We start from the raw sequence: 113,927 nt of genomic DNA on the forward strand, positions 1-113,927 counted from the left end.
CGTCCGGCTGCCCGGCACGGCCCAGTGCGGTGTTGCTGGCGACCATCGCATTGATGGCTGAGTTGTCGCGCACCGCACCGCCACCGAAGTCAGTCTCGATTGCCCCCGGCGCCAGAATGTTCACGCCGATCTGCCGTGCACCGAGTTCCTTGGCCTGATAGCGGGTCAGCACTTCCATTGCCCCTTTCATTGCCGCGTAGGCGCCGTAGCCCGGCAGGCTGAAGCGGGTCAGGCCGCTGGAAATGTTGATGATGCGCCCGCCGTCGTTGATCAGCGGCAGCAATTGCTGGGTCAGGAAGAACGGCCCTTTGAGCTGGATGTTCATCAGCAGGTCGAACTGCTCTGGCGTGGTCTCGGCGAACAGCGCGTGCACACCGATCCCGGCGTTGTTGATCAGGAAATCGAAGCGCGAACGTCCGAAGGTCTCTTGCAACGCCTGCTCAATCCGTACGCCGAAATCGGCGAAGCTGTCGCTGCGGCCGACGTCCAGTTGCAGCATCACGGCTTTGGCGCCGCGGTGTTCCAGTTCTGCCACCAGCGCCTGGGCTTCATCGGCGCGGCTGTGGTAAGTGCCAATGATGTCGATGCCCTGGGCGGCGAGGTGCAGTGCGGCGTTTTTGCCCAGGCCACGACTGGCACCGGTGATCAATGCGATTTTGCGATTCATGTGAAATCCTCGATTGCGGTGAGTGGTGTTGAGCAAAGTTTATTTATCCGCCATGAGGTGATAAACAGACTGAAACCGGAATCACTGGTCGGATCTGCCGAACAATTAACGGGTGTCCTCATGAATAAACTGGAACTGCTGCGTACCTTCGTCCGGGTCAGCGAACTGTCGAGTTTCACCCTCGCCGGCGAAAGCCTGGGGCTGCCGCGCTCGACGGTGTCCGAGCATGTGCAGGCGCTGGAAGCCCTGCTCGGTACACGCCTGCTGCAACGCACCACGCGCAAGGTGCAGGCGACGCAGGACGGTCTGGTGCTGTACGAGCGCAGCAAGGATCTGCTGTCGCACATGGACGAGATCGAGGGCTTGTTTCGTCAGGATCCGGCCTCGCTGAGCGGTCGGATTCGCGTCGACATGCCGAACATTCTCTCGCGCCGCCTGATCATGCCGCGGCTGCCCGGGTTCATGGCGCGCCACCCGAATCTTGAATTGGAGATCAGCAGCACCGACCGCCGCGTTGATCTGCTCAGCGAAGGTTTCGATTGCGTGGTGCGCATCGGCGCGCAGCCGGATCAGTCAGTGGTGGCGCGGCACCTCGGTGACTTCCCGATGATCAACTGCGCCAGCCCCGCGTACCTCGAACGTTACGGCGTGCCGCAGACGCTGGAGGATCTGGCGCAGCATCGACTGGTGCATTACGTGGGCGTGCTCGGTTCGCGCTCGGAAGGGTTTGTGTATGAACAGGACGGGCAGGTACGGCGCCTGCCGATGGCTGGCAGTGTCACGGTCAACAGCACCGATGCCTACGAGTCGGCCTGCCTCGGCGGCTTCGGCCTGATTCAGGTGCCGCGCACCGGCATGCAGCCGCATCTGGACACCGGTGAACTGGTGATTGTGCTGCCGCAGTTCACTGCGCCGGCGATGGGGATTTCAATCCTGTATGCGCGGCAACGACATTTGCCGTTGCGGGTGCGGGTGTTCATGGATTGGTTGGGCGAGGTGATTCGTTCGACGCTCTGACTCACGCCGCAGATCAACTCTAGCGAGCCTGCTCGCGATGGCGTCCTGTCAGTCGATGCAGAGGTGACAGATGTACCGCTATCGCGAGCAGGCGAAGGCCTACAAGGGAACCCGTGTTGTTCAGAAGAACCGGGTAAACAGCCAATACAGGCTGCCCGACAGCAGAATCGCCGCCGGCAGCGTCAGCACCCACGCCATCAGCAGATTGCGGATGGTCTTGATCTGCAAACCACCGCCATTGGCGACCATGGTCCCGGCCACGCCCGATGACAGCACATGGGTGGTCGATACCGGCAAACCGAACATGTCCGCTGCGCCGATGGTCAGCATCGCCACGGTTTCCGCCGAGGCGCCCTGGGCGTAGGTCAGGTGGGTCTTGCCGATTTTCTCGCCGACCGTCACCACAATCCGTTTCCAGCCGACCATGGTCCCCAGCCCCAAAGCGATGGCCACGGCGATCTTCACCCACAACGGAATGAACCGCGTAGCGTTGTCGATCTGCTGCTTGAACAGTTGCAGTTTGTCAGTGGTGTCGGCGTCGAAGTTGCCGACCTTGTTCTTGTCCATCAGGCGAATACTTTCGCTGGCCAGGTACATGTCGTTGCGCACGTTGCCCATGGCTTCGGCCGGGACTTTCGACAGCGAGCCATAGCCTTTGACCTCTTCACCAATGTGCCCGGTCAGGGCGGCGAGGGCGGGGATCAGTTGCGGCGTCGCTTGCTTGCTGCGCACGTAATCGGAGAGCACCGGACGCGGATCGGCCGGGGCCGGCAGCGGGGTGTTTTTTATCAGCGCCTGCTGGGTGACCTCGGCCACCGCGGCGAACTGCAACGCCTGATCGGCGGGCATGGTGCGGTTAAGCGCATAGGCCATCGGCAAGGTGCCGACCAGAATCAGCATGATCAGGCCCATGCCTTTCTGCCCGTCGTTGGAGCCGTGGGCGAAGGACACGCCGGTGCAGGTGACGATCAACAAACCACGAATCCACCACGGTGGCGGGGTGTTGCCTTCCGGGGCCTTGTACAGCGCACGGTTCTTCACGAACGCACGCAGGGCCAGCAGCAACAGCGCCGCGCAACCGAAACCCACCAGCGGCGACAGCAGCAAGGCGTAACCAATCTTGGTCGCCTGCGCCCAGTCCACACCGCTGGTGCCGTCGCGCCCGTGCATCAGGGCATTGGCCACGCCGACGCCGATGATCGAACCGATCAGGGTGTGCGACGACGAGGCTGGCAGGCCCAGCCACCACGTGCCGAGGTTCCACAGGATCGCCGCGATCAACAGGGCGAAGATCATCGCGAAACCGGCGGACGAACCGACCTGCAGAATCAACTCCACTGGCAGCAAAGCGATGATGCCGAACGCCACCGCGCCGCTGGACAGCAGCACCCCGAGAAAATTGAAGAACCCCGACCAGACCACCGCCACGTTCGGCGGCAGCGAGTGGGTGTAGATCACCGTTGCGACCGCGTTGGCGGTGTCGTGGAACCCGTTGACGAACTCAAAGCCCAGCGCAATCAGCAGCGCCACGCCGAGCAGCAGAAACGGCGTCCAGGTGGTGACGGTGGTGCCCAGCTCGTGCATGTCATGCATCAGGCTGTAGGCGGTGAACAGCATGCCCATGGCCAGCACTGCGAAGAAAATCACGTAAGTGAACGGGCTGGCTTTATTGTCGAGGGCGGGTCTGCCGCTGGGGGCGGACGCCTGGCGGGCGGTCAGGGAAGGAGTAGCCATGAGCGGACAATCCTGAGCGAGGAAAGGAGTGTCGCCCATGATCGTTGCTAAATATTACAGAGAAGCTGCGTCAGATCAGTGTTTGCGGGATTAGTCTGACCATTGATCCCAAGGCAATAAACAGCCGCTGCAGGCGTGAGCCTGCTCGCGATGAGGTTGGCACATTCAATACAGAGGTGCCTGCCACATCGCTATCGCGAGCAGGCTCACGCCTGCAAGGGATCTGTGCTGGGGCAGAGTATTTAGCGGGTTAGTAATCCCCACGCTTGCGAAATGCCCAGCGCCCGGCAATCACGGTGAACGTCGCCACCAGTGCCACCAGAATCCAGAACCCCTCCGGATCCGTCGCCAGCGGTACACCGCCAACGTTCATGCCGAAGAAACCGGCGATGATGTTGATCGGCAGCGCCAGCACCGTGACCACGGTGAGGGTGAACAGCGTGCGGTTGCTCTGTTCGTTGAGGTTGGCGGCGATCTCTTCCTGGAGCAACTTGATCCGCTCGCCGAGGGCGGTGAGGTCGTTGATGATCAGCGCAAACTCCTCGGTGGACTTGCGCAACTCCTTGACGTCCTCCTTTTGCAGCCACGGCGGCGGCCGGTTGAGCAGGCGCAGCAACGAGCCTGGTTCCAGCGCCAGCAGCCGTTGCAGGCGCACCAGCACGCGACGATTGGCGCCCAGTTCGGCGCGGTTGGTCGACAGGCGCGAGGAAAGCAATTCGTCCTCGACCTGGTCGACACTCATGCTGGTCTTGCGCACGATCTGTGTCAGCACTTCGCCCTGATCGCGCAGCAGGTGCACGAGCAATTCCGACGGCGAACGAAAACGCTCGCCGGCCTTCACCGACGAGCGCAGTTTGTCCACCGAGTGCAGCGGTTGCAGGCGTGCACTGACGATCAGTTTGCTGCGCACGCAGACCCACAGCGTCGACACGTCCGAGGACACCATGCTGCTGAGGTTGAACACCACGTCGTTGACCACCGCCAGCAACGCCGAATCGACGTGCTCGATGCGCGTCGAACGCGAACCTTCGTGCAGCGCTTCGAAAAACTCTTCGGGCAATTGCAGATGGCTTTTCATCCAGCGCTCACACGCGGCGTGGGCCAGGTTCAGGTGCAGCCAGAGAAATTCACCGCTGTCGCCGTCTTCTTGCAGACAGCGCAGGGCGGTGGCTGAATCGACTTCGCGGCCCTTTTCACCGGGCAGGAAACGAAAGCCGTAGAGCAAACCGAACAAGTCAGGATCACGATGACTGAGGTCGAGGCTGTGGTTCATGGAGGCTCGCTGCGAGGAGGGCGTCCGGGGCGGAATTCCCGGATTCACCTGAGCCGCATCATCGCAATGTCACATGACGCTTGTGTGACAGCAAAATGACGTCAAATCAGCGACTTACCGGCGGTCGGAATTTCTTCAAGAAGCGCTCTGGCACGCCGATCACGCTTAGGTTACGTTGCGCGCGCTTGGCCAAGAGCCAAGGCTCGCCGACATGGATGTCCGGCAAAATCCCACGCCTTATCGGGCGTGCCTCATCCCTGTCCTGAGTATCTTGCGATGCTGCAAAAATCCCTGAGAGCGCAAATTCTCGCCCTGCTGAGCGGCAGCCTGCTGGCGACACTGTTGATCGCGCTGGCCTGCTTTCACTTCCTGTCCAACGGCGTACAGAACTACAGCCAGTTGATTGCCGGTCCGTTGCACACCTCGCAACTGATCGACGAAGCCAACCTGCAATTCAAGGTGCAGGTGCAGGAATGGAAAAACGTCCTGCTGCGCGGCAAGCAACCGGCGGATCTGAGCAAATACTGGAGCCAGTTCGAAGATCGCCAGCGCGATGTACAGAACATCCTTGGCGAACTGGCCGGCCAGAAAGGCATCGAGCCGGCGCTGAAAACCCGCATCGAACGCCTGCGTGAAGAACACCGCCTGCTCGGCGCTGCCTACCAGAAGGGGCGCGATGCCTATGTGGCCGCCGGTGCCGATCCAGCGGCTGGCGATGCCGCCGTCAAAGGCGTGGACCGTGCCGCCAGCGAGCAGATGAGCGCGTTGGTGGCCGAATTGCGCAAGCAGGGTGACGAGCAATCGCTGCAAATCAACGACAGTGCCAACAACACCGTGATGCTGGGTATTCTGGTGATGCTCGGCTCCGGTCTGCTGATCGGTCTGTTGAGCCTGTGGCTGGTCAACCGCAACCTGATCGAACCGATCCGCAAGCTGATCGATTACGTCACCCAGTTGAGCCGCGGGCGCCTCGCTGAACGTGTCGCCAACGACCGTCAGGACGAGTTGGGCAACCTCGCGGCAGCCGCCAATACCCTGCGTGATTTCCTTGCTGAAACCTTCACTCATCTGCAACGCAGCGCCAGTGATCTGGACAGCGCCAGCGGCGAGTTGAATGCGATCGCCACGACCATGGCCGGCGGCACCAACGAGCAGTTCAACCGCACCGACCAGGTGGCCACGGCGATGAACGAAATGTCCGCCACCGCCCAGGAAGTGGCGCGCCATGCTGCCGATGCCGCGCGCGCTGCCGATGATGCCGACCAGTCCGCTCAACAGGGCGAAAAGGTCATGCAGAGCACCATCCACTCCATCACCCAGATGCGCGGTGAAATCGCCAACACCGCCACGGTGATCCGTCGTCTGGAAGCTGACAGCGGCCGTATCGGCAAGGTGCTGGAAGTGATTCGCGGCATCGCCGAGCAGACCAATCTGCTGGCGTTGAACGCGGCGATTGAAGCGGCGCGGGCCGGTGAGGCCGGGCGTGGTTTTGCCGTGGTCGCCGATGAAGTGCGCAACCTGGCGCAACGCACGGCGGAGTCGATCATCGAGATCAACCAGATCATTCAGAGCGTGCAGACCGGCGCCGTGGACGCGGCCCAAGCCATCGACAGCGGCCAGTCGCGCAGCGATGAAAGCGTCGAGCAAGTGACCCAGGCCGGCGCCATGCTCGAGCGCATCACCCACGCCGTGGAAGCGATCCGCGACATGAACCGGCAGATCGCGACGGCGGCGGAAGAGCAGACTTCGGTGGCCGAAGACATCTCGCGCAACCTCACCGAGATCACTTCGATTGCCAGCACCAACCTCGACAACGTGCAGCGCACCGAAACGGCCAGCCAGAACCTGCATGGCCTGTCCGGGCAACTCAATGAAGTCACCGCTCGCCTGAGCGCGTGAGCCGTTGGCTGTGTACCGGTTCGGATACCGAGTCGGTACACAGTCAATCTCAAATTGCTGCGCACAGGGTCGATGACCGGGTATCTAAAACCGGCATTGGAGCACTCCCATGGTCAGCATCACATCTGTCTCGATCAACCAGACCCTCAGCACCTCGACGAGCAAAACGTCGATCACTGACGCCAGCGAAGACACCTCTGCCAGCGCCACGGCCAGCACCAGCGCCGCCACCGACGCACCGAAAGCTGCCGGCGGTGCAGCCCCGTCCGGTGACAGCAGTTCCAGCAGCAGCGAAGAATCGGATTCGGTGAAGGAACTGCGCAAGCAGATTGCCGAACTGCAGAAGCAATTGCAGGAGGAACAGCAGGCGCTGCAAGCGGCGCAGGCGAAGCAGGACAACTCGGATGCCAAGGCGGCTGAAGTGGCAGCGGCTCAGGCGCAGGTCACCGCCACCTCGGCGTCCCTGTCAACCGCCACAGCTTCATTGTTGCAGGCGTTGCAGGACTCCGACTCGAGCACTTCGGGTTCGCTGGTCAGCACCTCGGCGTGATGCCTTTTCCCCTCACCCTAGCCCTCTCCCAAGGGAGAGGGGACTGACCGCGGTGACTATTCGAGCTACGCCGACCTGAAATATCGAAGCGCACTCAGGTCCTTGTTGTTTTCCTGATCGGCTTCAAGATTGCGAGTCGAACTCAGGCTTTGAAAAACCCCCGATCGGCTCCCCCTTGGGGGAGAGGGCTGGGGTGAGGGGGAGAAAATCTCACTGACCACACATCAAAAAAGCCGAACACAAAAAAACCGCACGATTTCTCAATCGTGCGGCTTTCCGTATTCGCTGTATCAAGTGTCTTGCTTGTTGCTCAGCACCTTGCCGGTGGTGGCGTCGAAGTCGACGTCGAACTCTTTGCCGTCAGCGGTTTTCAGCTCAACTTCATATTCATAACCGTTGAAGTGGTTATCCAGGTCGGTGTCGGTGATGGTCGCACCCGGATGCAGTTTCAGCGCTTCGGCATTCATCGACTCCAGCGACTTGATCTTGCCGTCTTTAACCAGTTGCGGAATCTGATCGACGCGCACATCAGCCTGGGCCAGGCCAGCGGTGAGGGTCAGGGCAGCGGCGGTAAACAGGGCAGTCAAAGTTTTCATGAGTTCGTTCCTTGCTTGTTTAAGTGCGTGTTCTGTTGAAGTGAGTTCAGATTAATCACTGCAACTTAATTCACCCTTAAAACAACGCATCGCGCGCAGAACTCTAGGAGCGAGCCTGCTCGCGATGCGGACAACCGGGTTTATCTATCAGAACCCGTTGTTCTTCAACACTTGATCAACACTGGCACTGGCCGGGCGCTTGTAGAACTTCAACAGCTCACTGGCGCGGTTGGTGAAAATGCCGTCGACACCGGCGGCCATGACTTTCTCGAAGTCTACCGGCTCATCGACGGTGTACACGTGCACCAGCATGCCCTGATCGTGGGTGTACTTATTCATCCACGGTTGCACCAGGTCCGAATAACTCTGGTCGCCGCCCTTGGTCAGCTTCGCCGAAGGGCCGGTGCCGATCGCCCCTTGCGCCTTGGCGTAATCGACCCACTGCTTGAACTCGGCTTCGGACTTCGGCTCCTGCTTGCCGTAGAACACGTTCTTGTCTTTCTCGCCGGAGTCGGCGAAAGACACCTTCGATTTTGGTTCGATGCTGCCTTCACCGACCCACAACAGCAGGATCTTCGGCACTTGCGGCATTTCCTTTTGCAGCAGTTCGAGGCTGTTTTTCTCGAAGGTCTGCAGGATCACCTTGCCTTTGCCCTGGCCGACGCCGAGCTCGCTCTTGGCCAGTTTCGAACCGGCCTGGCTCAACCAGCCGCGATCCTGCAGCTTCTCCTTGAGGTCATGCTCGATGCCGGGAAACAGCTGCGGCTCTTTGGTTTCGATGTACAGGCCCGGCTTGTGTTTCGGGTTGGCCTGGGCGATGTCGATAATCTCGTCCAGGGTCAGGATTTTCAGGCCGGCGTAGGTCGGGCGTGCGCGATCCGGGTAGGCCGTGTTGTACCAACTGCCGGCGTCGAGGGTTTTCAATTCGGCCATGGTGAAGGCATTGGCCGGGCTGTCCTTGCGCTCCGGGAACTTGCTGGCGACGTCAGTGGTGCGTTGCAGGTTGTTGTCGTGCAGGGCGAACAGCACGCCGTCCTTGCTGCGCTGCAAGTCCATTTCCAGGTAATCGGCGCCGAGGTCGCGGGCCAGTTTGTAGGACGCGGCGGTGGACTCCGGTGCATCGAAGGACGCGCCACGGTGGGCGATCACCGCCGGGTGCGGGATACCGTGTGCCGCAGCGACGGCCTCGGGATCGGTCTGGCTGGCGGCCTGCGCCTGACCGAGAGCGAGCAGCAGGCTCAGCATGAGGGCGCTTTTGGTGAAAGTGGCGGGCATGTTCGAGTTCCTTTCGCAGGGCATTTTCAAAGACGTACCTTTTAACAACTGAATCGGTTGCGTGCTATCGCCAGACCGACATAAACGTATTAAAAGCGATTTTTCCTGCACTTTTTTGGCGCGGTTTGCAGTACGCTTGCCCTCGGCAGACGTCCCGGCAGAGGGCGCGCCGTTCCGTTGCCCTGCGTGTAAACCATCGAACACTTTTCGTGAGGTTTACCATGCGCATCACCTCCCAACTCATCTGCCAGGCGGCCGACGACCTCAAGGGCTTTGTCGGCCTCAACCGCAAAACCGGTCAGTACATCGTGCGATTCAGCGAAGATTCGTTCGGCATGGACGTGGCCGATGACGGCATCATTCCCACCAGTGAATTTGTCTGGGCGGCGGCCTCTGAGACGACCATGACCTTGAAGCGCGAGCTGATTCAGTTACTGCTGGATCAGAACATCCATGACCGGATCAACATCACCGAGCCGTTGCGGGTGTACATGAGCAAGGTTGAGGTGCCGGAGATCGTGGCGGTGCGCAGTCTGGTGAGGGGCTGAGATTCTGCGCAGTCTGTGAAGGCCTCTTCGCGAGCAAGCTCGCTCCCACAGTTGATCGCATTCCTCCTGTGGGAGCGAGCTTGCTCGCGAAGAGGTCAATCAGTGCGCCGCTGCACTCACTGCCCAAACCGATACTCGCGCTCCACCCGACACACCTGCGTGTGGAATTTCGAATACCACTGCGCGCGCCCTCGTGCCTGAATCACCCGGTGCTCGGGATGCTCGCGCCAGGCCAGAATCGCCGCCTCGCTCGCCCAGTACGAAATGGTGATCCCGACCCCGTCCTCGCCCCGGATCGAATCCACGCCGAGGAACCCCGGCTGCTGCACAACCAGCCCCATCATCCGCTCGGATGCCGCCGCGTAACCGTTGTCGCCCTCGGTGCGGGTCGAGGTGAAAATCACCGCGAAGCAAGGCGCGTTCGGTTTCATTGTTTTTGCTCCGCACACGCTTCAACGAATACCCGCACCAGCGGCGGGACCAGACCCTTGAGCGCCGCACGTTCCGGCTGGAACAGCGTCGCGACAAAGAACACATGGTCGTTCAATTCGATCGCGCGTAAATCGCCCGCCGAATCATGGCCCACAGCGTGTAGCTGATGGGTCAGCAACGCTCGTTCGAACTGCGGATTCACACCGAACCTGCAGCGATAGCCCTCACGAATCTCCGATGTTTCGTACGCCTTGGCGATCAACGAGCCTGCGACCAGATGAATGCTGTCCACGGCTTCCACCAATGAACAGGACAGCGGCGTGAGCACCGCTCGCTGCGAATCGGGTGACGTCTCGCCATGTTCGGCATCGGCCCAGCCCAGCACGTTGCGGGAAAATTCCAGCACCGCATGCTGAAAACCGCCGCAGGTGCCGAGGAAAGGTCGCTGTTGTTCGCGGGCAAAACGAATGGCGCGCAAGGCACCAGCTTCGCTTTTGTAGGGGCTGGCCGGTACGCACCAGAAACCGTCGAAATGCGCCAGCGCGGCATCAGCGTGGATCTGTTCGGTGGGCTGCCATTGGAATTGCACATCGCGGCCGCTGTGCTCGGCGATCATGCCGAGGGCAACGGGGATCGCCTGGTGCGCGGTGACTTGCGGGTCGTAATCGCCGATCAGGGCGATGCGGATGGCGCGGTTTTCCATGAGTGTTCTCTGCGCTTGTTGATTGATGGGGCTCACTATAGATTGGCGTTCACGCACTCAATATTGGCGTTTTCCCAAGTGATCAATGCAGCCGCGCACTATCGACTCGACTACCCGGATCTGGCGCTGATTCTCGCTCTGGTGCGCGGAGGTTCTCTGGCTCGGGCTTCGCAGTTGCTCAGGGTAGACGTGTCGACGGTGTTTCGCGCCGTGCGTCGTCTGGAGTCGGCGCTGGGTCAGCAACTGTTCGAAAAGAGCCGTGCCGGTTACCTGCCCACCACGCTCGCGCAGACCCTGGCCGAACAGGCTGAGCGCGCCGAGCAGGCGCTGGAAGCGGCGCGCATTGGTGTGGAGCAGGGCGGGGAAGTCGTCAGCGGTACGGTGCGCCTGACCTGTACCGATTCGGTGCTGCAAGGGCTGCTGTTACCGGCGCTGGCGCAGTTCATGCCGAACTACCCGGCACTGACCCTTGAGCTGAGCACCTCCAACGATTTCGCCAACCTCAGCCGGCGCGATGCCGACATTGCGCTGCGTTTGACGCGGACACCACCGGAGCATCTGGTCGGACGGCAACTGGCGAAGATTTCCTACCGGGTCTGTGCCAGTACGCGCTATCTGCAAAACATTGATGCAACGGATCTGGCGGCGCTGACCTGGATCGCCCCGGACGAGTTTTTGCCAGATCACCCGACCGTCGCTTGGCGCCGCCAGCAGTTGCCCGGCGTGACCCCGGCTTATCGCTGCAACAGCATGCTGTCGGTGACTGAACTGGTGCGCGGCGGACTCGGTGTGGCGGCGTTGCCGGACTTTTTGATTACCGAGGGTTTACAGGCCCTCAGCGAACCGCTGCACGGCTACGACACCGCGCTGTGGCTGCTGACCCGCCCGGACTGCCGGGCGTTGCGCTCGGTGGTCACGCTGTTCGATGAGTTGGGGCGGGCGCTGCGGCTGCCGTGATCAGCGTTTCGGGTTCTGGCAGATGTGCGCATGCAGTTCGCGGGTCAGGCCTTCGATGCGTTCAGTCAGGCTCTTGGTCATTTCGGTGAGTCGGGTGTTCTGCTCCAGCAATTCGAGCAGTTGCGCGGTGGTTTGCGCGGCCTGCGCCTGGCGCTCGGCGTTGGCCACCGCCAATGCTTCACGGTGCTGTGCGTCGGCGTCCGACTGCGCCTTGTCCCGTGCGGCCTGACGGGTCTGCGCCAGCAGGATCAACGGTGCGGCGTAAGCGGCTTGCAGGCTGAACGCGAGGTTGAGCAGGATGAACGGGTAGACGTCGAACTGTGTCACGCCCAACACATTGAGGCCGATCCATACCGCGACGATCGCGGTTTGCGCGCCGAGAAACAGCGGTGTGCCGAAGAACCGCGCAAAGGCCTCGGCACGCAGTGCAAACTTGTCGTTGCCGAACGTGGTGTTGAGGTGGGCGTGAGGGCGATGGAAGCGCAGGTGATCGACGGGAGCGGTGGCGGGGGAGGCAGGTTTTTCGGTGGTCATGATGGGCTCGGCAGGCTTCAGGGCTATTGTTCACTATAGCCTTGTGCCGAGTCTGACGGCCTCTTCGCGAGCAAGCTCGCTCCCACATTGGAATGCGTTTCCCTGTGGGAGCGAGCTTGCTTGCGAAGGCCGCGACGCGTTCTACAGACCCAGTACATCGATCACCCAGGTGCGCGCTCATTGGCAAACATGCTCACCGCCTGCACCGCTTCACTGGCGCCATCGCGAATCTGCAGAATCACGCTGCCGGCCTGATCCGCCAGTTCAACGCCTTGCGCCGCTCGGCCACGGGTGCCTTCCATGCTCTTGATCGCCTGACGGGTTTCGCTCTGGATCAATCCAATCATGTTGGAAATCTCCGCCGTCGAGCCGCTGGTGCGCGCCGCCAGTTGCCGCACCTCGTCCGCCACCACAGCAAACCCGCGACCTTGATCCCCGGCCCGCGCCGCTTCAATCGCCGCGTTGAGCGCCAGCAGATTGGTCTGGTCGGCAATCGCGCGGATGGTGTTGACGATCGCGGTGATCTGCTCCGAGCGTTCGCCGAGCTGCGCGATCAATGTCGAAGACTGCGCGATGTCGTCAGCGATTTCACGCATTTCGCTGGCCGCTTGCTGGATCACCTGGGTGCCTTGCTCGGCGACTTTGCGGGTTTCCACGGAGATGTGATAAGCCGCGCTGGCACTGCGGGCGTCCTGCTCATGCTGCTCGACGCGGGCGGTGACGTCCGTGGCGAACTTCACCACTTTGCACAACCGCCCGGACGCGTCGTACACCGGGTTGTAGTTGGCTTCCAGCCACACGGTCTGGCCGCGCTTGTCGACGCGCTCGAACTGGCCCTGAAACAACTCACCCTGGTTCAGCCGCCGCCAGAAATCCTCATAGGCGCTGCTGTTGACCAGATCCGCGCGGCAGAACAAACGGTGATGTTTACCCTTGAGTTCAGCGAGCGTGTAACCCATGCGTGTCAGAAAATTCTGGTTGGCCGTGAGAATGCCGCCTTCGAGGTCGAATTCGATCACCGCCATCGCCCGGTCGATCGCCTGCAGCTTGGCGTTGGCCTCGCTTTCCTGCTGAACCTTGGTCGTCACGTCCATGGCGTACTTGACCACTTTCACCACACGCCCCGACGCATCCTTGATCGGGTTGTAGTTGGCTTCCAGCCAGATCGGCTGGCCCTGGCTGTTGACCCGCTCGAACGTGCCGGACTGGAACTGGCCGTTTTTCAGACGCGACCACAACTCGGTGTATTGCGCGCTGCGGCCAAACTCCGGGGTGCAGAACAGACGATGAGGCTGGCCGATCACCTGATCAGCGCGGTAGCCCGTGGTTTTCAGGAAGTTGTCGTTGGCCGTCAACACCACTCCATCGAGGTCGAACTCGATCACGGCCATGGAGCGGTCGATGGCTTCGAGCAGGCCGTTCTGTTCGGTGATGGTGTGTTGAAGGTCGTTGAGGGCGGACTGATGGCGTTTGAAAAACATAGGGGCAGTACCTGGAAGTAGGGAAAGACGAGGTTTTTGTCCCTGTTTCCGCGCTGGCAGAGCAAATGCCGGGTGAGCACTTGTCATTGACTGCAAAGTGCCAGCATCCAGGCTGACGAAGCGATCTTATACAAACTACTTGTCGTTGTACAAGAAAATGCGTATCTGCATGACTACCGGTGTTTTCAAAGGCTGATGGAGTTGGCGTCGTCGGTGCGCGGCTGGCTCAGCGCCACGCTGATTGTGTTACGTCCCGTGTGTTTGGCGGTGTACAGCGCTTTGTCAGCGTCATCCAGCCAGGCCAGTGCGTCGCGGTACGACGGCTGAAACCGCGCCAGACCGATACTCAGGCTGACCCGCAGTTCCGGCACATCCGGGTGACGGTATTGATCCAGCGCCTGACGCAATCGTTCCATTTGCAGTTCGGCTTTTTTCAGTGGCTGGTCGGGCAGGATCAGGCAAAACTCGTCGCCGCCGTAGCGGCCGGCCCGTTCGCTTTTGCTCACCATGCCTTTGAGTTCGCCGCTCAGTTGGCTCAGCACCACATCGCCAATGATGTGGCCATAGTTGTCGTTGATGGACTTGAAGTGGTCGACGTCGATCAGCGCCAGAATGTCCTGAGTGTGATTTTGCCGGCACAGCTCGAACCTGGCGTGCAGCTGATCCTTCCAGGCGCCGTGGTTGAGTAGTCCGGTGAGGCTGTCGGTGCGGCTCAGGTCGCGCAGCGTGCGTTTGTGCTGCGCGAGTTTGATCGCCAGTTGGTAACAGACCATGCCCAAGGCCAGTGGATACAGGGTCAGCATCGGCAGGCAGGCCCAGGCTTCAATTTGAGTCATGGTCGGACTGAATTTGAAGCCGAAGATCGAGCCGCCCAGCAGTACACCGACGCACTGCGCGACGGCACCGAGCAGGAACAGGCGTCGGCCACCGGCGGCGACGTTGTTCATGGTCATCATCGACAGGATGGTCACGCTGGTCAGCGGATTGAACTGAAAACACGCGGTCCAGAAGCCGCCGCACAACGAGTCGTACAACAGATTGCGACGCTCGGCGCGGTAAGGGAAGGTTGCGCGGGTTGATACCTGATAAGCCAGATGCGGCCAGACAAATCCGTTGAACACCAGCAGCGCCCAGAGCCATGCCGGCATGTTCAACGGATACAGCGCTGCCGCGACGCTGAAAAAGCCGACGCCCAGACCGATAGTCCTTGGCAGATAGATGCGTCTGGCGAATGACAAGCCTTTGCCGCGTGGGTTTTCCATGATGTCCTGCGCCAGATTCATCCTGAAATACTTTGCCGTATTTTTTTCAGGTAGACCATTCGTCGGTCAATTGTCGGACATTGTCATTTATTCCAGCGCGAATAATCAGTGTCCTTCCGAGCCATTTAATCGACGGATCGCGCGCAGAGGCACGGTTTAGAGCTGGTAACGCGCCAGAAACATCTCCAGTGCCGATTCGGCCACGGCTTTTTGGGTGGCGGCATCCAGTGGCGGCTGGCCCATGGAAATCTGCGGCCAGAAGCCGAACGACTTCAGCAGCCCTTGCAGCTGCTGCCCGGCGAATGCCGCGTCCACGGGTTTCAGCCGACCGTCCGCCTGAGCGGCGCGAATCCACACGGTCAGGCCTTCTTCGCGCGCGCCCATGCGCGCCACCATATCTTGTGCGCGCTCCGGGGAGTGGATGGTGGCAGCAATCGCCACGCGCGCCAGACTGAGAAAATTGTCATCGGCCATCATCTGCAATTTTGCCCCCAGGATCTGTTGCAGTTGCTCGCGCAGCGGCTGATCGGCGCTGTAGGTCACGGTTTGCTCGGCGGTGATGCGTGCCCAGAGTTGGTTGAGAATTTCGGCAAACAGCTCTTCCTTGCTGGGAAAATGGTTGTACACGGTGCGCTTCGACACCCCGGCGGTGGCCGCGATCTTGTCCATGCTGGTGGTCTCGAAACCGTTGGCACGGAATTCGGCAATGGCCGCCTGGATAACGGCTTCGCGTTTGCGGTCAGTGAGGCGCTGTGGAGCTGTCATAAGTAAGCTTCGGCAGGAAAAGTGGAAATTACACTTGGAAGTTTACTTGTCATGCGCTTTCATGCAACCTAGAAACTACACCGATCAGTGTAATGTTGCGTTAATCCTCGCAACCTAAAAAACAGCAGTTCGGCCTATGCGTGCAGCTCTGGCCATTTATCGTCCCACCGCGAAAAATCGTGAATTACGCGGTTTTTCTGGAGTCATTTCAGTCATGGCCAATCCAGTTTCCCTCCCGGATAAAATTTCCACGCCTGAAGCCTCTCGACAGGATCAAGGGCTGTTCCGCAACCATGCGCCGGTGCGCCGCGAAGGCTTTCGCAAAATGCTGCGCATCATGTGGAACATGATCTTCCACAAACCGCGCAATACCCGACCCGCCGCCGCTATCCCGGTACAACCGTTGACCCGCGACGACCTCCTGGCAGCGCCCAACCACAGCGTGTTTCGCCTCGGCCATTCGACCCTGTTGCTGAAACTGCAGGACAAATTCTGGATCACCGACCCGGTGTTCGCCGAACGTGCCTCGCCCGTGCAATGGGCCGGCCCCAAGCGATTCCACCAGCCACCGATCAGCATCAACGAATTACCGCCGATTGAAGCAGTGATCCTGTCGCACAACCACTACGACCACCTCGACTACGCGGCGGTACTGCGGCTGGCGGCCAAGACCAACTTGTTCCTGACCCCGCTGGGCGTCGGCGATACCCTGATCAAATGGGGTATCGACGCCAACAAAATCCGTCAGTTCGACTGGTGGCAGGGCACCGAAATCGCCGGTATCCGCTTCATCGCCACGCCATCGCAACACTTCTCCGGCCGTGGCCTGTTCGACAGCAACAGCACCCTGTGGGCCTCGTGGGTGATGATCGACGGCGACACGCGGATCTTCTTCAGCGGCGACAGCGGCTACTTCGACGGCTTCAAACGCATCGGCGAACAATACGGCCCGTTCGACCTGACCCTGATGGAAACCGGCGCCTACAACGTCGAATGGCCGCACGTGCACATGCAACCGGAAGAAACCCTGCAAGCCCACCTCGACCTCAAGGGCCGCTGGCTCTTCCCGATCCACAACGGCACCTTCGATTTGGCGATGCACGCCTGGCATGAACCGTTTGACCGGATTCTGGCGCTGGCGTGGGAGCGCAGTGTTTCGATTACCACGCCGCAGATGGGTGACGCGTTCAATATTGCTCAACCGCATCGTGGCGAAGCCTGGTGGTTGGCGGTTGAAGGGGAGAGTGAGGGTGTGGCGCAGAACGCCTGACGCAAGCTGATATTGATTTGTGGCGAGGGCATTTATCCCCGTTGGGTCGCGATGCGGCCCCCTCTGTTCAATCAGGACAAGGGGCCTGCTGCGCAGTCCAACGGGGATAAATCCCCTCGCCACAGGTCCTTAATCAGCCATTGCATAATCCCCATGCCCCACCGATTTCGATGGCACGCCCATACTCGCACTGCGCCCCGGCGCAAACCCCGGAAAGAACACCAACCCCTGTGCCTCAAACCGATACGCCAACGCCAATCGCGCTGCATCCGCCACGTCCTGCTGCGCTTCAAACCGCTGGATGTCGTCCGCTGCGACCTCCGCCTCGCGCGACAGCTGTTCCACGCTCCAGCCCAGCATCGCTCGGGCCTGGACGCAGTGCGTCGGGGTGAACTGGAAAAGGGCAATGCGTTCGAGGATGTGGTTCATCGCAAGAGAGGCCATGGTGTGCTCCGGGCTCAAGAGTGCTGATTGAAAATGTACTGTGTTTTTGTACAGTTGTTTTCGGCCGGGATCAAACGCATTTTTTGATTTGCCCTAGTTCGCCGCCTCCAACCAGACGGACGGTGCCTGACCGAGCATGCGCCGGAACATCGTCGAGAACGCCGCCGGGCTCTCATAACCGAAGTCCAGGGCGATCCGCGTTACCGCTTCACCGGCTGCCAGCCGTGCCAGTGCCAGCACCACGCAAGCCTGTTGCCGCCATTGGCTGAAGCTCAACCCGGTCTGCTGCCGAAACAATCTGTTGAAGGTACGCAAGCTTATGTGCAACTGCTCGGCCCAGTGTTGCGGCGACTGATGCGCGTTCGGCTGACGCAGAAAGTTCTGACACAACGCCAGGAGTTTTCCGTCAGACGGCAGCGGAATGTGCAGGGGCAGGGGCGCGCTGCGCGCCAGTTCATGCAGCAACAGCTCGATCAGCACGCCATCGCGACCCTCGAGCTCATAGGCCAGCGGCACCTCCACCGCTTCCATCAACAGGTGCCGCATCAACGGCGAAACACTGATCACCTGGCAACGCGGTCCCAAGTCCACTGTCCCCGGCTCGATGTACACGCTGCGCGTGCTCACCCCCAGCATCAACACCTCATGCGCCACCCCCGGCGGAACCCACACCGCCCGCTGTGGCGGCACCACCCAGTTGCCGTCATGGGTGCGAACCTGCATCACTCCGGTCGCGCCATACAACAATTGCGCCCGCCGATGCGTATGAAATGGCAACAGCTGGCCGTGGGAATAATCCGTACCAATCGCCACCACCGGGCGTGGCGTGTCATCCAGCAGATTGATCGAAACATTGCGCATCAAGCGTTTTCCGGTAGTTGGCGTAAACGCAAACATTATTGGCTGAGTTGCTGAAGCAGGCCAAGCCGCGTGGCTCTATCGTCGACCGCTCGCCCTCATCGGATAACGCGCCATGTTCTACATTTTGCTGACCCTGTTCGGCTGCCTGACCGGCATCACCGCCGTCCTGTTCGGCTTCGGCGGCGGCTTCGTCGTCGTGCCGCTGCTGTATCGTCTGCTCAGCACCAGCCACGGCACCGACGACCCCATCGGCCAGTCGGCGATGCACATCGCCGTGGCCACCTCGACCTGCGTGATGATCGTCAACGCCCTGATCGCCACCGACAAACACCGCCGCGCCGGCAACCTGATCCGCCATTATTTGTGGCCGCTCGGCAGCTTCATCGCCCTCGGTGCGATCCTCGGCGCGATCGCGGCGGTATGGGTCAGCGGCGAGGTCATTCGTTACGCCTTCATCGCCTACCTCGGTGTGACCATCATCGACTGCCTGCTCAGGCGCGGCTTTCTCACCCGCAACGAAGGCGTCATCCCACGCCGACTCAGCAGGACAGAAACGTCCGGCGGCGGTGTAGGCATCGGCGCCATCGCCACGTTCCTCGGCGTAGGAGGAAGCGTCATGACCGTGCCGCTGTTGCGCCGCTGTGGACTGAGCATGTCGCAAGCGACGTCCATGGCCAATCCTCTGAGCGTGCCGGTGGCAGTAGCGGGGACGCTGACGTACATGGCATTGGCCGGGTTCAGTCAGGCTGAGTTGGGGGCGTGGTTTGTCGGGTATGTGGATCTGCTCGCGTTTGCGGTGCTGACGGTTGGCTCGCTCATCGGGATTCGATTGGCCGCGCCATGGATTGGGCGGATACCAGACCAGGTGCATGCCTGGGTCTATATCGGGTTGCTGATTATTGTGCTGCTGTGCATTTCGCTTAAATGAATCATTGCCAGGTTACAGCGGAAGAAATAAAAATCGGTAACTAAGCGCCGTCCTCCAGCAATGACCAGAGAACCAGGATGTTGATCTTCAATTGCACCGAAGCAGCCAGCAAGTTTTTCAGCCGTGTTCACAAGGGCAAAAAAATCACGCCGTTGGATGCTAATCCGCCGTCCTCAATCATTGAAGATGATGAGTTGAACGGCGCTGACGAGCAGTGGCTGGTGCACGCGATAACGGTACAACGCAAGCATGTGCTGCTGGTCATTCACATCAAAACCCGTTATTGCGTGATTTTGGCTGACGTCAAAAAGGCTGATGCTGAGGGCTTCATTGCGCGTTTTATTGATCGCTGGGTCAAGGGATTGGTGATCAACGCGCATCATCATGACCTCGGGCAGTGGCTTAACCCTGAATTGATGTTGGCGCGGGTGCAGCAGACTTGTGAGCATCATCGCTTTTATCGACGTAGCCATCGTAGCGCGCAAAAACACATTGATGAGATTGCATGGATCTTCCAGGACAAGGTCGCTCATACGGGCTCTTTGCCACCGGATGAAATCACAGCGATGGTATTTGACGAGCAAATGAATGACACGCCCAGAAGCAGTAAGGGCGCCAAGTCTTACTACTTTCCGAATGAGGAAATGGCGCTTCACTGGCTGCGTCATTACTGCTTTCTTGATGACGTCCAGCTTCATGCTGCCAAGGAGCGTCGCCATCAAAGGGTTCAGGAAATTGCGGCCCTGGAGCGCGAAGCCTGGCTTAAAAATTACGAGCGAGAAAACTCGAATCGTTAAGCTACCCACGCCATAATCCGCAGCGTATTTTTCAGCGCCGGCGCCTATGCGCCGACGCGACCTCCGATTCCTTCAAGGATTGATCCATGCTCAAGGGACTGCTGCGCCTGGCGCCATACGCTGCGGCGCTGTTCACACTGATTTCCACTGCCCATGCCGAAGAGGGCCGGCGCGTGTTCACCGGCACGCTGGGCAAGATGCCGATTGTGCTGGAGCTAAACACCACGCAGCAGGATGAAGTCACCGGCCGCTACTTCTATGAGAAGTATCACCGCGACCTGGAACTCAGCGGTTCGCTGCAAGACAGCACGTTGAATCTCGTTGAGGGCAACAACCGCTATGGCGACGATAAACCGCTGCCGACTCTGAAGCTGGAAGAGACTGCCAATGGCTGGCAGGGTGAATGGCAAAGTCCGCAGGGAAAGAAGCTGCCGGTTAAACTCGCCGAGGCCAAACTTCCCGCGCCAACGTCAGCAACTTTGCCGTTCGTTGCCGCGCTGCCAAACGACGAGCCTTACGAGTATCTACGCCTGCAGGGACTTAAACTGAAACCGGCGAAGAAAGAAAACTTCATGGGCTACGACCTGCAATGGTGGACGGAGCCTGAGACAAAGATCTCGCTGTTCAGCGTGGAGTCCGGACTGTCGAAAGATGATCAGCAGCGGGTAAACCAGCAGTTGCTCGGGCGACTCTGGAATGAAGTCATCAGTTACCACAGCTGCCAGCTGCGGGGCGGAGAAAACGTCGAATTCATGCAGCAGGCAGAACCGAAAATGATCTCGCCAGCCGTGGTCAGCCTGAACATCTCCACCAGCTACTACTGCGGCGGCGCGCATCCGGATTTTGGTGATTCCCCGCTCAACATCGACGTGAAAACCGGCCATCCGCTTTCCCTTGAAGATGTGCTGTGGGTCGGTGAAGGCAAACCACTGCTACATGCCGAGCGCGACAGCCTGGGCGACAAACCGCTGAGCGAGGCCGAAAGTGACGCGCGTTATCGGTATGTCAGCAAAGAGCTGGTGCCTTGGGTCATCCAGCAATTCACCGCCTTGTACCCCACGGAAATGAAGAAACCCGCGCAAGATGACGACTGTGATTTCACAGATGAAAGCATCTGGGGAACTACGCCGTGGTACTTCACTGATAGGGGCCTGTATCTGGGCGCCTACTTCGCTCGCGTACAACGCTCTTGCGACAGGCCTGACTGGTCGATCCTGCCGTACTCCATCGTCAAACAACACCCGGGCGCGGTCGAACTGCAATTGCCCAAAGGCTAACCGTCACGCCAACCCCGGCGCTTCCCGCACAATGAAGTGATCCAGGTTCTCGATGTTGGCACTGAACACCCCGAACGTCTGCTCGGGGTTCTTTTTGCTCGGCACCTGCTTCAACTCCGGCGTCACGCCATAGAAGAAACAGAACAACTCCTTGTCACTGTCGATCGCGTGCTTGATCTCTTCCAGAAACGCCTTGCGCTTGCGGTAGTTGTCGATCAACTTCTTGCTCAAGTACACGTTCACCGAATACGGCTTCTTCTTCGGCTCATCTGCCTGCTTGAACCAGACCTTCTGCTCGAAGTCGATGCGAAAACTCTGGGTGTAATCCTTGATCTCCTTGATCTTGCCCCAGTAAATCAGCCCCTTGTTGTCCGTCAGATACTCAATCTTCTTGAAGAACGACCCATAAGGCGCCGTGTGCTCACCGATCTTCAACGGCATGCGCTTGAGCAACTCCTTGTCGGCGAAGTTAGACACAAAACACTCCACCGGATGCGCAAACACACTGGTCTTATCCGGCGCCGTCTCACGCCCTGGCGACTCCTTTGAACTCACCTGCGGCACCCGCACCGGATCATCCCGCAACACATCCGCCGCCCCCGCGGGCGTAGCAGGCTTACGCACATACTCACGCCGCGTCAGCAACAGCTCCGACGGAAAATGCTCCTCCCGCCCGTCATCCGTTTCGCCATCCGCCGTCTCAACGCCAGACGCCGACGCCTTCAAACTCACATACGGACAACCCGCCACATGCTGCGTAGTGGGCAAGTTCTTGAAGTGCGGCGTGCGCACGTAATTCACGTTCTTGGCGTTGAAAGTGCCCAACTCGTTAGATGCATCGAACGCCGAGCGACAGGCATCGTTGGGGCACTGGAAGTGCTCTTTCGCCGAGTCAAACGCCACCGTCTCATCGAAATTGAGATCGCGAACGTCATAGATCGACAACTTGTCGTCGAGGCTGAGGCAGTAGGCGAGATCGAATTTCATGGCAGGGCTCGGATCCTTGAGTGGGGGAGGGGTATTAATAGCGGGAGGCGGTGCGGCTTGCACTGATTGTTTTCAGGATGATGCAAAATCTGTGGGAGCCAGCTTGCTGGCGAATTGGTGGTATCAACTCATTACCGAATCCAGACACCCACTCAGCAGCAAAAACTCCCCCTAGTCACAGAGTTTTATTCCTCTGGAATCAGCCTTTTCAACCTTGTATAAAGCGAAGCTGTAAACGCCACGCGATCATTCGAATGGTGACAACGACGATGGCAATTCGGACAAAGTGCTACAGCGTTCGAGACTTGATCCGAACCCTTATCTGCAAGTGGTTTGACATGGTGGACTTCTAGAAACGGCAGATCATGCATTTGAAACGGAGCCGGGTCGCCACAGCCTTCGCAATGCCCCTCAGCTTCATTTCGAACCCAGGCTCTAACCTCGGGATCGCGAACGTAAATCGTGCGAGTATTCGACGCTTTCTTTGGTTTCTTTATGCCTTTCGGCGGCTCTTTTATGTGCTTCTTCTGAATTGCAGCAGCGCGACGCTCTAGTATTTCTTCGTCGGCTGTCGGAATAGCTGGGTCACCCGGCTGGAAGCCGCGATTTGTGAGAGCTGTTCGAATTAACTGCTCAACATTCGAACCAACGTTTTTCGCCGGTTTGTAACCCTTAATGGGTTTCCGATCCATCGTCATCAGGACTTTGGAAATGTTCTGCATTCGGAATTCGACAGAGCCTTTTGTGCGAGTCGACAAGGCTGATGCGCGTAGTTCGCGATTCTCATGTGCCTTGTTGAATTTGTGACCCGCGAGCTCTAAATCAAGCATTCTGAGATAGGTGTCAACCGCTGCCTCAATCTCAGCAACAGTCCAGTCAGTGTCTTTTTTCTTGTCGCTCATAAAATCGCCGAGGGTTGAAAACCCTCGGACGATACTGAGTGGCCATCACGGCTGTCTAGGAAAATTCCTACAGAAAATAGCGACGGATCTCTCGAGATCCGACAACCACATCGCTAACCCATCGAATGCTTCGAAGACTGAAACACCTGTGCAACCCTCCGCCACCAGGGCAACGCTACCGTAGCTCGCCGTTGGGACTGATCGTTCAACAGGTAAGGCATATCCCGAAGCCTAATCCAGCTCTCATCCTGCCAACGCAACAGGCTCAACGACATTTCCGGCCAGTTCAGCAAACTCAACATCGGCTGATCTGAACTTACTGAGCGTTCCGCGTCGCGCAACGTAGGCACCACCAGATGAGTAAGCCACTCACGCAACAACCGATTTTCCGGGACGTAGTGATACACCAGCAGCGCATATACGCCGGACTCGCTGAGCATCAACAGCTTTTCAGGCTGTCGGTAATAATCAATCCACAAAAAACGATGTTGATCTTTGTCCAGCTTGGCGACCATGCGATCACTGAGATGGACACCCATCAAGCGGCCAATGTCGCGGGCGCTGAACCATGGTTCGTTTTCGAGAAGGAGGCCGTGCAGATGAAGGCTATGGCGGGTAAATACTGTGGGAGTGTGTGCGTCAGGCATGATCAGCCTCCCGAATAGGAAGCATAATTTCAGCAGCAAAGCTGTAGGCGATTTCCTTCATGCAGAAGGGAAAATACGTAGGCATATCCATTACCTCTACTTGATAGCTTTCTTAGGGCTAAGGCGCCGGGAGTTAAGAAACCCCAAGTAGAAGGCCGGACATATTCCCCTTACGGGTCTTGTATTAGCCCACTCCCGACATAGCAGAGGTGTTTTGCGTCCACGAGAAATCCATAGGCACAAAAAAGCCGCATCTTTCGGGAGCGGTCAGGCCGCTACTTGAGGCGTTTCTTAGGCGCCGGGTCATTGAGCTTATTTGCTTCGCGAGAGGCAGTCAAGTGGAAGGCTTACGCCGAAATAATAATTGTAAAAAAAGTTGAAATTTATACGCTTCAGCTATGCTCATTAATCATTTTCTATGTGGTTTGCTTGTGTTGGTTGCAGTTATGTCTGTCAGAACTATCAGGGAGCAGAAAATGTTTAAGAAAATAAAAAGAATTAAGAATGTAGCGGTTTATTCAGATTTTGATTGGGATACTTCAGTAAGGGAGTCGGGTGGGCGGATAAGTGAGTTCAAAGGAATAAACATAATCTATGGAAGGAATTACTCTGGGAAGACAACTCTTTCAAGGATTTTTAGATCCTTGGAGACTGGGTTTATCTCTGATAAGTATATATCGCCAAAGTTTGAGTTTGAGTTGAGTGGTGGCGGGGTGGTTAATCAGGATCAGATTCCTCTGAAGCAACATAAGGTGAGAGTGTTTAATGAGGATTTCGTTAGGGAGAATTTAAAGTTTATAAGTAATGCTGATGAGAGTATTAAATCTTTCGCCATACTAGGTGAGGATAATAATCGCTTGGAAGAAGAAATTAAGCTTAAGGAGGAGGCTCTTGGTTCGGAAGAGGACGGGGTGGGGAAGCTAGGAGTAGAGAAAGAGAAGAAACTGGCGCTCGGTGTTGCTCGTAAAAACGCTCAAGACGCTCAAGATTCTCTGGACTCAAAGATTTCGGATAAAGCTAATAATAAAAACACCGGAATAAAACATAATAAGATTTACGGGGAAGCAACCTATAACGCGCCGAAGCTCCTAAAAGATGTAGAAACTGTTTTGGATGACGGATTTGAGTGCGTGAGTGACGATGAGTCGTTGAATTTAGAAGCCCTGCTTAAAGAAGAGGTTAAGGCGGAAATAGATAAATTTTATTTTTTTGAACCGTCTTTCGATAAGTTATCCAGTAGAGCAAAGGATCTTGTTGAGAAGAAGATCTCGGTAACTCAGCCTCTTATTGAGTTGTTGGAAGACAACCTGTTAGAAGATTGGGTGCGAAAGGGGCGCGCTCTTCATGAGCATAAGCGAGATGATTGCGGATTTTGTGGGGGCGCTTTACCTAGTGGGTTGTGGGGTAAGTTGGATCTCCATTTTAATAAAGAATCGGAAGAGCTTAGGATTAGTATTTCGAGTCTTTTATTTGATTTGCACAATGAAATAAAAAGAGCTGCGGATGTACCTAAGATAGATGTATCTTCCTTTTACGCGTCCTTTCGCGTCGAGGTATTGAGTGCTGAGGTTGAACTTAATTCTACTTTAAATAATTATCGAAAATCTTTAGAAAAATTGGGTGCGGCTTTGGACGCCAGGCTTGCTGATATTTTTCATCCGAAAGTGTATTTTGATGTGGAAGATTATAGTGAGGTTGTGGTAGCTATTGGTGAGGATTTGAATGGTGTTGTGAGTAAGTCTAATGAGTTTACCAAAACGCTTGCTACTGAAAAGAATAAGGCTCAAAAGTGTTTGCGGTTAAGAGATGTATTTCGGTTTGTCATGGACATAAATTTAGGGGGTGAAAAAGCAAAAATCATCGCTTTGAATACTTGTTCAGATGATGCAGAGCGCGAGTGGAGAGATTCGAAATTAGAGGTTGACGTGCTCGTTCGCGAACTTGATAAGTTAAAGGCGCAACTAAAAGATGAAAGCAAAGGGGCTGATCGAGTTAATGTTTATTTGAACGATTTTTTTGGTCATAAAGCTTTGTCTCTTAAGTCAGAAGAGGTCGAAACGGGCTACAAATTCGAGGTCGTAAGAAACGGGGTTAAGGCTCACCATCTCAGTGAGGGAGAGTGTAGTTTAATCGCATTTTGTTATTTTATGGCGAAGCTTCATGATGTTGAAACTAAAGGGCATAAGCCAGTCATATATATTGATGATCCCATCTCAAGTCTCGATAGTAATCATATATTTTTTATATTTGGCCTAATTAATAGCGAAATCGTGAGGTCGGGTGAGTTTGGTCAACTATTCGTGTCTACTCACAATTTAGATTTTTTGAAGTATCTTAAACGGCTTATTCCCAAGGATGTTTCGGGAAAGGCTGAGGAGAGAAGGTATTTCATAATCGAGACTTCTGGTGATGTAAGTTCGATTAAGTTAATGCCTGGGTATTTGAAATCGTATGTGACTGAGTTTAATTATCTGTTTCATCAAATATTCAAGTGTGCTAATGCGGGTGATGCGCCTGCGGAGAGTGAGCATGATTGCTATTATAATTACGGGAATAATGCGCGAAAATTTTTAGAGGCTTTTCTTTATTATAAATACCCTAATGCGGATGAAAAAGATTCGACAAAATTGGAGAGGTTTTTTGGTGATGATAGTCGTTCTTCATTGCTTACAGAACGTATCCATAACGAGTATTCTCATCTGGCAGGTGTGTTCGAACGAAGTATCAGTCCTGTTGATGTTCCGGAGATGAAGAGGTCTGCGCAATTTATTCTGAACAAGATGAAAGAAAAGGATGCCGATCAGTATTCAGCTTTTATGGAAAGTATAGGTAATCCAGTTGTGACTTTTTAGAAGTGTTTTATATATGGCTAAGCGTGTTGTATAAAAAAGCCCTGAAGTTCAGGGCTTTTTATTTTTCATTAGGAGTGTTGCCTTCGCTAATTTTAATCCCAGCTCAACGCACCACCAGTCTGATACTCAATAACCCGCGTCTCAAAGAAATTCTTTTCTTTCTTCAAGTCCATAATCTCGCTCATCCAAGGGAACGGGTTCGTAGTCCCTGGATATTCCTCTTTCAAACCAATCTGGCTCAAACGACGGTTAGCGATGAACTTCAGGTAGTCCTCCATCATCGCCGCGTTCATGCCCAGTACGCCGCGAGGCATGGTGTCACGGGCGTATTCGATCTCCAGTTGCGTACCCTGCAGGATCATCTGGGTCGCTTCTTCCTTCATTTCGGCATCCCACAGGTGTGGGTTTTCGATTTTGATCTGGTTGATCACGTCGATGCCGAAGTTCAGGTGCATGGATTCGTCGCGCAGGATGTACTGGAACTGCTCGGCGACGCCGGTCATTTTGTTGCGGCGGCCCATGGAGAGGATCTGGGTGAAGCCGCAGTAGAAGAAGATGCCTTCCAGAACGCAGTAGTAGGCGATCAGGTTGCGCAGCAACTCTTTGTCGGTGTCCGGGGTGCCGGTTTCGAACTTCGGATCGGAGATCGAGCGGGTGTATTTCAGGCCCCAGGCTGCCTTTTTGGCGACCGATGGGATCTCGTGGTACATGTTGAAGATTTCGCCTTCATCCATGGCCAGCGATTCGATGCAGTACTGGTAGGCGTGGGTGTGGATCGCCTCTTCGAAGGCCTGGCGCAGGATGTACTGGCGGCATTCCGGGTTGGTGATCAGGCGGTACACGGCCAGTACCAGGTTGTTGGCAACCAGGGAGTCGGCGGTGGAGAAGAAGCCGAGGTTGCGCATCACGATGCGGCGCTCGTCGTCGGTCAGGCCTTCCGGGTTTTTCCAGAGGGCGATGTCGGCGGTCATGTTGACTTCTTGCGGCATCCAGTGGTTTGCGCAGCCGTCCAGGTATTTCTGCCAGGCCCAGTCGTACTTGAATGGCACGAGTTGGTTGAGGTCGGCGCGGCAGTTGATCATGCGCTTTTCGTCAACGGCGACACGGGCGGAGGCGCCTTCGAGTTCGGCGAGGCCTTCGGCGACGTCGAGGGAGTTCAGTGCAGCCTTGGCGCGGGCCACGGCGGCCGAGTCGTCGGCGGTCACGGCGCGGGCTTCGAGCGCGGCGGCGCCGCCGGCGTTGTCGAGGCGGTCCATGTTGGCTTCAGAAGCGTGGCCGGCGTTGGCGCCTTTCACTGCTGCTACTTCACTGTCTTCTTTGTCGAATTCGTCCCAGCTCAGCATGACGTGTCGTCTCCTGCGTGAGGGCCTGTCGCCCCGTGTGAAACCTGATGGTTGGTTATTCACACGGTCGTACAGACCGCGTTGGATCTTAAGGAATCGTTTTTTGCAGCAGCTAAGGCAGGCAATAAAACAGAATTTTGTTCGGGGTTCCGAGAGCCTCTGACGGGCGCAGATCAGCGTTGACGCTGCTGCGGGGCTTCAGAATGGCTTTGATCCCTGTAAGGGAATATTGCTGACCCGATTAGGGCGGCATTATAGGGAAAAAAACACGGGCGTGGGGGAGGGCGAAACACCGCAGGGCGTTCGATCGGCCGGGTGATTTCGATCGGAGCGAGGGTTTACAGGGCTTTCGCTGGGATTGGCCTGCGAGAATTTTTTTTCATTAATTTTTTTGCGAGGCTTCGGTTGCTCAAGAAATGAGCAAAAAACCGGGTTTTTCACTATATCTTGTGTTTTGCAACCCTTTTGAGCGACCCCAGACACAACTGAGCCCGACCGAAGTCGGGCTGGAATCGACCCTCAAATGAGGCGCTGAGTGATCCGATTCGGTGCAGTCTCAATCATCAATTGGTGCAGCCGTTGCCCATGACGCTGTAACGCAGGATGTGACGCTGACCTTTGGAGTCGTCGTATTCCATTTTGGCCGGAACCACTTCGCAAACATTCGGCACTTCGCTCATGGATACAACTTTGGCGATGTCCAGGTGAGTGGAGTAAGTGTATTCCTCGATAACCGGTTGTTGCTGCGCGACATCAGTCGGAACCTCGTCTGCCATGGCGGTTGCGCACAGACTGCTGAGGGCCAGAACCAATAAAGCTTTCATTTCAAATTTACCTTCTTGAGGTCGAGTGGGGTCACGCAACCTTTTTAGGGTTGCGTGTGGAACTTCATCGTTTGCAGTTATTACTTGAGAGCTGGATTAACGGCCTTCGTGGGGGCTGTAACGTTGTTAATCGCGTTTGCCTTGTCGGCGAGGTGGATTTTAGGGAGGTGGAGTGGGGGTAAACAGGTGGGGTTTTGATAAACACTTTTGGCAGATTTGGTAACAATCGGTCGAAATCGTCTGCAACCAGGTTTGCTGGTGATGGGGTTTGCCTGAATAACCGAGTCGTCGGAATCGCTGGCAAGCCAGCTCCCACAGGGGTTGTGGGGTGTTGGAGCAAGCAGCGCAGGGCTTGCGTCAGGGTTAACTGGATGTTTTGTAGGGGCTTGTTACTACCATCGTCGAATGGTTCTATGGGGCCGGCCCGGCTACAACGGGGTCATACAAAAACAACTATTACACCGAGGTAGGAAAGATGAGTGCGGCTTCTCTGTATCCCGTTCGTCCCGAGGTTCTGGCTAATACGCTGACTGACGAGGCGACCTACAAAGCCATGTACCAGCAGTCGGTCGTCAACCCTGACGGCTTCTGGCGCGAGCAAGCCAAGCGTCTCGACTGGATCAAGCCTTTCACCACGGTGAAGCAGACGTCGTTTGACGATCACCATGTCGACATCAAGTGGTTCGCCGACGGCACCCTGAACGTTTCCTATAACTGCCTCGACCGCCATTTGGCCGAGCGCGGCGATCAAGTCGCCATCATCTGGGAAGGCGACGATCCTTCCGAAAGCCGCAACATCACCTACCGCGAACTGCACGAACAAGTCTGCAAACTGGCCAACGCCTTGCGTGGTCAGGACGTGCACCGTGGTGACGTGGTGACCATTTATATGCCGATGATCCCCGAAGCCGTGGTCGCCATGCTGGCCTGCACCCGGATCGGCGCGATTCACTCGGTGGTGTTCGGCGGTTTCTCGCCGGAGGCCCTGGCCGGTCGGATCATCGACTGCAAATCCAAAGTCGTGATCACCGCTGACGAAGGCATTCGTGCCGGCAAGAAGATTCCGCTGAAGGCCAACGTCGACGACGCGCTGACCAACCCGGAAACCAGCAGCATCCAGAAAGTCATCGTGTGCAAGCGTACCGGTGGCGACATCAAGTGGAACCAGCATCGCGACATCTGGTACGAAGACCTGATGAAAGTGGCGGGCACCGTGTGCGCGCCGAAAGAGATGGGCGCCGAAGAAGCGCTGTTCATCCTTTATACCTCTGGCTCGACCGGCAAGCCGAAGGGCGTGCAGCACACCACCGGCGGTTATCTGTTGTACGCGGCGATGACTCACGAGCGTGTGTTCGACTACCGTCCGGGCGAAATCTACTGGTGCACCGCCGACGTCGGCTGGGTCACCGGCCACAGTTACATCGTCTACGGCCCGCTGGCCAATGGCGCGACCACGCTGCTGTTCGAAGGCGTGCCGAACTACCCGGACATCACTCGGGTGGCGAAGATCGTCGACAAGCACAAGGTCAACATCCTCTACACCGCACCGACCGCGATCCGCGCAATGATGGCGTCGGGCACCGCCGCTGTTGAAGGCGCTGACGGCAGCAGCCTGCGTCTGCTCGGTTCGGTGGGCGAGCCGATCAACCCGGAAGCCTGGGACTGGTACTACAAGAATGTCGGTAAGTCGCGTTGCCCGATCGTTGATACCTGGTGGCAGACCGAAACCGGCGGCAACATGATGAGCCCGCTGCCGGGTGCGCACGCGCTGAAGCCGGGTTCGGCGGCGCGTCCGTTCTTCGGTGTGGTGCCGGCGCTGGTCGACAACCTCGGCAACATCATCGAGGGTGAGGCCGAGGGCAATCTGGTGATTCTTGATTCGTGGCCAGGTCAGGCGCGCACGCTGTATGGCGACCACGACCGCTTCGTCGATACCTACTTCAAGACCTTCCGTGGCATGTACTTCACCGGTGACGGTGCGCGTCGTGACGCCGACGGTTACTACTGGATCACCGGGCGCGTGGACGACGTGCTCAACGTGTCCGGCCACCGCATGGGTACCGCCGAGATCGAGAGCGCGATGGTCGCCCACCCGAAAGTCGCCGAAGCGGCGGTGGTTGGCGTGCCGCACGACATCAAGGGGCAGGGCATTTATGTCTACGTCACCTTGAAGAATGGCGAGGAGCCGAGCGAGCAACTGCGCCTGGAACTGAAGAACTGGGTACGCAAGGAGATCGGCCCGATTGCTTCACCGGACGTGATCCAGTGGGCGCCGGGGCTGCCGAAGACCCGTTCGGGCAAGATCATGCGCCGGATTCTGCGCAAGATTGCCACGGCGGAATATGACGGGTTGGGTGATATCTCGACCTTGGCCGATCCGGGTGTGGTGCAGCATTTGATTGATACGCACAAGACGATGAATGTGGCTTAAGCAATGATTCACAGAAGCCCTGTCCGGTTTTGCCGGGCGGGGCTTTTTTGTGTCTGGAGGTTTTGTGGTGACAGGCTGGCCTCTTCGCGAGCAAGCTCGCTCCCACAGTTTGACCGAGTACCTTCAGACAAAATGCAGATCCCTGTGGGAGCGAGCTTGCTCGCGAAGGCAATTTGTCAGACACCGGTGTAGTCCCTCGTCGGAAAGCGGACTCACCCAACCAATAATTATCGATCTCCCCCGCAAGACATTTCCCGTTGTTACCCGCCACCCTCCGCGTAACCATATGTGTAACCGTCCGCCCCGTAGCGGGGCAAAGGGAAACGCAATGCTCCGTTTTAGAGCCCCAAAACCCCCGGTGAAAAATAAGACACAACGCTGCGCTTGCCGGATTAGAAGGGTTTGCGAATAATAGGCCCGCAATTTGCAGCATAGATCGGTTCACTGTCTTTCGCTCTTGCATGATTTTGCAAGGCTGTCAATGTGCTCAAGCGGGTTTCTCTGTGCATCTGTAATTAGTTGTCGCATTGAAGAAATATCGGCTTCGGGCCTGTCGTTAGAATGCCGATCACTCGCTCATCGTGGCTGACGTTGAAACCTTCGACGGTTTCAATGGGAAATTTCCCACCGATGCTGCACCGATTTCCCGATTCACCCATTCGCATATTGGGCTGTCGCTCACTCTGCCGTTTTTGCCCTTTACCGATGGAGTCCCAAGATGAAGAAACTTGTGCTGCTTGGCGCCCTGGCACTGTCCGTGCTGTCGCTGAATTCCTTCGCTGATGAAAAACCTCTGAAGATCGGTATCGAAGCGGCTTACCCTCCGTTCGCTTCCAAAGCCCCGGACGGCAGCATCGTCGGTTTCGACTACGACATCGGCAACGCTCTGTGCGAGCAGATGCAGGTCAAGTGCGTGTGGGTCGAGCAAGAGTTCGACGGTCTGATCCCGGCACTGAAAGTGCGCAAGATCGACGCGATCCTGTCGTCCATGTCGATCACTGAAGACCGCAAGAAGTCGGTGGACTTCACCAACAAGTACTACAACACTCCGGCACGTCTGGTCATGAAGGCCGGTACTCAGGTCAGCGAAGGTCTGGCTGAACTGAAGGGCAAGAACATCGGCGTACAACGTGGTTCGATCCACGAGCGTTTCGCCCGCGAAGTCCTGGCCCCGCTGGGTGCCGAGATCAAGCCGTACGGCTCGCAGAATGAGATCTACCTCGACGTGGCCGCCGGTCGCCTCGACGGTACCGTGGCTGACGCTACTCTGTTGCAAGACGGCTTCCTCAACACCGACGCCGGCAAAGGCTTTGCGTTTGCAGGCCCGGCGTTCACCGACGTCAAATACTTCGGTGACGGCGTAGGTATCGCTGTGCGCAAGGGCGACGCGCTGAAAGACAAGATCAACGCTGCCATCGCGGCCATCCGCGAAAACGGCAAATACAAGGCAATCCAGGACAAGTACTTCGCCTTCGATATCTACGGCAAGTAACACGTTTCTGCGACAAGTCCGAAATGGCGCAAGCAACAGGATCTCTGCGGTTTGCGCCATTTTTTCATCCCAACTTTCGAGGACCTGAATCATGTTGAAAGGCTACGGGGCTGTCATCCTCGATGGCGCATGGTTGACGCTTCAGCTCGCCTTGTCGTCCATGGCCCTGGCCATCGTTCTCGGGCTGATCGGTGTCGCGTTGCGCCTGTCGCCGGTGCGCTGGCTGGCGTGGCTGGGCGATCTGTATTCCACGGTGATCCGCGGGATTCCCGATCTGGTGCTGATCCTGCTGATCTTCTACGGCGGTCAGGATCTGCTCAACCGCGTTGCGCCGATGCTTGGCTATAACGATTACATCGACCTGAACCCGCTGGCCGCCGGTATCGGCACCCTTGGTTTCATCTTCGGTGCGTACCTGTCGGAAACCTTCCGTGGCGCGTTCATGGCGATTCCCAAAGGGCAGGCCGAGGCCGGTCTGGCGTATGGCATGAGCAGTTTTCAGGTGTTCTTCCGGGTGATGGTGCCGCAGATGATTCGTCTGGCGATTCCCGGTTTCACCAACAACTGGCTGGTTCTGACCAAGGCCACCGCATTGATTTCTGTGGTCGGTCTGCAAGACATGATGTTCAAGGCCAAGCAGGCGGCGGATGCCACTCGCGAGCCTTTTACCTTCTTCCTCGCAGTGGCAGCGATGTACCTGGTGATCACCAGTGTTTCGTTGCTGGCGTTGCGTCAACTTGAGAAGCGCTACTCGGTAGGCGTAAGGGCGGCTGATCTATGATCTTCGACTACAACGTCATTTGGGAGTCCATGCCGCTGTACCTCGGCGGCCTGCTGACCACCCTCAAACTGCTCGCGCTGTCGCTGTTTTTCGGTCTGTTGGCAGCCCTGCCGCTGGGCTTGATGCGCGTGTCCAAGAATGCCGCGGTCAACGGCATTGCGTGGCTGTATACCTACGTGATTCGCGGCACGCCGATGCTGGTGCAGCTGTTTTTGATCTACTACGGTCTGGCCCAGTTCGAAGCGGTGCGTGAAAGCTTCATGTGGCCGTGGCTGTCTAGCGCAACGTTCTGTGCGTGCCTGGCGTTCGCGATCAACACCAGCGCTTACACCGCAGAAATCATCGCCGGCAGCCTCAAGGCCACGCCGAACGGTGAGATCGAAGCGGCCAAGGCGATGGGCATGTCGCGCTTCAAGATGTACAAGCGCATCCTGTTGCCATCGGCCCTGCGCCGGGCGCTGCCGCAGTACAGCAACGAAGTGATCATGATGCTGCAGACCACCAGTCTGGCGTCCATCGTGACCCTGATCGACATCACTGGCGCGGCCCGTACCGTCAACGCGCAGTTCTACCTGCCGTTCGAGGCGTACATCACCGCCGGCGTGTTCTACCTGTGCCTGACCTTCATTCTGGTGAAGCTGTTCAAGCTGGCCGAGCGTCGCTGGTTGAGCTACCTGGCCCCGCGGAAGCACTGATATGGAACGCATCGACCACGTATTGCCGTGGAGCCACCTGGGCAGCGAGCGCAAGATCTCGGTGTTCCGGTTTGGGAGCGGCGAGCGCAAGGCTTACATCCAGGCCAGCCTGCACGCTGACGAACTGCCGGGCATGCGCACCGCCTGGGAGCTGAAAAAGCGCCTTGGCGAACTCGAAGCCCAAGGTCTGCTCAACGGCGTGATCGAGCTGGTGCCGGTCGCCAATCCGCTGGGCCTCGGCCAGTTGCTGCAAGGCAATCATCAGGGGCGTTTCGAAGCCGGCAGCGGCAAGAACTTCAACCGCGATTTCGTCGAGCTGAGCGCGCCGGTTGCGGCGGCGCTGGCCGACCGTCTCGGTGACGATCCGCACGCCAACATTCGCCTGATCCGTCAGGCGATGGCTGATCATCTGGCGGCATTGCCCGAGGCAAGCAGCCAGTTGCAAGGCATGCAGCGCGTTTTGCTCAGCCATGCCTGCACCGCCGACGTGGTGCTGGATTTGCACTGCGACGCTGAAGCCGCGCTGCACATGTATGCGCTGCCGCAGCACTGGCCGCAGTGGCGTTCGCTGGCCGCGCACCTGGATGTGAAGGTCGGGTTGCTGGCGGAAGATTCTGGTGGCAGCTCCTTTGATGAAGCGTGCTCGTTGCCGTGGCTGCGCCTGTCGCGGCAGTTCCCGGACGCGCAGATTCCGCTGGCGTGCCTGGCGACCACCGTCGAGCTGGGCGGTCAGGCCAATACTGACCGCGCGGATGCGCTGGCGTGGGCCGAAGGCATTCTGGCGTTCCTCGCCGAGCAGGGCCTGATCAGCGGCGAGTGGCCGAAACCGGCGCACGAAGCCTGCGAAGGCATGCCGTTCGAAGGCACTGAATTGCTGTTGGCACCGCACCCCGGTGTGGTGAGCTTTTTGCGTAAACCCGGCGAGTGGGTCGAAGCCGGGGATGAGATTTTCGAAGTGATCGATCCTATGTCCGATCGGGTCAGCACGGTGTGTGCTGGTACCTCCGGGGTGCTGTTTGCCATTGAACGGCTGCGCTATGCCCAACCCGGTTTCTGGCTGGCCAAGGTGGCGGGGCGCGAAGCGCTGCGTCACGGGCGCTTGCTCAACGACTGACTGACTGTTTTTGTGAGAACCGACCGCATGTACAAACTTGAAGTCCAAGACCTGCATAAACGCTATGGCAGTCACGAAGTGCTCAAGGGCGTGTCCCTGAAAGCGGCAGCCGGCGATGTGATCAGCATCATCGGCTCCAGTGGCTCCGGCAAAAGTACTTTCCTGCGCTGCATCAACCTGCTCGAGCAGCCGCACGCGGGCAAGATCCTGCTCAACAACGAAGAGCTGAAACTGGTGGCGAACAAGGACGGCGCGCTGAAAGCCGCTGATCCGAAACAGCTGCAACGCATGCGTTCGCGCCTGTCGATGGTGTTCCAGCATTTCAACCTGTGGTCGCACATGACCGCGCTGGAAAACATCATGGAAGCGCCGGTCCACGTGCTGGGCGTGTCCAAGGCCGAAGCCCGCGAGAAAGCCGAGCACTACCTGAACAAGGTTGGCGTGGCCCATCGTAAAGACGCGTTCCCGGGGCACATGTCCGGTGGCGAGCAGCAGCGTGTGGCGATCGCCCGTGCGCTGGCCATGGAGCCAGAGGTGATGCTGTTCGACGAACCGACCTCGGCCCTCGACCCGGAACTGGTTGGCGACGTGCTGAAAGTCATGCAGGCCCTTGCTCAGGAAGGCCGCACCATGGTTGTGGTGACCCACGAAATGGGCTTTGCCCGTGAAGTGTCGAACCAGTTGGTGTTCCTGCACAAAGGCGTTGTTGAAGAGAGCGGCAACCCGCGCGAAGTGCTGGTCAATCCGCAATCGGAGCGTCTGCAGCAGTTCCTGTCGGGTAGCCTCAAGTAATCGCTGCCGTTATGCACCAAATTAGGTCATGCTTCGCGACCTAGAGATTGGCGCGGATCCCTGTGGGAGCGAGCTTGCTCGCGAAAGCGGTAGTTCAGATAGCAACGATGTTGACTGATACACCGCCTTCGCGAGCAAGCTCGCTCCCACAATGAATCTCGGTTGGTTTCGAGATTTACGTTCATTTACGGGCTAGCATTGGCCCATGCCTTCATCACCGTTGTTCGTTCCGGATTGCCCGCCCATGACTGCCCATCGAATTGGTTTCCTGATTTGGCCCAGCACTAAAGCTCTGACGCTGGCGCTGGCGGAGGAGGCCTTGCGTGTCGCTCAGCGGGTTCACCCGGACGTGGTTTACGAGTTGTCCTTCCTGCACGCCGAGCCACCGGCCGAAGGCGCCTGGCAATTGCCGGGGGAGGCCTGGACCGGCAAGCTGGAAAACTTCCAGAAACTGTTCCTGCTCGCTGACGAGCCGCCGACCACTCTGGCCCCGGCGCTCAGCAGCGCGCTCAAGCAACTGGTGCGCGCCGGTTGTGTGATCGGGGGGTTGTCGGCCGGTGTCTATCCGTTGGCGCAACTCGGTCTGCTCGACGGTTACCGCGCCGCCGTGCACTGGCGCTGGCAGGACGATTTCGCCGAGCGCTTCCCGAAAGTCATCGCCACCAGTCATCTGTTCGACTGGGATCGCGATCGCCTGACCGCGTGTGGCGGCATGTCGGTGCTCGACTTGCTGCTGGCGGTGCTGGCCCGCGATCACGGTGCGGAACTGGCCGGTGCCGTCTCTGAAGAACTGGTGGTCGAGCGCATCCGTGAGGGCGGCGAGCGTCAGCGCATTCCGTTGCAGAACCGCCTCGGTTCCAGCCATCCGAAGCTCACCCAGGCGGTGCTGCTGATGGAAGCCAACATCGAAGAGCCGCTGACCACCGACGAAATCGCCCAGCACGTGTGCGTGTCCCGTCGGCAGCTGGAGCGGATCTTCAAGCAGTACCTCAACCGCGTGCCGAGCCAGTACTACCTGGAATTGCGCCTGAACAAGGCCCGGCAGATGTTGATGCAAACCAGCAAGTCGATCATCCAGATCGGCCTGTCGTGTGGCTTCTCCTCGGGGCCGCACTTCTCCAGCGCCTACCGCAACTTCTTCGGTGCCACGCCGCGGGAAGATCGCAACCAGCGGCGCAGCAGCAGCCCGTTCGAATTGTCGTCAGTGCCGTCCGAGCGTAGCTGAACGCGACCTGTCAGAGTGACGATCCCGAGAGTCCGCTTGAGGTGGAGGACTGACCGCTGCCATAGGGTAAGTTCGGGTTTGTAACGTTGTGGAGTTGCTGCTGCAGTCGTTTTTGTTCGGCCAGTGCATTTGCCCTTGCCAGACGCTGGATTTCGACGTGGTGCAGGCTTTCCCCCGAGAGCGGGTTGTCGCTGAAAATAAAGTCGGCGCTATTGATGCTCGCCAACTCGGCAGGCAAATCGGTGAAGGCATTGCCGGACAGGTCGGCGTACACCAGGTGCGGACGGTTGAACAACCCTGACGGGATTCGGCTGAGCCCTGTGTTGCCCAGATCCAGCCAGACCAGTGCGGTCATCTGACTGAGGTCGGGCGTCAGGCCCAGGGAGTTGTTGCGCAATTCAAGGCGACTCAGGTTATTCATGACGCTCAATGCATCCACGTTGGCGGGCGTCAGGGTGACGTTGCATTCGGGCAGGTTGAGTTCAGCCAAATCCTCCATGGTCAGCACCGCGTCGGGAATGTTCCCCAGTTGATATCCCTGGATCGTCAGACTGCGCACCTTGGGAAAACCATTCAGGAACTGGCCGAGTTGAGGGGCCGTGTCGCCTGTTCGAGTCAGTTTCAGGGTGCGGATATGTCCGAAGTCCGCCGACAGGGTCGGCAGTTCGCCAGTGAGCGGAACGCTGGATGAGAATTCAAACTCCGAGGTATCGTCCGGGGTGATTCGGCGCCAGCAATGTTCGAGCTGTTCCTTGAATTTCATCCGGTTGGCGCGTTCCTGCAGCAGGGCGTCGTCTGTCAGGGGGGGCCGAGTGACAGGGTCGAGCGGAACGCTATTGGCCCATGATTGCAGATCGCTGGACAGGGTGGCGATTTCAGTCTGGCGCCGCACAAGTTCCAGGCGCCCTTCGGCGAGTGTCCCCGGCAGGCTGTAGACGATCTTGCTCAGGCGCTCTCCGGTGACGTCAGGGTAGAGCGTACGTCCCAGTTCGATATCCTCGGGTTCGACCAACACATTGAAGTCGCTTCCCGTGCGTTGGTGGTAGATCTTTATCCGTTCCCGTGTCGTCAATGACAACGGATTGTTGCTCAGGTCAAATCCGTCGCTGACGTTGGCCGGGACCCGGAAAAGGGCCTCCGGAAGTTCGCTGATACGATTTTCGCTGAGTATTGCGTATGTGAGTCTGGAGCGTTCCAGCAGCCCGATAGGGATCTGGTCGATTCCGGTGCTGGCCAGGTCGATGACATTGAGTTCCGGCAGAGCAGAAAGAACCGGGGTGCGGCCCAGAGGATTGTCGTACAGGTCCAGCGATTGCAGTTTGCTCAGGGACGACAGGAGCGTCTGCGCGGGTTCGTCGAAAACGATGTCACAGCGACTCAGTACCAGCGTTTCGAGATCGGACATGGTGGCGACAGCTTCAGGGAATTTGCCCAGTGTGAAGTCGCGCATTGCCAGGGTTTTCAATCCGGTAAAGCACCGCAGGAAACCTTCAGCGGAGGTCAAATCCTTGTTGCCCAACAGGGAGAGCTGAACGATGTGGCTGAAGTCAGCCGTCAGCGCTGGCAAGTCACCGAAAAAAGTCAGATTGGCGATAAAACCATTGGATCCGGGCTTTGACCGGGAGACGTGCCGGTTACGCCAGAACTGCTCGACTTTCTCGCCGAACGCGCGCCTGTTCAGGCGCTGCGTTGCCCTGTCCGCAGCGCCCATGACCTGGGCGGGGATGCGATTCGACCATGCCTCGAGATCGCCGAGCATTTTGCCGATTTCCGTTTCCCAGCTCGCCAATTGCGCAGTGCCATCGGCCAATGTCCCGGGCAAACGATAAACCACGTCTGCGGCCTCTTTAATATTCAGGGTTGGAAACAGGTTCCGTGTACGGCTGATGTCGGCCTGGTCCGGCAGCACGCCAAAGTTGGCCCCGTGTTGCGTGTAATAAACCTTGATGCGCTCGCGGGCTGCCCGGGACAGAGGGTTGGCGGACAGTTTTGTCGCACGGGCGAGTTTGATGTCGAGCTCAAAAAAGGCCTCGGGCAGGTCGGTAATCGCGTTGTTGTCGAGGTGCGCTTCACGCAGGTTCGGGTGTGTGCCAATACCGTCCGGGACTGCGGTAATTTCGGTGCTGGACAGGCGAAGGTCACTGAGTGCCGGCATGTTCGTGATGTCCGGCGCCCGCGTCAGCGGATTGTGGCGCAGATCCAGGCTCTCAAGATCGGGCAGTGACTCCAGTACTGTCTGGCCGTTGTCGGTGAGGGTCAGGTTGCAGTTGGCCAGCGTGACGTCTATGAGTTCCGTCGTGCGAGTCAGGGACGCGGGTATTTCGCCCAGGGAGAAATCGTGGAGCTCAAGAATCTGCAGGTTGCCGAACTGCTCAATGAACGGGCCTGTGCCACTGATCGCAGGGTTGCCCCGAAGATTAAGTTTCAAGACGTGGCTGAAATCGGCGGTCAGAACCGGCATGTCGCCCTGGAAGGTCGGGTTAGCCGTGAAAGCGTCCATGCGTATGCCGGAGGTCTCTGAGCGTGTTCGCCAGAGTTGCTCGAATTGGTCGGCGAATTCCCTTCGGGAGGTGGTGTTGATGAATTGTTCGGCGGCGCTGATCGCTTCGCCAGTCAGGGGATCCTGCTTCGGTACCTGGGTTGCCCAGGCCGTGAGATCGGCCAGCAGGGTAGTCAGTTCGGCCTGCCAGATGTTGAGCCGGGTCCGGCTGTCGGCCAGTGTTCCGGGCAGGTCATAGATGATCCCGCTGGCGTCTTCCTGGTCAAGGGACGGGAACAGTGATTGGATCAGCGCGATGTCCTCGGGAGCGGCCAGAACATTGAAGTCTTGCCCGGTTTTGCGGTAATAGGTTTTTATCCGCTCGCGAGTCACCGGCGACAATGGGTTGTCGGCAAAGATCATACCGTCGGTGCGAATGGCGGGCAGGTCAAGCAACTCGACGGGGAGTTCTCTGATCCTGTTGCCGCTGAAAACAGCGTTGACGAGGTTAGCGTGATCGGCCAGTCCGGGAGGCACCTGCGACAGGTGGGTGTTGGCCAGATCGAGACGGTTCAGTTCTGGCAGAAAAGTCAGGTCGGGAAACGTGCCCAGCGGGTTGTCGCTCAAGTCCAGCATTTGCAACTGCGGCATCGAGACAAGCTTTGCCTGGTTTTCCGGGGTCATCACTACACCGCAATCCTGGAGTTGCAGTGTCTGCAGGTCGGGCAGGTCAACAGCTGCCAGCGAGTTCGGGTCGAAGTCGAAAACACTCAGCTCCAGTGACGTCAGCTTCTGGAAGCGTCGCAAGAACGGTTCTACGCCGGTCACCCCTTTGTTGCCATTAAGCGTCAGGTGGGCAACATGGTTGAAATCGCTATCGATCACCGGCATATCGCCCATGAATCCGAGGGTCAGCTCCAACTGACTGCCGCGGTGCTCGGGAACGAAGGGTGATTGGTTACGCCAGAAATTCTCCAGCCTCTGGCTGAAGTCCAGCCTGGCGAGACGATCGCGGGTTCGTTCGCTGAGCGTCAACGGCTCTTGGGTAGCGGGAGAGCGCCGGGGGGTATCGTTGCTCCATCTCGCGAGCTCGACTTGCAGCCGTCCAAACTCTGCCTCCCAGGCTGTGAGTCTGGCGTGGCCGTCCACCAGCGTTCCGGGTAATTGATAAATCAGATCCACGGCTCGATCAGCGGTGACGGCGGGAAAGAGCCGGGTGGCCAGTTCGATATCGGCGAGGTCAGGCACTACGCCGAAGTGCTTGCGTGTCTGTTGGTAGTAAAGCTTCACTCTTTCCCGGCTGGCTGCGGACAGCCGCGGGTTGGCGCCGAAGAGGAATCTGTCACTGAGTGCGCTGGCGAGATTGAAGAACTCATCGGGAATTTCAGCGATCGGATTACCGGCGAACCGTCCGGAGACCAGGTTTGGATGAACAAGCATGCCCGCCGGCACCGTCGAAATGCCGGTGTTATCGAGGTTGAGATAACTCAATGCGGGCATCGTGCGCACATCAACCGGCTCACCCAGCGGATTGTTTGAAAGATCCAGGACTGAGACCTGCGGCAGGGACGTCAGTGTCGCCCGGTTCGCCTGGGTCATGGTGATGCCGCAGTTGCGCATGGTCAGTCGCTGCAGGCCCGGCATCGAGGTCAGGGCCTGGGGCAGGGTCGGCAGGTCGAGGTTCTGCACGTCCAGGGAATGCAGTCCCGGGAATTGTCGCAAAAACGGTTCCAGGCCACGGGTACTGGCATTGCCGTTCAGGATCAGCGATCTGACGTGATTGAAGTCGCCGCTCAAGGTCGGTAGATCGCCCATTATCGGATCCGTGATCTGCAACAGGTACCCGGCCGATTCCTGTGTTTCCCGGCGCCAGCAGCGTTCGATAGCATTGCTGAACGCCCGGCGGCTTTGTTGTGCCGCGCGACGTTGAGTGTCAGTCAGCGCGATTGCGCTACGCGGGTCTCTCGTCGGAACCCGGGTTTCCCACACACGCAGGTTGTCGCGCAACAGGGTGAGCTCGTCACTCAGGCGGGCGAGCTCATTGGCGATGCTTCTTGGGTTGTTCGCAAACCTCGCGGCAAAGGCGCGTGCGTCCCTGGCGGTGTAACCGCGATAGATCACGCGAATCCTGTCCAGAGGCGCCTGATTTACCTCCTGGCGCCGTGTTGCAAGGAATTCTGACACGGGAGACAGTCTTTCACGGCTCCGGAAGCCGACCAGACGCAGGGGGTCGACTTCCGGGTGACGGACCGGCGCCAGCGAAACGGCTACACGAAAATCGCTGCGATCGAGGGGCCGTGCACGGATGGCGGTCTTGAGTTTTTCTGCCTGACCGATATGGATGTCCATGGCCTGACGCTCGGCGTCCGGCAGCGCATAGAGGATGCTTGAGTACACGTCGGTGGCCCCGTGCAATTCATGCCCGCGGTCATCGAAGGGCTGATAAGTGCCATCGGGTTTGCGCACCAGAACCTTTTGTTCCGGCGCATCAGCGCGGCCGGTGCTGTCGAGCATCGGACCGGCATAGGTGCCGTCGCGGATTTCCAGGCGTACCTCGCCGCTCCAGCCGGGCACGTACCGCAGGCTGTGCAGAACCAGGGTGTCGGTGTCCGGATTGGTCACCGAGTCCAGTTCCAGCCCTTCGAATGCGCGGGTGACGCGTACTTCTTCGCTGGCCACCTGCATGAGTTCCTGCTGTCGCTGGGGCAGCTGGCCTTCGCTGATTTGCAGCAGCTCATCACTGCGGGTGGTGTTGAGCAGTTCCTGGGTGACACGCGGTGGCAGGGGCGGTTCGAATTGCGCAAGGGTGGTGTGCAGTGGGTCGTCGACGTTCTCGAGGGCTCGGTAATGCGACTCGAACAGGCTGCTGCGTTGCGCCTTGGCCAATTGCAGCAGTTGTTTGCGCAACTCGCGGGCGCGGATGTCCAGCGGCAGGTCCGGGCCACCAAACGGCTCGTCGAGCAAGGCCTTGGCCTCTTGTTCGCTGAGGTCCTGCAGCAGTGATGTGAGCACATCATTGTCGATCAGACTGGTCTGGCGCAGATCGGTCAGTGGCAAGGTTTCGTCGCTCGACGACTGCCAGATGACCTCTCCTTGTCGGTCCAGCAAGCGCAGGCGTTTACCCGCAGGCCAGCGTCCGTGTTCGGTGAGCAATTGCAGTTGCGTCTGCGGATCGGCGCGGCGGTATTGTTCGGGCAGGTCGCTGGCCAGTTGGTCGATGAACACTTGCAGGTCCTGGTCGATCCGGAAGCGGCTGATGCTGTCGGCCAGCAGTGGCGGCACTGACGCCTGCTCGGCGTGCATATTGCGCAATGCGTCTTCGTCATAGCCGCTGACTTGCAGAATGCGTTCACGCCGTTCCGGTGTGAACCCTTGCATTTCATGACCGATGCGGCGCAACGCGGTCGCATTGTCCCATTCCAGCGGTTGCTCGAGTTCGGTGTGCCAGGCGCCATCGCCGTTGTGGCGCACGACGGGTTGGTAGGCGTCGGGGCGGGTTGGGTGTTCGATACGGTACTGGCCGGGGATCGCGGATTCGCTGACGGCAAAGTGCGCGTCTTCCAGCGGCAGAATCTGTTTGCCCTGATGCTCGTGCAGACCCAGTGGGGAGGGTTTGGAATCGGCTGCCGGCAGGGATTTCTGCTGATAGCGGGTCAGGTCCTGATCCCAGTAACGGGTATTGCCGTTCGCCAGCTTCACCGGTTTGAAACGCTCGATGAACGCGATGACTTCCTTGGGCAGGACTTTACGAAACTCACCCACTGCAATCGAGCCGCCGACGGCAAACAGGCCCAGTTGAATCGCCGCGTCCACCATCCCCACCAGATGCTGGAACGCTTCGGTGAGCTGGCCTTGCGCCCATTCGACGATGCCCTCGAACACTTCGTCGAGAAACTGATAGGCCATGTAGGCCATCATCAGTTCGCCCAGCCCCGGCACGAACGGCGCGATGATGAACACGGCGGTCTGCAAAATGGCCGAGGCGATACCGACGAAGGAATCCCACAGCGCCCAGCGGGCATTCGAGTCGACCGTGGCGGTGGCGACCGCGATGACCTGGCCGTCATTGAGAATCTTGTTGAGTTTTTCCTGGTACTGGTGCTGCCACAGATCACCGAGGATCACTGTAGCGGCCAGTTGCAGATCAGGCTTCTCGAGCGGCTCGCTGCGCCAGATCGGGTCCTGACTGCCGTGCACCGCTTCATGCCACTTCACCTGGCTCAGGCGAGTGTTCAGGCTGGAGAAGAAAACGCCGCGCTGTTCGTGGTTGACGAAGCGGCTGAAGAATTTCTGATAGTCCTGCGCGCGCAGCTGACGGGTCAGTTCCTTTTCCAGCTCCGCCGAAGAGGCGTACTCCTTGATTGGATGCTCCGGGTCATCCGGGACGTAGGCGACCACCCGCGCTATTGTGTGGACTTCATCGGCCTGGGGGGCGAACACCAGGATACCGGTGAGCGGCGCGCCCATCATGGTCAGCGCCTGAGCTTGCAGGTGCTGCCCGTCGATGCGCAGGTGCCGCACGCCGTCGATCAGTGCAACGATCGTGCGACAGTAACGGTCGCTGATATCGCCCGTCAGACGGGCGAATTGCAGGGCGGCCTTGAGCGCGGCTTTTTCGCTCTTGTCGACATGTTTGCGTAACGTTGCGCCTTTTTTCGCGTCGGTCATGCCGAGGTGGTCTTCGAGGTACGTCTTGTACTGCGCACCAATGTCCAGCTCCCGGCACATTTTGGTGAACGCCGGGATGCTCATTTTTTCCTTGAGCCAGGGCAGGGTATCGAACTGTGTGGAAGGCAAGGACTGCATGATGTACGTCGAAGCGGCGTCATAGGCATCGTCCTGCGTCTCCTTTTCTTCGAAGTTATGCAGCGCCGCCGCCAGCAGCGACACCGTCCACGTGCGTGCGCCGGTCTTGATGCCGAACAGCGGCGTGGTGGCAGGGATATACAGGCGCAGCTGGATGTTGCTGACATCCAGTTCCAGGTCGAAGTGGGCCTTGATCGCGGCCTTGAGCAGCGGTTCGGCAAAGGCATTGATGTCCCTGAATTGCTCCAGTTGGCGGTCGACATCGTTTTGGGCGGACCAGTGGGCGGAATTGAGCGCCTTGAGCGCCTGATGCTCGGTCGCCGAACGCGCTAGAAGTTGAAGGGGCATCGCTGGCAGGGTGTTTTTCAATGCCTCGCGTCTGGACGCTGAAGCATTGCCGAGCCATGTGGGCAGGCTGGCTTGCAGGTGCAGATAGTGAGTGTCGGGTTGTGCCCCGAAAGGGGTGTCGTTGGGGTGTTCGGTCGTTTGCATCGGGCCAATCCTTGGCATCTGGAAAGCACCAAGCAAATCAGAACGATGCATGGAGGGTGCGGTACATATTTATAGCTGTGCCGCGCCGTTCAGTTGATATCCTCCCGGGCCTGCCGCAAATCGGCAGCGACAGTTTAAACTGCGCCTTTGCGACGCTATATGTCGCATTGCCGTAAACCCGGGAAAATTCAGGGTTTGCGCTATAAGAAGTTGTCGCTTGGCGACAAGGCCGGGCTGAAAACTGTCCTTACAATCCTCACCAAGCTCGCCAGTTTCAGGCGGGTGTTCCTCTTCAGGAGACTCCGATGTCCGTTGATCACGCTGCGGTAGAACGCGCCGATTTCGACCAGGTAATGGTTCCCAACTACGCGCCTGCCGCTTTCATTCCGGTGCGTGGCGCCGGTTCCCGCGTCTGGGACCAGAGCGGCCGCGAGCTGATCGACTTCGCCGGCGGGATTGCCGTAAACGTATTGGGCCACGCGCACCCGGCGCTGGTCGGTGCGCTGACCGAACAGGCGAACAAGCTGTGGCACGTGTCCAACGTGTTCACCAACGAGCCTGCCCTGCGCCTGGCGCACAAGCTGATCGACGCCACGTTCGCCGAGCGCGTGTTCTTCTGCAACTCCGGCGCTGAAGCCAACGAGGCCGCGTTCAAGCTGGCCCGTCGCGTGGCGTTCGACCGTTTCGGCAGCGAGAAGTACGAAATCATCGCCGCGCTCAACAGCTTCCACGGCCGTACCCTGTTCACCGTCAACGTCGGTGGCCAGTCGAAGTACTCCGACGGTTTCGGTCCGAAAATCACCGGCATCACCCACGTCCCTTACAACGACCTGGCCGCGCTGAAAGCGGCGGTTTCCGACAAGACCTGTGCGGTCGTGCTGGAACCGATCCAGGGCGAGGGCGGCGTACTGCCGGCCGAACTGGCTTACCTGCAAGGTGCCCGTGAACTGTGCGACGCACACAACGCGCTGCTGGTGTTCGACGAAGTGCAAACCGGCATGGGCCGTACCGGTCACCTGTTCGCCTACCAGCATTACGGCGTGACTCCGGACATCCTGACCAGCGCCAAGAGCCTGGGCGGTGGTTTCCCGATCGCGGCGATGCTGACCACCGAAGCGCTGGCCAAACATCTGGTCGTCGGCACCCACGGCACCACTTACGGCGGCAACCCGCTGGCGTGCGCGGTAGCCGAAGCGGTGATTGACGTGATCAACACCCCTGAGGTGCTGAACGGCGTCAACGCCAAGCACGACAAATTCAAGACCCGTCTGCAGCAGATCGGCGAGAAGTACGGCCTGTTCACTCAGGTGCGTGGCCTCGGTCTGTTGATCGGTTGCGTACTGAGCGATGCCTGGAAAGGCAAGGCCAAGGACATCTTCAACGCCGCTGAAAAAGAAGGCCTGATGATTCTGCAGGCCGGCCCGGACGTGATTCGTTTCGCTCCAAGCCTGGTGGTCGAAGATGCCGATATCGACGCTGGCCTGGACCGTTTCGAACGCGCCGCAGCAAAACTGACGCAAGCCTGATAGGCCCTTCGACGCCTGGAGTTTTCCCAGGCGTCGATCAAATTTTTTGATACCGAGCACTATCAATGTGGGAGCGAGCTTGCTCGCGAAGAAGGAGTGTCAGTCGCCATCTAAGCTGACTGATATACCGCTTTCGCGAGCAAGCTCGCTCCCACAGTGTCCGGTGTTTTTTCTGTGAACTGATAAGAGAAAAGGAGTGGCACCATGCTGGTGATGCGCCCTGCGCAAATGGCTGATCTGGGCGAGGTACAGCGTCTGGCTGCGGACAGTCCGATTGGTGTCACTTCCTTGCCGGATGACGTGGAACGTCTGAGCGACAAGATCGCCGCAAGCGAAGCCTCGTTTGCCGCCGAAGTCAGCTTCAACGGTGAAGAGAGTTACTTCTTCGTCCTCGAAGACACCGCCACCGGCAAACTGGTCGGCTGTTCGGCCATCGTTGCTTCGGCCGGTTATTCGGAGCCGTTCTACAGCTTCCGCAACGAGACCTTCGTCCACGCCTCGCGCGAGCTGAAGATCCACAACAAGATCCACGTGCTTTCGCAATGCCACGACCTGACCGGCAACAGCCTGCTGACCAGTTTCTACGTGCAGCGCGAGCTGGTGGGGTCGCCGTGGTCCGAGCTCAATTCCCGTGGCCGTCTGCTGTTCGTCGCCAGCCACCCGGAGCGTTTCGCTGATTCGGTGGTGACCGAGATCGTCGGCTACAGCGACGAGAACGGTGATTCGCCGTTCTGGGACGCGATCGGTCGCAACTTCTTCGACCTCAACTATGCCGAGGCCGAGCGCCTGTGTGGCCTGAAGAGCCGCACGTTCCTCGCCGAGCTGATGCCGCATTACCCGATCTACGTGCCGCTGCTGCCGGATTCCGCTCAAGAAGCGATGGGCCAGGTGCACCCGCGTGCGCAGATCACCTTCGACATCCTGATGCGCGAAGGCTTTGAGACCGATCACTACATCGACATCTTCGACGGTGGCCCGACCCTGCATGCGCGGGTTTCGGGGATCCGTTCGATCGCCCAGAGCCGCGTGGTGCCGGTGAAGATCGGTGAGCCGGTCAAAGGTGCCGGGCGCCAGTATCTGGTGGCCAACGCGCAGTTGCAGGATTACCGCGCGGTGTTGCTGGAGCTGGACTACGCGCCGGGCAAACCGGTGACCCTGGATCTGGAAGCGGCCGAAGCCCTGGGCGTCGGTGAAGGTGCCAGCGTGCGCCTGGTGGCGGTTTAACGCCTTAGCGAGTTTCACGGGTGGCGAAGGCGGCCCGTTTGAGGAGATAGCATGATTGTTCGTCCCGTACGCAGCAGCGATTTATCCGCGCTGATCGACCTGGCCCGCAGCACCGGCACCGGCCTGACTACTTTGCCAGCCAACGAAGAACGCCTGACCCACCGGGTCGGCTGGGCCGAGAAGACTTTTCGCGGCGAAGCCGGCCGTGGTGATGCGGACTACCTGTTCGTGCTCGAAGACGACAACGGTCGCGTGGTGGGGATTTCCGCCATTGCCGGCGCGGTCGGGATGCGTGAGCCGTGGTACAACTTCCGTGTCGGCCTGACCGTCAGCGCCTCGCAGGAGCTGAACATCTATCGCGAGATCCCGACGCTGTTCCTCGCCAATGACCTGACCGGCAACTCCGAGCTGTGCTCGCTGTTCCTGCACGCCGATTACCGCACCGGCCTCAATGGCCGCATGTTGTCCAAGGCACGCATGCTGTTCATTGCCGAGTTCCCGGAGCTGTTCGGCAACAAGATCATCGCCGAGATGCGCGGTGTCTCCGACGAAGCCGGGCGTTCGCCGTTCTGGGAAAGCCTGGGTCGGCACTTCTTCAAAATGGAATTCAGTCAGGCCGATTACCTGACCGGTGTCGGCAACAAGGCGTTCATCGCCGAACTGATGCCGAAATTCCCGCTGTATACCTGCTTCCTTTCGCCGGATGCGCGCAACGTCATCGGCCAGGTGCACCCGGACACCGAGCCCGCGCTGGCGATGCTCAAGGGCGAAGGCTTCAGTTATCAGGGGTACGTCGATATCTTCGACGCCGGCCCTGCCATCGAGTGCGAAACCAGCAAGATCCGCGCCGTGCGTGACAGCGAAGCGCTGGTGCTGGCGATCGGTACACCGGGCGATGACGCTACGCCATTCATCATCCATAACCGCAAACGCGAAGATTGCCGCATCACCGCTGCCCCGGCCCGTCTGGCCGCCGGCACGCTGGTGGTCGATCCGCTGACCGCCAAACGTCTTCAACTCAACGCCGGCGATCAAGTGCGCGCCGTGGCGTTGTCTGCTGCCCGGGAGTCGAAATAATGAATTCGCTATACATCGCAGGTGAATGGCTGGCCGGTCAGGGCGAAGCCTTTCAGTCGCTGAACCCGGTGACCCAGCAAGTGCTGTGGTCGGGGGAGGGCGCCACCGCCGCTCAGGTCGAGTCCGCCGTGCAGGCGGCGCGTCAGGCATTCCCGGGCTGGGCGCGCCGTTCGCTCGACGAGCGCATCAGCGTGCTCGAGGCCTTTGCCGCCGCCCTGAAAAACCACAGCGACGAACTGGCCCGCACCATCGGTGAGGAAACCGGCAAGCCGCTGTGGGAAGCCGCGACCGAAGTCACCAGCATGGTCAACAAGATCGCGATTTCGGTGCAAAGCTACCGCGAACGCACCGGCGAGAAGAGCGGCCCGTTGGGCGACGCCACCGCCGTGCTGCGCCACAAGCCACACGGAGTGGTCGCGGTGTTCGGCCCTTACAACTTCCCGGGCCACTTGCCGAACGGGCACATCGTACCGGCGCTGCTGGCCGGTAACAGCGTGCTGTTCAAGCCCAGCGAACTGACGCCGAAAGTCGCCGAGCTGACGGTCAAGTGCTGGATCGAAGCCGGTCTGCCGGCCGGCGTGTTGAACCTGCTGCAAGGCGCTCGTGAAACCGGCATCGCGCTGGCGGCGAACCCGGGCATCGACGGTCTGTTCTTCACCGGTTCGAGCCGCACCGGCAATCACCTGCATCAGCAGTTCGCCGGACGTCCGGACAAGATCCTCGCGCTGGAAATGGGCGGCAATAACCCGCTGGTGGTCGATCAGGTGGCTGATCTGGACGCGGCGGTGTACACGATCATTCAGTCGGCGTTCATTTCTGCAGGCCAGCGCTGCACCTGCGCCCGTCGTCTGCTGGTGCCGCAAGGTGCGTGGGGCGACAGCCTGCTCAAGCGTCTGGTTGAAGTCAGCTCGACGATTGAGGTGGGTGCGTTCGATCAGCAACCGGCGCCGTTCATGGGGTCGGTGATTTCCCTTGGCGCGGCCAAAGCGCTGATGGATGCCCAGCAACATCTGCTGGCCAATGGCGCCGTGTCGCTGTTGGCAATGACTCAGCCACAGGCGCAATCGGCCTTGCTGACCCCGGGCATTCTCGATGTGACTGCAGTCGCCGAGCGTCCGGACGAAGAACTGTTCGGCCCATTGCTGCAAGTGATCCGCTACACCGATTTTGCTGCAGCGATCGCTGAAGCCAACGACACCGCGTATGGCCTGGCGGCAGGTTTGCTGTCCGATTCCGAAGCGCGTTATCAGCAGTTCTGGCTGGAAAGCCGTGCCGGTATCGTCAACTGGAACAAACAGCTGACCGGCGCCGCGAGCAGCGCGCCGTTCGGCGGTGTCGGCGCTTCGGGCAACCATCGCGCCAGCGCCTACTACGCGGCAGATTACTGCGCGTACCCGGTGGCCTCGCTGGAAACCCCGAGCCTGGTGTTGCCGGCGGCCCTGACGCCTGGCGTGAAAATGGTCTGATGCCTATCGCTGGCAAGCCAGCTCCCACAGGGATTGAGTCGTCCACAGAGTCTGTGAACACTGCTAATCCTGTGGGAGCTGGCTTGCCAGCGATGGCCGCGACGCGGTCGCACTGAACAGTTAGTTACTGAAGCCTATAACAACAGATTCTCGTGGAGCCTCGCTGATGAAATCCTATGAAGTCAATTTTGACGGTCTAGTGGGGCCGACCCATAACTACGGCGGTCTGTCCTACGGCAACGTTGCGTCCCAGAGCAACAGCCAGCAATCCTCGAATCCGAAGGAAGCGGCGCTGCAAGGTCTGGCGAAAATGAAAGCGCTGATGGACATGGGCTTTCAGCAGGGCGTGCTGGCGCCGCAGGAGCGTCCGGACGTGGCTGCGTTGCGCCGTCTGGGTTTCAGTGGCACCGACGCGCAAGTGATCGAGCGCGCTGCCAAAGAGGCCATGCCGCTGCTGGTCGCCAGTTGCTCGGCGTCGAGCATGTGGGTGGCCAACGCCGCCACCGTCAGCCCGAGCGCCGACACTGCTGACGGTCGCGTGCATTTCACCGCCGCCAACCTCAACTGCAAATACCACCGCAGCATCGAGCACCCGACGACCAGTCGCGTACTGGGGGCGATGTTCGCCGATCAGCAGCACTTCGCCCACCACGCCGCTTTGCCGGCGGTGGCGCAGTTCGGTGACGAAGGCGCCGCCAACCACACGCGTTTCTGCCGTGAATACGGCGAGGCCGGTGTCGAGTTCTTTGTGTTCGGTCGCAGTGCATTTGACACCCGTTACCCGGCGCCGCAGAAATACCCGGCGCGCCAGACTCTGGAAGCGTCGCAAGCCGTAGCGCGTCTGCACGGTCTGCGGGACGAGGGCGTGGTTTACGCTCAGCAGAACCCGAGCGTGATTGATCAGGGCGTGTTCCACAACGACGTGATCGCGGTGGGCAACGGCGAGGTGCTGTTCTATCACGAGGACGCGTTCCTTGAGACTGAGCACATGCTGGCCGAGCTGCAAGGCAAGCTCGCCAACGTCGGCGGCAAGTTCCAGTCCATCTGCGTGCCGCGTTCGGCGGTCAGCGTCGATGATGCCGTGCGCTCGTACCTGTTCAACAGCCAGTTGCTGTCGCGCCCTGACGGTTCGATGTTGTTGATCGTGCCGCAGGAATGCCAGGCCAACGAGCGCGTGTGGGCTTACCTGCAAAGTCTGACCAGCTCCGGCGGCCTGATCCGCGAAGTGAAAGTCTTCGACCTCAAACAAAGCATGCAGAACGGTGGTGGCCCGGCGTGCCTGCGTCTGCGTGTCGCGCTCAACGAAACCGAACTGGCGGCGGTCAACCCAGGGGTTATCATGACCGCGCCGTTGTACGGTTCATTGACCGCATGGGTTGAAAAGCACTATCGCGACCGCCTGAGCGAGAGCGATCTGGCGGACCCGCAATTGCTGCTTGAATGCCGTACGGCACTGGATGAACTGACGCAAATCCTTAAACTGGGCGCGGTTTATCCATTCCAGATCAATTGATGGCTGGCGCGTCGCCTGAATGCGGCGCGCGGCTTGTCTCCCCAAGAGAGTAAAAACATGAGCGATTCCCTGCAGCTGATCCTTGAAGACACCGACGGCACACAACTGCAAACCTCGTGCACCCGCGTCGCGGTCATGTGGCAAGGCAAAGAGCTGTGGATCCAGCAGGATGGCCGTGGCCAACTGCTGATTGGCGTGGACGTCGAGGAAGGTGACGAAGAGTACGCCAACCTGCTGCTGCGCCCATTGGCGACTAATCTGGTAAGTCTGCAACTGGAAATGGAACCGGCTGACCTCGGCGCTGACGAGGATCACGTGCACGGCCCGGATTGCAACCACGATCACTAAGGAAACCGCTCTATGCTCGCCCTCGGCAAACTGCTTGAACTGACCCTCGCCGGCCGCGAACCGGCGGAGAAAACTCAACTGACTGTCGAAGGCGTGCGCATGCGCTGGTTGAGCGAGGGTGCGCTGGAAGTACGGCCACCCGAAGCGCGTGACAATGGCCTGGACCTGCTGCTGTCGGCAGGCATCCACGGCAATGAAACCGCGCCGATCGAGTTACTCGATCGGCTGCTGCATGACATCGCTCGCGGCGACCTGAAGCCGCGTGCACGCATTCTGTTTCTGTTCGGCAATCCGGAAGCGATTCGTAAAGGCGAGCGCTTCGTCGAGCAGGACGTCAATCGGCTGTTCAACGGCCGTCATGAACAAACCAGTGGTTCCGAAGCGCTGCGCGCCTGTGAGCTGGAGCGACTGGCGGCAAGTTTCTTCAGCCTGCCGGATCGTGATCGCCTGCATTACGACCTGCACACGGCGATTCGTGGCTCGAAGATCGAGCAGTTCGCCCTGTATCCGTGGAAGGACGGTCGCCAGCATTCGCGCCGCGAACTGGCGCGCCTGCGTGCCGCCGGGATGGAGGCGGTGCTGCTGCAGAACAAGCCGTCGATTGTGTTCAGCTCCTACACCTACGACAAGCTCGGTGCCGAGGCCTTTACTCTGGAACTGGGCAAGGCGCGGCCGTTCGGGCAAAACGAAGGGGTCGACGTTTCGCGTCTGGAAACCCGCCTGAAGCAGATCATCGAAGGCAATGAGCCGGGTCTGGCCGAAGAAGGCCTGGATGGCTTGCAGCTGTTCAGCGTGGCCCGGGAAATCATCAAGCACAGCGATGCCTTCCGCCTGAATCTGCCGGCGGACATCGAGAACTTTTCCGAGCTGGATGTGGGGTATCTGCTGGCCGAAGACCTGGCCAATACCCGCTGGGTCATCGAGGAAGAGGGCGCACGGATCATCTTCCCTAATCCGAAGGTCAAGAACGGCCTGCGCGCGGGCATCCTGATCGTGCCGACCGGCGACGAAAACCTCGCCTGACGCCAGTTTCGGTTTCGCCATATAACCCTGTGGGAGCGAGCTTGCTCGCGAATGCAATCTGACATTCAACATTTGAGTTGGCTGTCAGTCCGCTTTCGCGAGCAAGCTCGCTCCCACAGTGGAAAGAGTGAGGCCCAAGGCCTCACCCATGGGCTATCAGACCGCTACAGCATGCGGCTCACTGCGGCGCAGTGCGCGAACCTTGCGCAGCGTATCCGCGCACGTCCGCGCCGCTTCCTGACCCTTGTGCACAAAATGCTCGAAGAAGAACTTCTGATGTTCTTCGCCGGCATGGAAGTGGTGCGGGGTCAGGGACACCGAGAACACCGGCACTTCGGTCTCCAGCTGCACCTGCATCAGGCCGCTGACCACCGACTGGGCGACGAACTCGTGACGGTAGATGCCGCCGTCCACCACCAGGGCTGCAGCGACGATGCCGGCATAACGACCGGTCTTGGCCAGCAACTTGGCGTGCAGGGGCATTTCAAAGGCGCCGCCGACTTCGAAGAAGTCGATGTCCGATTCCTGATAACCCTGGGCCAGCATTTCGGTGATGAAGCCTTTACGGCTCTGGTCGACGATTTCCTTGTGCCAGCAGGCCTGGATGAACGCGACGCGCTCGCCATGTGGGTGTTTGCTTTTGCTGTCGATAGCGGTGGGTTGCATGTTCTGACTCCTGTTTGTGTGAAAAACAGGGCGTTATGAATCGAAAGGGATTCAAGGGTGCGCACGCTCGCACGACTGCTCGCGGACGGCCCTTTGGCGTCAATCCCGTTCTCTCTTCATCCGGACTATGACCGTCGGCCCCGGAATCACACCGGGTCTGCTGACCTTGCCGCCACCCACCGCAAAAGCGGTGTGCGTCGCCAAGCGCTCGCGGGCTATGCGCATTGCGCGCAATTACCGCCGGTGGGGAATTGCACCCCGCCCTGAGAACGTTTTTGCCGCCCTTTGTCGGGCGGCGCAGCGTTTTTAACACAGATTGTGCGTCTGTGCATTGCGCCTTTCCGATGATTGCCATCGAATTTTTTGACTGCCCGAAACGACTTTTCCTTGCGCAAGGGTTGATTAATCCGCGCCATGACCGCAGTAATTCACCTTCGTAAAGGGATTTCCCCTGCTGACTTGAGGCCAGGTTCATGAGCGTTATCGATCTTCGCAGCGACACCGTCACCCAACCGACTCCCGCCATGCTCGACGCCATGACGGCGGCGGACACCGGCGACGACGTGTATGGCGAGGATCCGACGGTCAATCGTCTGGAAGCCGAACTGGCCAGGCGCCTGGGTTTTGCTGCGGCGCTGTTCGTGCCGACCGGCACCATGAGCAATCTGCTGGGGTTGATGGCGCACTGCGAACGTGGCGACGAATACATCGTCGGCCAGCAGGCGCACACCTATAAGTACGAGGGTGGCGGCGCGGCAGTGCTTGGCTCGATCCAGCCACAGCCGCTGGAAGTGCAGGCCGATGGTTCGCTGGATCTGGATCAGGTCGCGGCGGCGATCAAACCGGATGACTTTCATTTCGCCCGCAGCCGTCTGTTGGCGCTGGAAAACACCATGCAAGGCAAGGTGCTGCCGCTGGAGTATCTGGCCCGGGCACGCCAATTTACTCAGGATCATGGCCTGCAACTGCACCTGGATGGCGCGCGGTTGTACAACGCGGCGGTCAAGCTGGGCGTGGATGCCCGCGAGATTACCCAATACTTCGATTCGGTCTCGGTGTGCCTGTCCAAGGGCCTCGGTGCGCCGGTCGGCTCGGTGCTGTGCGGCGCCGAGGCATTGATCGGCAAAGCACGCCGCCTGCGCAAAATGGTCGGCGGCGGCATGCGCCAGGCCGGATTGCTCGCAGCAGCGGGGCTGTATGCGCTGGATCACAACGTCGAGCGTCTGGCGGACGACCACGCCAACGCGCTATTTTTGGCCGAAGGTCTGCGCGACGCCGGGTTTAGCGTCGAGCCCGTGCAGACCAACATGGTCTACGTGCAGATGGGCGATAAAGCCGAAGCGATCAAGGCGTTTGCCGCCGAACGCGGGATCAAATTGAGCGCCGCCGCACGTCTGCGCATGGTCACGCACATGGACGTCAATCGCTCGCAAATCGAGCAAGTGATCGCGACATTCGTCGAGTTTTCGCGCAAGTGACAGCGTTAGCCGTCCAATTGACCGTTTCTATCGTATAAACACGCTGTACCCCGCGCGCAGGGCCGATATAATGCGGCCCTTTGCCGTCGCTTCGTCTGTTGACGTTTCGAACAGGCCTTTGGCCGCAGCCTCCGTGGAAGAACCTAATGAAAAGCGCAGAAATCCGTGAAGCCTTCCTTCGCTTCTTCGAAGAGCAAGGCCACACCCGTGTAGCCTCCAGCTCTTTGATTCCGGGCAACGACCCAACCCTGCTGTTCACCAACGCGGGGATGAACCAGTTCAAGGACTGCTTCCTGGGCCAGGAAAAGCGCGCGTACACCCGCGCAACCAGCAGTCAGAAGTGCGTGCGTGCCGGTGGCAAGAACAGCGACCTGGAAAACGTCGGTTATACCGCTCGTCACCACACATTCTTTGAAATGCTCGGTAACTTCAGCTTCGGTGACTATTTCAAGCACGACGCGATTACCTTCGCCTGGACCTTCCTGACCGGCGTTCTGAAACTGCCGAAGGAAAAACTCTGGGTCACCGTCTACGCCTCCGACGACGAAGCGTATGACATCTGGACCAAAGAGATCGGCGTGCCGGTCGAGCGCATGATCCGCATCGGCGACAACAAAGGCGCGCCTTACGCGTCCGACAACTTCTGGACCATGGGCGATACCGGCCCGTGCGGCCCATGCACCGAGATTTTCTACGATCACGGCGACCACATCTGGGGCGGCCCACCGGGCTCGCCGGAAGAAGACGGCGACCGTTACATCGAGATCTGGAACAACGTGTTCATGCAGTTCAACCGCACCGCCGACGGCGTGTTGCATCCGTTGCCAGCGCCGTCGGTCGACACCGGCATGGGCCTGGAGCGGATCAGTGCGGTGATGCAGCACGTCAATTCCAACTATGACATCGACCTGTTCAAGAACCTGCTGAAAGCCTCGGCTGAAGCCATCGGTTGCGAAAATGGCGATCAGTCGTCGCTGAAAGTGGTGTCCGACCACATCCGTTCGTGCGGCTTCCTGATTGCCGACGGCGTGTTGCCGTCCAACGAAGGCCGCGGCTACGTGCTGCGCCGGATCATTCGTCGTGCCTGCCGTCACGGCAACAAGCTGGGTGCCACTGGCAGCTTCTTCTACAAGATCGTGGCTGCGCTGGTCGCCGAGATGGGCGAAGCCTTCCCGGAACTGAAGAAGCAGCAGAGCAACATCGAACGCGTACTCAAGGCCGAAGAAGAGCAGTTCTCCAAGACTCTGGAGCACGGCCTGAAGATTCTCGAGCAGGACCTGCTGGAACTCAAAGGCACCGTGGTGCCGGGCGACGTGGTGTTCAAACTCTACGACACCTACGGTTTCCCGATGGACCTGACAGCTGACATCGCTCGTGAGCGCGGCCTGACGGTCGACGAAGTCGGCTTTGAGCGTGAAATGGAAGCCCAGCGTGTTCGTGCGCGTTCGGCCAGCTCGTTCGGCCTGGACTACAACACCCTGGTCAAGGTTGATGTGGCCACCGAGTTCACCGGTTACAAAGACACCAGCGGTTCGGCAAAAATTGTCGCCATCTATAAAGATGGCCAGTCGGTCGACGTCTTGAATGAAGGCGAAGAGGCGGTGATTGTTCTGAATCAGACGCCGTTCTACGCGGAGTCCGGCGGTCAGATCGGCGACTGTGGTTTCCTGCAGGCCGGCAGCGCACGTTTCGACGTTCGCGACACCACCAAGACCGGCGGCGCATTCCTGCACCACGGTGTGCTGGATTCGGGCAGCCTGACCATCGGCGCACCGGTGGAAACCCACGTCGATGCCGAAGTGCGTCACGCGACTTCGCTCAACCACTCTGCCACTCACTTGCTGCACGCCGCGCTGCGTCAGGTCTTGGGCGAGCACGTGCAACAGAAAGGTTCGTTGGTTGATAGCCAGCGTCTGCGCTTCGACTTCAGCCACTTTGAAGCGATCAAGCCAGAGCAAATCAAGGCGCTGGAAGACATCGTCAACGCCGAGATTCGCAAAAACTCCGCGGTTGAAACCGAAGAAACCGACATCGAAACCGCCAAGCAGAAAGGCGCGATGGCGCTGTTCGGCGAGAAATACGGCGACAACGTGCGCGTGCTGAGCATGGGCGGCGATTTCTCCGTCGAACTGTGCGGCGGTATCCACGCCAACCGTACCGGCGACATCGGCCTGCTGAAAATCATCAGCGAAGGCGGTGTGGCATCGGGTGTGCGTCGTATCGAGGCAGTCACCGGTGCTGCGGCACTGGCCTACTTGAACGCTGCAGAAGAACAACTCAAGGAAGCGGCCAACCTGGTCAAGGGCAGCCGCGACAACCTGATCGACAAGCTGTCGGCCGTGCTGGAGCGCAACCGCGCGCTGGAAAAGCAGCTCGAGCAGTTGCAAGCCAAGGCTGCCAGTGCCGCGGGCGACGATCTGTCGAACTCGGCAGTGGACGTCAAGGATGTGAAGGTTCTGGCCGCGCGTCTGGATGGTCAGGACGGCAAGGCGCTGCTGGCGCTGGTCGATCAGCTGAAAAACAAACTCGGCCGCGCAGTGATCCTGCTCGGCAGTGTCCATGAGGAAAAGGTCGTACTGGTTGCAGGCGTAACCAAGGACCTGACTGGCCAACTCAAAGCCGGTGATTTGATGAAACAGGCTGCTGCGGCAGTGGGCGGGAAGGGCGGTGGTCGTCCGGACATGGCGCAGGGCGGCGGTGTCGACGCCGGCGCACTGGATGGCGCATTGGCGCTGACCGTTCCATTCGTCGAGCAGGGTTTATAAGACAGTCCGTCCGGCCCGCAGTCTAGTGGCGGGCCCGGCGGCTGTTCGAGTGATTATTGGGCGCCCTTCATGGGCAGAGGCGGCTTTGAAATGGCTTTGATCGTACAGAAATTTGGAGGCACCTCGGTCGGCACTGTCGAGAGAATCGAGCAGGTCGCCGACAAGGTTAAGAAATTCCGCGATGCCGGCGATGACCTGGTGGTTGTGCTGTCTGCAATGAGCGGCGAAACCAACCGTCTGATCGATCTGGCCAAGCAAATCAGTGGCGACACTCAACCGGTTCCGCGTGAACTGGACGTGATCGTTTCCACCGGTGAGCAGGTGACGATTGCCCTGCTGGCGATGGCGCTGATCAAGCGCGGTGTGCCGGCGGTGTCGTACACCGGTAATCAGGTGCGGATTCTGACGGACAGTGCGCACAATAAAGCGCGTATCTTGCAGATTGATGACCAGAAAATTCGTGGTGATCTGAAGGCGGGTCGCGTTGTTGTTGTCGCCGGTTTCCAGGGCGTCGACGAGCACGGCAACATCACTACCCTCGGTCGTGGCGGTTCCGACACCACCGGCGTGGCACTGGCGGCTGCATTGAAGGCCGATGAGTGCCAGATCTACACCGACGTCGATGGTGTCTACACCACCGACCCGCGTGTGGTGCCGGTCGCTCAGCGTCTGGACAAGATCACCTTCGAAGAGATGCTGGAAATGGCCAGCCTTGGTTCCAAGGTGCTGCAGATCCGTGCGGTGGAATTCGCCGGCAAGTACAACGTTCCGCTGCGCGTACTGCACAGCTTCAAGGAGGGTCCGGGCACCCTCATTACTATTGATGAAGAGGAAACCATGGAACAGCCGATCATTTCCGGCATCGCTTTCAACCGCGATGAAGCCAAGCTGACCATCCGTGGCGTGCCAGACACCCCGGGCGTGGCGTTCAAGATTCTCGGCCCGATCAGTGCCGCGAACATCGAAGTCGACATGATCGTGCAGAACGTCGCGCACGATAACACCACCGACTTCACCTTCACCGTGCACCGCAACGACTACCAGGGCGCACAGACCGTGCTGGAAAACACCGCTCGCGAGATCGGTGCCCGTGAAGTCGTAGGCGACACCAAGATTGCCAAGGTCTCGATCGTCGGCGTCGGCATGCGCTCCCACGCAGGTGTGGCCAGCCGCATGTTCGAATCCCTGGCGAAAGAAAGCATCAACATCCAGATGATCTCGACGTCGGAAATCAAGGTTTCCGTGGTGATCGAAGAGAAGTACCTGGAATTGGCCGTGCGCGCTCTGCACACGGCTTTCGAACTGGATGCTCCAGCCCGTCAGGGCGAGTAATTCCGTTTACATAAAGGGCGCGGTCTGACCGCGCCCTTTATTTTTGAATGGCGCGAGCCCCTGATCTGTTCTTTTGCTCGCGCTGGTCAATACTCAGGCATGTAGGGCTACGATCGCTCCGGTTGTAGGTCGGGTGCCTTTTTTTTGCAGACTGTTGTCCCTGAAGAATTGCGTGAGGAGAAAGGTATGCTGATTCTGACTCGTCGGTGCGCAGAAAGCCTGATTATCGGTGATGGCGAAATCACCGTGACCGTGCTCGGCGTCAAAGGAAATCAAGTGCGTATCGGCGTCAACGCCCCGAAAGAGGTAGCCGTGCACCGTGAGGAAATTTACCTGCGTATAAAGAAAGAGAAGGACGAAGAACCAAGCCATTAATTTTTATCGTTTTTTATGTTTGCAAACGGGGAAGAAGGTGGTTAATATACGCCCCGTGTTGCGGAGAGCTGGCCGAGTGGCCGAAGGCGCTCCCCTGCTAAGGGAGTACACCTCAAAAGGGTGTCGGGGGTTCGAATCCCCCGTTCTCCGCCATTATTTGCTTAGTACGTTGTAATCTGGCTTTTTCGGTAAGTTGTTGAAATTACTAGAAAAAGTGGTTGGAATAGAGATTAAACGGGCTATAATGCGGCGCAACAAATGCACTCGTAGCTCAGCTGGATAGAGTACTCGGCTACGAACCGAGCGGTCACAGGTTCGAATCCTGTCGAGTGCACCATTTAAGAGTCAGTTGCAGCAATGTAAATGACTCGGCTTCAACCAGGTGTGATCTGGTCTAACAAACACAAATGCACTCGTAGCTCAGCTGGATAGAGTACTCGGCTACGAACCGAGCGGTCACAGGTTCGAATCCTGTCGAGTGCACCATTTAAGAGTTAGTTGCAGCGATGTAAATAACTTGGCTTCAACCAGTTGTGGTCTGGTCTAAAAACACAAAATGCACTCGTAGCTCAGCTGGATAGAGTACTCGGCTACGAACCGAGCGGTCACAGGTTCGAATCCTGTCGAGTGCACCATATACCGAAAAGCCCGCGTTTAACGCGGGCTTTTTGCTGTCCGGGATTTGGCTTTTCCTTGCACGCATCCCCTCTCATCGAAATCGACTTGAGCACTGCGGCCTCGCTTGAGGTCATAGCGATAGCTGGTTGTCGAAGTCCGGACATTCACCTTGTCCGGTTTGCCCAGTGCGCTTTCAACATCCTCTTGGCTCATGCCGGCAATCACGCGTTGATTGATGATTGCTTCACGACGTTGCCTGGCGCTGATCAGATTGCCGCATTGATCTACTGCCGTGCCGACAACGCCGGGTTCGCGTCTTCTGGTTTTCATACCGGATGTTTCTTCGTGGTCGTGTTCGGGCATCACCGCGATGACCGAGCCTGGCAAGTAGGGGTGAACTTCCTGCACGGATCGCTGCTCGCCGCTGGCGCAGCTCATGCTGGTGAAGGTGATACTGCCGTCGACGGCTTCGCAGCGATGAAGCGTGGTGGCGGCCCCGGCGGGCGGCAGGCAGAGCAGGCTGGTCAGGACAAAAATAGAAGTTTTCGATGGCATTCGGCGTCCTCCATGACGATCTACGCTCAAGGGTAGTCGCTACATTTTTTGTCGCCGGTGTGTTTTCTTTTCAGGATGAGTCGTCGCATTTGCAAGGATCAGGACGGCGCTCAGGTTTGTTTCGCAAGCGCTTGTTTCGACCGTGATTTTTTAACGTTTAAAACCGTCAGGCGGTGTATCATTGCGCCCGTCAGCCCCGCCGGGGCTTATGGAAAACCTCCATGGACTTACCCAGTAGTTACTCAGTACCGCGTTTTACCAATCATGAATTGACTGATTGATCCTTCCGGCGTGCCCCGCTGCTGGGAGTGGAGTTCGCCTATGTCCGAAATCGAAGTAAAGAAAACACAGGAAAGCCTGCAGGATCGCCTGGCTCAGGTCGTCGAGCTGCTGCAGCGCCAGCGTGTCGTTGAAGACCTGACTCATCGTCAGGAAGGTCCGCATCACGACCGGGTCGAAAACCTGGTTCACCGGCAAAATCTCGTCGAGTTGCAACGCAAGCTCGATGATTTGCACTCCGCCGACGTCGCTTACATTCTCGAAGCCTTGCCGCTGGACGATCGTCTGACGCTCTGGCAACTGGTCAAGGCCGATCGCGACGGCGACATTCTGCTCGAAGTATCCGATTCCGTTCGAGAAACGCTGATCGCCGACATGGACGATCACGAGCTCCTGGCTGCGGCCAAGGACATGGATGCCGACGAACTTGCTGACCTGGCTTCCGAGCTGCCGCGAGACGTCGTCCATGAGCTGATGGAGAGTCTGGATAACCAGCAGCGCGAACGGGTGCGTTCGGCCCTGTCCTATGACGACGAGCAGGTCGGCGCGCTGATGGACTTCGAAATGGTGACCATCCGTGAGGATGTCAGCCTCGAAGTGGTGTTGCGTTATCTGCGCCGTCTCAAAGAGCTTCCCGGTCATACCGACAAGCTGTTCGTGGTCGATTACGACGGTGTGCTCAAGGGTGTGCTGCCGATCAAGCGTTTGCTGGTCAACGATCCGGAGAAACAGGTTTCTGAAGTCATGGCCAGCGATCCGGTGAGTTTCCACCCGGACGAAGACGCCTACGACGCCGCTCAAGCGTTCGAGCGTTATGACTTGATCTCGGCCCCGGTGGTCGACAAGAACGGCAAGCTGATCGGCCGTCTGACCATCGACGAAATGGTCGACCTGATTCGTGAGGAGAGCGAAAGCGAAGTCCTCAACATGGCCGGTCTGCGCGAAGAGGAAGATATCTTCGCCTCGGTCTGGAAATCCCTGCGCAACCGTTGGGCGTGGCTGGCCATCAACCTGATCACGGCGTTCGTCGCATCGCGGGTGATCGGTCTTTTCGAGGGCTCGATCGAGAAGCTGGTAGCGCTCGCGGCGCTGATGCCGATCGTGGCGGGTATCGGCGGCAACTCCGGTAACCAGACGATCACCATGATCGTGCGCGCCATGGCGCTTGACCAGGTCAGTACGGGCAACACGTCGCGCCTGATGCGCAAGGAGCTGGCGGTTGGGTTGATCAACGGTCTGGTCTGGGGCGGGGTGATCGGTGTGGTTGCCTATCTGCTCTACGGCAGTTGGTCGTTGGGAGTGGTGATGACCGCTGCGATGACGCTCAACCTGTTGCTCGCGGCGCTGATGGGGGTGCTGATTCCGATGACCCTCGCGAAGATGGGGCGCGATCCGGCGATGGGCGCCAGTGTGATGATCACCGCCATGACCGACAGCGGTGGCTTCTTCATCTTCCTGGGGCTGGCGACAATCTTCCTGCTCTAACCGGCTGCAAAGAAAAGGCCCGCCAAAATGGCGGGCTTTTTTTGTGCCTGTTGATGGGTGATTAGTAACCTGTGGTGAGGGGATTTATCCCCGATGGACTGCGCAGCAGTCCCTCTTTTTGGGGCCGCTTCGCAGTCCATCGGGGATAAATCCTCTCATCACGAATGTATGTCAGACGGCTAACGCGTCAAATCGCAGGCAAAAAAAAGCCAGCACTTATGCTGGCTTGAGATGTTCGGTATGGCTCAGGACGCGTCTGCGGCCATCTCGGCGTCGTGAGCGATCAGCGACACCAGAGCGTTCTGTTGACGGTGAGACAGCTGACGGAAGCGTTGCAGCAGTTCACGCTCGTGCAGCGAAAGCTCAGGGCTGTCCAGGCGCATGCTCAGCTCTTCGCCCAGTGCACCTTCCTGAATAAGACTCTGCTCAAGGCGTGCAATGATTTCGGAGTTCATGCTGCGATGATGATTGCGAGCCACCTCGGCAATGCGTTCACGCATCCCGTCTGGCAGACGTACGACGAACTTGTCAGCCGTACGGCTGGAATAAATTGCCTGTTTCAATGGGCGCATATATTTAACCGGTTAGTTCAGGGGAGCGGTTCTCGGAATTGGCCGCAGGATGTGTGGTAGGACAAGCATCCGCGCCAAATGGTTCAACCTGAATTGTTAAGAGGCCCGCATCATGCCTCAAAATTGCCAGATCATTGGCGTCAATTCTGTGACAAATATTGAGCTGGGTAAAGGCGTAATGCCAGCACCAATTATCAGAAATGCGGACTGGTTGGAAAACTTTGCCTTGGCCCGCATCAATGACCGCTTCCTGATGCACATCAGTTGATGCCCGAAGGCTTCAGAACGTGCATGCTATGCGGCTTTCTATCCTTGTTTCCTTACCTGTACAGGATAGTGGCAATTTGCCGATTTACTAGGGGCAGACACGTTCCGGAGGGTGTTTTCAGGATGGATGGCAGGCTTATTTATCTGATGGGGCCTTCCGGATCGGGCAAGGACAGCCTGATCGAAGCGGCGCGTGAGCCGCTACGGGCGATGAATTGCGAAATCATTCGCCGGGTGATTACCCGATCAGCGGAGTCGGTGGGTGAAGACGCCGTCGGCGTCACGCCGCAAGAGTTCGATCAGCGCGAGCGTGACGGCGATTTTGCCCTCGCCTGGCACGCCAACGGCCTCGCGTATGGCATCCCGATAGAAATGGACGAATGGTTGCGCGCCGGTCGTCATGTGCTGGTGAACGGCTCGCGCGCCAATCTGCGTGACGCGCTGACACACTATCCGACGCTGATCCCGGTGCTGCTGACGGTGAAGGATGAAGTATTGCGCGAGCGCCTGGTGCGGCGCGGTCGAGAGACCTTTGAGCAGATCGATGCGCGGCTTGCGCGTAACGCGTTATTCAAGGACCGGCGAACCAGCGATCTGCCTGTTCATCTGATCGACAATTCAGGTGCTCTGGTGGATGCCGTCAATCAATTACTGGACTTGATCCGGCTCAACGCAACACCGGATCGAACTTGATCCTGCGTCCGGCGACCAGTGCCAGTGCGAACAACACCGCAAACACGCCGCAGCCAACCAGGGGCAGGGTGATTTCGGTTTCCTCGAACAGCGAAAAATGCACGACGCCACTCAATAAGGCGAGGATCAGAAATCCTGCGGCTGATTTGGACATGCTGTACTCCTGAAGATATTTCAAAAAACCAGATGTTCGGTGTCGCGCGTCGGCAGTGCTTGCTCAGGCTCATTGACTGCCTGCGCCGCGAAGTCGCTCTGATCGCTCAACACCGCCCACTGCGGTGCTTTCTGCACCTGCAAGTAATGCGGCATACGCTGAGCCACCGGTTCAGCACTCTCGGGAACAAAATGAAAGCCAACCAAAACCGCGAGAGCGATTGCGTTTGCAAGCAGGAGAGTGCTGTTCATGGGGCGGACTCCGTTTGTTCTGTTATGTGAACAGACAAAGCAGCCGTCGTGCCAACAGTCTAACCGCTGTTAAGTCCTTTAAAAACAAGCATTTGGAAGGGTTTTTCAGCAGGCTCAGGTTGCATTCTGCAATGATGGCTTTTTGCGGCAGTGCAAATTGCACGGTAAATCATCCCGCAAGGTTGCAGGGCGCCTGCCTACACTTAAAAAGCCCACGGACGACATGACAAATAGAGGGCTGGCCGTTAACATGCTCGCCGTCCGTCGCGCCGCATCCGGCCGTGACAACTCAGTGTCTCAGTAGCTCAATTGGATAGAGCATCCCCCTCCTAAGGGGAAGGTTGCAGGTTCGAACCCCGCCTGGGACACCAATAAACACAGGCCTTTCGTGACTTATGGGCTACCTAGATTGCCTCTCATGGGGGCAAGGTGGGTGCACTAAGGTTCCGAGTTATGGCAAAAAGCCTCGCTTAGGTAATGCTATGCGGGGCTTTTTATCTTTGAGTCACCTATAAAAGGGCACGAAGCCCACCAAAAGTAGAGGGTCTTATGGAGCTGCGGGACTATGCGGTTGTTGTAGGGGGGATTGCAGGCGTTGCAGGGTTTGTACTATCTCTGATCACCCTCTTGATGAAGGGGGGGGAGAATCGTCGAACCATCCGATCACAGCTCACGGATGTGCTGTCGCGGTTAAACACCGTCAACGCGGAGTCTAGAAAATTTCGGATTGAAACGGCTGATAAGAAGCTAACGCCCGAAATCAGTGGGATGTTTAGTTTCCACAACGACCAAAGGAGTTTTCTTGTTGGCCAGGCCACATATCTGGTTGAGCAAATTCCGAAGCATGTATCCAATTCCGAGTTTGCGGTTATTGCTAGAGCCTTTGGTAGCTTCGGTGATCATGAGAAAGCCTGCCATTACTGGGAAAGGTGCCTGAGTTGTGCCAAGAGCGATTACGCAAAAGGCCTTCATTCCAGGGGCTTTGCGGGCTATCTATTCGATCAAGGGTATTACGATCTAGCTCGTCAAAAATTTGAGGAGAGCATCTCTTTCACTTCTGGAAGTGATGATAGAAACACACATACTCGCGGGGAAACCTTTCATCGTTGGGCGCTAGCAGCGCGGGCTGCGCATTTTTACGATGAGGCAGAGCATTTATTGGTTAGATCAAAACTAGAGTTTAATCGTGTTCAATCAGTGCAACTGAAAAATCATGGCATTCAATTAGTTGAATGCACACCTGCCCTGTCGATGTTGGGGGCAACCACGACGGAATAGGGAAAATTTAAGGGCGTGTCATCGTGAAGATAACCGCTCTTTGATTTTTAGAACTGTGGTGGTCGAACAGTTGGCGTGCCGAGCAGTTGCACGAATGCCCAGGCCCGCGTCGAGGAGTTCCGTAACTCTTTTGTGCATATCCTCGTCTACCGGCCGACCCTGGTACTTGCCGGCAGCTTTCGCCTTCTCGATGCCCTGCGCCTGGCGTTCGCGGCGCTGCTCGTAGTCCTTGCGCGCTATCGCCGCCATCATTTCCACCAGCATCAAATTGATCGCGCCCAGCATCCGGCCGGTGAATTCGTCGCCCTTGGTGACCTGCATTCCTTGGTGACTGGTCGGCAGGTCCAGCGCGACGATGCGTAGGCCCTTGGAGTCGATCGCAGACTTGAGCTTCTGCCAATCTTCCACAGGAAGGCGCGAGAGGCGGTCTATCGACTCCACCAGCAGTACGTCACCCTTGCGCGCATCTTTCAGCAAGCGCAGCAGCTCAGGCCGATCTGCCGACGCGCCGCTGGCGTTCTCCAGGTACACGCTTGCGATCACTTTGTTGTGGTCGGTGGCGAATTGCTCGAGCGATGCCCGGGCGCGGCCGGCGTCCTGCTCTTCGGTCGATGCTCGGAGGTATGCGCGGATGAACATGATGTTCTGTCCGTATCAGTTAAGGTGCACCTCAGGTGGTACACGAAACGGGACGGAATGGGACTGAAATAAATGGTTTTGCGGTCGAGAAATCGGGATTTTCGTTGCAGTAAGTGCGCAATAGGCAAAGTGATACACGGCTGAGTTTTCAGCCCAGTCAATCATCCTGCGGAGCAGGTTGGGAAAATGCCGGGGAGTTGCGGGACCTCCTAAATCTGAGGAACTCTCCCAGTGGGGGAAGTTGAGCCACCCCAACCCCCATTGGGGGATGGACCTGTCATCCCATTCTGGTAGGGCAGGTGTCGCGACACGTTTTGCTGGATCTGAAAACGTGTCGCGTACTTGGTGCGTCCAGATTTGGACGTATTCCCTCGGTGGGGGAGCATCGCCGATGCCTGCTCCGGCCTGCTGTCAGGCTGGTGTTCGTTAGAGTCAATAGAATGGATTTGGCCCCAAGGGTGGTATCGGAGTCTGTACGTTGTGCAAATCTCTTATGAGCGCTTGAAGCTGAGATGAGTAATCAGTCCCAGGGCCTAAATTAAAATGTAATCGAGTGTTCAGCTCTGTTGGAAGAACAACAGTGCTGCCTGACTGGCGCACGATCGGGATAAATTTTGAGGTTCCAACGTTCCTCATTAGCTCGCCTGTAACCATCGTATGCTCATATCCAACACCTCCCTGTCTGCCAAGTGCTCTTTCTACATAAGCTTCCGTGCAGATAACCAAAACGCGATCAGCTTCTCGGATAGACCTTTCCATAAAGCCGGCGAGGTCTTCGCCTCCGCGCACGTGCCATTGATCAAGGGTCGCGTCTATTCCATTTGATCTGAGCGTTCCAGCCAATGATGCAACCCACTGACGATGCTCTGGCGAATCCCACGAATAGGAGATAAAAACTTTGGGTGGGCGAGGCTGAGGTGGGAGTTGGGCACGATTTAGAAGGTTAGCCCTCGTCAGCACATCAACAAGGTCAATATCCTTTATTGCCCAATGAGTTCTACAATGTTCAAGGTTCCTAGTGTTGACATCAAGGTCGTGGTAGATGGTTCTCAGTACTGATTGGGGAATCGGAGCCACTGCCGGATCTACAGCGAGAGTTATACGAAGCTCGTGATGTAACTGTTGTATTTCCGTTATACGTCCGACCCTGGCCGGTAGGTCGCGGAAGTCCTCGTAGGCGAATAGAGTTGGCATTTGTTTAAGCTGCTGTACCGCATCTTGGGAAAGACTCTCGAATCTATTCCTAAGCATCTGGACAGTGTGCTCGAGGTATCTACCAGTAGAGATAGACCAAGTAGGACTATTCCAATCATCTTCTCCAGCCGTCATCAGTAGGTTGTACATAAAATCTTCCTTGAGCTCGATGGTGTCGTTGGTATGGAAGAACGTGAGACATGAGAGAGTCTGGAGAGCTTAGCCAATGAAAGTCGGGCATGCTTTCAATCCTTATGGGAAGGGGGGAAGGCCCTGGGGCTGCTCTGCGCTCGCAGGAACAGCATCGCAGTCGTATGATTGCCCACGCAGACACACACGAGCTCTTGCTCTGTGCTTTCAGAGACTCCTCAGCATTGGATGCCGATCATGCAGCCCCCTCCAATTCTCTATAAATACACCTCCTCGTCTACCGCCTTCCTGGTCTTGGAAAATTCAAAGCTTCGTTGGTCTAGCCCACTGCTTTTCAATGACATAGCTGAATTCCAGCGGATGCCGCGATTTCATCCGCGGGTAGCAGACTCTTATCAATTACTATCTGAGGCAATCCTTTCCGCGGTATTTGAAAATAAAGATCTCGACGAGGCGAGATTAACGCAACAAACACTTTCGCTCTTGAATCTCGTTAGGTGGATGGCAAGTAAGGGGCATTCGCGAGAGGATATGTTGAACTATTTATCTGGCGAAGTTGCTGATGCCGATCAAATTATCGATGCGTCTCTTCGAGAATATGTGGATGAGCTAGGGCTTGGTACTGCAAGAGTTTTATGCGTCACTTCTGAGAATGACAATAATGCAATGTGGGGGAATTACGCAGAGAATCATGCTGGCTGCGTTTTCGGATTTCGACACATTGCCGAGCTTTCTACACCTCTTCTTGCTGCTACGCAGGTGTCTTATTCTGCAGACCCACCCGTTGTAGGTACAGGGCTTGATTTTTTGCTTTACGGGGACACTCTAGACCTCAGAAGACGTACGTTTCATGCAATCTGTTATACCAAAGATCAATCTTGGGAGTATGAACGTGAGTGGCGTGTTGTTGCGTGGCGGAAAAATGAGGCGGGCAAGCAGGTTGGTGATTACCTCTTCTATCCTGAGGAGTTAGAGTCAGTGACGCTTGGCGCGCGTGCGACGGACGAAACCGAAAATCGAGTTCGCCATCTAGTCTCTCAAAAATACCCGTCCGCTTGTCTTTATCGAATGTCGCTAATAGGCGGAAAGCTAGAGCGACTATCGGTGCAAGTTAAATGATAAATTCCTAGCGTGTAAACTCACGAAGGGAGATGTACTCAAAGTTGAGTACATCAAAGCTCAGTTGTCGATCATTGAAGGGTCGTCGCGAGGAAGCGCTCAACATCATCAATCATGCCTTTTACGTCCGCAGCTGTGAACTCCTCTGGCTTTCCGTGGGCGGCACTGTTACGGATTGCAGCCAAAGCGGTGATCCGTTTTTTCTGACTGGCGTTGTATGCGCCGGCCTTAGCCAGGTCATCGTTCATTTTGTTGAGGCTGCCGTGCTCTAGCTCATTGGCAGAACACAGATCGCGTAAAGTCGTTTCGAGCACAACTCCGGCAATGACTGCTGCGGCTGTTGCGTAGCCCGACTTGAGGAGTTCTTCCGCTTGCTCGAGTTCGCTGCTGAATACTTCGGCCTGAACGAGATTGCGAACGGTGTTGAGGTAGCCGCCCTCAAAATCTTCTTTGGCTGCCAGAAAAACGGCTTTCAACCGTTTGAGCGCGTTGTACTCTGTGCCATAGATCCCAACCTCACCCGCTTCTAAGAAGGCAACCATATGCGGCGACGCCTCACCGCAAGCCTTGCGCATCAACTCTCTCGCCTTCACTTTCCAGTTCAATAGCAAGTTGGAGTCGACTTCCATTACCGATGAGCCGGATAAGGGGAGAGCTTCTAGCCTCTTAGTAGCTTCAATATCCGCCAGCTGAGCTTCAAGTTCACCGAACCGCTTCGCGAACAGTTTCGTCATTCCGAATTCCTTTTTTTAATCGTTTGGCTTGGCTTGGCTTGGCTTGGCTCGGGAGCAGTGGAAGCAGGCCGCCGATAGCCGGCGGCCTATCGTGCCGCATTAACCTCTAGCATCGCGCCCCGGCTCATCCTCCGCGACCCTGAAGCGCCAGTATCGATCAGGTTTAACCCATACAACCGTTTCCGGAGTTAATTTACGGAAGGCGGCCAGTACTGCCTTGCCGATGACCTGATTTCCGTCTGCATTCTCAGTTAGGAGATCTTCACGCTTAGCCTTCACCAAATAATCAACTACATCGTCTTGATAAAGGCATGAGTCCCGATGAATCAGTTCCAGCATCCAACCTGCAACTGTCTCTGCGTCCATTCACTGCACCGCTTGCACAGCGTGCTCGAGAGTGTCGATGTGAAAAATTCCTTGCTCGAGCTTTTTCCCAGCAAACCACTGACACGTCAGATGTTTACCATTCTCACTTTTGACAGACATATCCGGACCGCCGGATTTCAGCTTTACGACATCGCCAGTCTTGAATCCGTTATTGCTCATGATCACTCCTTTCCTTAGAAAATGTATGCTGCATCTCAAACATACGCATGATTGCAAATAGCCACAAGGCAGAGATCAAAACGGCCCGCTGCACCCAAAACTTCACACATCGCGATATCTCACCGCGAGAGCGGTGTGACGTGTTGCTTTTGCCTGAAGCGGGAGATGAACGCAAAGCGGAGTGCATGGGTGAGATGCGCGGATTTCTGCTCACATCTTTTCCAAGCTCTTGGTTTGCTCAGATTTGAGCACGCCGCCAATGATTCAGCTTTGGCGTATCCAACTATTTCGATTTGGGAAATAGGGACGCTAGAGTTTGCGCGACTTCTACAAGCTGATTTTTTTCGAGTTGCATTTTTTCAATTTCAATAGTTGTCTGGCCTTTTTCGAGTATATGGTTTCGCTCAGTGTCAGATAAGGCGCCGATGACTTTCAATAAAATTTCACTATTGTTGTGTCGCAGTGCGGCCAGTAAAGCCATGTGTTTTGACTCTAGGTTTGTTAGCTCGTTCTGGAAGTACTTTATTTCGGAAAGTCCGACTTTGTAGAGCTTTAGAAAGAAGTATGCAAAAACTTCAATGAATATTACTAATGTAAGCCTAGGCAGAAAATTCATGGCGTACAGTAACGGCTCGGTAAGAACTTGTTCGTTCTTTAGTATGAAGTATACAAGTGCTAATAAACCGGCTGTGGTGGTGAAAACGCCTAGTATTAAATTTAGGTTTCCTCTCCTTCCGAGCGCTTCAATCTCACGGCTTAGCCTGCTTGAGGATGTTGCGTGCGCTTGGTTAAGTTTTGACTCGGCCTTTTCTAAGCTGAAGTCGGCTAAATGGTCCGCCCTAAATTTTGCTAGTAGTTCACTCCCAGCTTCGAGTTCGATTTTTCGTTTAAGTGTCTCCGTTAGGTTCTCAAAAGAAGCATTGTCTGCTTCTAGCATTGAAGCTATACGACCTACTTTTGCTTTGAGGTCTTCTATGTCGTCGAATATTGCGCTTTTATCATTGATATTGTCTGGGGTTGAGATGTTTAAAGGCTTTAGTTTGTTGAAGGATACCCAGTGTTCTTCGCTTGTTTTGAAGCCGGTTTGTAAATACCAGTAGAGGAAATTTACAAGTCCTGCTATTGAAAGTATCGAGGACAATACTGTGATGGCGCTAACGGAAAAAGTGGTAGCGAATGGCGAGCTGAATATTATGGCTCTACCGACAAAATAAAAAATTAAACCAGCAGCGATAGGTCCCACTGAATATACAAGTCGTAATCTCAGTTGTTTTTCCTCTCGAAGCTTTAGTCGCTTGTATTCTTTTTCCTGGAGTTCATTAATGTCCATATCACGATCTCAATCGGCACGTAGAGGCATTTTGTCATGACTTCAGAAAAATTAGCTAGAGATAGGCATCTTTGGAAGGGATAAGTCACACAGATCGATTCGCTGGGAGGGGGGATCTGATAATTTGCGGTCCGATGCGGGAGGAATGGCACTCCCTTTAAGTCCGCGTATCTCCGGGGGGAAATTATTTTGCACCCTTTCTCTTGCGTGACTGCTAACGATGATCCATTATTGATCTGTCGTGACTGCTAACGGAGGTTGTTGTGAAGAAAGAAGAACCGAAAGGACCGCTATCTGCGGCCGATCGCCAGAGGATCTACAAAGAGCGTCAGCGCGAAGCTGGTTTTAGGCAAACAACCGTATGGATTCACGGTGAAACCGAGGAGGAGGGTAGGCAGGCAGCCCGGGATGGCAAGCCACTCAAGCCGATGGGAACGAAAGACCCAATGAGCTGGGCGGCAGGATGGATAAGCGAGAAGGGTAAGCAGTAACGATTGAAGCGGTGGCTCAGATTGAGTCATCAGAGAAGAGGTGCCAGGCCGCTGCGTCAACAGCGGCCCGGCGATCACACGACGATACTTTGAGGTTCCCGTCATGCAATTCAAACAGAATACCATCCAAATTTTGGACGCGCACGGGCAGGTCACCACCATGGTGCTGCCGGCCAACATCAAGCTGACTCAGTTGGCACCACTGAAGATCCTCGGCGATATCAGCGTGAAGGTTCTGCCAGGCGCTGCTCCATTCCGCGGGATCTGCGTAGGGGGTGTGCAATGAGCCAGCCAACCGCTCGTATCGCCGACGAAGCCCTTGAGCTTTTGCGCGCCACGCACGAACGCATCAGCAATATGCGGGTGCTGTTCAACGCCATCACGAAGGACCTGAAGCACGGCAAGTCACACGATATCGAAGAGTTGGCCAGCCTCGGCAGCTTCCTTGGCTACTACTGGGCGAACTACGTCGACAGCGAAGTTGAGCAGATGCAGAAGGCGCTCGACGCGGCGGAGGTGGTCCAATGAGCGCCGCCATCAAATCTCGGGACGATCTGAGTTTCACTATGCGAGACGGCGAGGGGCGGTTCATCAACTGGCCAAGGAACAATCCTGGCGTGGCGGCCGATTGGCAGAAGGGTATCGACTTCTTCGAGTGCGAGGTGCGAGACCTGGCGAACCATGACGAAACTGAAGCGTTCAACGCCATCCGGTTTGCCCTTTTCGGGATGGGCGGCAGTACCACCACTCGCCACTTGTTCGCACTCTCCCGCTCAGCCCGTGCTTCGTCTTGGCGGGCGTCCAGTGCGTCCCGGAGGCGCTTCGTCTCGTCGCCGTCTAGGTAGCGGACCAATCCCATCGAATCGTTCTTGAGGGCTTTGAGTCTATCCATCGGATGGGCGTCGATGTAATCCCATTCAACGGCTCTGCTGAATACGCCGCTGATCGAGCCCATTTTGCGGTTGACCGTCGACGGCTTGTTGCCCGACTGCATCCAACCCGTACGGATCTGGTCCAGGTCGCGGCCGGTGATGGCATCGAGGCGCTGTGACATGATCGCGTCGAAGTTGCAGTTCAGGGTGTGTTGGGTCTTCTCGTGGCCTTCGTGGTGCGTCTTGAACCACGGCATATAGGTGTCTTCGATGAACTCCCGCAGAGAGGGTAGGGCGGTTCCTCTACGCTTTTGGGTAACGGCAAGTGGTTCGCCCAGCGCTCGAGCTTCTGCGAGATACTGAGTTGCTTCGGTCCTGGCTTGGTCTAGGGTGAGAATGCCAACTCGCCCTAGTGTCTTCTTGCGGCCGCGGGCCCAGGACACAACGTACGATTTTGCGCCGGCCGCAGTTACTCGAACGAATAGGCCGGTGACGGTGGTGTCGTGAACCTCATATTCGCTGCCAGTGACCTGCAGCGATGTAAGCAGTTTTGCTGTTAGCTTCTCTTTCAATTTGTTCCAATGGGTGCATGGTGGGTGCAAAAAGAACTATACGGCGTCGTATTTATGGACACGCCGGACGATTAGCCCAATAAACGAAGGGTTCGGCAGGCTGGCTGGTGGCTCTAATGACCCTCCTAAGGGGAAGGTTGGCAGTTCGAACCTGCCCTGGGACACCATATTTCACTGGCTTAACTTCCAGCTTGGTTACATCGGGTCGTTCTCCATAGCGGCTTTCCGGTTTCCGCTCCGTCCCTCTCCCTGGTAATAGGAAAAAGATTGCGCGGGCCTGACCCTAGCGGTCCTTCGCCCTTCTTGTTGCATCTTCAATTGGAAAGTGATTCGGCGTGATCAGGCGTCTTGTCGCTTCCTTCATCGGAATGCTCGAAAAACCCGAAATCGCGGTTCGGAGAGGGCGGTAAAACCTGTACTCTTGTCGGTTTTGAAGGGTTGGCCCGTTAACGGGGGGACTTGATCCTTTTGATCCGGCATCGGAAATGTTCCATATGAGTAGTTCGACAGACCTTGCAATCCTTCCTGCCAACACGCGCAGATACGGCGACGTTGACCAGCAGAAATCCGCTGGCGTCATTTACACGCCTGCGGATTTTGCTGCCTTCGTGGCCGATCAGATGGTTTCGCTCGCAGAATTTCCCGCACAGGGTGAAATCCGTGTTCTGGATCCTGCGGTTGGCGATGGTGCTCTGCTCGAGGCGCTGCTCATGCGCATGCCGACAGACATCCTGAATCGGATAAGGGTTGTCGGCTATGACACAGATCCCGGCGCTGTGGCGCGTGCATACGTTCGACTGCGCAAGGTCTTCCCGGAGGTTTCTTTGCTGATCGAAGAAAAGGATTTTCTCGATCATGTGTTGAGTCTGAGTGGCGGTGCGAATCTTTCATCCAGTGCTGCGCAGGCGCCAATGCCTTTCGATCTGGTGATCGCCAATCCGCCTTATGTTCGTACCCAGATCATGGGGGGCGAGCAGGCTCAGCAATTGGCGCAAAGATTTGGTCTGACTGGTCGAGTGGACCTGTATTACCCTTTCCTGTTGGGCATTTCCCAGGTTCTGACCGAGGGCGGCGTGGCCGGGGTCATAACCTCCAATCGCTTTATGACGACCAAGTCAGGGCAGGCCGTTAGGCGAGCTCTGCTGTCGCAATTCAAGATCGATCACGTCTGGGATTTCGGCGATACCAAGCTGTTTGATGCGGCGGTGTTGCCCGCTGTTCTGTTGGCCAGGGGAATAAAAGCGCCATCGGATCAAAGTGTTGGAGAGATTGCCTTCTCGACGATTTATGAATGCAAGGAAAACGCCTTGATTCACGCGTCGGACGTGTTTGAGGCGCTGGCGATGAGTGACAACACTATTGTGTCGACTCCGGACGGGCGGAATTTTTCAGTTCGTCATGGTCTGCTGGAAAACGGTGATCACGCTGAAGGCGTATGGCGTATTTCAACGGAAACCGGCGATCAGTGGCTGGCCACGGTCAGTGAAAACACCTGGAACACGTTTCGTCGGATCGGCAAGATCCGCGTGGGAGTGAAGTCCACCGCTGACAAAGTGTTTGTTCGTAGTGACTGGTCAGACTTGCCAGGTGGTCGTCCCGAACTTCTTCGCCCGCTGATCACTCGTCATTGTGCGCGTCAGTTCAAGGCCCGTGTCCCGAGCCAGGCCAAACACATGAAGGAGATCATGTACCCACATGAAGCGACGTCGGGAGGGGGGCGCAAGGCTGTTGATCTGAGCTTGTATCCCTTGGCTGCGCGTTATCTCAAGGGGCATCGTGATGTGCTGGAAGCCCGTAGTTACCTGATAAAAGCAGGCCGGGCCTGGTACGAACTGTGGGTGCCTCAGGATCCGGCTGCCTGGTCATCGCCAAAGATTGTCTTTCCGGATATATCCGAGAAGCCGACCTTCTGGATGGATACCGAGGGTGGCATCGTCAATGGCGAGTGTTACTGGATCCAGTGTGAGCGAGAGGACGAGAACGATCTGCTCTGGCTGGCCCTGGCGGTGGCTAACTCGACGTTCATCGAGTCATTCTACGATCATCGTTTCAATAACAAGCTTTACGCGGGTAGACGGCGTTTCATTACGCAGTACGTTGAACAGTTTCCTTTGCCCGATCCGGCCCGAAAGGAAACCCAGGCGATCATTGCGCTGGCCAAGGCGATTCATGCAGAACTGCCGTCGAGCGCGGCAGATCAGATGATTTCTGAACTGAACGCGCTGGTCTGGCAGGTGTTTGGATTAAATGTCGAGGAAGATCCGGCGTAGTGGTATCTGGATTTTTCCGTTTTTAACCTTGCCTTCAAATTGGCGGAAGCGGCTGAAAAAGTCTGCGCCAGTGACCACCATTAAATGTGTCAAGGTTACGTTGGCACCATCGGTAGTGGCATAAAAAACGGCATACCGGGTATCACAGTGGCGGGGGTGGAAGTCTCCCACTTGTTTGATGTCCAGAGGCCCTTCGCTGCTGGGCAGGACCAGGCCGAGATCAAGCGTGCGGGATGTCTGTAATTTTACTTCCAGAATCTGGTGGCGGACGTCCGGAAACCGCCCATTATCCTCGTAACTGCTGTAGCCAAGCTGTTCGCAGATCAGTCGGTGGAGGGCTGCGCCGCGATTGCGCTCCTGGGTGGGTCCTGGATCGCGAAAATACCTGCCAATCAGGGGGGCCAGGCGAGTAAAGATTTCGCTGATCGGCAACAGCATTCCGCTTTCTGGCTCTTGGACAGGACTTGTCGAGGGCGCGAACTTCAAACCTGCCTGGACATGCTTTTGAATCGGAGGCGTGTCGCATTGCGAAACAAGTTCCTTTGGCGAAGACCCGACTTCAAACCCTGCCTGAAATTTGGTCGTAACGGTGCCTGTTGTATCCAGTAGTGCCAGTTCTTGCCCGTTTGCAACTTTTACGCCGTCTACCATGCCCTGTTCATTGACGCGAATGATCGCGTAGCGACGGGAAGGGGACAGCTGTTCGTTATAGATCTGCAGGTTTTGAGCGCCCTGGACATAAACATCGAGTTGCTGCCCTGTGAAGCGCGGCTGTTTCCTCTTGAACGACTTTGGAGCGGGATAACCAAGCGCTTCGCACACGTGCGTCTTTGCCAATTTGGCGCGAGTCTTTATCGGAAGATCCGCCCAGCACAGTCCCTGCAAACCTTCGTTCAACAGTGCTTCGAGTTGCTCGGTGGGAATCCAGTAATCCGCATCACCCACTTCAACAGGGCAGTAAATATCCATGCCTGATGATGAAATGGCGGATTTGTAGTCGTCATGGTGCTTGGGGTGCATCTAATGCTCCTTGCTTCAGCAACTCCGAAACGCGGCTCTTGGCATCATCGGAACAATGGGTAATGGCGGCACATCTTTTCTTACAAATGACTGTAAGGCTACAGACTTTGAGCAGTATCCGCAGCAGTTGGCGCTCTCCGCCGAGGCACAGTGCCAGCACGCATGAGGAATCTTGAGCGGATTGCTTAAGAGAACGCCGCGACTGGCCGATAACTCAATCGGCGACTTCAGACTCGCGCGAAATCGCTTGATAGCCTTTGGCCTCCAGCTATCATCTGCGCGCCTGAAATCTCCCGCGGTTCACCTACTTCAATTGCCTGGAAATCCTCGATGCTGTCGTATCACCAAAAGAGTTTTCTGATCGTCGATGATTTCTCGGATTTCCGCAGTTCCGTGCGTTCGATGCTGCGTGAGCTGGGGGTCAAGGATGTGGACACCGCCGATACCGGCGAGCAGGCGCTGAAGATGTGTGCGCAGAAGTCCTACGATTTCATCCTGCAGGATTTCCATCTCGGCGACGGCAAGAAGAACGGCCAGCAGGTGCTCGAAGACCTGATGTCGGAAAAGCTCATCAGCCATGAAGCGGTGTTTGTCATGGTGACGGCCGAGACCAGTCAGGCGATGGTGCTCAGTGCCCTGGAGCACGAGCCGGATGCGTACCTGACCAAACCGTTCAACCGTTCCGGCCTGGCGCAGCGTCTGGAGCGTCTGGAGCAGCGCAAGACGTTGCTCAAACCGATTCTGCAAGCCCTTGATCGCGGTAAGCCGGTCGAGGTGCTTAATGCCTGTATTGCGCTGTGCAAGCAGGACATCCGCTATTCGCCGCTGTGCCTGCGTTATCGCGCCGATGCATTGCGCGACATGAACCAGAACGAAGCCCTTGAGCGCCTTTACGACAGCATCATTGCCGACCGGCCGTTGCCGTGGGCGTTTGCCGGGTTGGGCAAGTTGCTGTTCAAGCGCGGGCAGGTGGCGCAGGCCAAGGGCGTCTATGAGAAAGCGCTGAAAGTGTTTCCGATGATGCCGGCGTTGTACGACGGCATGGCCGATGTGCTGGTCGCCGAAGGCGATACCAAAGGCGCGCAGCGGGTGCTGGAAGAGGCGATCCGGTTGTCGCCGCTGGCGGTGCGTCGGCAAGCGTTGCTCGGCAAACTGGCAATGGCCAACGAAGACTTCGACACCGCCTCGCGCGCTTATCGGCAAGCGGTGGCGCAGGGCGCGCAGTCGCGGTTCAAGGATCCGGAAAGCAACCTTGGTCTGGCCCATGCGTTGATCAGCAAGGGCAGCGAGCGCGGTCTCGACACCCGCACGCGGCTGGAGATCAACACCACCCTCAGCGCGGTGGCCAAGGAGAACCCGACCGACCCCGGCCTGCAGATTCGTGCGCGCCTGATGAAGGCCACCAGCCTGTTGCTCAACGACGCGGAAACCGCTGACAAGCTCACCGAGCAAGCGCTGATGCGTCTGGACGGCATGGAGCAGTTCATGAGTCCTGAAGCGGCGCTGCTGGTCGCCAAGCAGCTGCAGATGCTCGGTCAGGCCGAAGCCGGCACGTCGATGCTCAAGAGCTGCGCGGAAATCTATGGTGATGATCCGGCGGTGATGAAAGACATTGCCAAGCTCACCGACGACCCGACTATCCTCAGTTCGAGCAACGCCGCCGCTGACCTCAACCGTCAGGGCGTGCGTGTGTACAAGACCGGCAACCTGGTGGAGGCCCGCGAGGTGTTCCGCAAGGCGCTGAAGATGCAACCGAAGAACATCAGTATCGCGCTGAACATGGCCCAGTCGCTGCTGCACGGCACCGACACCAATGTGCCGTCGGCGGAGCTGGAAGAATGTCGGGCCTGCCTGAAAATGGTCGGCCTGATGCCCGACACCGACGCGCGTTATGCGCGTTATCAGAAGCTGAAAAGCAAGGCGTTTGGCGAATGAACCAAGACGAGCACGCGCTGGATTTCTCCACGGTGATTGCCTCCACCGTTCACGACATGAAGAACTCGCTGGCGATGCTGATGCAGGCCCACAGCCAATGGCTGGCGCGCTTGCCTCAAGCGCAGCGCAGCGGGGCAGAGCAGGGCGTGATCGACTTCGAGTTCGCCCACCTCAACGGCATGCTGGTGCAGTTGCTCGGGCTGTATAAGCTCGGCGTCAACCAGATGCCGCTGCAACCGGCGTATCACGAGCTGGATGATTTCATCGAGGCGCAACTGGCGGCGCATCAAGAGGTGTTCGCCAGTCGCGGCATTATCGCCACCTATGAAGTCGATCCGCTGAGCCCGCTGGGGTTCTTCGATCGCGAATTGGTGGCGTCGGTGTTGGGCAACTGCATCAACAACGCCATTCGTTATGCCCGCGAGTCGCTGCTGATTACCGTCAGCGACGAGGCCGGGCAACTGGTGTTGAGCATCAACGATGACGGCGACGGTTACCCGGCCGAGATGCTCGAGCGCCAAGCCGATTATGTGCAGGGCATCAATCACGGCAGCGGCAGCACCGGCCTGGGCCTGTATTTCGCTAACCGCATTGCTGCTTTGCATCAGCGCAATGGCGTGGTCGGGCATACCGAAATCAGCAACGGCGGGCCGTTGGGTGGCGGGGTGTTCAGCCTTTATCTGCCGTGACCCGGATTTTTGTTTGACGCTGCTTGATATTCCGAACAGCCGGAGCCTATTTTGTACGGGTCGCCGTTCGCGGCTCGCACAATAACAAGGATTGCGTCATGACAACCGATGGCCAGCGTTCACTCGCGCAGCGACTGACCGGCATTGATGAGATTGAGTGCGTCACGCCGGATTTGAATGGCGTGCCGCGAGGCAAGGTGATGACCGCCGAGGGTTTTCTCGAAGGGCGGCGTTTGCAGATGGCGCGGGGAGTGCTGTTGCAATGCATCATGGGCGGTTATCCAGCGGCGCGGTTTTACGGCAGTGATGACGGCGACCTGGCGCTGGTGGCCGAGCCGAGCATGATCCATCCCCTGCCATGGAGCGACGAGCCGCGTGCCCTGGCCATCTGCGATGCCGATGAACTGAGTGGCGAAAGCTCCAATCTGTCGACCCGTGGTCAACTCAAGAAAGTTATCGCTCGTTACGCCGCTCGCGGTCTGGCACCGGTCGTGGCGACCGAACTGGAATTCTTTGTCTTCGCGCCGAACACCGATCCAACCCAGCCGTTCCGTCCGCCGGTTGGCTTTGACGGGCGTCGCGAGGATGGCCAGTCGGCGTTCAGCGTCAGTTCCAATAACGGTCTGCGGCCGTTCTTCAGCGAAGTCTATAAATGCATGGCGGCCCTCGGTCTGCCACGCGATACCTTCATGCATGAGATGGGTGTCAGCCAGTTCGAGATCAATCTGCTGCACGGTGATCCGCTGTTGCTGGCCGACCAGACGTTCCTGTTCAAGCACCTGCTCAAGGAAGTCGCGCTCAAGCACGGCCTGAGTGTGGTGTGCATGGCCAAGCCGCTGGCGCATACGCCGGGCAGTTCGATGCACATTCACCAGAGCCTCGTCGAGATCGCCACCGGCAAGAATGTGTTCAGCGACGAGAGCGGCCAGCCGACCGCGATGTTCCGCCATTTCATCGGCGGGCAGCAGGCGGGCATGGCGGATTTCACGGCGCTGTTTGCACCGAATGTGAACTCCTATCAGCGCCTGTGCCACCCGTTTGCGTCGCCGAATAACGCCTGCTGGTCCCACGATAACCGCGCCGCAGGGCTGCGGATTCCGGCCAGTTCGCCGGTCGCTCGTCGGGTCGAAAACCGGTTGCCGGGGGCCGACGCCAACCCCTATCTGGCCATCGCCGCCAGTCTGGCCGCCGGTTTGCATGGCATCGAGCATGAACTCGAACCGACCGAAGCGATTCAGGGCGAGTTCGAGGTGCCGGATAATCTTTCGCTGCCGTGTACCTTGCATGCCGCACTCGAGCGTCTGAAACGTAGCCAATTGGCGAGGGAACTGTTCGGACAAGAGTTCATCGAAGGCTACATCGCTTCGAAGACCATGGAGTTGACCAGTTTCTTTGACGAAATCACTCCCTGGGAACGGCGTGTTCTAGCAGCCCAGGCCTGACGTACTGTCGCCACCGGGCTATCGTTTTGATAGTCCGGTCTTTACTGCAAGGAGCCGCTCGGAACGCCGATGCGCCAAATCTGGAAATCCTTTCGAGCGCTGTATTTCGCCTCGCTGATGATGTTGATCGGCTCGGGCCTTCTATCTACTTATCTGGCGTTGCGCCTGGCGGCCGACGATGTCGACGGACTGTGGGTCGGTGCGCTGATGGCTGCCAACTATTTTGGCCTGGTGCTGGGCGGCAAGATCGGTCACCGCTTGATCGCCCGGGTCGGGCATATCCGCGCGTACTCGGCGTGTGCCGGGATCGTCGGCGCGGCGGTGCTCGGGCATGGTCTGGTCGACTGGCTGCCGGCGTGGCTGGTGCTGCGGACCATCGTCGGCCTCGGCATGATGTGCCAGTACATGGTGATCGAGAGCTGGCTCAATGAGCAGGCCGACGCCAACCAGCGTGGCCTGGTATTCAGCGGTTACATGATCGCTTCGTATCTGGGGCTGGTGCTGGGGCAACTGATTCTGGTCATGCACCCAGGCCTGGGCCTGGAACTGTTGATGCTGGTCGCGCTGTGTTTCGCCCTGTGTCTGGTGCCGGTGGCGCTGACTCGGCGAATTCACCCGGCGCCGCTGCATCCGGCGCCGATGGAACCGCGCTTCTTTATCAAGCGCGTGCCGCAGTCGTTGAGTACGGTGCTGGGGGCCGGTCTGATCATCGGTTCGTTCTACGGTCTGGCGCCGCTGTATGCCTCGCAGCAGGGGCTGTCGACCGAGCAGGTCGGTCTGTTCATGGGTAGCTGCATTTTCGCCGGGCTGCTGGTGCAGTGGCCGTTGGGCTGGTTGTCCGACCGCTATGACCGGGCGCTGCTGATTCGTTGCTTTGCCGGGTTTCTCGCGGTGGCGGCATTGCCGTTGGCGATCCTGCCGCAGGTGCCGCTGGAGGTGCTGTTCGTGGTCGGCTTCCTCTGTTCGCTGGTGCAGTTCTGTCTGTATCCGCTGGCCGTGGCGTTCTCCAATGACCACGTCGAAGGTGATCGCCGGGTGTCGCTGACGGCGATGCTGCTGGTGACCTACGGGGTTGGCGCAAGTATCGGCCCGCTGCTGGCAGGTGTGCTGATGAAACTGTTCGGCAGCCAAAGTCTGTATGCGTTCTTCAGCTTCTTTGCACTGGTGCTGGTGTGGCGCATTCGTCCGAAAGCGGTGACCAATCTGCACCAGGTCGACGACGCGCCGCTGCATCACGTGGCGATGCCGGACAGCATGTCCAGCTCGCCATTGGTCGCCGCGCTTGACCCGCGGGTGGATGAGCAGGTGGTGCAGGAGCAGATGCAGACGACGGTGACGCCTGAGCCTGAGCCGGACAAAGAACCTGAATCTGAGCCCGTTGCAAGCCCGGATGACGGCAGCGATAAACCTGCTCCGGACATCAGTGGTGCCAGGCCCTGACAGTTGAGCTGGGATGGAAATCAGTGGCGAGGGGATTTATCCCCGTTGGCTGCGAAGCGGCCCTGAAACCCGCAAATCACATCTTTACGACGCTCTGCGCTGAATGGTCCTACGCCTGCTACGCAGTCGGACGGGGATAAATCCCCTCGCCACAGAATGTCTTGCCGAGCATTCATTCAGCGCAAAAAAAAGGGCAGTCCCGCCAAGGACTGCCCTTTTTCATTGTGCGTTCGACTCAGAGGTCGTCTTTATCGAAACGCCGTGCCTCACGCTGCAACTGGTACACGAAGCGCTCGACATTACGCGCCGCCGGGCCGCTGATGTTGTGGAAGCGCAGGCCGGCGAAGGTGATGTTGAGTTTTTCTTCGAAGTGCAGATAGCGCAGTTCGACGGAGGTCGGCTGGTTGCCGAACAGCGGCGGAGCGATCAGCCGGTCGTAGACCTGGCCCAGTTGCAGGCGGTCAGTGATGTCACCTTCGAAACGCAGCTTGCAGCCGGTCGCGGAGATATCCAGCAATTTGCCGTTGATTGGCGCCTTGAGCTTCTCGCCGCCCAGTTCGACGCTGACCAGATCGGTCAGTTTCAGCGCGGCGCGAAAGGCATTGCGGCGCTGGTGGTAAACCACTTCGGTGGGCAAGTCGCCAGTGTAGAAACGGTCGCCATCGGACTCTTCGATGTTCAGCCTGCCGGTGCATTCCCAGGCAATGCGCACGCCTTCGTGAAAGCCTTCGACCTTGAACGGCTCGCCGGCCAGCAGGAAGCGTTCGCCATCGCGCGGGATCATCTCGTCTAGGGCGATCGAGGCGCTGTCGCGGTCAACCTTGATCAAATAACTCTGGAAGCGCTGGCTGCGTTCATGGAAGGTGATGATCAGTGGATCATGACTCTCTTGCAGTTGGCGCAGGTTGCTGGAGATTTCCAGGGGCGTGGTCAGCACCTTTGGTGGCTGCGGAGCATCATCCGCGCTTAGGGCGTTTGGCACGTTTTCTCAATCTCCAGACAAAATTTGACGATGACTAGCCAGCATTTTGCCAGCATGCTTCACGTGTTGATAGTGCAGGCCCATCGAATGGCTCACGCCTGGCTGAACGTACGCGGCTTGACGGGCTTGGCGAAGGTTCCGCTGGCGTCGTAGAGCGCTGGCGGCTCGCCACCGGTGAGGATTTTCAGCTGATTGGCTGTGGCAGCCTGCTGGACCAGGATCGATTGGCCATTGTTGACGTTGGCCGCCTGGCATTGGGCAATGAGATCGGTGAGGACATCACTTTGACTGAGCAATTGATCGCCGATGCTCGACTGGCTGGCCAATTGCTCAAGACCCTGCCGATTGGTCGGCAGGTTGAGGCTGGCGAGGATTTCGCTGCGCTTGCGGCCATGCTGTTCGAGCAGAATGATCAATGCCTGTTTGCGCGCCAGAATTTCTTCCAGCAGTGGCATGTCGCGACCGTGCAAGGCGAGAGACTCGTTTTGCAGCAACTCCAGCAATTGTTGAGCTGGAGCAAAGTCGTCGATGATCAGTTGCAATAAATTAGTGTCGTGCATGGCTGGCCTTGGTTTCTAAGCGTCCAAAAGCCTCGCGCTGGCGGTGGCCTAGCGCTGGGCTTCGAAGTTGAGCAGTTTGCTGGCTACACGGTTGCTGTCGACTTTATAGCTGCCATCGGCAATCGCGGCTTTCAACTCGGCCACACGGGCTTTGTCGACAGCAGGCTGATCGCGCAGCTTGTCAGTGACCTTCTGCAACTGTTGAGCCTCATTGCTGAGGTGTACCGATTCCCCGCTTTTTGCGGTACTGGCCGATTCGGCCGGGGTATTCAGCGGTGCGGAAGTGCCGTTTTCAACGGTTTCCTTCGGCGCGCTGGTACGCGTACTGCCTGTAAGTGACGAGGAGCTGTTCAAACGGCTGAAATCGATGACCATGATAAAAAACCTCTGGGAATTTGGACGCTTGCCATGTTTTCGGCCATCCCCTGGAAAACTTTAGGCCCATTTGGCAATGAGCCTCATGTACCGGCGCGTGTCCTGCTGCGGCACAGTTTAGGGAAGCGGCGAGGTCGGCGCCAGTTTTCTGCTCAGTGGTTCACATGGCCACTTCCACCTGGCCGGGCGCGATGACCTGCGCCTTGATGACCCGCTGGGAGTTGAGGTTTTTCACCCGGATCTGCTCCTTCAAACCGCCGTTGGACAGGGCTTCGCCCGGCATTCGCACAGCCAGCGTACCGCTGCGGGCGATGATGACCACTTGATCGCCCTTGCGAATGACTTCTGCCTGTTCCAGATGCACCTGGGTAATCACCTGATCGGCGACCGTTGGTCGGGTCAATTTCTGCCCGATCGCTTCGTCTACGGACGTCAGAAAACCCTGATTGATCAGGCTGACGTCGCGCTCGCGCAAGGTCACGTCCCGCGGCTCGATAATGCCGGCGCGTTTGAGCGGCCGAGTGGTGGTCACAATCTCGCGAAACAGGCGGACTTGAGCGGGCACGAACACGGTCCAGGGCGAGGTGCCTTCACAGCGAACCTTTACCGTTACCCGGCCCAACGGACGTGCAGGACTCTCCAGGCTGGCTGTCAATTCCTTGTCGCACATAGGCATGTGCATGCGGGGGTCGAGCTGGTTTACTTCGATTTCGTAGCGGCCTTCCGTTTGACTGGTAGCCAGATAGTCTTCTACGGTGAACTCAAGAAAGCCCTGAGTGACGCCGATAAGCATGTCAGGCAAGGTAACCGCATCAGCAATGGCAGGGCTGCCAGCGAAAAAGAAGCAAACGGCGGACACCGCGCAAAGCCCTCTGCGAAGGGAAGATGTCAGGCGTCGGAAAAATGTCGTTTGAGCGTTCATACGAGTTAAAAAGCAAGCGCCGTGCCGTTTAGCAATGAATGTGCGTCGCAACAACACTTGGCGTTGGTGTAGGAGTCTGGGCATGGCTGGTGTAATGGATTCGGTAAACCAGCGCACGCAACTGGTAGGGCAGAATCGCCTGGAGCTGTTGTTGTTCCGTCTCGACGGTCAGCAGCTCTACGGAATCAACGTGTTCAAGGTGCGGGAAGTGCTGCAATGCCCGTCGCTGACGTTGATGCCCAAGTCCAGTCCTGTCGTGTGCGGGGTGGCGAATATCCGGGGGGCAACCATTCCGATCCTCGATCTGGCAATGGCGACCGGTTCCGGGGCGTTGAAAGACAAGAACAGTCCGTTCGTGATCATTACGGAGTACAACACCAAGACCCAGGGTTTCCTGGTTCGCTCGGTGGAGCGCATCGTCAACATGAACTGGGAAGAGATCCATCCGCCACCCAAGGGCACGGGTCGCGATCACTACCTGACCGCTGTGACTCGAGTGGACAATCAGTTAGTCGAAATCATCGACGTCGAGAAAGTGCTGGCGGAAGTGGCGCCGACACCGGAAGCGATTTCGGTGGGTGTGGTCGACGTCGAAACCCAGAGCAAGGCGTTGTCGCTGCGCGTGCTGACGGTCGATGACTCGTCGGTGGCGCGCAAGCAGGTCACGCGTTGCCTGCAGACGGTCGGCGTCGAAGTGGTGGCGCTGAACGACGGCAAGCAGGCGCTGGACTACCTGCGCAAGCTGGTCGACGAGGGCAAGAAGCCGGAAGAAGAGTTCCTGATGATGATTTCCGACATCGAGATGCCGGAGATGGACGGGTACACCCTGACGGCGGAAATCCGCAGCGATCCACGCATGCAAAAGCTTCATATCATCCTGCATACTTCGTTGTCGGGGGTATTCAATCAGGCGATGGTCAAGAAAGTCGGTGCCGATGACTTCCTGGCCAAATTCCGTCCTGATGACCTGGCATCCCGGGTAGTCGACCGGATCAAAGCAGCAGATATCAGCTAGGGGCGCTTTGCCCCTGGCGGTCAACACGATTTAAGAGGCGGCATCATTGTCTACGGGTAATTTGGATTTCGAACAGTTCCGGGTCTTCCTGGAAAAAGCCTGTGGCATTTTGCTCGGTGAAAACAAGCAGTACCTGGTCTCGAGCCGTCTCAACAAACTGATGGAGCAGCAAGGCATCAAATCCCTGGGTGAGCTGGTTCAGCGCATCCAGACCCAGCCGCGCAGCGGTTTGCGCGAGCAGGTGGTCGATGCCATGACGACCAACGAAACCCTGTGGTTTCGTGACACCTATCCGTTTGAAGTCTTGAAGAACAAGGTGCTGCCCGAGGCGATCAAGGCCAGCCCCAACCAGCGTCTGCGGATCTGGTCGGCGGCGTGCTCGTCGGGTCAGGAACCGTATTCGCTGTCGATGTCGATCGACGAGTTCGAGCGCAGCAACCTCGGCCAGTTGAAGATGGGCGTGCAGATCGTTGCCACGGATTTGTCCGGCAGCATGCTGACCAACTGCAAGACCGGCGAGTACGACAGTCTGGCAATCGGTCGCGGCCTGTCCGCCGACCGTCTGCAGCGTTACTTCGACCCGAAAGGGCCGGGGCGCTGGGTGATCAAGGCGCCGATCAAGAACCGGGTGGAATTCCGTTCGTTCAACCTGCTCGACAGCTACGCCAGTCTGGGCAAGTTCGACATCGTGTTCTGCCGCAACGTGCTGATCTACTTCTCCGCCGAGGTGAAGAAAGACATCCTGTTGCGCATTCACAGCACGCTGAAACCGGGCGGGTATCTGTTCCTTGGCGCTTCCGAAGCGCTGAACGGTTTGCCGGATCATTACCAGATGGTCCAGTGCAGCCCGGGGATCATTTACCAGGCGAAGTGATTGGCTGCGGCAACACAAAAAAACGGGAGACCCTAAAAGGTCTCCCGTTTTTTTTGTGCCTGGCATTCAGTCTCAATTCACCACAACCCCCCTGTAGAAGTGAGCCTGCTCGCGATAGCGGTAGCACATCCAACATCATCGGCGCCTGACACACCGCTATCGCGAGCAGGCTCACTCCTACAGAGGACATTGGTGGGTGAGAGAGGGGGGCAAGCGGCAGAAAAGCGGCATCCGGCGGAAACCGGTTGCCGCTTTTCTGGCATTGCCGCATTGCCGATCCCCCGCCAGGCCCCGGTTTACGGGGGTTCTTCTGTTTGGCACGGCCCTTGCTAAAGCTCAGGTACGAAAAACCGGTCACCTGAAGGTTCCCGACATGAGCATCAGCTTCGACAAAGCGCTCGGCATTCACGAACAAGCATTGGGCTTCCGCGCCCAGCGTGCCGAAGTGTTGGCCAACAACATCGCCAACGCCGACACCCCGAACTACAAGGCGCGGGATCTGGACTTCTCCAAAGTGCTCGAAGCACAGACCGAGAAAACCAAAAGCGGTGGCACGTTTGCCCTGAACATGACCAACAGCCGTCACATCGAGGCCGAAGGTCTGGGCAATGGCGACGAATCGCTGATGTATCGCACGCCGATGCAGCCTTCGATCGACCAGAACACCGTGGACGCTCAACTGGAGCAGTCGAACTACGCGGAAAACGCGGTCGGCTTCCAGGCCAGCTTCACCCTGCTCAACAGCAAATTCAAAGGGCTGGTGTCAGCCCTGCGCGGAGAGTAATCCATGTCCCTGTCCAGCGTTTTCAACATTGCCGGCAGCGGCATGAGCGCACAAACCACGCGTCTGAACACCGTGGCCTCGAACATCGCCAACGCCGAAACCGTTTCGTCGAGCATCGACCAGACCTACCGCGCCCGTCACCCGGTGTTCGCCACCATGTTCCAGGGCGGCCAGAACAGCGGCAGCAACTCGCTGTTCCAGAGTCAGGACGCTGCCGGTCAAGGCGTGCAGGTGCTTGGTGTGGTCGAAGACCAGAGCAACCTCGAAGCGCGTTACGAGCCGAACCATCCGGCCGCCGACGCCAAGGGCTACGTCTACTACCCGAACGTCAACGTGGTGGAAGAAATGGCCGACATGATTTCCGCGAGCCGTTCGTTCCAGACCAACGCCGAAATGATGAACACCGCCAAAACCATGATGCAGAAGGTACTGACCCTCGGTCAGTAATAAGGGGCGACTGCCATGAGTGTTTCCGATTCCACCAGCGGCGTGAATATCAAGGACGTCCTGTCCAATTCTTCGGTCAAGACCGGGACGACCACCGACGGCCTGGCTGCAGCCACCAATAGCGCCACCGGCAAGCAGGCCCTGGGCAAAGATGCGTTTCTGCAACTGCTGGTCACCCAGCTGAAAAACCAGAACCCGCTCGATCCGCAGGACAACAGCGAGTTCGTCGCGCAACTGGCGCAGTTCAGCAGCCTGGAAGGCATCACCACGCTGAACACCACCGTCAGTGGCATCGCCGGCAACTACAACTCCTCGCAGGCCCTGCAGGCGTCGTCGCTGGTCGGTCGCTCGGTCATCGCTCAGACCGACAAGGCCGTGGTCGACACCAGCAAGAGCTTCAATGGCTCTGTGGTGGTCCCGGCGTCCGGCGCTGTCTCGGTCACCATCAAGGATACCGACGGCAAAGTCGTGCGCACCATCGACATGGGCACCCAGAAGGCCGGCAACGCCAGTTTCATCTGGGACGGCAAGGACGCGTCCGGTGCGGTCGCGGCCGCGGGCACTTACACGTTCACTGCCAGCGCCACTTACGACGGCAAGGCCACCTCGCTGATCACGTATCTGCCGGCCACCGTCAACAGCGTGACCATCAGCCAGACCGGCGGTGAGTTGATGCTGAACCTGGCGGGCCTGGGCAGCGTCGCGCTGTCCAAAGTACAAACCATTGGTATATAGAGCCGACTAACCGGCACAAAGGAGTGGAATATGTCTTTCAATATCGGCCTTAGCGGTCTCTATGCTGCCAACAAGCAACTGGACGTCACCGGCAACAACATCGCCAACGTGGCCACCACCGGTTTCAAGGCGTCCCGTGCAGAATTCGAAGACGTGTACTCGGCCACCCGCCTGGGCACCGGCAGCAAGACCGTCGGTAACGGCGTGCGTCTGGCCAACGTTTCCCAGCAGTTTGGCCAGGGTGACGTGAACAACACCGGCAACGTGCTGGACATGGGCATCCAGGGCAACGGTTTCTTCATCCTCAGCGACAACGGTTCCCTGAGCTACACCCGTGCCGGTGCGTTCAAGACCGATGCTGAAAACTACGTGGTCGACAACAACGGCAACCGTCTGCAGGGTTATGGCGTCGATGCCAACGGCAAGATCATGACCGGTGTGCTGACCGACCTGAAGATCGACACCTCGTCCCTCAAGCCGAACGCGACCACCAAGATCGACCAGACCATGAACCTGAACTCGGAGGACGTCAAACCTACCGTGGCGCCGTTCAGTCCCACCGATCTGAACAGCTATAACAAGCTGATTTCCACGCCGGTCTTTGACACTCAGGGTAACGAGCACCGCATGGATCAGTACTACGTGAAAACGGGTACCAATGCCTGGAGCGTTTACACCTACATGGATGGTCGTACGCCATCGGACCCGACCAACAACACCCTGACGCCGCTGACCCACAACATCACCTTCAACTCTGACGGCACCATCAATACCGTGACGGCGGGTACTGGCTGGACCCAGGCCGGCAACACCCTGACCATGACTGGTTGGATACCGGGTGTCGTGACCAACCCGGCGACCACGCCTGTGACCTGGGGGCCTAACGGTTCCAAGGCTAACCCGGCCGGTATCGCGTTCAACATGTCGTTGACCACCTCCTTCAACTCGCCGACCGCGCGTACGGCGCAGTACCAGGACGGTTATGCGACTGGCCAGATTTCCAGCCTGACCATCGACTCGACCGGTGTGATGACCGCCAACTTCAGCAACCAGCAGACCAAGGCGATCGGTCAGGTAGCCGTGGCGAGCTTTGCCAACGAGCAAGGCCTGCAGCCGATTGGCGGTACTCGCTGGAAGGAAACCTTTGCCTCGGGTGTGGCGGGTGTTGATGCGCCGAAGACCGGCACCCTGGGGTCGATCGTGTCGAACTCGCTGGAAGAGTCGAACGTGAACCTGACCAATGAGCTGGTGGACCTGATCAAGGCCCAGAGCAACTATCAGGCGAACGCCAAGACCATTTCGACCCAGAGCACCATCATGCAGACCATCATTCAGATGACCTGATTGTGTCGAAAGCGCTCTGCCACTGAAAACCGACGCCTTGGGCGTCGGTTTTTTTTTACCCTGGGGAAATTCAAAATTTCAATAACCCACCGTTCGTCGGGTTGTTGGTTTGAAACTTGCACTCCGCACGCCCAAAGAAAGTTACGCGTCAAAACTTCAGATGATTTGCTTCATTGAGCCAGGACATCGTTCGGCAACAAGGAATTCAGGAAGCTTTCGCACAAGGTTTCACCGTAGTTTCCAACCCACACAAGGAAGATGTAATGGCTGTAATTTATGGTTCTGATGGTGCAGATACTTTGATGGGTACTGCAGGAGACGATCAGATACGCGGGCTTGCCGGTGACGACATCATCAATGGTGGCGATGGCAATGACGTGCTGATCGGCGGCGCGGGTGCCGACCAACTGATTGGCGGTGCCGGCATCGATACGGCCAGTTATGAGGATGACAATTCGGGGGTGGGCGTCACCGTCAACCTGAAGACTGGCGTCAACACCGGTCTGGCCAAGGGCGATACGTTCGTCGGGATCGAAGCCTTCCGGGGCACGGTGTACAGCGATAACTTCGTCGGTAATGCCGAGGCCAATACCTTCGACGGTGCCGGTGGTTATGACACTCTGAGCTACGCCACGTCCGAGCAGGCCGTGAACATTACCGTCAATGGCACCACCGGAAGCGGTCTGGGAGGGGACGCCCAGGGCGACCTGTTCAGCAACATCGAGGTCATCACCGGCTCTGCCAATGCCGATGTGTTTACCGTGAACTCCGGCAGCGTGACGCTCTACGGCGGCGCCGGTAACGATGTGTATATCCTCAATGGCAAAGATTCCATGGCTATTGGTGAACTGGCTGGAGGCGGTGACGACGAGATTCGTACCAACCAGGCCGGCATGGGGATGAGCGGCGAGATCGAGCGCCTGACCTTTACCGGTACCGGTAACTTCACCGGGCGTGGCAATGCCGGGGACAACATCATTACCGGCGGCGCGGGCAACGACGTGCTCATCGGGGGCGCCGGGGCCGACCAGTTGATTGGCGGCGCGGGCATCGACACGGCCAGTTATGAAGATATCGTTTCGGGCGTCGGTGTGACGGTCAACCTCAAGACCGGGGTGCATACCGGCATTGCCACAGGCGACACGTTCAGCAGCATCGAGGTGATTCGCGGTTCCAGCTACGCCGACAATTTTGTCAGCGATGCTGCGGCAACCACCTTTGAGGGCGGCAATGGTTTCGACACATTGAGCTTTGCCGGCTCGGAACAGGGCGTCAATCTGACGGTGGCGAACTCAGCCGGCACCGGCAGCGGTGGCGATGCGCAAGGGGATGCCTTCAGCAACATAGAAGCTTTCTACGGCTCGGCCCAGGCTGACGTGTTCACCGTGACCGCCGGCAGCACCACCTTTTACGGCGGGGCCGGTAACGACGTCTACATCATCAATGGTCCGGGTACGGGCGGGGTTATCGAACTGGCGGGAGGCGGTGACGACGAGATTCGCACCAACCTGACCAGCCTGACCATGGGCAACGAAGTCGAGCGCCTGACCTACACCGGTACCGGTAACTTCACCGGTCGCGGCAGCGCCGGCGACAACATCATTACCGGCGGTGCAGGCAACGACCTGCTGATCGGCGGGGCGGGGGCCGACCAACTGATCGGTGGCGCCGGCATCGACACGGCCAGCTACGAGGACAGCCTCGCCACTGGCGTGACCGTCAATCTGAAAACCGGCGTTAACACCGGTTTCGCTGCGGGCGATACGTTCTCGGGCATCGAGATCATTGTGGGCAGCAAAAACGCCGACACCTTCGTCAGCGGCGTCGAAGCCAACATCTTTGATGGCGGCATTGCCGGGGGTGTCGACACGGTCGATTATTCGACCTCGACACAAGCCGTCAACATCACCCTGACCACGCTCGGCACAGGCAGCGGGCAGGGCGGCGATGCCCAGGGCGATACCTTCACCAATATCGAGAAAGTCGTCGGATCGGCACAGGACGATGTGTTCACCACCGGTGCCGGGACCTTCACGTTGCAGGGTGGGGCGGGTAACGACCTGTACGTGATCAACGGTCCTGCCTATCAAACGATCGTCGAGCTCGCCGGAGGGGGTGACGATGAGGTGCGTACTTCGCTGACGAACATGACGTTGAGCGCCGAAGTCGAGCGCCTGACCTACACCGGTGCCGGCAACTTCACCGGTACCGGCAATGCCGGTAACAACATCATCACCGGTGGCGTCGGCAACGACGTATTGATGGGGGGCGCGGGTGCAGACGCATTCATCGGTGGCGCCGGCAACGATACCGTCAGCTATGACGATTCTTCTGTGGGCGTGACGATCAACCTTAAAACCGGTGCTCACACCGGCATCGCCACTGGCGATACCTTCAACGGCATTGAAGTGATTCGCGGCTCCAAATTCAGCGACACATTTATTGCCGGCAGCGCTGCCGACAAGTTTGAAGGCGGCGCTGTCACGACCGATAACGTCGACGTGGTGGACTACTCGCAATCGGCTGCCGGGATCAATCTGACCCTGGCATCCGGTGCTGGCACCGGCACCGGCGGCGATGCCGAAGGGGATTCGTTCTCCGGCATCGAGAAGATCATCGGTTCGGCCTACGACGACGTATTCAGCTCGAGCACCGGCGGCTTCACCTTGCAGGGCGGGGCGGGTAATGACGTCTACATCATCAACGGCAACGCTTCGCCGGTCATTGTCGAGGTGGCCGGGGGTGGTAACGATGAGGTGCGTACTTCGCTGTCGAGCATGACGTTGAGCGCCGAAGTCGAGCGCCTGACCTACACCGGCACCGGTAACTTTACCGGTGCCGGCAACGCCGGTAACAACATCATCACCGGCGGCGCGGGCAACGACAATTTGTACGGTGGCGGTGGCGCCGACACGTTTATCGGAGGGGCTGGCACCGACACCGTCGGCTATGACGACAGCAACGCGGCGATCACCTTCAACTTCAAGACCGGTGTGCACACCGGCATCGCCGCCGGCGACACTTACGTCGGTATCGAAATGATTCGCGGCACGCAGTACGGTGACACGTTCATCGCCGGCGCCGGCGCAGACAGGATTGACGCAGGTACCGGCAACGCCGTAGACGTGCTGGATTACTCGCAATCCGGCCAGGGCGTAAACCTGACACTGGGTGCGGCCGGCGCAGGATCGGGCGTGGGGACGGGCGGTGACGCCGAGGGTGACAGCTTTGTCGGCATCGAGAAAATCATCGGCTCGGCCTACAACGATGTTTTCACCGCCACTACCAACTCGACCGGTTTTACCGTGCAGGGCGGCAGTGGCGATGATGTCTACATTCTCAATAATGCGGCCTACGGTGCGATCGTCGAACTGGCCGATGGCGGCAATGATGAAGTGCGCACCAATCAGTCGTACTACATCCTCAATGCCGGTATCGAGCGATTGACCTACACCGGAACCGGCGCGTTCATCTCTCGGGGGAATGCGCTGGATAACGTGATCACGGGCGGGGCGGGTAACGACATTTTGTCGGGGGGCGAGGGTGCCGATACCTTCATCGGTGGCGATGGCTTCGATACGGTCAGCTATGACGACGCCGGCGCAGGCGGTGTGACGATCAACCTCAAGACCGGTGAGCACACCGGGATTGCCAAGGGCGACAGCTTCCAGAACATCGAGAGGTTCCTCGGTTCGTCACGTGATGACACGTTCTACGGTAACGAACAGGTCAACAACTTTGATGGCGGCAACGCTCGCGACACCGTGAGCTTCGCCTTGGAAGGTTCAGCTATCACGCTGGATCTCACCAAGCCACTGACCGGCGCGGCGGCTGGCGACACCTACACCAATATCGAAAACTGGGAAGGCACGGCTTTCAACGATACGTTGATCGGCGGCGCCGGTTCCGAGACGTTTATCGGTGGCAAGGGTGCCGACTTCATCGACGGCGGTGCCGGCACCTCCGATGCCGCCTGGTACACGGGCAGTTCGGCGGCGGTACAGGTCGATCTGCTGGCCAACACTGCCACCGGCGGTGATGCCACCGGTGATGTCCTGGTCAATATCGAAGGGCTGCATGGCTCCGCGTTCAACGACACCCTGACAGGCAACGCCACCTGGAACCAGATCTATGGGGGTGAAGGCAACGACTTGGTCTATGGCGGCGATGGCGACGACGCGATTTACGGTGGCAAGTATGAGCCTTACTCCATCAACGGTCCTGATCGCAGCGGCGCTGCCGAGGCCGATCAATTGTTCGGGGGTAACGGTAACGACACCCTATTCAGCGCGAACAACGATATTGGCAGTGTCTTGCACGGTGATGCCGGTAACGACCAGGTCACCGTCTATGCAGGCACCGCCTACGGTGACGAGGGCAACGATATCCTGGAGGGCGTCGGCCCGGAGTATCAGCTGTTTGGTGGTGCCGGTGCTGACACCTTGATCCTGTCTGCCGGCGGTTATGCCTACGGCGGTGAGGGTGGCGACACTTACAAAGTGAATTCGTCGACCACGGTGCTGATCAAGGATGACGGGCTCTATGGCAATGACAAGGTCGAGTTGCAGAACATCAAGTCGTACGCCGATGTGATCATCAAGACCGATGGCACCAATGCCTACATCTTCAACGCGGTGGAGTGGAACGCCGGCAAGCAGAATAATGCGGTGATCCTCGCAGACTGGTATGCCGGTTCCAACACCATTGATACCTTTGTCACCAGCAATGGCGATACCTTCACCATTCCGGTGGTAGGGCAGGCAATGGCTGAGTCGTTTATGGTCTGACGCAGCACTGTAGAAACAACTGGCGGCGAAACCTGAACTTCAGGTTTCGCCGTTTTTTTTGCCCCCGACTTTTTCCGGTCTGCCAGTCTCCGTGGGAGCTGGCGCAGGTGCAAAAGAAAACCCCCGACAAACCAGAAGTCTGTCGGGGGTTTCTTTTATCCGGAGAGCATCAGGCGTCTCGCAACGCCTGATCGGCTCAGCTTATTGGCAAGCTTCGCAGTCCGGCTCGTCGATCGCGCAAGCCTTTGGCACAGGTGCCGGACCGGCCGGAGCAGCCAGTACGGAGTCGTCGCCGTGGTTGCCGCCGCTGGAAACAGCGTTCAGCTTGCCGGTGTTGATGGTCGACTTCTCGGTGCTGGTCGCGGCCAGGGCACGGAGGTAGTAGGTGGTTTTCAGACCACGGTACCAGGCCATGCGGTAGGTCACGTCGAGCTTCTTGCCCGAGGCGCCGGCGATGTACAGGTTCAGCGACTGGGCCTGGTCGATCCACTTCTGACGACGGCTGGCGGCGTCAACGATCCACTTGGTGTCCACTTCGAACGCGGTCGCGTAGAGCTCTTTGAGTTCTTGCGGGATGCGCTCGATCTGCTGAACCGAACCGTCGTAGTACTTCAGGTCGTTGATCATGACCGAGTCCCACAGACCGCGAGCCTTGAGGTCGCGAACCAGGTACGGGTTGATCACGGTGAATTCGCCCGACAGGTTCGATTTCACATACAGGTTCTGGTAGGTCGGTTCGATCGACTGCGAAACGCCAGTGATGTTGGCGATGGTCGCGGTCGGTGCGATGGCCATGATGTTGGAGTTGCGAATGCCTTTCTGTACACGGGCGCGAACCGGTGCCCAGTCCAGGGTTTCGTTCAGGTCAACGTCGATGTACTTCTGGCCACGCGCTTCGATCAGGATCTGTTGCGAATCCAGCGGCAGGATGCCTTTGGACCACAGCGAACCGTTGAAGGTCTCGTACGAGCCACGCTCGTCAGCCAGGTCGCAGGACGCCTGGATCGCGTAATAGCTGACCGCTTCCATCGACTTGTCGGCGAACTCGACGGCAGCGTCGGAACCGTAAGGGATGTGCTGCAGGTACAAGGCGTCCTGGAAGCCCATGATGCCCAGACCGACCGGACGGTGCTTGAAGTTGGAGTTCTTCGCTTGCGGCACCGAGTAGTAGTTGATGTCGATCACGTTGTCGAGCATGCGCACGGCCGTGTTCACGGTGCGTTGCAGCTTGGCGGTGTCCAGCTTGCCATCCACGATGTGGTTCGGCAGGTTGATCGAGCCCAGGTTGCAAACGGCGATCTCGTCCTTGTTGGTGTTCAAGGTGATCTCGGTGCACAGGTTCGAGCTGTGAACCACGCCAACGTGCTGCTGCGGGCTGCGCAGGTTGCACGGGTCTTTGAAAGTCAGCCATGGGTGGCCGGTTTCGAACAGCATGGACAGCATTTTGCGCCACAGGTCTTTGGCCTGGATGGTCTTGAACAGCTTGACCTTGCCCGGGTACTCGGTCAGCGCTTCGTAGTACTCGTAGCGCTCTTCGAAGGCTTTACCGGTCAGGTCGTGCAGGTCCGGTACTTCCGATGGCGAGAACAGGGTCCACTTGCCGTCATCGAAGACGCGCTTCATGAACAGGTCAGGGATCCAGTTGGCGGTGTTCATGTCGTGGGTACGACGACGATCATCACCGGTGTTTTTACGCAGCTCGATGAACTCTTCGATGTCCATGTGCCAGGTTTCCAGGTAGGCACAGACAGCGCCTTTGCGCTTGCCACCCTGGTTAACGGCTACGGCGGTGTCGTTCACCACTTTCAGGAACGGAACCACGCCTTGCGACTTGCCGTTGGTGCCCTTGATGTAAGAGCCCAGTGCACGCACCGGCGTCCAGTCGTTGCCCAGGCCACCCGCGAATTTCGACAACATGGCGTTGTCGTGGATCGCGTGGTAGATGCCCGACAGGTCGTCCGGAACGGTGGTCAGGTAGCAGCTCGACAGCTGTGGACGCAGGGTGCCGGCGTTGAACAGGGTCGGGGTCGAAGCCATGTAGTCGAAGGACGACAGCAGGTTGTAGAACTCGATCGCACGGTCTTCTTTCTGCTTTTCTTCGATCGCCAGGCCCATGGCCACACGCATGAAGAAGATCTGCGGCAGTTCGAAACGCACGCCATCCTTGTGGATGAAGTAACGGTCGTACAGGGTCTGCAGGCCCAGGTAGGTGAATTGCTGATCGCGCTCGTGGTTGATCGCCTTGCCCAGTTTTTCCAGGTCGAAGGTGGCCAGCACAGGGTTCAGCAGTTCGAACTCGATACCTTTGGCGACGTAGGCCGGCAGTGCCTTGGCGTACAGGTCGGCCATTTCGTGGTGAGTGGCGCTTTCGGCGACACCGAGGAAGCCCAGGCCTTCGGCACGCAGGGTGTCCATCAGCAGGCGGGCGGTCACGAACGAGTAGTTCGGCTCGCGTTCAACCAGCGTACGCGCGGTCATCACCAGGGCGGTGTTGACGTCGTTCAGGGCCACGCCGTCGTACAGGTTCTTCAGGGTTTCGCGCTGGATCAGATCGCCATCGACTTCTTCCAGACCTTCGCAGGCCTCGGTGACGATGGTGTTCAGACGACCCATGTCCAGAGGCGCAAGGCTACCGTCGGCGCGGGTGATGCGGATCGACGGGTGGGCCTGTACCGGCTCTTCGGTGGTGCGAACGGCGCGCTCCTTGGAGCGGGCATCACGGTAGATCACGTAGTCACGAGCGACTTTCTGCTCGCCGGCACGCATCAGGGCCAGTTCGACCTGGTCCTGGATTTCTTCGATGTGGATGGTGCCGCCCGATGGCATGCGACGCTTGAAGGTCGCGGTGACCTGTTCGGTCAGGCGGGCAACGGTGTCGTGGATTCGCGACGAAGCAGCAGCGGTGCCGCCCTCAACTGCGAGAAACGCTTTGGTGATAGCGACGGTGATCTTGTCATCGGTGTAAGGAACGACAGTGCCATTACGCTTGATCACGCGCAGTTGACCAGGCGCGGTGGCTGCCAGATCCGAAGTCGAATCGGCGGCCTGCGGCAAGGTGCCCTGCGGGTTCTCGCGAGTTGTGTCGGTTTGCATGGGGGGTGATCTCCACATTCTCTATGTTTGTTTGGGCACCATCATGGTGCTCACCGTTCTGGTCCGAAGCACTACAACCGACGGGCGTCGGGCATAACAACTTCGGACCAGTAGGAAAAAGGCTAATGACGCCGCATCCTTGCCGAAGTTTTTGGCTGCGAGCCAAGGCTCGAGCCGGATTCCTTCCAGGGTGACAGTCATGACTGCAACACCCGTACCGTTCCGGTCGTTTCCAACCTGAAAAACGATGCCATCCGCAAGTGCGGTTTGGGCTTTGAAAAACTTGCTTGGTTCAACCGGAAACTGGCAATAAAGCGCTTGAGTTTCAGGTCCGAAATGTGGTTGGGCGTTTAAGCGGAAAACCCTATATGTAGGGTCTATCCTTGCGCCGTGCTACAAGATAATGCGTTTCGAGGGGGCTTGCAACGTACTAGCTGTGGATAAACCTGTGCGTAAATTGTGTAAGAAACACGGAATTCCCGTGTAGGCCGCGAACCTGCTGAGCTAGACCGTCTGTCACCGTTTTTTCCTTGGGAAAAACGCTTCAGCGGATTTTTAAGGGCGCGAACCCTATCACAAAAAACCGCCTTGTCCGAACGCATTTACCGACTTGTGTTCTGGCTGTACGCCGTTTATACAATCGGCCCACAAGTACGCATTCTTATCCTCCGAAAAGATGACAAAAAGACGGGGGACAGGATGTCAGTCAGTGACTGGAGCAGGATTGCGGGAGCGGGCTTGCTCGCGAATGCGCTGTGTCATGGAGCCTCAATGTCGAGCGCGCCGTCGCCTTCGCGAGCAAGCCCGGTGCCACGGGGTATTGTGTTGAGTCAGGCGTACCTCCTTTATTAATAACAATGGAAAGCAGAGGTCAGCGGTGGAGCAACAAGCCTTTCAGGTATTGATCGTCGAGGATGACCAGCGTCTGGCCGAGTTGACGCGTGACTACCTGCAAGCCAATGGATTGCGTGTAGACATCGAAGGCAACGGGGCACTGGCGGCGGCGCGAATCATCAGGGAGCAGCCGGATCTGGTCATCCTCGATCTGATGTTGCCGGGCGAGGATGGCCTGAGCATCTGCCGCAGAGTGCGCAGTCAGTACGACGGGCCGATCCTGATGCTCACCGCACGTACCGACGACGCCGACCAGATCCACGGCCTCGACCTCGGTGCCGACGATTACGTCTGCAAACCGGTGCGCCCGCGCCTGTTGCTGGCGCGGATTCAGGCGTTGCTGCGCCGCAGTGACACACCGGAACCGGCCAGCGAGAAATCCCGGCGTCTGCAATTCGGCCCGCTGGTGGTCGACAACGCCTTGCGCGAAGCCTGGCTGAGCGACACCGGCATCGAGTTGACCAGCGCCGAATTCGACCTGCTCTGGCTGTTGGTGTCCAACGCCGGGCGCATCCTGTCACGGGAAGAAATCTTCACCGCCCTGCGTGGCATCGGGTACGACGGCCAGGACCGCTCGATCGACGTGCGCATCTCGCGCATCCGTCCGAAAATCGGCGACGACCCCGACCATCCACGGCTGATCAAGACCATTCGCAGCAAAGGCTACCTGTTCGTCCCTGAAGCCTGCGCAGACCTGCCGCTGTGAACTCGATCTTCCTGCGCATCTACGGTGGCATGTGCGCGGCGCTGATACTGGTGGCGGTGCTCGGCGTGCTGGCGCTGAACCTGCTCAATCAGGTGCGCAGCGAGCAGTACCGCGAGCGTCTGGCCCACGGCACGTTTTCGTTGATGGCCGACAACCTGCAACCGATGAACGAAACCGAGCGGCATCGTGCCTTGCTGGTGTGGGAGCGATTGCTCGGCATTCCGCTGGCACTGAAAAAGTTTGCCGAGACCGACCTCGATCTGGCTCAACGCACCCGCGTGCAGCGCGGCCAGGCCTTGGTAGAACAGACCGGCCCACACGCGGCCAGGGTCTTCCGGCTGGTCAGTGATAAAGAACAGCTTGTGCTGGTGGGGGAAGTGCAGCAGATCAGCGAACAACTGGCCCGGGCGACGATTTACCTGCTGGCCGATGAACTGGTGCGCGTGCCGGTTGGCGAACAGCCCAGGCGTCTTGCGCAGATAAAGGAAGAGAAAGGCTTCGGCTTTGATCTGCGCCTGGTCACCGTGGAAGACGCCGACATGGACGAAGACCAGAGCCGCCGCGTCGCCGAGGGCGATACGGTGATGGCGCTGGGCAAGGGCGGCGATTCGATCCGGGTGTTCGCCGGCATGGTCGGCACGCCGTGGGTACTGGAAATCGGCCCGTTGTATCAGATGAATCCGTATCCGCCGCAATGGCTGGTGCTGATCGCGGCGCTCGGGCTGAGCCTGATCGGCCTGATCGTTTACCTGTTGGTGCGTCAGCTCGAACGCCGCTTGCGTGGCCTCGAAGCCGCCGCCACGCGGATCGCCAAGGGCAGTCTGGAAACCCGCGTGCCGGCGCGCGGCGCCGACTCGGTTGGGCGGCTGGCGTCAGCCTTCAACAAAATGGCCGAGCACTTGCAGCAGTTGCTGGCCATCCAGCGTGAACTGGTGCGGGCGGTGTCCCATGAACTGCGCACACCGGTGGCGCGCTTGCGCTTCGGTCTGGAAATGATCGGCTCGGCGACCACGCCGCAGGCGCTGGAAAAGTACCGCGAAGGCATGGACCACGATATCGAGGACCTCGATAAGCTGGTCGATGAAATGCTCACTTACGCACGCCTGGAACAGGGTTCGCCGGCGCTGACGTTCCAGCGCATTGATCTGGATGCGCTGGTCAATCAAGTCATCGAGGAACTGGCGCCGTTGCGTGCCGAGGTCACGGTGCAGCGGGGGTTGTGTCTGTCTGCTGCCGATAATGACGGGGCCTGGGTCGAGGCCGAGCCGCGTTATCTGCACCGGGCGCTGCAGAATCTGGTGAGCAACGCCATGCGCCATGCGCGGTCGAAGGTCACGGTGAGTTATCAGGTCGGGCAGTTGCGTTGTCGGGTCGATGTCGAGGATGACGGGCCAGGTGTGCCGGAGGTGGCGTGGGAGCGGATTTTCACGCCGTTCCTGCGCCTGGATGACAGCCGGACGCGAGCGTCGGGCGGGCACGGTCTGGGGTTGTCGATCGTGCGCCGGATCATCCATTGGCATGACGGCCGGGCGATCATTGGCAAGAGCAAGAGTCTGGGAGGGGCGTGTTTCAGCCTGAGCTGGCCGAGGAATCAGGAGCGACGTTGAGTATTTGTGATGGTTTTGCTGGCCCCGTCGCTGGCAAGGCAGCTTCCACAGGGCTTGCGCACGCCCGGAACCTGGGGGAGCGGGCCGGCCCGCGATGGGGCCCTGAGCGGCGATAAAGATTTCAGGCAGGGATGCTCACCAGACTCAACAACTGCCCCTCCTGCACCCCAAATTGCGCCTCCAGCTCAGTGCCATGACGCCATTCAGCGGACAGATCGGTCAGCAGCCGCAGCCGCACGTGACCTTGCGCCGTCCACTCCAGCACTTCGGCGTGCTCGAAGTAGAAACGCTGTTGCACGATCGGATACAGCGCCTTGAACAGGCTTTCTTTTACCGAAAAGGTCAGCGTCACGCACAGGCCCAACTGCTCTGGCGAGCCGGCGGCCATGCGCTGCAATTCCGCCGGCGTCAGGATTTCTCTGGCGAGGCGTTCGGCGCGGTCGCTGTCGAGCAGGTTTTCCAGGTCCATGCCCAGGCCGCGCCAGTGCTGTTTGTTGGCGACTATCGCCGCCGCACGCCCGGTGCTGTGGGTGATCGAGCCGCAGATGTGCGGCGGCCACACGGGTGCGCGATCTTCGCCAATCGGCGGGACAACCCCTGCGCCTTGCAGTTGTTGCAGCGCCGCACGGGCGCAGATACGCCCGGCCAGAAACTCGGCCTGACGCTTGGCGACCGAACGCTGAATGCTCGGCGGCGGCACGACGGCGCTGCGCTGGAAATCATCCCCGAGCAGTTGCGCCGGGTCGAAATGGGTGCTGAGCAGGACGGTGTCGGGCAAGACGTTTGGCAACGGCCAGTGGGCGTCGAGCGGGGTGCAGCAGGCGGGAAGGATCGGGCTGGCATTCATGGCGGGCATTTTGCCGGTTGATGTCGATGCTGGGTAGTAGGTCATGCTGTTTTGGCGAGGGAGCATGCTCCCTCGCGCCACAGGTCATCCTGCAGCGTTTGATCAACTGAAGATTTTCTGGAAGAACGCCTTCATGTCCGCCCAGGATATTTCATCGGCAGCCTTGTTGTAGCCGATATCCGGGCCACCGTGTTCGCCGTGGCTCAAGCGGTCGGCATCCGGATTGGTGAAACCATGTTTGGCGCCGTTGAGGCTGACGAACGTGTAGTCGGCACCGGCGTTGTCCATTTCCGCCTTGAACGCGGTGACGTTGTCGGCGCTGACCATGCTGTCCAGCGCGCCATGTTCGACCAGAATCTTTGCCCTCACACTGCCGGGCGTGGCCGGGGTCGTGGTTGCCAGTGCACCATGGAAACTCACCACACCTGCCAGCGGCACACCCTGGCGCGCAGCGTTCAGGACCACGCTACCGCCGAAGCAATAGCCGATGGCGGCGATTTTATTGGCGTCGGTCTGCGGCTGTTTTTTCAGCAGATCCAGCCCGGCCTCGAAACGCTTGCTCGCAGCGGCCGCGTCCTGGGTCGCGGCCTGCATGAACGCCATCGCATCCTTCGGGTGCTCGGTGTTCTTGCCTTCGCCGTACATGTCGATCGCCAGTGCGCTGTAACCCAGCCCGGCGAGGTCGCGGGCGCGGCGCTTGGCGTAATCGTTCAGGCCCCACCATTCATGCACCACCACCACGCCCGGGCGCTTGCCCTTGATCGCGTCGTCATAGGCGTAATAGCCGATCAGTTGTGTGCCGTCGGCGCTCTGGTAGGGAATCTCCTGAGTCTTGATCGCGGCGTTGGCCAGGCTGCTGACAGCGAGCAGGGTGAGTGTGAGGAACAGGCGCATGGTCGGTCTCCTTGTCGAAAGTGGTCAGGACAGCCTAGTCGATTTGATTCGGCGCCGGTTCAGAGAGTGTTCAGGGCAGGTACAGGGGCGGCTTGCTAACCTTGCACCCTACCGAACAGCAGTGAGAAAGTTGTTGCCTGTGCCGTCGCCTTCGCGAGCAGGTTCGCCCCCACAGGTAGGCTGTTGAAGTTGGAGCGTTTGATTTACCCGGGAGAGCGTTATGAAATTGTTGGTCGTCGAAGATGAAGCGCTGTTGCGTCATCACCTGCAAACCCGCCTCACGGAGAGCGGTCACGTGGTCGAGTCCGTGGCCAATGCCGAAGAGGCGCTGTACCAGACCGGACAGTTCAATTTCGATCTGGCGGTGATCGATCTGGGCTTGCCGGGCATGGGCGGTCTCGACCTGATTCGCCAGTTGCGCTCCGGCGGCAAGGCCTTCCCGATCCTGATCCTCACCGCGCGCGGCAACTGGCAGGACAAGGTCGAAGGCCTCGCCGCCGGCGCCGACGACTATCTGGTCAAGCCGTTCCAGTTCGAAGAACTCGATGCGCGGCTGAATGCCCTGTTGCGCCGCTCCAGCGGGTTCACCCAATCGACCATCGTCGCCGGGCCGTTGTTGCTCGACCTGAATCGCAAACAGGCATCGCTGGATGAAGAGCCGCTGGCGTTGACGGCCTATGAATACCGCATCCTTGAATACCTGATGCGGCACCACCAGCAAGTGGTGCCCAAGGATCGCTTGATGGAGCAGCTTTACCCGGATGACGACGAGCGCGATCCGAATGTCATCGAAGTGCTGGTCGGCCGTTTGCGTCGCAAGCTCGAAGGCCCGGCCGGGTTCAAACCGATCGACACCGTGCGGGGTCTCGGCTACCTGTTCAATGAGCGCTGCACTTGATTCGTTCCCTTCGCGTTCGCTTGATGCTCGCCGCCGCCACGTTGGCGGTGTTGTTCATGCTGGCGTTGCTTCCGGCGATGCAAGGTGCGTTCAGTCTCGCGCTGCAGGATTCGATCGAGCAGCGTCTGGCTTCGGACGTCACCACGTTGATTTCCGCGGCGCGGGTCGAGAACGGTCGGCTGCTGATGCCCGATCAGTTGCCGGACGAGCGTTTCAACCTCACCGACTTCCGCTTGCTCGGCTACATCTACGACCGCGAAGGGCATCTGGTCTGGCGTTCGCGAGCCACCCAGGAAGAGCAGATCAATTACAAACCGCGCTACGACGGACTCGGCAACGAGTTCGCGCGGATTCGCGAGACCAACGGTCAGGAGTTCTTCGTCTATGACGTTGAAGTCAAACTGCTTGGCGGCAAAAACGCAGCGTTCAGCATCGTCGCCCTGCAACCGGTGCGCGAATACGAAACCACCCTCGAAGGCCTGCGCGAGAATCTCTATCTGGGTTTTGGCGCGGCGCTGCTGGTATTGCTGGTATTGCTCTGGATCGGCCTGTCCTGGGGCCTCAAGGCCTTGCGTCAGCTCAGCCAGGAGCTTGATGAAATCGAAGGCGGCACTCGCGAAAGCCTGACTGAACAACACCCGCGCGAACTGTTGCGCCTGACCGGCTCGCTCAACCGTTTGCTGCTCAGCGAGCGGCAACAGCGCAGCCGCTATCGCGACTCCCTCGATGATCTGGCGCACAGCCTGAAAACCCCGTTGGCCGTGCTGCAAGGGGTCAGTGAGGACATGGCCCAGCGCCCCAAGGACCTCGATCAGGCCTGGGTCCTGCAAAGCCAGATCGAACGCATGAGCCAGCAGATCAGCTATCAACTGCAACGCGCCAGCCTGCGCAAAAGCGGTCTGGTGCGCCATCAGGTGCGGCTACAGCCGGTGTTGAAAAGCCTGTGCGACACCCTCGACAAGGTGTATCGCGACAAACGTGTGCGCGTGGCGTTTGATCTGCCGGAGCATTGTTATGTGCCGATCGAGCAGGGCGCTCTGCTGGAGATGATGGGTAACCTGCTGGAGAACGCCTATCGTCTGTGCCTGGGGGAAGTGCGCATCAGCGTGCGCGAGACCCTGGCCGGGGTCGAATTGTGCGTCGAGGACGATGGCCCGGGCGTGCCACCTGATCAGCGTGCGCGAATTCTCGAGCGTGGCGAGCGCCTGGATCGTCAGCATCCGGGGCAGGGCATCGGGCTGGCGGTGGTCAAGGACATCATCGAGAGTTACAACGCCAAACTGATGCTGGGGGATTCGCCGATGGGCGGGGCGGCGTTCAGGATTCATTTTCCGGCGGTTTAGTCGCCGGCCTTTCGGGCGCCATCGCTGGCAAGCCAGCTCCCACAGGTTTCGATGTCGTTCGAGGGTTTTGTGTTCGACCCGGAGACTGTGGGAGCTGGCTTGCCAGCGATCAGGCCAGTCAAGGCGCCACAGGCTGCGAGCAGATCACTGCTCCTGCGCCCGATAAGCCCCCGGCGTCAGCCCCGTCCACTTCTTGAACGCCCGGTGAAACGCCGATGGCTCGGAAAACCCGAGCTGCTCGGCGATCTGTTGCAACGACAGATCCGCGCGGCCCAAATGGTAAATGGCGATATCCCGCCGCAACTGATCTTTCAGCGCCTGAAAACTGGTGCCTTCCTCACGCAAATGCCGGCGCAACGTCTGCGGGCTGATGTGCAGGTGCGCGGCCACCGCCTCCAGATCCGGCCAGCGCGCACTGTCGCGGCTGAGCAAGCGGCGCAGGCGGCTGCTGAGGCTGTCGCCGTCGTCGGGTCGCGAGAGCAGGTCGGCGGGGGAGCGCTCGAGGAAATGCTTGAGGGTGCGTTCGTCCTGCAACAACGGCATGTGCAGGTAGCGGCTGTGAAAGACCAGACTGCTCTGCCCGGCGCCGAAGGTCGTGGGGCAGGGGAACAGCAACTCGTATTCCGCACCATGGGCGGGGCGCGGGTAGCTGAACGTGGCCTGTTCGAGGCGAATCCGCTGGCCGATCATCCAGCTGCCCAGGCGATGCCAGATCACCAGCAGGCTTTCGCTGAGAAAGTGATCCGGATCCCATAGCTGCGCATCATCGAGACTCAGGCGCACCCATTCGTCTTCGCGGCGCAGGCTCAGGCGCGGGGCTTGTGGGAATAGGCTGTAAAACAATAAACCGCGTTGCAGCGCCTTCTCCAGATTGCGGCAGTGAATCGAGGCGTGGCACATCATGGCGAAACTGCCGGGTTTGCTGGGTGCGTGGCCGAAACCGAGGTATTCGTCGTCCAGGGCCAGCCACAGGTTCTGGATCAACCGGGTGAATTGTTCCGGAGCTATGCGCGCGCGGGGTTCATCTAGCAATTCCGGGCTGATGCCCAGTTGCGACAGCAGGTTCGAATAATCGAAACCCAGGCGACGTGCGCCACCGAGGGCGGCACGGGCGAAATGACTGGCGATGGTGCGTTCGCGCATAGGCGGCAGATCCTTCCTCAGGCGCCGGATGGTAGCCGGCGGCCGGATGCACCTACAAGGCGGATTTCCGCCAAATTGTAGGACCAGAAGCGTCTGGTTGGCGGAAATCCGCCACACATGAGTCACCGGATGGTGACATTCATGCACGTGTAATCCCTGACATCAAAAGGCTTGTAGGCAATCGCACCAAAGTGGCACGACGTTTGCGATACAAGCCACAGAAGCGTGCGTTTCACCTGATGGAAAACGCTGCTCCAACAACAAATCCCTCCAGTGCAGGAGGGTTCGCAATTAAGGTTTCGCGGCCAACAGATGGATGTTGCTACGCGGGACGCTTGAGGAAAACTGCAATGACGACTCGTCAGCCACTGTACAAATCCCTGTATTTCCAGGTGATCGTTGCCATCGCCATCGGCATCCTGCTTGGTCACTTCTACCCTCAGACCGGTGTGGCCCTCAAGCCGCTGGGTGACGGGTTCATCAAACTGATCAAAATGGTCATCGCCCCGATCATCTTCTGTACCGTTGTCAGCGGCATCGCCGGCATGCAGAACATGAAATCCGTGGGCAAGACTGGCGGCTACGCGCTGCTGTACTTCGAAATCGTTTCCACCATTGCCCTGCTGATCGGTCTGATCGTGGTCAACGTTGTGCAACCGGGCGCCGGCATGCACATCGACGTCACCACCCTGGACGCCTCGAAAATCGCCACTTATGTGACGGCCAGTAAAGACCAGAGCATTGTCGGTTTCCTCCTCAATGTAATTCCGAACACCATCGTCGGCGCGTTCGCCACCGGTGACATCCTGCAAGTGCTGATGTTCTCGGTGATCTTCGGCTACGCCCTGCATCGCCTGGGTTCGTACGGTCGTCCGCTGCTGGACATGATCGATCGCTTCGCCCACGTGATGTTCAACATCATCAACATGATCATGAAACTGGCGCCACTGGGTGCATTTGGTGCCATGGCCTTCACCATCGGTGCCTACGGTGTCGGCTCGCTGGTGCAACTGGGCCAGTTGATGATCTGCTTCTACATCACCTGCATCCTGTTCGTGGTGTTGGTGCTGGGTGCGATCTGCCGTGCTCACGGTTTCAGCGTGTTTAAACTGGTGCGTTACATCCGTGAAGAACTGTTGATCGTACTGGGTACGTCCTCGTCGGAATCGGCACTGCCACGCATGCTGATCAAGATGGAGCGTCTGGGCGCGAAGAAATCGGTAGTGGGTCTGGTGATCCCGACCGGTTACTCGTTCAACCTCGACGGTACGTCGATCTACCTGACCATGGCGGCCGTGTTCATCGCTCAGGCGACCGACACCCACATGGACATCACCCACCAGATCACCCTGCTGCTGGTACTGCTGTTGTCCTCCAAAGGCGCGGCTGGTGTCACCGGTTCGGGCTTCATCGTACTGGCCGCTACCCTGTCGGCGGTCGGTCACCTGCCGGTGGCCGGTCTGGCGCTGATCCTCGGTATCGACCGCTTCATGTCCGAAGCCCGTGCCCTGACCAACCTGGTCGGTAACGCTGTTGCGACCATCGTGGTTGCCAAGTGGGTCAAGGAACTGGATACCGATCAACTGCAAACCGAGCTGGCCTCGGGCGGTCGCGGTATCTCGGACGAACGTGAAGAAGATGACCTGGGTGTGGCTGAAGGCCCAACCCCGAGCAGCGTGAAGTAACTGCAATTTGGTAATACCTTGTGGTGAGGGAGCAAGCTCCCTCACCACACAGGCAATAAAAAACCTGCTTCGGCAGGTTTTTTATTGCCTGCGATTTGAGCATTACGGTCACTGCCGCTGATGCATCCGGTGATTGCCGGACGCGGCATCGCTGCCTAGGCTGGGTGCATCGCTCAAGGAGATCGCCCATGTCTGCGCCGCTGGCCTCACTGAAGATTCTGGATTTCTCGACCTTGCTGCCCGGGCCGTTCGCCTCGCTGTTGCTGGCGGACATGGGCGCCGAGGTGCTGCGCATCGAATCGCCGACGCGCATGGATCTGTTGCGGGTATTGCCGCCGCATGATGGCGGAGTATCGGCCAGTCACGCCTACCTCAATCGCAACAAGCGCAGCCTGGCGCTGGATCTGAAACAACCCGAGGCGCTGGAAGTGGTCAAGCAACTGCTGACCGATTACGACATCGTCCTCGAGCAGTTCCGCCCCGGAGTGATGGAGCGCCTGGGCCTGGGGTATGAAGCGTTGAAGGCGATCAACCCGAAGCTGATTTACGTGTCGATCACCGGTTACGGCCAGACCGGGCCGTACAAGGATCGCGCCGGGCATGACATCAACTACCTCGCACTGGCCGGGCTGGCCAGTTATACCGGTCGCGCCGACAGCGGTCCGTTGCCGCTGGGCATGCAGGTGGCGGATATCGCCGGTGGTTCGCTGCACGGCGTGATCGGCCTGCTGGCGGCGGTGATTGCCCGGCAACAGAGCGGGCAGGGCACCCATCTGGACGTGAGCATGACCGATTGCGCGTTCAGTCTGCACGCGATGGCCGGTGCCGGTTACCTGGCCTGTGACGAGGAACCGCACTGGGAAGACCAAATGCTCAATGGCGGCAGCTTCTATGACTATTACCGCTCGCGTGACGGGCGCTGGTTGTCGGTGGGCAGTCTGGAACCGGCCTTCATGCAGCAACTGTGTACGGCGTTGGGCCGGCCAGAGTTGGCGGCGCAAGGCTTGTCGCCCAAGCCCGAGCAGCAGCGGTTATTGAAGGACGCACTGAAAGTGGAATTCGAGAAACACGACTTTGCCGAGCTGTGTGAATTGTTCGCCGGGGTCGATGCCTGTGTCGAGCCGGTGCTGAATCTGAGCGAGGCGGTGCTGCATCCCCAGTTGCAGGCGCGGGAACTGGTGACCCAGGTGCCGCGTGGGGATGGTACGACGCAGGCGCAGATTGCCTGTCCGCTGAAATTCTCCGAGGCGCTGCCGGCACCGCGACATGTCGGGGCAGGGTTGGGCCAGCATACGGAGCAGGTGTTGGGCGAGTTGGGGTTTGGTGCGCAGCGGATTGCCGAGTTGCGTGCTTCCAAAGTCATTCTTTAGGGCCTGTACCGGCCTCATCGCTGGCAAGCCAGCTCCCACAGGTTTTGTGTCGTATACAGAGCCTGTGAGCACCTCGAAACTGTGGGAGCTGGCAAGTCAGCACCCACAGGTTATGTGTCGTGTACAGAGCCTGTGAGCACCTGGAAACTGTGGGAGCTGGCAAGTCAGCTCCCACAGGTTTTGTGTCGTATACAGAGCCTGTGAGCGCCTCGAAAACTGTGGGAGCTGGCTTGCCAGCGATGAGGCCCTGCGGTCCAGCTGAAAACTGACTATTCCACCCGCATCTCGCCACTGAATACCAAGGTGTTGCGGCAGCGCCGGCACAGATACCGTCGCCCCTGGCGCACCAGGCTATGACGCTGTGCCGAAAACGGAAAATCACTGTCGGCACACGGGCATTTGTAGATGTAGCGGGTCACGCTGCGGCGTTTGACGGCGTAGGTGTGGCAGCGATCCGGCGGCAGTTCATAGACCCCGCGCATGATCAGTTGCCACTCTTCGCCGTGTGGCTGGATGCGGTCGCCGAACAGTTGATGGGCGATCAGGTGCGCGACTTCGTGGGCCACAGTCTGCTTGAGGAAGTGTTCGGTGTTTTCCCGGTACAGCTGCGGGTTGAAGCGCAGCAGGTTCTCGTGCAGATGCGCGACACCGGCTTTTTGCCCGCGCAGCTTGAGGCTGACGACGGGGCGTTGGAAATGACGTTTGAAAAAGGCTTCTGCGAGTTGGTAACAGTCTTCGACGCGGGTATTGAGTTGCTCGGGCATGCTTGATGGATCTCCAGAGGCGTCGAGTATGCCGCAACCTCCCGGACTTGCGAATCGCCGACCTGCCGAATGGTCATCCGCCAAACGAGAAGGCCGCCTTGCGGCGGCCTGTATTGGCAGATCTTGTCGTTCTCGGGGGGGAATCATGTCAGTTGGTATACACCGGCCCTACGCCGAGGCCCCAGACAATCACGGTGAACGCCATGATGGCCACCAGCACCACCAGACCGACCGCGAGCACTGAGCTGGAAAACAGAAAGCCTTCGTCCGAGGGAATGTTCATGAACGTCGGCAACCCGACGTACAGCAGGTAGACCGTGTAGCAAATGGCCGCCGTGCCGACGATCATCCCCAGCCACATGTGCGGATACAGCGCCGCCAGGCCGCCGACGAACAGCGGCGTTGCGGTGTAGGTGGCGAACGCGACGCAACGGGCCAGGCTCGGGTTGGCGTCATAGGTGCGCGCCATCCAGTGCACGAAAGCGCCCATCACCGCGACCCCGCCGAGCATCGCCAGGTATGACATCACGGTCATCCAGATCGCGCTTTCCACGGTGAGCATCACCGGCGCCCGGTTGCCGATCACCCAGCCAACCTGGGTGGTGCCGATAAACGCCGAAACGGCCGGAATCGCCGCGAGAATCAGCGTGTGGGTCAGGTACATGTGGCTGATGCTTTCCTCTTGGTCGCCACGGATCTCCTTCCATTCCTGATCGGGGTGGGTAAACAGTCCCACTACGTGATGGATCATGCCAGTCACTCCTCTTGTTATTGCCATCGCCCCCCAGCGGAGCGCCTACGGGCCAAGGTGGCCGAGCAAATACAGGTCTTCAGATGTGTGCGACCTTATGACGCAGTATAGAAAGGTCTTAACCGTACTGGGACTAGGGGCTTAGAGCAAATCGCGCTGTAAATACGGGGCTTAATCGCCTTGGGGTCTTGGCATCAGCTCTTTTTTATCTTTGAAATACATTTGTGGTGAGGGGATTTATCCCCGATGGGGTGCGAAGCAGCCCCAAAACCTCAGAACTCTATTTTCCCGATACTTCGCGATGGATGGTTTGACGACTGCTGCGCAGCCGATCGGGGATAAATCCCCTCGCCACAGAGGGCAATGCAGACCTCGGAAGAATGGGGCGGACTCTCGGCCCTTCGCCCCCACGGGGTTTTTGCGTAAAATGCCCGCCTTTCGTCACACCTCACGGATTTCGCGTCATGGGCACTCTTACGGTCAACCAGAACAAACTGCAAAAGCGCCTGCGCCGCCTGGCCGGCGAAGCGGTCGCCGATTTCAACATGATCGAAGACGGCGACAAGGTCATGGTCTGCCTGTCCGGAGGCAAGGACAGCTACACCATGCTCGACGTGTTGATGCACCTGCAGAAGGTTGCACCGATCAAGTTCGAGATCGTCGCGGTGAACATGGACCAGAAGCAGCCGGGTTTCCCCGAGCACGTGCTGCCGGCCTACCTGAAAGAGCTGGGCGTCGAGTACCACATCGTCGAGAAAGACACCTACTCGGTGGTCAAGGAGCTGGTGCCGGAAGGCAAGACCACCTGCTCGCTGTGCTCGCGCCTGCGTCGCGGCACGCTGTACACCTTTGCCGACGAAATCGGCGCGACCAAAATGGCCCTCGGTCACCATCGCGATGACATCGTCGAGACGTTCTTCCTCAACATGTTCTTCAACGGCACCCTCAAGGCGATGCCGCCGAAACTGCGTGCCGATGACGGCCGTAACGTGGTAATTCGCCCGCTGGCCTACTGCAACGAGAAGGACATCCAGGCCTACTCGGACTTCAAGGCTTTCCCGATCATCCCGTGCAACCTCTGCGGTTCGCAGGAAAACCTGCAGCGTCAGGTGGTCAAGGAAATGCTTCAGGACTGGGAGCGCAAGACCCCGGGTCGAACCGATAGCATCTTCCGCAGTCTGCAGAACGTGGTGCCGTCGCAACTGGCCGACCGCAATCTGTTCGACTTCACCAGCCTGAAGATCGACGAAACAGCGGCTTCGCGCTTCGTTAACGTCGTAAACCTGTAAACATACTTCAAATGTGGGAGCGAGCTTGCTCGCGAAGGCGTCGTGTCAGCCGACATCAATGTTGAATGGCATACCGCTTTCGCGAGCAAGCTCGCTCCCACAGTGTTTTGTGTTCAAAGGTAGAATTTCATTTTCAATTCCCGGGAGAGGGCATGCGCGATTACAAGTGGCTGCACGAATACTGTCTGAACCGCTTCGGTTCGGCGGCTGAACTGGAAGCCCATCTGCCCGTTCCCAAGACCGCGGCGCAATTGCGCAAGATCAGCGACGACCGCTACCTCTCGACCATGGCCCTGCGCGTGTTCCGCGCCGGGCTCAAGCACAGTCTGGTGGACGCCAAGTGGCCGGCCTTCGAGGACGTGTTCTTCAAGTTCGACCCGGAAAAAGTCGTGCTGATGAGCGCCGAGCACCTCGAACGCCTGATGCAGGACGCGCGGATCATTCGCCACCTGGGCAAGCTCAAGAGCGTGCCGCGCAATGCGCAGTTCATCCTCGATGTCGAGAAGGAGAAGGGCAGTTTCGGCGCGCTGATCGCTGACTGGCCGGTGACCGATATCGTCGGTCTGTGGACCTACCTGAAAAAGCACGGGAGTCAGCTGGGCGGGCTGTCGGCGCCACGCTTTTTGCGCATGGTCGGCAAGGATACCTTCGTGCCGAGCTACGACGTGGTCGCCGCGCTGAATGCACAAAAGATCGTCGACAAGGCCCCGACCAGCCTGCGCGATCTGGCGATTGTGCAGGAGACGTTCAACCAGTGGCATGAACAGAGTGGCGGGCGGCCGATGAGCCAGATTTCGATGATGCTCGCGTACACCGTCAATCATTAAGACCGCGTCGCTCTAATCGCTGGCAAGCCAGCTCCCACAGGGCCTGTGTTGAAACACAACTTTGTGATCGACACAGAAACCTGTGGGAGCTGGCTTGCCAGCGATAGCGGTTTGTCAGGCGACGGAGACTTCGCCTTCACCCGCCAGTTTGCGATTCAACTGATACCGCCACCGCACATACAGCAGCGCCGAACAGAACAGCGCCAGGCTGGCGACCATCTCCAACACGCCAAACAGCTGGCGGCTCGGGTCATAGGCCGCCAGTGCGCCCTTGATGAAATACAGGTTCACCACAAAGCACATCCACGAATGCCCGCGGGCGCTGCCCATGATCATCGCCGGTGCGAGAACGATCCACGGGATCAGTTCGACCAGCAGAATCACCCACGGTCGGGCGCCGTGCAGGTCGGCGAACACCAGGTAGTAAGCGGCGAGCAGCCCGGCGAGGCCGAAGAAGCACAGCAGGCTGAT

General features: G+C 58.3%; 97 protein-coding genes, 5 tRNA genes, 4 pseudogenes and 1 riboswitch (2 of these 107 cut by a window edge). Of the genes and pseudogenes, 61 read left to right on the plus strand and 45 right to left on the minus strand.

Going from position 1 to position 113,927, the window contains the following annotated elements; all coding sequences use genetic code 11:
- Positions 1-667, minus strand: partial view of an SDR family NAD(P)-dependent oxidoreductase gene (locus tag K5Y35_RS14670; protein WP_222832237.1) — the 5' portion only. It extends 92 nt beyond the left edge of the window; the window shows 667 of its 759 coding nt (coding positions 1-667); its start codon is at positions 665-667; its stop codon lies beyond the left edge, outside the window.
- A 120-nt stretch (positions 668-787) separates the two neighbouring features.
- Between K5Y35_RS14670 and K5Y35_RS14675 the strand changes: the two genes are divergently transcribed.
- Complete coding sequence (locus K5Y35_RS14675; RefSeq protein ID WP_186746633.1) at positions 788-1,684, plus strand: LysR family transcriptional regulator; 897 nt, start codon at positions 788-790, stop codon at positions 1,682-1,684.
- Positions 1,685-1,804: 120 nt separating this feature from the next.
- Here the strand turns inward: K5Y35_RS14675 and K5Y35_RS14680 are convergent, their stop codons facing one another.
- On the minus strand, positions 1,805-3,418 hold the full coding sequence (locus tag K5Y35_RS14680; RefSeq protein WP_222832238.1) for an inorganic phosphate transporter: 1,614 nt from the start codon (positions 3,416-3,418) through the stop codon (positions 1,805-1,807).
- Positions 3,419-3,668: 250 nt separating this feature from the next.
- On the minus strand, positions 3,669-4,691 hold the full coding sequence (locus K5Y35_RS14685; RefSeq protein ID WP_123467067.1) for a transporter: 1,023 nt from the start codon (positions 4,689-4,691) through the stop codon (positions 3,669-3,671).
- Between the two features lie 855 nt (positions 4,692-5,546).
- Between K5Y35_RS14685 and K5Y35_RS28220 the strand changes: the two are divergent.
- The 3 genes and pseudogenes from K5Y35_RS28220 to K5Y35_RS14695 form a co-directional block, all read left to right on the plus strand.
- Positions 5,547-5,657 (plus strand): annotated as a pseudogene (locus tag K5Y35_RS28220) (hypothetical protein); the annotation flags it as partial.
- Between the two features lie 228 nt (positions 5,658-5,885).
- Positions 5,886-6,590, plus strand: coding sequence for a methyl-accepting chemotaxis protein (locus K5Y35_RS28225; RefSeq protein WP_409202059.1), 705 nt, complete (start codon positions 5,886-5,888; stop codon positions 6,588-6,590).
- Between the two features lie 109 nt (positions 6,591-6,699).
- Positions 6,700-7,140, plus strand: a complete 441-nt coding sequence (locus tag K5Y35_RS14695) for a hypothetical protein (RefSeq protein WP_222832240.1) — start codon at positions 6,700-6,702, stop codon at positions 7,138-7,140.
- Between the two features lie 290 nt (positions 7,141-7,430).
- On the opposite strand, the gene K5Y35_RS14700 is transcribed toward K5Y35_RS14695, so the two are convergent.
- Both K5Y35_RS14700 and K5Y35_RS14705 read right to left on the minus strand, forming a co-directional pair.
- Complete coding sequence (locus tag K5Y35_RS14700) at positions 7,431-7,736, minus strand: PepSY domain-containing protein (RefSeq protein ID WP_064588817.1); 306 nt, start codon at positions 7,734-7,736, stop codon at positions 7,431-7,433.
- A 147-nt stretch (positions 7,737-7,883) separates the two neighbouring features.
- Positions 7,884-9,011, minus strand: a complete 1,128-nt coding sequence (locus K5Y35_RS14705; protein WP_123467061.1) for a glycerophosphodiester phosphodiesterase — start codon at positions 9,009-9,011, stop codon at positions 7,884-7,886.
- Between the two features lie 221 nt (positions 9,012-9,232).
- Here K5Y35_RS14705 and K5Y35_RS14710 point away from each other — a divergent pair, with 221 nt between their 5' ends.
- Positions 9,233-9,559: a DUF2025 family protein gene (locus K5Y35_RS14710; protein WP_123467059.1), complete on the plus strand. Its 327-nt coding sequence runs from the start codon at positions 9,233-9,235 to the stop codon at positions 9,557-9,559.
- Between the two features lie 116 nt (positions 9,560-9,675).
- On the opposite strand, the gene K5Y35_RS14715 is transcribed toward K5Y35_RS14710, so the two are convergent.
- Both K5Y35_RS14715 and K5Y35_RS14720 read right to left on the minus strand, forming a co-directional pair.
- Complete coding sequence (locus tag K5Y35_RS14715) at positions 9,676-9,990, minus strand: antibiotic biosynthesis monooxygenase family protein (protein WP_222832241.1); 315 nt, start codon at positions 9,988-9,990, stop codon at positions 9,676-9,678.
- On the minus strand, positions 9,987-10,694 hold the full coding sequence (locus K5Y35_RS14720; protein ID WP_222832242.1) for a CTP synthase: 708 nt from the start codon (positions 10,692-10,694) through the stop codon (positions 9,987-9,989). Before K5Y35_RS14720 ends, K5Y35_RS14715 begins: the two co-directional genes overlap by 4 nt.
- A gap of 15 nt (positions 10,695-10,709) precedes the next feature.
- Here K5Y35_RS14720 and K5Y35_RS14725 point away from each other — a divergent pair, with 15 nt between their 5' ends.
- A complete protein-coding gene (locus K5Y35_RS14725) occupies positions 10,710-11,651 on the plus strand; it encodes a LysR family transcriptional regulator (protein ID WP_123467054.1) in 942 nt (313 codons plus the stop codon).
- Here K5Y35_RS14725 and K5Y35_RS14730 read toward each other — a convergent pair whose 3' ends face one another.
- The 5 genes and pseudogenes from K5Y35_RS14730 to K5Y35_RS14745 form a co-directional block, all read right to left on the minus strand.
- Positions 11,652-12,185: a DUF1003 domain-containing protein gene (locus K5Y35_RS14730; RefSeq protein ID WP_123467052.1), complete on the minus strand. Its 534-nt coding sequence runs from the start codon at positions 12,183-12,185 to the stop codon at positions 11,652-11,654. It abuts the gene before it with no gap.
- Between the two features lie 161 nt (positions 12,186-12,346).
- Positions 12,347-12,958 (minus strand): methyl-accepting chemotaxis protein, encoded by a 612-nt coding sequence (locus K5Y35_RS28230; RefSeq protein WP_410055927.1) that lies wholly within the window; start codon positions 12,956-12,958, stop codon positions 12,347-12,349.
- Positions 12,941-13,753: pseudogene (locus K5Y35_RS28235) on the minus strand (PAS domain-containing protein); the annotation flags it as partial. The pseudogene K5Y35_RS28235 and the gene K5Y35_RS28230, both read right to left, overlap by 18 nt.
- A 98-nt stretch (positions 13,754-13,851) precedes the next feature.
- The gene (locus K5Y35_RS14740; RefSeq protein WP_410055901.1) at positions 13,852-14,949 is read right to left on the minus strand and encodes a diguanylate cyclase; all 1,098 of its coding nucleotides are present in this window, start codon (positions 14,947-14,949) and stop codon (positions 13,852-13,854) included.
- A 135-nt stretch (positions 14,950-15,084) separates the two neighbouring features.
- Positions 15,085-15,693 (minus strand): TetR/AcrR family transcriptional regulator, encoded by a 609-nt coding sequence (locus tag K5Y35_RS14745; protein WP_222832244.1) that lies wholly within the window; start codon positions 15,691-15,693, stop codon positions 15,085-15,087.
- A 214-nt stretch (positions 15,694-15,907) separates the two neighbouring features.
- On the opposite strand from K5Y35_RS14745, the gene K5Y35_RS14750 reads away from it, so the two are divergent.
- Entirely contained in the window at positions 15,908-16,963 is a 1,056-nt protein-coding gene (locus tag K5Y35_RS14750; RefSeq protein WP_123467046.1) for an MBL fold metallo-hydrolase, read from the plus strand.
- A gap of 129 nt (positions 16,964-17,092) precedes the next feature.
- Here the strand turns inward: K5Y35_RS14750 and K5Y35_RS14755 are convergent, their stop codons facing one another.
- Positions 17,093-17,407 carry an XRE family transcriptional regulator gene (locus K5Y35_RS14755; RefSeq protein WP_222832245.1) on the minus strand — a complete coding sequence of 105 codons (315 nt, stop codon included), beginning with the start codon at positions 17,405-17,407 and terminating at the stop codon, positions 17,093-17,095.
- Between the two features lie 93 nt (positions 17,408-17,500).
- The gene (locus K5Y35_RS14760) at positions 17,501-18,268 is read right to left on the minus strand and encodes an AraC family transcriptional regulator (protein WP_222832246.1); all 768 of its coding nucleotides are present in this window, start codon (positions 18,266-18,268) and stop codon (positions 17,501-17,503) included.
- Between the two features lie 112 nt (positions 18,269-18,380).
- On the opposite strand from K5Y35_RS14760, the gene K5Y35_RS14765 reads away from it, so the two are divergent.
- From K5Y35_RS14765 to K5Y35_RS14775, 3 genes are all read left to right on the plus strand, one after another.
- A complete protein-coding gene (locus K5Y35_RS14765) occupies positions 18,381-19,196 on the plus strand; it encodes a sulfite exporter TauE/SafE family protein (protein ID WP_222832247.1) in 816 nt (271 codons plus the stop codon).
- Positions 19,197-19,273: 77 nt separating this feature from the next.
- A complete protein-coding gene (locus K5Y35_RS14770) occupies positions 19,274-19,993 on the plus strand; it encodes a DUF6933 domain-containing protein (protein ID WP_222832248.1) in 720 nt (239 codons plus the stop codon).
- 86 nt (positions 19,994-20,079) lie between these two features.
- On the plus strand, positions 20,080-21,270 hold the full coding sequence (locus K5Y35_RS14775; protein WP_222832249.1) for a hypothetical protein: 1,191 nt from the start codon (positions 20,080-20,082) through the stop codon (positions 21,268-21,270).
- A 3-nt stretch (positions 21,271-21,273) separates the two neighbouring features.
- Here K5Y35_RS14775 and K5Y35_RS14780 read toward each other — a convergent pair whose 3' ends face one another.
- The 3 genes from K5Y35_RS14780 to K5Y35_RS14790 form a co-directional block, all read right to left on the minus strand.
- Entirely contained in the window at positions 21,274-22,257 is a 984-nt protein-coding gene (locus tag K5Y35_RS14780) for a hypothetical protein (RefSeq protein WP_222832250.1), read from the minus strand.
- A 185-nt stretch (positions 22,258-22,442) separates the two neighbouring features.
- The gene (locus tag K5Y35_RS14785; RefSeq protein WP_222832251.1) at positions 22,443-23,159 is read right to left on the minus strand and encodes an HNH endonuclease signature motif containing protein; all 717 of its coding nucleotides are present in this window, start codon (positions 23,157-23,159) and stop codon (positions 22,443-22,445) included.
- Between the two features lie 113 nt (positions 23,160-23,272).
- Positions 23,273-23,806, minus strand: a complete 534-nt coding sequence (locus tag K5Y35_RS14790) for a Bro-N domain-containing protein (protein WP_222832252.1) — start codon at positions 23,804-23,806, stop codon at positions 23,273-23,275.
- 476 nt (positions 23,807-24,282) lie between these two features.
- Between K5Y35_RS14790 and K5Y35_RS14795 the strand changes: the two genes are divergently transcribed.
- A complete protein-coding gene (locus K5Y35_RS14795; RefSeq protein ID WP_222832253.1) occupies positions 24,283-26,658 on the plus strand; it encodes an AAA family ATPase in 2,376 nt (791 codons plus the stop codon).
- A gap of 92 nt (positions 26,659-26,750) precedes the next feature.
- Here the strand turns inward: K5Y35_RS14795 and K5Y35_RS14800 are convergent, their stop codons facing one another.
- Both K5Y35_RS14800 and K5Y35_RS14805 read right to left on the minus strand, forming a co-directional pair.
- The gene (locus tag K5Y35_RS14800) at positions 26,751-28,001 is read right to left on the minus strand and encodes a ribonucleotide-diphosphate reductase subunit beta (RefSeq protein WP_095126160.1); all 1,251 of its coding nucleotides are present in this window, start codon (positions 27,999-28,001) and stop codon (positions 26,751-26,753) included.
- 563 nt (positions 28,002-28,564) lie between these two features.
- Positions 28,565-28,825, minus strand: a complete 261-nt coding sequence (locus K5Y35_RS14805; protein WP_027612631.1) for a DUF2790 domain-containing protein — start codon at positions 28,823-28,825, stop codon at positions 28,565-28,567.
- Positions 28,826-29,300: 475 nt separating this feature from the next.
- On the opposite strand from K5Y35_RS14805, the gene acs reads away from it, so the two are divergent.
- From acs to K5Y35_RS14835, 6 genes are all read left to right on the plus strand, one after another.
- A complete protein-coding gene (acs, locus tag K5Y35_RS14810; RefSeq protein ID WP_123467028.1) occupies positions 29,301-31,256 on the plus strand; it encodes an acetate--CoA ligase in 1,956 nt (651 codons plus the stop codon).
- Between the two features lie 718 nt (positions 31,257-31,974).
- Positions 31,975-32,748, plus strand: a complete 774-nt coding sequence (locus K5Y35_RS14815; RefSeq protein WP_123467024.1) for an ABC transporter substrate-binding protein — start codon at positions 31,975-31,977, stop codon at positions 32,746-32,748.
- Positions 32,749-32,839: 91 nt separating this feature from the next.
- Complete coding sequence (locus K5Y35_RS14820) at positions 32,840-33,529, plus strand: ABC transporter permease (protein WP_128614309.1); 690 nt, start codon at positions 32,840-32,842, stop codon at positions 33,527-33,529.
- A complete protein-coding gene (locus K5Y35_RS14825) occupies positions 33,526-34,224 on the plus strand; it encodes an ABC transporter permease (protein WP_123467020.1) in 699 nt (232 codons plus the stop codon). Before K5Y35_RS14820 ends, K5Y35_RS14825 begins: the two co-directional genes overlap by 4 nt.
- A 1-nt stretch (position 34,225) precedes the next feature.
- Positions 34,226-35,338: a M14 family metallopeptidase gene (locus tag K5Y35_RS14830; protein ID WP_222832254.1), complete on the plus strand. Its 1,113-nt coding sequence runs from the start codon at positions 34,226-34,228 to the stop codon at positions 35,336-35,338.
- Positions 35,339-35,365: 27 nt separating this feature from the next.
- The gene (locus tag K5Y35_RS14835) at positions 35,366-36,130 is read left to right on the plus strand and encodes an ABC transporter ATP-binding protein (protein ID WP_003227281.1); all 765 of its coding nucleotides are present in this window, start codon (positions 35,366-35,368) and stop codon (positions 36,128-36,130) included.
- 48 nt (positions 36,131-36,178) lie between these two features.
- Here the strand turns inward: K5Y35_RS14835 and K5Y35_RS28030 are convergent.
- Positions 36,179-36,283: pseudogene (locus tag K5Y35_RS28030) on the minus strand (DUF4381 domain-containing protein); the annotation flags it as partial.
- Between the two features lie 91 nt (positions 36,284-36,374).
- Here K5Y35_RS28030 and argR point away from each other — a divergent pair.
- Positions 36,375-37,355: a transcriptional regulator ArgR gene (argR, locus tag K5Y35_RS14840; RefSeq protein ID WP_123467017.1), complete on the plus strand. Its 981-nt coding sequence runs from the start codon at positions 36,375-36,377 to the stop codon at positions 37,353-37,355.
- A gap of 10 nt (positions 37,356-37,365) precedes the next feature.
- Here argR and K5Y35_RS14845 read toward each other — a convergent pair whose 3' ends face one another.
- Positions 37,366-45,132, minus strand: coding sequence for a dermonecrotic toxin domain-containing protein (locus tag K5Y35_RS14845; RefSeq protein WP_222832255.1), 7,767 nt, complete (start codon positions 45,130-45,132; stop codon positions 37,366-37,368).
- Positions 45,133-45,437: 305 nt separating this feature from the next.
- On the opposite strand from K5Y35_RS14845, the gene K5Y35_RS14850 reads away from it, so the two are divergent.
- The 7 genes from K5Y35_RS14850 (at position 45,438) to astE (ending at position 53,309) form a co-directional block, all read left to right on the plus strand.
- Positions 45,438-46,658, plus strand: coding sequence for an aspartate aminotransferase family protein (locus K5Y35_RS14850; RefSeq protein WP_123467013.1), 1,221 nt, complete (start codon positions 45,438-45,440; stop codon positions 46,656-46,658).
- 204 nt (positions 46,659-46,862) lie between these two features.
- Positions 46,863-47,882 (plus strand): arginine/ornithine succinyltransferase subunit alpha, encoded by a 1,020-nt coding sequence (gene aruF / locus K5Y35_RS14855; protein ID WP_007951057.1) that lies wholly within the window; start codon positions 46,863-46,865, stop codon positions 47,880-47,882.
- 51 nt (positions 47,883-47,933) lie between these two features.
- Complete coding sequence (gene astA / locus K5Y35_RS14860) at positions 47,934-48,959, plus strand: arginine N-succinyltransferase (RefSeq protein WP_123467011.1); 1,026 nt, start codon at positions 47,934-47,936, stop codon at positions 48,957-48,959.
- Positions 48,956-50,425, plus strand: coding sequence for a succinylglutamate-semialdehyde dehydrogenase (astD, locus tag K5Y35_RS14865; RefSeq protein ID WP_185015815.1), 1,470 nt, complete (start codon positions 48,956-48,958; stop codon positions 50,423-50,425). Before astA ends, astD begins: the two co-directional genes overlap by 4 nt.
- A 166-nt stretch (positions 50,426-50,591) precedes the next feature.
- A complete protein-coding gene (gene astB / locus K5Y35_RS14870) occupies positions 50,592-51,938 on the plus strand; it encodes an N-succinylarginine dihydrolase (RefSeq protein WP_222832256.1) in 1,347 nt (448 codons plus the stop codon).
- 57 nt (positions 51,939-51,995) lie between these two features.
- Entirely contained in the window at positions 51,996-52,286 is a 291-nt protein-coding gene (locus K5Y35_RS14875; protein WP_016773591.1) for a hypothetical protein, read from the plus strand.
- A gap of 12 nt (positions 52,287-52,298) precedes the next feature.
- Complete coding sequence (gene astE, locus K5Y35_RS14880) at positions 52,299-53,309, plus strand: succinylglutamate desuccinylase (protein WP_128614305.1); 1,011 nt, start codon at positions 52,299-52,301, stop codon at positions 53,307-53,309.
- Positions 53,310-53,465: 156 nt separating this feature from the next.
- Here the strand turns inward: astE and K5Y35_RS14885 are convergent, their stop codons facing one another.
- A complete protein-coding gene (locus K5Y35_RS14885; RefSeq protein ID WP_123467000.1) occupies positions 53,466-53,975 on the minus strand; it encodes a 6,7-dimethyl-8-ribityllumazine synthase in 510 nt (169 codons plus the stop codon).
- Between the two features lie 103 nt (positions 53,976-54,078).
- A riboswitch (FMN riboswitch) is annotated at positions 54,079-54,250 on the minus strand.
- Positions 54,251-54,448: 198 nt separating this feature from the next.
- Here K5Y35_RS14885 and ltaE point away from each other — a divergent pair.
- From ltaE to K5Y35_RS14925, 8 genes are all read left to right on the plus strand, one after another.
- Positions 54,449-55,453 (plus strand): low-specificity L-threonine aldolase, encoded by a 1,005-nt coding sequence (gene ltaE, locus K5Y35_RS14890; protein ID WP_222832257.1) that lies wholly within the window; start codon positions 54,449-54,451, stop codon positions 55,451-55,453.
- 146 nt (positions 55,454-55,599) lie between these two features.
- Positions 55,600-58,218, plus strand: coding sequence for an alanine--tRNA ligase (gene alaS / locus K5Y35_RS14895; protein WP_186746595.1), 2,619 nt, complete (start codon positions 55,600-55,602; stop codon positions 58,216-58,218).
- Between the two features lie 90 nt (positions 58,219-58,308).
- Positions 58,309-59,550, plus strand: a complete 1,242-nt coding sequence (locus K5Y35_RS14900; protein WP_123466994.1) for an aspartate kinase — start codon at positions 58,309-58,311, stop codon at positions 59,548-59,550.
- A gap of 186 nt (positions 59,551-59,736) precedes the next feature.
- On the plus strand, positions 59,737-59,925 hold the full coding sequence (gene csrA, locus K5Y35_RS14905; RefSeq protein WP_002554426.1) for a carbon storage regulator CsrA: 189 nt from the start codon (positions 59,737-59,739) through the stop codon (positions 59,923-59,925).
- 62 nt (positions 59,926-59,987) lie between these two features.
- Positions 59,988-60,078, plus strand: a tRNA-Ser gene (locus K5Y35_RS14910).
- A gap of 107 nt (positions 60,079-60,185) precedes the next feature.
- Positions 60,186-60,262 (plus strand) — tRNA-Arg (locus K5Y35_RS14915).
- Positions 60,263-60,334: 72 nt separating this feature from the next.
- Positions 60,335-60,411: transfer RNA gene (locus K5Y35_RS14920), tRNA-Arg, on the plus strand.
- 72 nt (positions 60,412-60,483) lie between these two features.
- Positions 60,484-60,560: transfer RNA gene (locus K5Y35_RS14925), tRNA-Arg, on the plus strand.
- Between the two features lie 19 nt (positions 60,561-60,579).
- Here the strand turns inward: K5Y35_RS14925 and K5Y35_RS14930 are convergent.
- The gene (locus K5Y35_RS14930; protein WP_222832258.1) at positions 60,580-61,098 is read right to left on the minus strand and encodes a cell envelope protein SmpA; all 519 of its coding nucleotides are present in this window, start codon (positions 61,096-61,098) and stop codon (positions 60,580-60,582) included.
- A gap of 321 nt (positions 61,099-61,419) precedes the next feature.
- On the opposite strand from K5Y35_RS14930, the gene mgtE reads away from it, so the two are divergent.
- Positions 61,420-62,862 carry a magnesium transporter gene (gene mgtE / locus K5Y35_RS14935; RefSeq protein WP_123466990.1) on the plus strand — a complete coding sequence of 481 codons (1,443 nt, stop codon included), beginning with the start codon at positions 61,420-61,422 and terminating at the stop codon, positions 62,860-62,862.
- Between the two features lie 245 nt (positions 62,863-63,107).
- Here the strand turns inward: mgtE and K5Y35_RS14940 are convergent, their stop codons facing one another.
- Entirely contained in the window at positions 63,108-63,434 is a 327-nt protein-coding gene (locus K5Y35_RS14940; protein ID WP_003178899.1) for an Arc family DNA-binding protein, read from the minus strand.
- A gap of 390 nt (positions 63,435-63,824) precedes the next feature.
- Between K5Y35_RS14940 and phnN the strand changes: the two genes are divergently transcribed.
- Complete coding sequence (phnN, locus tag K5Y35_RS14945; RefSeq protein ID WP_186748718.1) at positions 63,825-64,394, plus strand: phosphonate metabolism protein/1,5-bisphosphokinase (PRPP-forming) PhnN; 570 nt, start codon at positions 63,825-63,827, stop codon at positions 64,392-64,394.
- Here the strand turns inward: phnN and K5Y35_RS14950 are convergent.
- Together K5Y35_RS14950 and K5Y35_RS14955 are read right to left on the minus strand one after the other, a co-directional pair.
- A complete protein-coding gene (locus K5Y35_RS14950) occupies positions 64,369-64,548 on the minus strand; it encodes a PA3371 family protein (protein WP_123466986.1) in 180 nt (59 codons plus the stop codon). The genes phnN and K5Y35_RS14950 overlap by 26 nt on opposite strands.
- Before the next feature lie 20 nt (positions 64,549-64,568).
- Positions 64,569-64,799: a hypothetical protein gene (locus tag K5Y35_RS14955; RefSeq protein WP_222832259.1), complete on the minus strand. Its 231-nt coding sequence runs from the start codon at positions 64,797-64,799 to the stop codon at positions 64,569-64,571.
- A 294-nt stretch (positions 64,800-65,093) separates the two neighbouring features.
- Between K5Y35_RS14955 and K5Y35_RS14960 the strand changes: the two genes are divergently transcribed.
- Positions 65,094-65,170: transfer RNA gene (locus K5Y35_RS14960), tRNA-Arg, on the plus strand.
- A gap of 178 nt (positions 65,171-65,348) precedes the next feature.
- Entirely contained in the window at positions 65,349-66,077 is a 729-nt protein-coding gene (locus K5Y35_RS14965) for a tetratricopeptide repeat protein (protein ID WP_222832260.1), read from the plus strand.
- An 18-nt stretch (positions 66,078-66,095) separates the two neighbouring features.
- Here K5Y35_RS14965 and K5Y35_RS14970 read toward each other — a convergent pair whose 3' ends face one another.
- Both K5Y35_RS14970 and K5Y35_RS14975 read right to left on the minus strand, forming a co-directional pair.
- Positions 66,096-66,716 carry a recombinase family protein gene (locus K5Y35_RS14970; protein ID WP_222832261.1) on the minus strand — a complete coding sequence of 207 codons (621 nt, stop codon included), beginning with the start codon at positions 66,714-66,716 and terminating at the stop codon, positions 66,096-66,098.
- A 432-nt stretch (positions 66,717-67,148) separates the two neighbouring features.
- Positions 67,149-68,060, minus strand: coding sequence for a toll/interleukin-1 receptor domain-containing protein (locus tag K5Y35_RS14975; protein WP_222832262.1), 912 nt, complete (start codon positions 68,058-68,060; stop codon positions 67,149-67,151).
- 237 nt (positions 68,061-68,297) lie between these two features.
- On the opposite strand from K5Y35_RS14975, the gene K5Y35_RS14980 reads away from it, so the two are divergent.
- Positions 68,298-69,179, plus strand: coding sequence for a DUF2971 domain-containing protein (locus tag K5Y35_RS14980; RefSeq protein ID WP_222832263.1), 882 nt, complete (start codon positions 68,298-68,300; stop codon positions 69,177-69,179).
- Positions 69,180-69,250: 71 nt separating this feature from the next.
- Here the strand turns inward: K5Y35_RS14980 and K5Y35_RS14985 are convergent, their stop codons facing one another.
- From K5Y35_RS14985 to K5Y35_RS15000, 4 genes are all read right to left on the minus strand, one after another.
- On the minus strand, positions 69,251-69,913 hold the full coding sequence (locus K5Y35_RS14985; RefSeq protein WP_222832264.1) for a DUF4145 domain-containing protein: 663 nt from the start codon (positions 69,911-69,913) through the stop codon (positions 69,251-69,253).
- A gap of 99 nt (positions 69,914-70,012) precedes the next feature.
- A complete protein-coding gene (locus K5Y35_RS14990; RefSeq protein ID WP_222832265.1) occupies positions 70,013-70,279 on the minus strand; it encodes a DUF6953 family protein in 267 nt (88 codons plus the stop codon).
- The gene (locus tag K5Y35_RS14995) at positions 70,280-70,459 is read right to left on the minus strand and encodes a YodC family protein (RefSeq protein WP_222832266.1); all 180 of its coding nucleotides are present in this window, start codon (positions 70,457-70,459) and stop codon (positions 70,280-70,282) included.
- A 283-nt stretch (positions 70,460-70,742) separates the two neighbouring features.
- A complete protein-coding gene (locus K5Y35_RS15000; protein WP_222832267.1) occupies positions 70,743-71,789 on the minus strand; it encodes a hypothetical protein in 1,047 nt (348 codons plus the stop codon).
- 263 nt (positions 71,790-72,052) lie between these two features.
- Here K5Y35_RS15000 and K5Y35_RS15005 point away from each other — a divergent pair, with 263 nt between their 5' ends.
- The 3 genes from K5Y35_RS15005 (at position 72,053) to K5Y35_RS15015 (ending at position 72,808) form a co-directional block, all read left to right on the plus strand.
- The gene (locus tag K5Y35_RS15005; RefSeq protein ID WP_222832268.1) at positions 72,053-72,280 is read left to right on the plus strand and encodes a hypothetical protein; all 228 of its coding nucleotides are present in this window, start codon (positions 72,053-72,055) and stop codon (positions 72,278-72,280) included.
- A 103-nt stretch (positions 72,281-72,383) separates the two neighbouring features.
- Positions 72,384-72,566: a hypothetical protein gene (locus tag K5Y35_RS15010; protein ID WP_222832269.1), complete on the plus strand. Its 183-nt coding sequence runs from the start codon at positions 72,384-72,386 to the stop codon at positions 72,564-72,566.
- A complete protein-coding gene (locus tag K5Y35_RS15015) occupies positions 72,563-72,808 on the plus strand; it encodes a hypothetical protein (RefSeq protein ID WP_222834505.1) in 246 nt (81 codons plus the stop codon). Before K5Y35_RS15010 ends, K5Y35_RS15015 begins: the two co-directional genes overlap by 4 nt.
- A 730-nt stretch (positions 72,809-73,538) precedes the next feature.
- On the opposite strand, the pseudogene K5Y35_RS28240 reads toward K5Y35_RS15015, so the two are convergent.
- Positions 73,539-73,754 (minus strand): annotated as a pseudogene (locus tag K5Y35_RS28240) (integrase); the annotation flags it as partial.
- A 464-nt stretch (positions 73,755-74,218) separates the two neighbouring features.
- Here K5Y35_RS28240 and K5Y35_RS15025 point away from each other — a divergent pair.
- Positions 74,219-75,994 carry an Eco57I restriction-modification methylase domain-containing protein gene (locus K5Y35_RS15025; protein ID WP_222832270.1) on the plus strand — a complete coding sequence of 592 codons (1,776 nt, stop codon included), beginning with the start codon at positions 74,219-74,221 and terminating at the stop codon, positions 75,992-75,994.
- On the opposite strand, the gene K5Y35_RS15030 is transcribed toward K5Y35_RS15025, so the two are convergent.
- The gene (locus K5Y35_RS15030) at positions 75,968-77,014 is read right to left on the minus strand and encodes a restriction endonuclease (RefSeq protein WP_222832271.1); all 1,047 of its coding nucleotides are present in this window, start codon (positions 77,012-77,014) and stop codon (positions 75,968-75,970) included. The two genes, K5Y35_RS15025 and K5Y35_RS15030, sit on opposite strands and share 27 nt — an antisense overlap.
- A 330-nt stretch (positions 77,015-77,344) precedes the next feature.
- Here K5Y35_RS15030 and K5Y35_RS15035 point away from each other — a divergent pair, with 330 nt between their 5' ends.
- The 4 genes from K5Y35_RS15035 to K5Y35_RS15050 all read left to right on the plus strand — a co-directional run bounded on the left by K5Y35_RS15035 (position 77,345) and on the right by K5Y35_RS15050 (position 82,520).
- On the plus strand, positions 77,345-78,949 hold the full coding sequence (locus K5Y35_RS15035; protein ID WP_222832272.1) for a tetratricopeptide repeat-containing response regulator: 1,605 nt from the start codon (positions 77,345-77,347) through the stop codon (positions 78,947-78,949).
- Positions 78,946-79,638 carry a sensor histidine kinase gene (locus K5Y35_RS15040; RefSeq protein ID WP_222832273.1) on the plus strand — a complete coding sequence of 231 codons (693 nt, stop codon included), beginning with the start codon at positions 78,946-78,948 and terminating at the stop codon, positions 79,636-79,638. The genes K5Y35_RS15035 and K5Y35_RS15040 overlap by 4 nt, the downstream gene beginning before the upstream one ends.
- 200 nt (positions 79,639-79,838) lie before the next feature.
- Complete coding sequence (locus K5Y35_RS15045; RefSeq protein ID WP_222834463.1) at positions 79,839-81,080, plus strand: glutamine synthetase family protein; 1,242 nt, start codon at positions 79,839-79,841, stop codon at positions 81,078-81,080.
- A gap of 69 nt (positions 81,081-81,149) precedes the next feature.
- On the plus strand, positions 81,150-82,520 hold the full coding sequence (locus tag K5Y35_RS15050) for an MFS transporter (RefSeq protein WP_123466965.1): 1,371 nt from the start codon (positions 81,150-81,152) through the stop codon (positions 82,518-82,520).
- A gap of 235 nt (positions 82,521-82,755) precedes the next feature.
- On the opposite strand, the gene K5Y35_RS15055 is transcribed toward K5Y35_RS15050, so the two are convergent.
- The 4 genes from K5Y35_RS15055 to flgA all read right to left on the minus strand — a co-directional run bounded on the left by K5Y35_RS15055 (position 82,756) and on the right by flgA (position 85,359).
- A complete protein-coding gene (locus K5Y35_RS15055; protein ID WP_123466963.1) occupies positions 82,756-83,502 on the minus strand; it encodes a flagellar brake protein in 747 nt (248 codons plus the stop codon).
- Between the two features lie 92 nt (positions 83,503-83,594).
- Positions 83,595-84,062 (minus strand): flagella synthesis protein FlgN, encoded by a 468-nt coding sequence (locus tag K5Y35_RS15060; protein WP_123466961.1) that lies wholly within the window; start codon positions 84,060-84,062, stop codon positions 83,595-83,597.
- 48 nt (positions 84,063-84,110) lie between these two features.
- Complete coding sequence (flgM, locus tag K5Y35_RS15065) at positions 84,111-84,437, minus strand: flagellar biosynthesis anti-sigma factor FlgM (protein ID WP_123466959.1); 327 nt, start codon at positions 84,435-84,437, stop codon at positions 84,111-84,113.
- Positions 84,438-84,597: 160 nt separating this feature from the next.
- Positions 84,598-85,359 carry a flagellar basal body P-ring formation chaperone FlgA gene (gene flgA / locus K5Y35_RS15070; RefSeq protein WP_123466957.1) on the minus strand — a complete coding sequence of 254 codons (762 nt, stop codon included), beginning with the start codon at positions 85,357-85,359 and terminating at the stop codon, positions 84,598-84,600.
- A gap of 82 nt (positions 85,360-85,441) precedes the next feature.
- Here flgA and K5Y35_RS15075 point away from each other — a divergent pair, with 82 nt between their 5' ends.
- From K5Y35_RS15075 to K5Y35_RS15105, 7 genes are all read left to right on the plus strand, one after another.
- Positions 85,442-86,374, plus strand: a complete 933-nt coding sequence (locus tag K5Y35_RS15075) for a chemotaxis protein CheV (RefSeq protein WP_041074300.1) — start codon at positions 85,442-85,444, stop codon at positions 86,372-86,374.
- A gap of 46 nt (positions 86,375-86,420) precedes the next feature.
- Positions 86,421-87,248, plus strand: a complete 828-nt coding sequence (cheR, locus tag K5Y35_RS15080; protein WP_007963053.1) for a protein-glutamate O-methyltransferase CheR — start codon at positions 86,421-86,423, stop codon at positions 87,246-87,248.
- A gap of 373 nt (positions 87,249-87,621) precedes the next feature.
- Positions 87,622-88,032 (plus strand): flagellar basal body rod protein FlgB, encoded by a 411-nt coding sequence (gene flgB, locus K5Y35_RS15085; protein WP_123466954.1) that lies wholly within the window; start codon positions 87,622-87,624, stop codon positions 88,030-88,032.
- Positions 88,033-88,035: 3 nt separating this feature from the next.
- Complete coding sequence (gene flgC / locus K5Y35_RS15090) at positions 88,036-88,479, plus strand: flagellar basal body rod protein FlgC (protein ID WP_003227217.1); 444 nt, start codon at positions 88,036-88,038, stop codon at positions 88,477-88,479.
- A gap of 15 nt (positions 88,480-88,494) precedes the next feature.
- Positions 88,495-89,214: a flagellar hook assembly protein FlgD gene (gene flgD, locus K5Y35_RS15095; protein WP_222832274.1), complete on the plus strand. Its 720-nt coding sequence runs from the start codon at positions 88,495-88,497 to the stop codon at positions 89,212-89,214.
- Between the two features lie 30 nt (positions 89,215-89,244).
- Positions 89,245-90,558 (plus strand): flagellar hook protein FlgE, encoded by a 1,314-nt coding sequence (gene flgE / locus K5Y35_RS15100; RefSeq protein WP_123466950.1) that lies wholly within the window; start codon positions 89,245-89,247, stop codon positions 90,556-90,558.
- Positions 90,559-90,821: 263 nt separating this feature from the next.
- Positions 90,822-95,345 carry a beta strand repeat-containing protein gene (locus tag K5Y35_RS15105; protein WP_222832275.1) on the plus strand — a complete coding sequence of 1,508 codons (4,524 nt, stop codon included), beginning with the start codon at positions 90,822-90,824 and terminating at the stop codon, positions 95,343-95,345.
- Between the two features lie 201 nt (positions 95,346-95,546).
- Here K5Y35_RS15105 and K5Y35_RS15110 read toward each other — a convergent pair whose 3' ends face one another.
- Positions 95,547-98,438 (minus strand): ribonucleoside-diphosphate reductase subunit alpha, encoded by a 2,892-nt coding sequence (locus K5Y35_RS15110; protein ID WP_123466946.1) that lies wholly within the window; start codon positions 98,436-98,438, stop codon positions 95,547-95,549.
- A gap of 877 nt (positions 98,439-99,315) precedes the next feature.
- On the opposite strand from K5Y35_RS15110, the gene K5Y35_RS15115 reads away from it, so the two are divergent.
- Together K5Y35_RS15115 and K5Y35_RS15120 are read left to right on the plus strand one after the other, a co-directional pair.
- Positions 99,316-100,038 (plus strand): response regulator, encoded by a 723-nt coding sequence (locus K5Y35_RS15115; protein ID WP_222832276.1) that lies wholly within the window; start codon positions 99,316-99,318, stop codon positions 100,036-100,038.
- The gene (locus tag K5Y35_RS15120; RefSeq protein ID WP_128614892.1) at positions 100,035-101,645 is read left to right on the plus strand and encodes an ATP-binding protein; all 1,611 of its coding nucleotides are present in this window, start codon (positions 100,035-100,037) and stop codon (positions 101,643-101,645) included. The genes K5Y35_RS15115 and K5Y35_RS15120 overlap by 4 nt, the downstream gene beginning before the upstream one ends.
- Before the next feature lie 121 nt (positions 101,646-101,766).
- Here K5Y35_RS15120 and K5Y35_RS15125 read toward each other — a convergent pair whose 3' ends face one another.
- Positions 101,767-102,492: a 4'-phosphopantetheinyl transferase gene (locus K5Y35_RS15125; protein WP_222834464.1), complete on the minus strand. Its 726-nt coding sequence runs from the start codon at positions 102,490-102,492 to the stop codon at positions 101,767-101,769.
- A gap of 102 nt (positions 102,493-102,594) precedes the next feature.
- Positions 102,595-103,386, minus strand: a complete 792-nt coding sequence (locus K5Y35_RS15130) for a dienelactone hydrolase family protein (protein ID WP_222832277.1) — start codon at positions 103,384-103,386, stop codon at positions 102,595-102,597.
- Positions 103,387-103,606: 220 nt separating this feature from the next.
- Here K5Y35_RS15130 and K5Y35_RS15135 point away from each other — a divergent pair, with 220 nt between their 5' ends.
- Both K5Y35_RS15135 and K5Y35_RS15140 read left to right on the plus strand, forming a co-directional pair.
- Positions 103,607-104,284 (plus strand): response regulator transcription factor, encoded by a 678-nt coding sequence (locus tag K5Y35_RS15135; protein ID WP_123466936.1) that lies wholly within the window; start codon positions 103,607-103,609, stop codon positions 104,282-104,284.
- Positions 104,281-105,627, plus strand: a complete 1,347-nt coding sequence (locus K5Y35_RS15140; protein WP_123466934.1) for an ATP-binding protein — start codon at positions 104,281-104,283, stop codon at positions 105,625-105,627. Before K5Y35_RS15135 ends, K5Y35_RS15140 begins: the two co-directional genes overlap by 4 nt.
- A 144-nt stretch (positions 105,628-105,771) precedes the next feature.
- Here the strand turns inward: K5Y35_RS15140 and K5Y35_RS15145 are convergent, their stop codons facing one another.
- Positions 105,772-106,770 (minus strand): AraC family transcriptional regulator, encoded by a 999-nt coding sequence (locus tag K5Y35_RS15145; protein WP_123466933.1) that lies wholly within the window; start codon positions 106,768-106,770, stop codon positions 105,772-105,774.
- Between the two features lie 350 nt (positions 106,771-107,120).
- Between K5Y35_RS15145 and K5Y35_RS15150 the strand changes: the two genes are divergently transcribed.
- Together K5Y35_RS15150 and K5Y35_RS15155 are read left to right on the plus strand one after the other, a co-directional pair.
- Positions 107,121-108,455 (plus strand): dicarboxylate/amino acid:cation symporter, encoded by a 1,335-nt coding sequence (locus tag K5Y35_RS15150; RefSeq protein WP_123466930.1) that lies wholly within the window; start codon positions 107,121-107,123, stop codon positions 108,453-108,455.
- A 188-nt stretch (positions 108,456-108,643) separates the two neighbouring features.
- Complete coding sequence (locus tag K5Y35_RS15155; protein ID WP_222832278.1) at positions 108,644-109,825, plus strand: CaiB/BaiF CoA transferase family protein; 1,182 nt, start codon at positions 108,644-108,646, stop codon at positions 109,823-109,825.
- A gap of 269 nt (positions 109,826-110,094) precedes the next feature.
- Here the strand turns inward: K5Y35_RS15155 and K5Y35_RS15160 are convergent, their stop codons facing one another.
- The gene (locus K5Y35_RS15160) at positions 110,095-110,589 is read right to left on the minus strand and encodes a SprT family zinc-dependent metalloprotease (RefSeq protein ID WP_041067555.1); all 495 of its coding nucleotides are present in this window, start codon (positions 110,587-110,589) and stop codon (positions 110,095-110,097) included.
- Positions 110,590-110,737: 148 nt separating this feature from the next.
- Complete coding sequence (locus K5Y35_RS15165) at positions 110,738-111,340, minus strand: Yip1 family protein (RefSeq protein ID WP_007917515.1); 603 nt, start codon at positions 111,338-111,340, stop codon at positions 110,738-110,740.
- 464 nt (positions 111,341-111,804) lie between these two features.
- Here K5Y35_RS15165 and ttcA point away from each other — a divergent pair, with 464 nt between their 5' ends.
- Complete coding sequence (ttcA, locus tag K5Y35_RS15170) at positions 111,805-112,629, plus strand: tRNA 2-thiocytidine(32) synthetase TtcA (RefSeq protein WP_222832279.1); 825 nt, start codon at positions 111,805-111,807, stop codon at positions 112,627-112,629.
- A gap of 152 nt (positions 112,630-112,781) precedes the next feature.
- Complete coding sequence (locus K5Y35_RS15175) at positions 112,782-113,456, plus strand: DNA-3-methyladenine glycosylase I (protein ID WP_123466922.1); 675 nt, start codon at positions 112,782-112,784, stop codon at positions 113,454-113,456.
- 114 nt (positions 113,457-113,570) lie between these two features.
- On the opposite strand, the gene K5Y35_RS15180 is transcribed toward K5Y35_RS15175, so the two are convergent.
- On the minus strand, positions 113,571-113,927 hold the 3' portion of the coding sequence (locus K5Y35_RS15180) for a DUF2069 domain-containing protein (RefSeq protein WP_123466921.1). Its footprint extends 69 nt past the window's final position; only the last 357 of its 426 coding nucleotides appear in the window; its start codon lies off the right edge, out of view; its stop codon occupies positions 113,571-113,573.

This window comes from Pseudomonas sp. SC3(2021), assembly GCF_019856535.1.
In the GTDB taxonomy this organism is placed as follows: domain Bacteria; phylum Pseudomonadota; class Gammaproteobacteria; order Pseudomonadales; family Pseudomonadaceae; genus Aquipseudomonas; species Aquipseudomonas monsensis.

Excerpts from the sequence above, each read along its gene's own strand:
- aruF (WP_007951057.1), top strand. The coding sequence starts at position 46,863 with ATGCTGGTGATGCGCCCTGCGCAAATGGCTGATCTGGGCGAGGTACAG.
- K5Y35_RS14680 (WP_222832238.1), bottom strand. The coding sequence starts at position 3,418 with ATGGCTACTCCTTCCCTGACCGCCCGCCAGGCGTCCGCCCCCAGCGGC.
- acs (WP_123467028.1), top strand. The coding sequence starts at position 29,301 with ATGAGTGCGGCTTCTCTGTATCCCGTTCGTCCCGAGGTTCTGGCTAAT.
- K5Y35_RS15145 (WP_123466933.1), bottom strand. The coding sequence starts at position 106,770 with ATGCGCGAACGCACCATCGCCAGTCATTTCGCCCGTGCCGCCCTCGGT.
- K5Y35_RS14695 (WP_222832240.1), top strand. The coding sequence starts at position 6,700 with ATGGTCAGCATCACATCTGTCTCGATCAACCAGACCCTCAGCACCTCG.
- K5Y35_RS14820 (WP_128614309.1), top strand. The coding sequence starts at position 32,840 with ATGTTGAAAGGCTACGGGGCTGTCATCCTCGATGGCGCATGGTTGACG.
- K5Y35_RS14790 (WP_222832252.1), bottom strand. The coding sequence starts at position 23,806 with ATGCCTGACGCACACACTCCCACAGTATTTACCCGCCATAGCCTTCAT.
- K5Y35_RS15150 (WP_123466930.1), top strand. The coding sequence starts at position 107,121 with ATGACGACTCGTCAGCCACTGTACAAATCCCTGTATTTCCAGGTGATC.
- K5Y35_RS15050 (WP_123466965.1), top strand. The coding sequence starts at position 81,150 with ATGCGCCAAATCTGGAAATCCTTTCGAGCGCTGTATTTCGCCTCGCTG.
- K5Y35_RS14830 (WP_222832254.1), top strand. The coding sequence starts at position 34,226 with ATGGAACGCATCGACCACGTATTGCCGTGGAGCCACCTGGGCAGCGAG.
- K5Y35_RS14900 (WP_123466994.1), top strand. The coding sequence starts at position 58,309 with ATGGCTTTGATCGTACAGAAATTTGGAGGCACCTCGGTCGGCACTGTC.
- flgC (WP_003227217.1), top strand. The coding sequence starts at position 88,036 with ATGTCCCTGTCCAGCGTTTTCAACATTGCCGGCAGCGGCATGAGCGCA.
- K5Y35_RS15160 (WP_041067555.1), bottom strand. The coding sequence starts at position 110,589 with ATGCCCGAGCAACTCAATACCCGCGTCGAAGACTGTTACCAACTCGCA.
- K5Y35_RS14970 (WP_222832261.1), bottom strand. The coding sequence starts at position 66,716 with ATGTTCATCCGCGCATACCTCCGAGCATCGACCGAAGAGCAGGACGCC.
- K5Y35_RS14950 (WP_123466986.1), bottom strand. The coding sequence starts at position 64,548 with ATGTCCAAATCAGCCGCAGGATTTCTGATCCTCGCCTTATTGAGTGGC.
- K5Y35_RS14685 (WP_123467067.1), bottom strand. The coding sequence starts at position 4,691 with ATGAACCACAGCCTCGACCTCAGTCATCGTGATCCTGACTTGTTCGGT.
- flgB (WP_123466954.1), top strand. The coding sequence starts at position 87,622 with ATGAGCATCAGCTTCGACAAAGCGCTCGGCATTCACGAACAAGCATTG.
- K5Y35_RS14800 (WP_095126160.1), bottom strand. The coding sequence starts at position 28,001 with ATGCTGAGCTGGGACGAATTCGACAAAGAAGACAGTGAAGTAGCAGCA.
- K5Y35_RS14965 (WP_222832260.1), top strand. The coding sequence starts at position 65,349 with ATGGAGCTGCGGGACTATGCGGTTGTTGTAGGGGGGATTGCAGGCGTT.
- K5Y35_RS14775 (WP_222832249.1), top strand. The coding sequence starts at position 20,080 with ATGCTCAAGGGACTGCTGCGCCTGGCGCCATACGCTGCGGCGCTGTTC.
- flgD (WP_222832274.1), top strand. The coding sequence starts at position 88,495 with ATGAGTGTTTCCGATTCCACCAGCGGCGTGAATATCAAGGACGTCCTG.
- K5Y35_RS14710 (WP_123467059.1), top strand. The coding sequence starts at position 9,233 with ATGCGCATCACCTCCCAACTCATCTGCCAGGCGGCCGACGACCTCAAG.
- K5Y35_RS14955 (WP_222832259.1), bottom strand. The coding sequence starts at position 64,799 with ATGAACAGCACTCTCCTGCTTGCAAACGCAATCGCTCTCGCGGTTTTG.
- K5Y35_RS14780 (WP_222832250.1), bottom strand. The coding sequence starts at position 22,257 with ATGAAATTCGATCTCGCCTACTGCCTCAGCCTCGACGACAAGTTGTCG.
- K5Y35_RS14750 (WP_123467046.1), top strand. The coding sequence starts at position 15,908 with ATGGCCAATCCAGTTTCCCTCCCGGATAAAATTTCCACGCCTGAAGCC.
- K5Y35_RS14990 (WP_222832265.1), bottom strand. The coding sequence starts at position 70,279 with ATGGACGCAGAGACAGTTGCAGGTTGGATGCTGGAACTGATTCATCGG.
- astB (WP_222832256.1), top strand. The coding sequence starts at position 50,592 with ATGAAATCCTATGAAGTCAATTTTGACGGTCTAGTGGGGCCGACCCAT.
- K5Y35_RS15135 (WP_123466936.1), top strand. The coding sequence starts at position 103,607 with ATGAAATTGTTGGTCGTCGAAGATGAAGCGCTGTTGCGTCATCACCTG.
- K5Y35_RS14720 (WP_222832242.1), bottom strand. The coding sequence starts at position 10,694 with ATGGAAAACCGCGCCATCCGCATCGCCCTGATCGGCGATTACGACCCG.
- K5Y35_RS15105 (WP_222832275.1), top strand. The coding sequence starts at position 90,822 with ATGGCTGTAATTTATGGTTCTGATGGTGCAGATACTTTGATGGGTACT.
- K5Y35_RS14930 (WP_222832258.1), bottom strand. The coding sequence starts at position 61,098 with ATGCCATCGAAAACTTCTATTTTTGTCCTGACCAGCCTGCTCTGCCTG.
- alaS (WP_186746595.1), top strand. The coding sequence starts at position 55,600 with ATGAAAAGCGCAGAAATCCGTGAAGCCTTCCTTCGCTTCTTCGAAGAG.
- K5Y35_RS15110 (WP_123466946.1), bottom strand. The coding sequence starts at position 98,438 with ATGCAAACCGACACAACTCGCGAGAACCCGCAGGGCACCTTGCCGCAG.
- csrA (WP_002554426.1), top strand. The coding sequence starts at position 59,737 with ATGCTGATTCTGACTCGTCGGTGCGCAGAAAGCCTGATTATCGGTGAT.
- K5Y35_RS15165 (WP_007917515.1), bottom strand. The coding sequence starts at position 111,340 with ATGATCCATCACGTAGTGGGACTGTTTACCCACCCCGATCAGGAATGG.
- K5Y35_RS14795 (WP_222832253.1), top strand. The coding sequence starts at position 24,283 with ATGTTTAAGAAAATAAAAAGAATTAAGAATGTAGCGGTTTATTCAGAT.
- K5Y35_RS14770 (WP_222832248.1), top strand. The coding sequence starts at position 19,274 with ATGTTGATCTTCAATTGCACCGAAGCAGCCAGCAAGTTTTTCAGCCGT.
- argR (WP_123467017.1), top strand. The coding sequence starts at position 36,375 with ATGACTGCCCATCGAATTGGTTTCCTGATTTGGCCCAGCACTAAAGCT.
- K5Y35_RS14815 (WP_123467024.1), top strand. The coding sequence starts at position 31,975 with ATGAAGAAACTTGTGCTGCTTGGCGCCCTGGCACTGTCCGTGCTGTCG.
- K5Y35_RS15045 (WP_222834463.1), top strand. The coding sequence starts at position 79,839 with ATGACCGCCGAGGGTTTTCTCGAAGGGCGGCGTTTGCAGATGGCGCGG.
- K5Y35_RS14985 (WP_222832264.1), bottom strand. The coding sequence starts at position 69,913 with ATGACGAAACTGTTCGCGAAGCGGTTCGGTGAACTTGAAGCTCAGCTG.
- K5Y35_RS14875 (WP_016773591.1), top strand. The coding sequence starts at position 51,996 with ATGAGCGATTCCCTGCAGCTGATCCTTGAAGACACCGACGGCACACAA.
- K5Y35_RS14700 (WP_064588817.1), bottom strand. The coding sequence starts at position 7,736 with ATGAAAACTTTGACTGCCCTGTTTACCGCCGCTGCCCTGACCCTCACC.
- K5Y35_RS14740 (WP_410055901.1), bottom strand. The coding sequence starts at position 14,949 with ATGAATCTGGCGCAGGACATCATGGAAAACCCACGCGGCAAAGGCTTG.
- K5Y35_RS15030 (WP_222832271.1), bottom strand. The coding sequence starts at position 77,014 with ATGCACCCCAAGCACCATGACGACTACAAATCCGCCATTTCATCATCA.
- flgA (WP_123466957.1), bottom strand. The coding sequence starts at position 85,359 with ATGAACGCTCAAACGACATTTTTCCGACGCCTGACATCTTCCCTTCGC.
- K5Y35_RS15130 (WP_222832277.1), bottom strand. The coding sequence starts at position 103,386 with ATGCGCCTGTTCCTCACACTCACCCTGCTCGCTGTCAGCAGCCTGGCC.
- K5Y35_RS14755 (WP_222832245.1), bottom strand. The coding sequence starts at position 17,407 with ATGGCCTCTCTTGCGATGAACCACATCCTCGAACGCATTGCCCTTTTC.
- K5Y35_RS15060 (WP_123466961.1), bottom strand. The coding sequence starts at position 84,062 with ATGCACGACACTAATTTATTGCAACTGATCATCGACGACTTTGCTCCA.
- K5Y35_RS14845 (WP_222832255.1), bottom strand. The coding sequence starts at position 45,132 with ATGCAAACGACCGAACACCCCAACGACACCCCTTTCGGGGCACAACCC.
- K5Y35_RS14980 (WP_222832263.1), top strand. The coding sequence starts at position 68,298 with ATGCAGCCCCCTCCAATTCTCTATAAATACACCTCCTCGTCTACCGCC.
- K5Y35_RS15175 (WP_123466922.1), top strand. The coding sequence starts at position 112,782 with ATGCGCGATTACAAGTGGCTGCACGAATACTGTCTGAACCGCTTCGGT.
- K5Y35_RS14765 (WP_222832247.1), top strand. The coding sequence starts at position 18,381 with ATGTTCTACATTTTGCTGACCCTGTTCGGCTGCCTGACCGGCATCACC.
- K5Y35_RS14730 (WP_123467052.1), bottom strand. The coding sequence starts at position 12,185 with ATGACCACCGAAAAACCTGCCTCCCCCGCCACCGCTCCCGTCGATCAC.
- K5Y35_RS14940 (WP_003178899.1), bottom strand. The coding sequence starts at position 63,434 with ATGCGCCCATTGAAACAGGCAATTTATTCCAGCCGTACGGCTGACAAG.
- flgE (WP_123466950.1), top strand. The coding sequence starts at position 89,245 with ATGTCTTTCAATATCGGCCTTAGCGGTCTCTATGCTGCCAACAAGCAA.
- K5Y35_RS15035 (WP_222832272.1), top strand. The coding sequence starts at position 77,345 with ATGCTGTCGTATCACCAAAAGAGTTTTCTGATCGTCGATGATTTCTCG.
- K5Y35_RS15125 (WP_222834464.1), bottom strand. The coding sequence starts at position 102,492 with ATGAATGCCAGCCCGATCCTTCCCGCCTGCTGCACCCCGCTCGACGCC.
- K5Y35_RS14885 (WP_123467000.1), bottom strand. The coding sequence starts at position 53,975 with ATGCAACCCACCGCTATCGACAGCAAAAGCAAACACCCACATGGCGAG.
- flgM (WP_123466959.1), bottom strand. The coding sequence starts at position 84,437 with ATGGTCATCGATTTCAGCCGTTTGAACAGCTCCTCGTCACTTACAGGC.
- K5Y35_RS14825 (WP_123467020.1), top strand. The coding sequence starts at position 33,526 with ATGATCTTCGACTACAACGTCATTTGGGAGTCCATGCCGCTGTACCTC.
- astE (WP_128614305.1), top strand. The coding sequence starts at position 52,299 with ATGCTCGCCCTCGGCAAACTGCTTGAACTGACCCTCGCCGGCCGCGAA.
- K5Y35_RS14760 (WP_222832246.1), bottom strand. The coding sequence starts at position 18,268 with ATGCGCAATGTTTCGATCAATCTGCTGGATGACACGCCACGCCCGGTG.
- K5Y35_RS14715 (WP_222832241.1), bottom strand. The coding sequence starts at position 9,990 with ATGAAACCGAACGCGCCTTGCTTCGCGGTGATTTTCACCTCGACCCGC.
- K5Y35_RS14975 (WP_222832262.1), bottom strand. The coding sequence starts at position 68,060 with ATGTACAACCTACTGATGACGGCTGGAGAAGATGATTGGAATAGTCCT.
- ttcA (WP_222832279.1), top strand. The coding sequence starts at position 111,805 with ATGGGCACTCTTACGGTCAACCAGAACAAACTGCAAAAGCGCCTGCGC.
- ltaE (WP_222832257.1), top strand. The coding sequence starts at position 54,449 with ATGAGCGTTATCGATCTTCGCAGCGACACCGTCACCCAACCGACTCCC.
- K5Y35_RS14785 (WP_222832251.1), bottom strand. The coding sequence starts at position 23,159 with ATGAGCGACAAGAAAAAAGACACTGACTGGACTGTTGCTGAGATTGAG.
- phnN (WP_186748718.1), top strand. The coding sequence starts at position 63,825 with ATGGATGGCAGGCTTATTTATCTGATGGGGCCTTCCGGATCGGGCAAG.
- K5Y35_RS14745 (WP_222832244.1), bottom strand. The coding sequence starts at position 15,693 with ATGACAGCTCCACAGCGCCTCACTGACCGCAAACGCGAAGCCGTTATC.
- mgtE (WP_123466990.1), top strand. The coding sequence starts at position 61,420 with ATGTCCGAAATCGAAGTAAAGAAAACACAGGAAAGCCTGCAGGATCGC.
- K5Y35_RS14805 (WP_027612631.1), bottom strand. The coding sequence starts at position 28,825 with ATGAAAGCTTTATTGGTTCTGGCCCTCAGCAGTCTGTGCGCAACCGCC.
- K5Y35_RS14995 (WP_222832266.1), bottom strand. The coding sequence starts at position 70,459 with ATGAGCAATAACGGATTCAAGACTGGCGATGTCGTAAAGCTGAAATCC.
- K5Y35_RS15000 (WP_222832267.1), bottom strand. The coding sequence starts at position 71,789 with ATGGACATTAATGAACTCCAGGAAAAAGAATACAAGCGACTAAAGCTT.
- K5Y35_RS15075 (WP_041074300.1), top strand. The coding sequence starts at position 85,442 with ATGGCTGGTGTAATGGATTCGGTAAACCAGCGCACGCAACTGGTAGGG.
- K5Y35_RS15040 (WP_222832273.1), top strand. The coding sequence starts at position 78,946 with ATGAACCAAGACGAGCACGCGCTGGATTTCTCCACGGTGATTGCCTCC.
- K5Y35_RS15155 (WP_222832278.1), top strand. The coding sequence starts at position 108,644 with ATGTCTGCGCCGCTGGCCTCACTGAAGATTCTGGATTTCTCGACCTTG.
- K5Y35_RS14850 (WP_123467013.1), top strand. The coding sequence starts at position 45,438 with ATGTCCGTTGATCACGCTGCGGTAGAACGCGCCGATTTCGACCAGGTA.
- K5Y35_RS15010 (WP_222832269.1), top strand. The coding sequence starts at position 72,384 with ATGCAATTCAAACAGAATACCATCCAAATTTTGGACGCGCACGGGCAG.
- K5Y35_RS14835 (WP_003227281.1), top strand. The coding sequence starts at position 35,366 with ATGTACAAACTTGAAGTCCAAGACCTGCATAAACGCTATGGCAGTCAC.
- astA (WP_123467011.1), top strand. The coding sequence starts at position 47,934 with ATGATTGTTCGTCCCGTACGCAGCAGCGATTTATCCGCGCTGATCGAC.
- K5Y35_RS28225 (WP_409202059.1), top strand. The coding sequence starts at position 5,886 with ATGTCCGCCACCGCCCAGGAAGTGGCGCGCCATGCTGCCGATGCCGCG.
- K5Y35_RS15025 (WP_222832270.1), top strand. The coding sequence starts at position 74,219 with ATGAGTAGTTCGACAGACCTTGCAATCCTTCCTGCCAACACGCGCAGA.
- K5Y35_RS14675 (WP_186746633.1), top strand. The coding sequence starts at position 788 with ATGAATAAACTGGAACTGCTGCGTACCTTCGTCCGGGTCAGCGAACTG.
- K5Y35_RS14705 (WP_123467061.1), bottom strand. The coding sequence starts at position 9,011 with ATGCCCGCCACTTTCACCAAAAGCGCCCTCATGCTGAGCCTGCTGCTC.
- K5Y35_RS15015 (WP_222834505.1), top strand. The coding sequence starts at position 72,563 with ATGAGCCAGCCAACCGCTCGTATCGCCGACGAAGCCCTTGAGCTTTTG.